Source organism: Paracoccus sp. Arc7-R13 (assembly GCF_004010775.1).
Lineage (GTDB): Bacteria > Pseudomonadota > Alphaproteobacteria > Rhodobacterales > Rhodobacteraceae > Paracoccus > Paracoccus marcusii.
In genome coordinates this window covers 3085854-3196733 of record NZ_CP034810.1, presented here as the reverse complement: position 1 = coordinate 3196733, position 110880 = coordinate 3085854, and the positions used below count along the sequence as shown (strand labels likewise).

Sequence of the window (110880 nt, the reverse complement as noted above, 5' to 3'; positions counted from 1 at the left end):
ATGACGGATCTATCCGTGAAGGGCATCGTGGTCTCCTCTCAATGCGGCGTCGATGTCGCCGCGCAGGTCGCGGGCGGTGGCCTGAAGCGTCAGGAAGGCCCGATGGCGCGCGGCGTGCAGCCGCTGGCTGTCGGGGTCGGGGTGATGGGTGGTCTGGACGCGCGACATGGCTGGCATGGCCGATGCCAGGTCGGGGAACACCCCGCCCGCGACCGCGCCCAGCATGGCCGCGCCCAGCAGCACGGGCTCGTCCGCCGCCGCGGCATCCACGGGCAGGCCGGTCGCATCGGCCAGCAGCTTGCGGATCAGCGGATGGCGGCCCGCGCCCCCGCTGATGGCGATGCGCGCGACCGGTGCCCCGTGGGCAGCCTGGGTCGCGATGATCTGGCGCAGGCCGTAACCCAGCCCGCAGACCCCCGCGACATACAGCGAGATCAGGGACGCCAGGTCCGTGTCCATCCCCTGGCCGCTGACGATGGCGCGGGCATGGGGGTCGGCAAAGGGCGCACGGTTGCCCAGGAATTCGGGCACCACGTGCAGGTGGGCCGCCTGCCGCACGGCGTCGGGCGCGGCCTGGTCCGCCAGCCATTCGGGCAGGGACCGGCCCTGCGCGCGGGCAGCATCGGTCGCCTGGTCGTGGGCGGGGTGCAGGCGCAGCAGGTGGTCGATGGCCGCGCCCGCGACCGACTGCCCGCCCTCGTTCAGCCACATGCCCGGCACCATGGCCGAGAAATAGGGCCCCCAGACGCCCGGCACGAAGGCCGGGTTCCGCGTCGTGGTCATGGTGCAGGATGATGTGCCGAACACATAGCCCACCGTGTCGACCGGATCGCCCATCGCGGCGACGGTGCCGACCCCGCCCGCATGCGCGTCGATCAGCCCTGCGCCGACGGCGATGCCGGGCCGCAGGCCCATGGCGCGCGCCGCATCGGCGGTCAGGCCCGCGCCAAGGGGCGTGGCGGGCGGCACGACCTGCGTGCCGATGCGCGCGAAGCCTTCGTCGGCCAGCACGCCCAGGCCGATGGCGCGGAAGTAATCGCCGTCCCACCGGCCCTCATGCGCCAGATAGGTCCATTTGCAGGTCACCGTGCAGGTCGACCGCGCGGTGCTGTCCGTGGCCTTCCAGGTCAAAAAATCGGTCAGGTCGAAGAAATGGCGCGCCGCGTCAAAGACCTGGGGCCGGTTTTCGCGCAGCCACAGCAGCTTGGGCGTCTCCATTTCGGGAGAGATGCGCCCGCCGACATAGCGCAGGACGTCGTGCCCGCCCGCATTGATGCGCGCCGCCTGGTCGACCGCGCGGTGGTCCATCCAGACGATGATGTCGCGGTCGGGATGGGCGGGGTCGCCCACGCCCAGGGGCGTATCGCCCACCACCACCAGCGAACAGGTGGCGTCGAACCCGATGCCTGCCACGCGGGCCGGGTCGATCCCGGCCTGGGCCACCGCGGCGCGGGTCGCGGCGCAGACCGCGTCCCAGACCTGCGCGCTGGACTGTTCGGCGATCACCCCGTCGGGGCGGTGCATGGCGATGTCGCATTTCCCGGTGCCAAGCGCGGCGCCCGTGGCGTCGAACACGCCCGCCCGCGCCGATCCGGTGCCGACGTCGATGCCGATCAGGTACCGGTCCATCAGCGCCATTCCCGCCCGATATAGATCGCCAGAAGGATGATCAGGCCCTTGATGACGTCCTGCATGTAGGGGTTGATGCCCACCAGGTTCAGGCCGTTGTTCAGGATGCCCAGCAGCACCGCGCCGATCAGCGTGCCCAGGATCAGCCCGCGCCCACCGGCGATGGCGGTCCCGCCTAGGACGACCGCGGCGATGGCGTCCAGCTCGAATCCCACCCCGGCGTTGGGCTGGCCGCTCATCAGGCGGCCGGTCAGCACGATGGCGGCCAGCGACGCGGTCAGCCCCGAGATGGCATAGACCGCCAGCTTGACCAGCCGGGTGCGCACGCCGGACAGGCGGGCGGCGGTCTCGTTGCCGCCGATGGCATAGACGTGGCGGCCGAAGGGCGTGCGCTGCAGCAGCAGCCAGGCCAGTGCATAGACGACGATCATGATGATCACCGGCACGGGCATGATGCCCACCCGGCCCACGCCGAACCAGGACACCCAGCCCGGCAGCCCGCTGATCGGATAGCCGCCCGAATAGATCAGGCCCAGCCCGCGGGCGATGCCCATCGTGGCCAGGGTCACGATGATCGCGGGCATCTTGCCCCAGGCCACCAGCACGCCGTTGAACAGCCCCAGCCCCAGCCCGACCAGCAGGGCGGCGGCGATGCCCACCCCGCCGGGCAGGCCCATGTTGACCATGATCCCGGCCGCGACCGTGCCCGCCAGCGCCATGACCGCGCCCACCGACAGGTCGATCCCGCCGGTCATGATGACGAAGGTCATGCCCACCGCCAGGATGCCCACGACCGACACCTGCCGCAGCACGTTCAGGATATTGTTCACGGTGAAGAAGTTGTCGCTGGCGAAGGCCATCAGCACCGACACCACGATCAGCCCGACCAGGGGCAGCGCCAGCGGCGAATGCAGCAGCCAGTCGAAGGCGCGGTGCCTGGCGGTGTTTGCGTCATGCGACATGGTGGACCTTTCCCGTGGTTGCATGTGTCATGATCCCTTCCGAGGTGATCGCGTCCCCCTCGACCGTCGCGACGATCCCGCCAGAGCGGAAGACGCAGACCCGGTCGGCCATGCCGATGACTTCCGGCAGTTCAGACGAGATCATGATGATGGCGTATCCCTGCGCCGTGAACCGGCGCATCAGCTGATAGATTTCGGCCTTTGCGCCGACGTCGATGCCGCGCGTGGGTTCGTCGAAGATCAGCACCCGCATCTGGTGGTTCAGCCAGCGGGCGATGACGACCTTCTGCTGGTTGCCGCCCGACAGGGTGTCGACGCGGGCGCGGGAGCCCTGGGCCTTGACGCGCACCTGCTCCATCGCGGCCTGGGTCGAGGCCAGCTCCTTCTTGAAGTCGATGAACCAATGGGCCTGGCGATATTTGCCGTAGTTGTTCACCGACACGTTCTGCAGGATGGAAAAGGCCGTGATCAGCCCCTGTTCCTTGCGGCTTTCGGGCAGAAGGCCGATGCCGCGGGCCAGCCCGTCGGCCGGGTCGCGCAGGCGCGCCTCGGCGCCGTCCACGCGGATCTTGCAGCGCGCGGCGGGATATTCGCCCAGGATCGACAGGACGGTCTCGGTGCGCCCCGATCCGACCAGCCCGGCAAAGCCCAGGATCTCTCCGGCGCGCAGCTGAAAGGACGACACCGGGCCGCCGCGACGCAGCTGCACCTCGACCGCCTCCAGCACGACGGGGGCCGCGGGGTCGCGGGCGGGCTTGGGGGGAAAGCTGTTCTCGATGCGGCGGCCGACCATCATCTCGACCAGGCGGTCGATGGTGACGTCGGCGACATCGGTGCTGCCGACGTATTCGCCGTCGCGCAGCACGGTGATGCGGTCGCAGATCTCGAAGATCTCGTCCAGGTGGTGCGAGATGAAGACGATGGCCACCCCGGCGGCGCGCAGTTCGCGCATGACCTTGAACAGGTGTTCGGTCTCGGACGGGGTCAGGGTCGCGGTGGGTTCGTCCAGGACCAGGATGCGGGCGTCCAGCGACAGCGCTTTGGCGATCTCGACGAACTGCTGTTCGGCGACCGACAGGCGCGCGATGGGCACATCCAGCGGCAGGTCGACCTCCAGCCGCCGCAGGATCGCCTGCGCGCGGACCCGCATCGCCTTGCGGTCCAGAAGGCCCAGGGGGCCGCGCATCTCGCGGGCCAGGAACATGTTCTCGACCGCGGTCAGGCCGGGGATCAGGCTGAATTCCTGGAACACGATGCCGACGCCCGCCGCGATCGCCGCGTCATAGGTGGCAAAGCTGCGCGGCTCTCCGTCGATCAGGATCTGGCCGTCCGAGGGCTGGATGATGCCGCTGACGATCTTCATCAGCGTCGATTTCCCGGCGCCGTTCTCGCCCAGAAGGGCGTGCACCTCTCCGGCGCGGACATGCAGGTCCACCCCGTGCAGGACCTCGATCCGGCCGAAGCTTTTGCGTATTCCCCTGAGTTCCAGCATCTTGCCCCCTTTCGTTCGGCCGCGCCCCGTCGGGGGCGCGGCCGGGTCCGTCACCAGCTGAAGTCGGCCGCGTTCTCGGCATCGACCGTGCGCACGTCGATCGGCACCTCGGTCGGTACCACGCGGGCGCCCCAGTACTGGGCCAGCGCCATGCCCAGGCCCACGCGGACCTGGTCGCGCGGGAACTGCGCGGTGGTCTGGATGAACGGGCCGCCGTCGGCGATGGCCTTGACCGCCTCGGGGGCGCCGTCGACCGAGGTCAGCTTGATGTCGCGGCCCGACCCCTGGATCGCGGCCAGCGCACCCATCGCACCGCCGTCGTTGACCGAGAAGATGCCGGCCAGGTTCTGGTGCGACTGGATCATGTTCTCGACCACGCCCAGGGCGACGGACCGGTCCTGGCGGCCGTTCTGGGTGTCGACCAGGGTGATGCCCTCGTGCTCGGCCAGGGCCTCCTTGCAGCCCTCGACGCGCTGCAGGATCGGCACGACCGGGATGCCGTCCAGGATGGCGACCTCTCCCTGGCCGCCCAGGGCTTCGGCCAGATAGGCGCAGGACTGATAGCCCGCGTCGCGGTTCTTGGAGCCGACGAACGTGTCGACCGGGCCGTTGGCGTTGGCGTCGACCGCGACCACGATCACGCCCTGGTCCTTGGCCATGCGCACGGCCGATTCGACGCCTGCGCTGTCGGTGGGGTTCAACAGCAGGATGTCGATGCCCTGCTGCAGCATGTCCTCGACGTCCGAGATCTGCTTGGCCACGTCATGGCCCGCATCGGTCACGATGACCTCGGCGCCGATCTGGGCGGCGGCCTCGTTCAGGGCCTCCTGCATGGACACGAAATAGGGGTTGTTCATCTCCTGGAACGTCATGCCGATCTTCAGCGTGTCGTCCTGGGCGGCGGCAAGGCCGGCCGAGGCGACAAAGCCCAGCGCGGCGGCGGATACGGTCTTGAGCAAGGTGTTCATCATAGTCCTCCCTTCGATGTGCAGTCGGCAGTCCCCCTCCGGTCGCGGCCCGCATGGGGAACCGCGTCGCGCAGGGTATGGGGTGGTGTGGCGGGTTCAGCTGGCCATGCGGATCGTCTGGTTGGCGGCGAAGGTCGCGCGGAATTCCGACGGCGACATCTTCTTCAGCTTGAGGAAATGGCGGTTGAAGTTCGACAGGTTCGAAAAGCCCACGTCAAAGCAGATATCAGCGACCTTGGCGTCGGGGTCCGACAGCAGCATGTGACAGGCCAGGTCGATCCGCATCTGGTTGCGATAGCGGACCAGCGTGGTCCCGGTATGGCGCTTGAACGATCGCGAGAACGCGCTTTGGCTCTGTCCGGTCAGGTCGGCCAGTTCGGTTTCGCTGACCGCATCCAGCAGGTTCTCCCGCAGATGGCCCAGGGCGCGGTTCATGTCCGATTCCTCGGCCCGCTGCATGTCCATGACAAAGCTCAGGCTGGCCAGCGTCTGCGCCTTGGGCGCCGTCGCCAGCAGGTCCAGGATCTGGAAGAACAGCCCCAGCCGGCGCACGCCGCGCGCGTCGATCAGCTTGCCCATCAGCGGCATCACCGCACGCGAGGTGTCGTCGTCGAACAGCAGACCCCGGCGGCTGCGCTCCAGCAGGTGCCGGGCGGATTCGAGCTCGGGGAATGCCCCGCGGGCGGCCTCGATGAAGCTTTCGGGGAACTGGATGACCTTGGTGCGGCAGGGCACGATCTGTCCGGGGCGGATGTCGCTGATCCAGTTCTGGGGCAGGTTCGGTCCGGTCATGATCAGCTGGCCCGGCCCGAATTCGCCGACATGGTCGCCGATATAGAACTTGCCCGACGTCGCCACGACCAGGTGGATCTCATATTCCGGATGGAAGTGCCAGCGGACCGTGCGGAAGGGATAGCCGTGCTGCCACGCGGCAAAGGATTCACCCTTGCGGATATGGACCAGTTCCAGATCTGGCTGCATCGCGTTCCCCCTCTCCGCGCCAGCACGGCCCGCTGCTGCGATGCCGGCCCTCCATGGCGCTGGACCTTTGCTAGCACGGGTGGTCGGGACGCGGCCACGACGGCACGGCGAATCTTCAGATACTTTTTTGACACCGGGCGCTGAAAAATCATCATATCAGCGGGACGGGAACCGCGGCATGAAAATGCTGCCATGCAGCATGGCCGCGCCAGGGGTGCCTTGCCCGGTGGGAAATGGCTGCAACCCAGGGCTGCAGCCATTCCAAAACGCCGGGGCGGCGGTCATACTTTTCAGGCGCGTTTCAGTCCGGCATGCGGATCTGGATCTTGACGTCGGTGTCGCGCGCCTCGACCGCACGGTCGAAGGCGGCGATGCTGTCCGCGAACGGGATAGTAGCCGAGATCAGCGGCGACAAGTCGACCTTGCCCGCCGCGATCAGCGATATCGCGCGGTCATAGACGTTGGCATAGCGGAACACCGTCTCGATGCGCAGCTCCTTGGCCTGCAGGCCGACGATGTCGACCGGCACCGGATCGACCGGCATGCCGACCAGCACGATCGTGCCGCCCGGACGCGCCAGCGCCGGCAGGCCCAGGATCGCGGGGGCCGCCCCGGAACATTCGAAGACGACGTCCGCACCCCATCCGCCGGTGGCCTCGGCGATCGCCTGGGCTGCGGGGGTGGTGCGGATGTTGACGGTCTCGATGCCCGGATAGGCGCCGATGATGTCCAGCTTGGGCTGGGCCAGGTCCGCGACCAGCACCTTGGCGCAGCCCCCCGCCAGCGCCGCCAGCGCGGTCATCATGCCGATGGGCCCGGCGCCGGTGACAAGGCCGATGTCGCCCGGCTGGATGCGCGCCCGCAACGCGGCCTGCATGCCGATCGCAAAGGGCTCGACCATCGCGCCCTGCGCGAAGGAGACCTGATCGGGCAGCCGGTAGGTATAGGCCGCCGGATGCACGACCTGCGGCGTCAGGCAGCCATGCACGGGCGGGGTGGCCCAGAACCGCACCGCCGGATCGACGTTGTAGATGCCCAGCTTGGCCGCGCGCGAGGTCGCATCGGGAATGCCGGGCTCCATGCAGACCCTGTCGCCGGGCTTCAGGTGCGTGACCTGGGCGCCGACCTCGACCACGGTGCCCGATGCCTCGTGCCCCAGGACCATCGGCTGCTCGACCACGAAGGGGCCGATCTTGCCGTGGGTATAGTAATGCACGTCGGACCCGCAGATGCCGACCGTATGGACCGCGATGCGCACGTCGGTGGGCGACAGGTCCTGATCCAGCGCGATGTCGCGCAGCGCCAGCTGACCCTTGCGTTCCAGTACCAGTGATGTCGCCATGTCGTCCCCTCCGGTGTTGCGATCCGCTGCCGACAGAACGCCGGGCACGCGGCGGTGTAAATCCGTCCGGTGGCCGCCGGGCCGTGAAATCTGCGGGAACGGAAAAAAACTATCACCGCAACGATGGGCAGAGATGTTAAAAAACGTGACTTATTGAGATAAATTGTTGCATTGCGCGCGTGTTTGTGACTGACTGCGCCCCAATCTGATCAGGGAGAAGCACAGATGTCCGTCCCGTCCCGCTATCGAGTATGCGTCGTAGGCCTTGGGTCCATGGGCATGGGGGCGGCGCTGTCCTGCCTGCGTGCCGGATTGGCCACCAGCGGCATCGACCTGGATGCGGGGCGCCGTGACGCCTTTGCGGCCCAAGGGGCCGAGGGCGTGGCGGATGGCGTCGCGGGCCTCGGCGGTGATTTCGACGCGGTGATCGTGCTGGTGGTGAACGGCGCGCAGGCGCGTCAGGTGATCCTAGGGCAGGGAGGCGTGGCCGACCGCATCGCACCCGGCGGCGCGATCATGGTCAGCTGCACCCAATCGGCGGATGATGCGCGCGCCCTGGGCGCCGATCTTGCCGCGCGCGGCATCCTGATGCTGGACGCGCCGGTGTCGGGCGGGGCCGCAAAGGCCGCGCAGGGGGCGATGACCGTGATGGCCTCGGGGCCGGATGCGGCCTTCGACGCGCTGGCCCCGGTGCTGGAGGCGGTGGCCGCCAAGACCTATCGCATCGGGCCCGACATCGGGCAGGGCGCCACGGTCAAGGTCATCCACCAGCTGCTGGCGGGCGTGCACATCGCGGTGGGCGCCGAGGCGATGGCCCTGGCCGCCCGCGCGGGCATCCCGCTGGACACGATGTATGACGTGGTGACCAACGCCGCCGGCAATTCCTGGATGTTCGAGAACCGGATGAAGCATGTGGTCGATGGCGACTACACGCCCACCTCGGCCGTGGACATCTTCGTCAAGGATCTGGGGCTGGTGACCGAAACCGGGCGCGCCCTGGGCTTTCCGCTGCCCCTGGCCTCGACCGCCTTCGCGATGTTTCAGCAGGCCTCGAACATGGGCCATGGACGCGAGGATGACAGCGCGGTGATCAAGACCTTCTCGGGCATCACCCTGCCGGAGGGGAAGGCATGAAGATCGGCGTCATCGCGGATGATTTCACCGGCGCGACCGACATCGCCGGTTTCCTGGTCGCGGGCGGCCTGACCACCACGCAGATGATCGGCGTGCCGGACGCCGATGCGCAGGTCGATGCCGATGCGGTGGTGATCTCGCTGAAAAGCCGGTCGAACCCGGCGGCCGAGGCCGTGGCCGACAGCCTGGCCGCGCTGGACTGGCTGCGCGCGCGGGGCTGCGCGCAGATCTATCAGAAATACTGCTCGACCTTCGATTCGACGGCCGAGGGCAATATCGGCCCGGTGGCCGATGCGCTGATGGCGGCCTTGGGCACCGACATCACGGTGATCTGCCCGGCGCTGCCGGTGAACGGGCGGTCGGTCTATCTGGGCCATCTGTTCGTGGGCCGGGACCTGCTGCAGGATTCGGGCATGCGCGATCACCCGATCACGCCCATGCGCGACAGCAGCCTGATCCGGCTGATGGAGGGGCAGGCGCAGGGCCGTTGCGGTCTGGTCGATGCGGCGACCGTCGATCAGGGGCCGCAGGCGGTGCGCGACCGCATCGCCGCGCTGCGGGCGGACGGGGTCAGTTACGTGGTGCTGGACGCGATCAGCGACGCGCATCTGGCGACATTGGGTCAGGCCGTGGCGGACATGGCGCTGGTCACCGGCGGGTCGGGGCTGAGCTACGGCATCGCGCGGGCGGTGTCCGGCGGGGCCGATGCCCAGGCCCAGGACGCGGGCGCGCCGCTGGCGGGGCCTGCGGTGGTGATCTCGGGGTCGTGCTCGCTGATGACCAACCGGCAGGTGGCGGCCTATCGCGACCTTGCCCCCACGCTGGACGTCGATGTGGACCGCTGCCTGGCGGATGCCGACGCCTATGGCGCCGCGCTGGCTGAATGGGTGCTGGCGCAGCAGCAGGGCCGCGCCCCGATGATCACCGCGACCGCCGACCCGGCCCGCCTGCGCGCGATCCAGGCGCAGCATGGCGCCGCCGCATCCGAGGCGGTCGAGCGCACCTTCGCCGCCGCCGCCGCGCGTCTGGCGCAGGGCGGCATCACCCGCTTCATCGTCGCGGGAGGAGAGACCTCGGGCTCGGTCACGCAGGCGCTGAAGGTCACCGGTTTCGCCATCGGGCCGCAGATCGCGCCCGGCGTGCCTTGGGTCCGCGCGGTGGACAAGCCGCTGTCGCTGGCGCTGAAATCCGGCAATTTCGGGGCCGAGACCTTCTTCACCGACGCGCAGGAGGTCCCCGCATGAGCGCCGCCGACCGCATGGTGATGCTGTGCCGCAGCCTGTTCGAGCGCGGCTATTCCGTGGGCGGGGCGGGCAATGTGTCGGTCCGCAATCCCGATGGCGGCTTCACCGTGACCCCCACGGGCAGCAGCCTGGGCCGCCTGTCGGCCGATGCGCTGTCGGTGATCGGCGCGGATGGCGAACCGCTGCCCGGACCGAAGCCGTCCAAGGAATTCGCCTTCCACCGCGCGCTGTACGACGTGCGGCCGAGGGCGGGGGCCATCGTGCATCTGCACTCGACCTATCTGACGGCGCTGTCCTGCCTGGAGGGGCTGCCGCGCGACAATGCGATCCGGCCCTTCACCCCCTATTACGTCATGCGCATCGGCCACATGCCGGTCATCCCCTATTCCCGCCCCGGATCGCCGCAGATCGGGCTGGACCTGGCCGCCGCGGCGCAGGGCAGCAGCGCGCAGGCCTTCCTGCTGGCCTCCCACGGGGTCGTGGTGCTGGGCCGCGACATCGACGATGCCGTGAACAACGCCGAGGAACTGGAGGAGACCGCCAAGCTGCAGTTCATCCTGCGCGGCGAGAAGCTGCACTACCTGACCGAGGACGAGATCGCCGAACTGGGCGGAGGATACTGACATGACCCGCATTGCCGCGAACCTTTCGATGCTGTTCACCGACGCGCCCTTTCTGGACCGGTTCGACCGGGCGGGCGCCGCGGGCTTCGACACCGTCGAGTTCCTGTTCCCCTATGACCACCCCATCGAGGTGGTGAAGACCCGGCTTGACCGCAACGGGTTGCGTCTGTCGCTGATCAACGCGCCCGCGGGCGATTGGGCGGGGGGCGAGCGGGGCTTTGCCGCGCGTCCGGGCAAGCGCGCCGAGTTCCGCGCCAGCGTGGAGCAGGCGATCACCTATGCCACGGGCCTGGGCTGTCCGCGCATCCACGTGATGTCCGGGATCACCGCCGATGAGCCGGACCGCGCCGCCTGCGAGGCGGTCTGGACCGAGAACCTGCGCGAGGCCGCCGACATGGCCGCCGCGGCGGGCCTATTCATCAGCATCGAGCCGCTGAACAGCCGCGACGTGCCGGGATACTTCATCGCCCACCAGGACCCGACGCTGGCCCTGATCGAAGGCCTGGATCGCCGCAACGTGCTGCTGCAGTTCGACGTCTATCACACGCAGATCATGGACGGCGACATTATCCGCCGGATCGAACGGTTGAAGGGCGCCTATGGCCATGTCCAGATCGCGGGCGTGCCTGACCGTCACGAACCCGACACGGGCGAGCTGAACTATGCCGAGATCTTCGCGGCCTTCGATCGCACCGGCTTCGACGGGCCGATGGGCTGCGAATACAACCCGCGCGGCCGGACCGAGGACGGTTTGGGCTGGGCCGCGCCCTATCTGCGCGCGGTGCCATGATCCCCGCTGAACGCCAGCAGTTCATCCTGTCCTGCCTGGCCGAACGCGACATCGTCAGCATCGCCGACCTGGTCGAGCGCATGGGCGTGTCGCACATGACCGTGCGCCGCGACATCCAGGCGCTGGAGGAGGCGGGGCGCGTCTCCTCGGTCACCGGGGGCGTGCGCCTGTCGCGAAGGTTGGCGCAGGAGCTGCCGCATCTGCAGAAGGCCGCGATGAACACCGGGGCCAAGCGCGCGGTGGGGCAGGCGGCGGCCGATCTGGTCCGTGACGGGATGGTGATATATCTGGACGCGGGCACGACGCTGTTGGAGCTGGCGCGCCAGATCGCCGGGCGGCGGGGGCTGACGGTGGTCACGAACGACTTCGTCATCTGCGCCTGGCTGTCCACGCATTCGGACTGCACCCTCTATCACAGCGGCGGGCTGGTCGAACGCGCGAACCAGTCCTGCGTGGGCGGTGCGGCCTCCGAGGCGCTGGCGCGGTTCAACTATGACATCGCGTTCATCTCGACCTCGTCCTGGACGGTGGCGGGGCTGAGTTCGCCCTCCGAGGCCAAGGGCCCGGTCAAGCGCGTCGCGGTCGATCGCACGCGGCGCGCCGTGCTGGTGTCGGATTCGACGAAATACGGCGCGGTGGCGGCGATGAACATCCTGCCCGTCTCGGTCTTCGACACGGTCGTGACCGATGCGGGCATCGACGCAGGCGCGGCGGACGCCCTGCGCGAGATGGGGGTGCAGGTGATCCTGGCCCCCGACCTGAAGGGAGAGAGCCTATGACCATCATCGTGACCGGCGGCGCCGGTTTTCTGGGCGCGCGCCTGATCGCGGCCCTGCTGAAGGACGGCGCGGACCGCATCGTGTCGCTGGACCGGGTGGCCTGCCCTGTCGATGACGCGCGGGTGGAGAGCCTGGTCGGTTCCATCGACGACGCGGACGCCGTGGCCCGCGCGCTGTCAGGTGGGGCCAACACGGTCTATCACCTGGCAGCCGTGCTGTCGGGCCAGTCCGAGGAGGATTTCGACACCGGCCTGCACATCAACGTCGATGCCACCCGCCTGCTGCTGGAGGCCTGCCGCAAGCTGGACCGCGCGCCGCGCTTCGTCTTCACCAGCTCGCTGGCCGTCTTTGGCGGAGAGATGCCGCAGATCGTGCCGCCGACCATGGCCCTGATGCCCCAGTCCTCCTATGGCTGCGGCAAGGCCATCGGCGAACTGCTGGTCAGCGAATACAGCCGCAAGGGTTTCGTCGACGGGCTGACCGTGCGCCTGCCCACGATCTGCGTGCGCCCCGGCGCGCCCAATTCGGCGGCCTCCAGCTTCGTCTCCGGCATCATCCGCGAGCCGGTGGCGGGGCAGGCGTCGGAATGCCCGGTGCCGCTGGACACGCGGCTGTGGATCAGCTCTCCGGGCGTGGCGGTCGCGAACCTGGTCCGCGCAGGGCGCATCCCGGCGGCCGATCTGGGCATCAACCGCGTTATGGACCTGCCCGGTATCACCGCGACGCCCGCCCAGATGCTGGACAGCCTGGAGCGGCTGGTGGGTGCGGACGCCCGCGTCCGCGTGTCCCTGACCCGCGACCAGCGCATCATCGACATCGTCTGCAGCTGGCCCGGCGCCTTCGACGTGACGCGCGCGCGCGCCTTGGGCTTTGGCGCGGATACCGATTTCGACGCGATCCTGACGCAGTTCCTGGCGGATCGCTGAGCCTTTTCAACTGGAGGCGCCCCGTGACGGGCGCAGTGGAGGACTAACCCATGGCTGAACCCGGAACGGAGTTCCAGCTGATCGCGGGACTTGGCTTTGCCATCTTCCTGCTGATCTTCCTGGTCGTGAAGACCAAGGTCCACGCGATCATCGCGCTGGTCATCGCCGCGTCCGTGTCGGGCCTGATCGGCGGCATGATGCCCGCCGAGGTGATCAATTCGATCACCACCGGTTTCGGTCGCACGCTGTCCACCATCGGCCTGGTCATCGGCTTCGGCGTGATGATGGGCCGCATCCTGGAGGTGTCGGGCGCGGCCGAGCAGATGGCCTATTCGCTGATCCGGTGGGTCGGGAAGAAGCGCGAGGACTGGGCGATGGTCCTGACGGGCTATATCGTGTCGATCCCGATCTTCTGCGACAGCGCCTTCGTGATCCTGTCGCCGCTGGTCAAGGCGCTGGCGCGGTCCTCGGGCAAGTCGGTGCTGACGCTTGGCATCGCGCTGGCGGGCGGGCTGATGCTGACCCACCATGCCGTGCCGCCGACCCCCGGCCCCCTGGGCGTCGCGGGCATCTATGGCGTCGATCTGGGGCTGATGATCCTGTGGGGCATCGTCTTCACGATCCCCGGCATGGCGGTCATCGTCTTCTATGCCCGCGCCATGGGCCCCCGGATCGAGCGGATGATCCAGACCGACACCGGCGAGGACCTCTCGGCCGCCTATCGTCAGTTCGAGGAGGCCGTGGACGACCGCCAGAAGGTCCTGCCGTCCCTGGGCCTGTCGGTGCTGCCGCTGCTGCTGCCGATCGTGCTGATCTTTCTGAACACCATTGCCACGGCGGTCGTGCGCACCTCGGGCGACCCGGCGCTGGAGACGAACCTGCTGGTGCAGGCGATGTCCTTCTTCGGCAACCCGGTGATCGCGGTGGCCATCGGCCTTCTGGTGTCGATCTATACCCTGCTGCCCGGCCGTCCGCGCGACGAGGTGCTGGGCTACATGGAGCAGGGCGTGGAAAGTGCGGGCATCATCCTGCTGGTGACCGGTGCGGGCGGGGCATTGGGCTCGGTCCTGCGCGATTCGGGCGCGGGCGACGTGATCGGCCAGGCGGTGGCGGGTCTTGCCATCCCGGCAGTGCTGATCCCCTTCGTGATCAGCTCTCTGGTGCGCCTGATCCAGGGTTCGGGCACGGTCGCGATGATCACGGGCGCGTCGATCTCGGCGCCGATCCTGATGAACATGCCGAACGTGAACATGGTCTTTGCCGCCCAGGCCGCGGCCATCGGGTCGATGGTCTTCGGCTATTTCAACGACAGCTACTTCTGGGTCATCAACCGGATGCTGGGCGTCAAGCAGGCCAAGCACCAGATGCTGCTGTGGTCGGTGCCGACCACGCTGGCCTGGGGATCGTCGCTGGCCATGCTGTTGATCTGCAACGCGCTGTTCGGCTAGGGTCGGATCGCTGCCGCACGGTCGACCTTGATCGTGCGGCAAACACTTCCTTAATGGAACCGAAGGTCGCCCTTCGTGTTGCGCTGACGCGCCGCATGGCGGGGCAGCAGCAAAAGGGACGGCGGGACAACATGGATGCTTCGAGTGATCGGCTGGCCCGTCCGGGATGGAACTGCTGGCGGGTCGAACAATCGGGGCGGTTCGCGTTCATCGCTGATGCCGACGAATATTTCCGTGCCGTGCGCCAGGCCATGCTGCAGGCGCGCCATTCGATCCTGATGATCGGTTGGGACTTCGACGCCCGCATTCACCTGGGCGACGCCGCGGACGGCGGCCCCCCGGCCTTGGGCGATTTCGTGATGTGGCTGGCCCGCCGCCGCCCCACGCTGCACGTGCGCCTGCTGCGGTGGGACACCGGTGCCTTCAAGGCGATGTTCCGGGGCAGCACGCTGTTGACGATCCTGCGCTGGAAGATGCATCCGCGCATCACGCTGCGCCTGGACGGCAAGCACCCGCTGGCCAGTTCGCATCACCACAAGATCGTCGTCATCGACGACTGCCTGGCCTTCTGCGGCGGCATCGACATGACCGAGGGCCGGTGGGACACGCGCGAACACAAGGACGACGATCCGCGCCGCACCAGCGCCAGCGGCAAGCTGATGAAGCCTTGGCACGACGCGACCAGCGCCTTTGACGGACCCGCCGCGCGGGCGATGGGCGATCTGGCCCGCGACCGCTGGCGCATCGCCTGCGGCGAGGAGCTGTCGGCGGTCAGCGACGCGTCGGGATGCTGGCCCGACGCGATCAAGCCCACGTTCCGCGACGTCGCGCTGGCCATCGCGCGGACCCGTCCGGACATTCCCGACGTCCAGCCGGCCTACGAGGTCGAGCAGATGTATCTGGACCTGATCGCGCGGGCGAAACGGGTCATCTATGCCGAAAGTCAGTATTTCGCGTCCCGCCGCATCGCCCAGGCCATCGCCAAGCGCCTGGCCGAGGACGATCCCCCCGAGATCGTCATCATCAACCCGGTCAGCGCCCAGGGCTGGCTGGAGCCGATGGCGATGGACACCGCCCGCGCCCAGCTCGTCGAGGCGCTGCGCAAGCTGGACCATCGCGACCGGCTGCGCATCTATCACCCGGTGACCGATGCGGGTGCCGAGATCTATGTCCATGCCAAGGTGACGATCGTCGACGACACCTATCTGCGGGTCGGGTCGTCGAACTTCAACAACCGCTCGATGCGGCTGGACACGGAATGCGACGTGATGCTGGCCGCCGAACGTCCGGGCGCCGAGGCGACGCGCGCCACGATCACCGCGCTGCGCGACGACCTGCTGGCGGAACATCTGGCGATGACGCCCGATCAGGTCACGCAGGGCATCAAGGAACATGGCAGCCTGATCGCGATGATCGATGCCAATCGCGGCACGCAGGGGCAGGGCCGCACCCTGATCCCCTACGAGATCCCCGAACTGAGCGGCTTCGAGGCCTGGCTGGCCGAGAACGAGATCCTGGACCCGGAAGGGCCCGACAAGATCTTTGAGCCTTTGGGCAAGCGCAAGGGCCTGATCCGTCGCTGGCACTGGCCCAAGCGGCTGAAATGGCGCCGGCGCAAGTCGGCCTAGTCCTGGTCGGGCCCGGTGGGAAGCCCCTTGCTGAGCCCGGACACGCTGATCCCATTGAGCAGCCCTGCATCGATGGCCTTGCGGATCGCATGGGGGTTGTCCTCGACGCCCAGGGCGGTGCGCGCCATGCGCAGCCGATAGCGCAGCGCGGTGCGCGAGATGCCAAGCGCCTCGCAGGCCTGGTCATAGGTCATGCCGCAGGCGATCGCCTCCAGCGCGTCGACCAGGATCGGGCGCAGCGAGGCGGTGCGGTCGACCATGTCATGCGCCCGTTTCAGCAGGTCGGCCATGCTGGCGATCTCGGCATCCGTGAACTCGCGCTCGCCATGGGACGCCCCGATATAGGACCGCGATTCGGCCGGGCCGTAGGACAGCGCCGCGCCATAGGTCAGGCCGTGATCGCGCGCCTGGCCCATCACGTTCAGCGGATCGGGCAGCAGGCGGGTCAGGGCGCTCCACCGGATCTGGCCCTCGTTCAGGACGCACCACATGACCATCGGGTCGCCGACGCCCAGATTGCAGCGGGTATAGGTCTGGATCCACTGCGAGGGATAGGTCGATACGCGCCTGACCGGGCGCGAATAGCGGATATGCAACCCCAGGGTGAAGCCGCGGGGTGCCAGTACCGACAGGGCATCGTCGATCTGGGCAAGGGCGTGCACGGACATCCGGAAGACACCTGGAACAGCGAAAACGACACGGGGTGAACAGATTTGTTCGCCCATTTAAGAGCAGCCGGCGGGTACGGCAAGGGGGGCTTTCCTGACTGTCGTTGCAGCGGGGCAACATAGCCTTACGGGGCTATAGTCCCGCGGGGTCATTTGCCCTTATGCGATGTCTTGCGCACGTCGTGCCTGTCGGGACGGTTAGCGGGCGCTATGCCCTCATTTCAGTCATGTCAGGACGCCCCTTCGGGGGTGTCCTTTTTTTCATGTCCGACGCGGGCTTGCGCCCGGCGGGGGGATCGCTAGCCTGCGCCCGAAATCGCAAACAGGGAAGTGGTCCGATGGAACGTGTGAAACTGGGCGGCAGCGCGGTCGAGGTCAGCCGGATCTGCCTGGGGACGATGACCTTCGGCAACCAGACCGCCGAGGCGGAGGCCCATGCGCAGATGGATGCCGCCCTGGAGGTCGCGATGACCTTCATGGACTGCGCCGAGATGTATCCCGTGAACCCCGCCCGCCGCGAGACGGTCGGCCTGTCCGAGGAGATCATCGGGCGCTGGCTGGCGCGGACCGGCAACCGCGACCGGGTCGAGATCGCGACCAAGATCACCGGACCCAGCCAGATGGTCCGCGACGGGGCGCCGTTCGACGGGGCGACGGTCACGGCCTGCATCGACGCCTCGCTGCGCCGGCTGCAGACGGACCGGATCGACCTCTATCAGCTGCACTGGCCGGTGCGCGGATCCTATGGGTTCCGGCAGAACTGGGCCTTCGATCCGTCGGGCCAGGACTAAGGCTCAGACGCTGGCGCATATGCGCGACGTACTGGGCGCGCTGTCGGATGCGGTCGATGCGGGCAAGATCCGCGCCGTGGGCCTGTCGAACGAATCGGCCTGGGGCCTGACGCGGTGGTGCGACGTGGCCGATGAGATCGGCGGGCCGCGGATGGCCGCGATCCAGAACGAGTATTCGCCGCTTTATCGTCTCTACGACACCGATCTGGCCGAGGTCGCGGTGAACGAGGACGTCACGCTGCTGTCCTATTCGCCGCTGGCGGCGGGCCTGCTGACCGGGAAATACGCCTCGGGCGCGATGCCCGAGGGCAGCCGCGCGGCGGTCGACGAGGCCACCGGCGGGCAGGGCAACCTGGGTGGGCGCAAGACCGACCGCGGGGTGGCCGCGGCAGAGGCCTATGGCCGCCTGGCGGCGGAGCATCGCTGGGACGTGGTGCACATGGTCATCGCCTGGCAGCTGACGCGGCCCTTCAAGGTGGTGCCGATCATCGGTGCCACGACGATGGATCAGCTGCGCCATCTGATCGCGGGTCTGGACCGGGATCTGCCCGACGAGCTGCGTCGCGGGATCGAGCGCCTGCACCGCGCCCACCCGCTGCCCTATTGATGTGAACCCGACCGTCTCTATCTTACCGACAGGACGGATGAACACGAAGGACCAGGCATGGCAGGCGATCCCTATGCAGCACTCGGCGTGTCGCGAAGCGCCAGTGCCGATGAGATCAAGAAGGCCTATCGGCGCATCGCGAAGACCGATCACCCGGACCTGAACCAGGATCCGGCCGCCGCCAAACGGTTCGCGGCGGCCTCGGCTGCCTATGACCTGCTGAAGGATGCCGACCAGCGCCGCCGCTTTGACGCGGGCGAGATCAACGCCCAGGGCCAGGAACAGGCACCCCGCTGGCAGGGTCGCCCGGGGGCGGGCGGCAACCCGTTCGGTGACGCGCCTGGCCATGGCGGCGATCCGGACCTGTCGGATGTCTTTGCCGACCTGTTCGGACAGCGCGCCTCTCCGCGGGGCGGCGGCGGTTTTGGCGGGTTCGGGGGCTTTGGCGGGTTCGGCGGCGGGCGCACGTCCGACATGCGCGGCCAGGACCTGCGGCTGGCGCTGCAGGTGGATTTCCTGACCGCGGTCCGTGGGGGGCGCAATCGCATCACCCTGCCGCAGGGCGGCACGCTGGAGGTCACCATCCCCAAGGGCGTGCGCGACGGCCAGGTGATCCGCCTGCGCGGCAAGGGCGAACCCGGCATCGGCCGCGGAGAGCCCGGCGACGCCTATCTTGAGGTTCGGGTCGCCGAGCATCCCCAGTTCACGCGCGACGGCGACGACATCCACCTGATCCTGCCGATCAGCCTGGACGAGGCGGTGCTGGGCGGCAAGGTCGCGGCCCCGACCATCGACGGGCCCGTCAACCTGACCATCCCGCGGGGCGCGACCTCGGGGCAGCGGCTACGGCTGCGGGGGCGCGGCGTGAACGGCGGCGATCAGCATGTCGAGCTGCGCATCGCCATGCCGGCCAAGGTGGACGCCAAGCTGGCGGCGTTCTTCGAGGAATGGCGGCGTGAGAACGCCTATGACCCGCGGCGGGGCATGTCCGAGGCGTCCTGACGCGCGGGCAGCACGGCCATGATGCGGGCGCGGGCATCGGGGGTCATGCGGCCTCAGGCCGCGATCTCGGCCAGGGTGCGGTGGCAGCCGAGACACAGTTTGCGGACCGCGTCGATGCGGCACAGCTTGATGCAGGGGCTTTCGATCATCGGCGGCTGTCTTTCTGATGCGCGGAGCGGGGTTCGGGTCGCGGGGGACGGGCCGTGCGGAGCCCGGCCCGGACGCTGCCGCTTGGCCCATGGCCGCGCTGACGCGCGGCGGTCGCGCCCTTATCCATGGGTCGCGATGTGGCGCAGGCGGTCGAGGGCGCCCTGCAGGATGTAGCCCGCGGCGACCTGGTCGATGACCTCGGCCCGGCGCTTGCGCGAGGTGTCGCCCTCTAAGAGGGCACGTTCGGCGGCGACCGTGGAGAGGCGTTCGTCCCAGTAGGCGATGGGCAGGTCGGTCAGCCGGGTCATGTTGCGCGCGAAGGCGCGGGTGGCCTGGGCGCGCGGCCCTTCGGAGCCGTCCATGTTGCGCGGCAGGCCCAGGACCAGCCCGGCCAGCCCCCGGTCCGCGATCAGTGTCAGCAGCGCCTGCGCATCTTGGGTGAACTTGGTCCGGCGGATCGTGGTGATGGGGGACGCCACGCCCCGCATGCCGTCGCTGACGGCGACGCCGATGGTCTTGGTGCCCAGGTCCAGCCCGGCCAGCGCGCCGAAGCGGGGCAGGGCGGCGGCGAAATCGGTCATGTCCTCGTGGATCATCCGTCCAGCCCCGCCTCGGTCGCGGCCCGTTCGATCGGGGCCAGGGCGTCGGGGGCGCTGCCGAAACGCTGGCGGGCCTCGGTCAGGATCGCGGTCGCCTGGTCGCGCTGGTCCAGCATCGCCAGTGCCGCGATCAGCCTCGCCCATTCCTCGGGAGAGCCGCCCTGCGTCGCCAGGCGCTGCTGCAGGCGGTCGACCATGTCCTGGATCATGCGGGCACGATCCTCGGGGGACAGGTCCTCGGCCGCGGCCAGGGCGTCGGCATCGGGGCCGGGCAGGTCCGCGGCGGGGGGTGCCGGCGCGCGGTATTCGTCATCGCCCGCCAGCCAAGCCAGATCCTGGATCGCGGCGCGGATCGGGGCGATCCAGGGCGCACCCTCGGGGCCTTCGTCCAGCAGGCCGCGCCACAGCGGAAAGGCCCGATCGGGGCGGCCGTTCTGGATCAGCAGGACGCCCTGCAGATAGCGTGCCTGCGGCTGCGTGGGGTCCAGCGTCAGGGCGCGCCGCAGGACGGCCTCGGCCTCGGGGGTGACGACGCCGCCTGCGGCATCGACCATCAGCGTGGCCAGCTGCATCAGCTGGACGGCATCGGCCTGATCGCCGCGCAGGTCGACCAGCCGCTGCTGGGCCGCGCGGGCGGCGGCCAGGTTGCCCAGGCGCATCTCGTTGCTGGCCAGCAGCGCCAGACCCTGCTGGTCGTCCGGGTTGCGCCCGACGGCGTCGCGCAGCTGGTCGATCATCGTCAGGTATTCGGGATCGGCCTGCGACAGGTCAGGCGCGGGACGGGCGGGGGCCGCCGCCTCGGCCTCGGCCTGGCTGGGGCGGTCGCGATAGGCGGCGTCGGCGGCGGCAAAGCGTTCGGCCAGCGGCATGTCGGGGGCGCCCGGCACGCCCTCGCGCAGATACAGCGCCACGGCACCGGCCAGCATCGCGGCCAACGCGACCGCGGGCCACAGCGCGCGGCCGGCGCGCGTGGCAGGGGCCGACAGCGCGGCGCGACGGTCGGCGTCCAGCACCTTGCGCCCGATCTCGGCGCGCAGGCGCTGCGCGTCGTCGGGGCCGATCACGCCGCGGTCCAGGTCGCGTTCGACCTCGGCCAGCTGGTCGCGATAGACGCGCAGGTCGTAGGCCGCGGCAGGGGCGGCACCCCCGCGACCCCGCCGCAGGGGCGACAGGATGGCAAGGGCCGTGATGGCCGTCAGGGCGGCAGCTAGGATCCAGAACATGCGTCACCTCCGGTTGGCCCCGTTCCTAGCGCGGATGGCGGCGGACCGAAAGCGCGCTGCGACAGGGCTGTCCGAATGTCGCATGTCGCATTTCGCCGCGATCTGCCGCAAGCCGCCTTGAGGGTCGGGCCCGCCGCAGCCATGGTGCAGGCAACCCGTTTCCTGAGAGGCACCATGCCCGAAGCCCCCCGCGCCCGACGCTATTCCGTCTTTGCCATCGCCCGCGAGGCGCTGCGTCAGCACAAGGGCTGGACGCGGGCCTGGGCCAGCCCGGAACCGAAATCACGCTACAAGGTGATCGTGGTCGGTGCGGGCGGGCACGGGCTGGCGACGGCCTATTACCTGGGCAAGAACTTCGGCATCACCGACGTCGCGGTGATCGAGAAGGGCTGGCTGGGCGGCGGCAACACGGGTCGCAATACGACCATCATCCGGTCGAACTATCTGCAGGACCCGTCGGCGGCGATCTATGAGAAGTCGCGCAGCCTGTACGAGACCCTGTCCCAGGACCTGAACTACAACATCATGTTCAGCCCGCGCGGGCTGATCATGCTGGCCCAGACCGAGCATGAGATCCGCGGCTACAAGCGCACCGTCTATGCCAACAACCTGCAGGGCGTTCAGACCGAATGGCTGGATCCCCAGCAGCTGAAGGCCAAGGTGCCGATCATCAACCTGGACGGGCCGCGCTATCCGGTGCTGGGCGGCCTCTATCAGGCCCGCGGCGGAACGGCGCGCCATGACGCGGTGGCCTGGGGCTATGCGCGGGCCTGTTCCGACATGGGCATGCACATCATCCAGAACTGCGAGGTGACCGGGGTCGAGACCGAGGGCGGGCAGGTCCGCGCCGTCAATACCTCCAAGGGGCGCATCGGCTGCGACAAGCTGGCGATCGTGGTCGCGGGCCATTCCAGCCAGCTGGCGGCCATGGCCGGGTTCCGCCTGCCCATCGAAAGCGTCGCGCTGCAGGCGCTGGTCAGCGAACCGATCAAGCCCTGCATGGATGTGGTCGTGATGGCCAACACCGTCCACGGCTACATGTCGCAATCCGACAAGGGAGAGATGGTGATCGGCGGCGGCACCGACGGGTTCAACAACTTTACCCAGCGCGGCTCCTGGCAGCATGTCGAGGAAACCGTCCGCGCCCTGATCGAGACCTTTCCGATGATCAGCCGCCTGAAGATGCTGCGCCAATGGGGCGGCATCGTCGACATGACCGGCGACCGGTCCCCGATCCTGTCGTCGACCCCGGTGGGCGGCATCTTCGTGAACTGCGGGTGGGGCACCGGCGGGTTCAAGGCGATCCCCGGTTCCGGCTGGGCGATGGCCGAGCTGGTCGCCAAGGGAACGCCGGGTCCGCTGGCCGCCGATTTCGGGCTGAACCGCTTCCGCGAGGGCCGGTTCATCGACGAATCGGTCGCCGCCGGCGTCGCGCATTAGGCGAGGGCGCGCCGATGTTTTCCCGCGACGGAACCCCGGACGCCATCCGCGAATTGCCTTGCCATGACAGGTCCGACCGAAAGGGTTCATCATGGCTGACCGCAACAACAATGGTCTCTACTTCATCGTCGGCGGCATCGTCGTCGTCGTTGCACTGCTGTTCTTCTTCATGTCAGGCGAACCGACCGGCGTTGCCACGACCGATCCGGTCGAAGGCGACACGACCAACATCAGCGTCGAGACGCCGGCGGCCGAACCTGCGGCCGACGCCCCTGCCGTCTCTGTCGAGACCGACAGCCCCGCGGCCGTCGACGCCCCTGCCGAACCGGCAACCCCGGCTCCGGCCAACTGATGCCCTGACGCGCGGGACGGCCCGGCCGTCCCGCGCGACCACGGGGGTCCGGGGGCGGTCAGCCCCCGGCCTGCGTCCGACGGCATGTCGGACAGACGGCACCGCCGGCTTGCGCCGCTGCGGTGCCTTTTCGCATCCGCAACTCTCGCACCCCAAGGAAGCCCGATGCTGATCCTGACCTGTCCCTATTGCGGTGTGAACGCCGAGGAAACCGAACTGCATCCGGGCGGAGAGGCGCACCTGGCCCGCATCGGCCCGAACGGCACCGACGAGGAGTTCGAAAGCTACCTGTTCGCGCGCAAGAACGCCAAGGGCGTGCACTTTGAACGCTGGCGCCATGCCTATGGCTGCGGAAAGTGGTTCCTGGCCGCGCGCTGCACCGCCACGCTGCAGGTGTTCGGAACCTACAGGGCGCAGACGCCCCATCCCCCTGCCCAGATCGTGGAGGCGATCCGCAAGGTCCGCCCCGACTGGACACCCGACTGGACCCCCGCCGAAGGCATCGCCGAATGACCCACACGCCCCCCTTCCGACTGCCCGCCGGTGGCCGCCGCATCGACCGTGCCTGGCAGGTGCCGTTCCGCTTTGACGGCCGCCACCTGCGCGGGCTGACCGGCGACACCATCGCCTCGGCGCTTCTGGCCAACGGCCAGATGCTGATGGGCCGGTCCTTCAAGTATCACCGCCCACGCGGTCCCCTGGCCTCGGGCGCCGAGGAGCCGAACGCGCTGCTGGGCCTGGGCCAGGGGGGCCGGTTCGAACCGAACCAGCGTGCCACCACCACGCCCCTGACCCACGGCATGGTCACGCGCAGCCAGAACTGCTGGCCCAGCCTGGATGCCGATGTGGGCGCGGTGAACAACTGGCTGTCGCCGGTCTTTCCGGCGGGCTTCTACTACAAGACGTTCATCCATCCGCGCCCCTTCTGGAAGCACCTGTTCGAACCGATCATCCGCCGCAGCGCGGGCCTGGGCCGGGCACCGACCGACCCCGATCCGGACCGCTATGAACAGGCCTACGGCTTTGCCGACACGGTCGTGGTCGGCGGCGGCATCGCGGGCCTGACCGCCGCACGCGACGCGGCACTGGCGGGCGGCACGGTCCTGGTCCTGGAACAGGGCGCCCATTGGGGCGGGCGCACGCCCACCGACCACGACGGCGGACGGGCCGCCATCGATGCGCTGCTGGCCGACCTGCAAGGCCGCGACACCGTCACCCTGCGCCGCAACACCATGGCCACCGGCCTTTACGACCACGGCTATCTGATCGCGCGGGAATCGCTGGCCGATCATGACCCGAACCAGGGCATCCCCCGCCAGCGCCTGTGGCGCATCCGGGCGGGCCGGGTAATCGCCGCGACCGGCGCGCTGGAGCGTCCCTTGTCCTTTGCCTGCAACGACGTGCCGGGCGTGATGCTGGCCAGCGCCGTCCGCGACTTCATCACCGATTACGCCGTGGCACCGGGGCGGCGCATCGTCGTGGTCACGAACAACGACGACGCCTATCGCACCGCCCTGACGGCCCATGCCGCGGGGCTGGAGGTGCCGGCCATCATCGATGTCCGTCCCACCGCCGACGGGGCGCTGCCCCAGGCCGCGCGGGCCGCGGGCATCACTGTCCTGACCGGCACGGCCGTCGCCAAGGTCAAGGGGGGCAAGCATGTCGAGGGAGTGGTGCTGTGCGACCACCAAGGCGACGGCGCGCCGCGCCAGACCGTCGATTGCGACGTGGTGGCCATGTCGGGCGGCTGGTCGCCGGTCGTGCACCTCTATTCGCATTGCGGCGGCAAGCTGACCTGGGACGAGTCGCAATCGATGTTCCGCCCCGACCCCGACCGCCCGCCCCTGGGTGCGGACGGGCAGGGCAACGTGACCGTCGCGGGGGCCGCCAATGGTGATCTGCACTGCGCCGGCGATCTGGAAAGCCCTGCGGGTGCGACCATGCCTGTCTGGGTCATGCCCGCCCGCGCGCCCTACAAGCTGCGCGCCAAGATGTGGCTGGATTTCCAGAACGACGTGAAGGTCACCGATGTCGAACTGGCTGCCCAGGAGGGCTATGCCAGCGTCGAGCACACCAAACGCTATACCACGCTCGGCATGGCGACCGACCAGGGTAAGCTGTCCAACATCAACGGCTTGGCGGTGCTGTCCAACGCGCTGAACCAGCCCATCCAGGCGACCGGCACTACCACGTTCCGTCCGCCCTACACGCCGCTGACCCTGGCCACCATCGCGGCCGAGGCCAAGGACGAGGCGTTCCAGCCGCTGCGCAAGACGCCGATCCACGCCTGGCACGACCGCAACGGCGCCAGCTGGGAGCCGGTGGGCCACTGGCGCCGCCCCTATGCCTATCCCCGCGCGACCGAGGATCGCCACGCCGCCGTCAACCGCGAGATCCTGGCGGTGCGGGCCGGCGTCGGCACGCTGGACGCCTCGACCCTGGGCAAGATCATCGTCAAGGGGCCCGATGCGGGGCGGTTCCTGGACATGCTGTACACCAATATGATGTCCACCCTGCCGGTCGGAAAATGCCGCTATGGCCTGATGTGCAACGAGAACGGCTTCCTGATGGATGACGGGGTCGTGGCGCGCCTGTCCGACGACACCTGGCTGTGCCACACCACCACCGGCGGCGCGGACCGCATCCATGGGCACATGGAGGACTGGCTGCAATGCGAATGGTGGGACTGGAAGGTCTATACCGCCAACCTGACCGAACAGTTCGCCCAGATCGCCGTGGCCGGACCCAAGGCCCGCGCCCTGCTGGAACGCCTGCCGGGCAGCATCGATCTGTCGGCCGAGGCGCTGCCCTTCATGCAATGGGCCGAAGGCGACATCGCGGGCATCCCCGCCCGCATCTTCCGCATCAGCTTCTCGGGTGAGCTCAGCTATGAGATCGCGGTGCCCGCCAATCGCGGTCTGGAGCTGTGGGAGCGTCTGCACGAGGTCGGCCGCGATCTGGGCATCACCCCATACGGGACCGAGGCCATGCACGTGATGCGCGCCGAAAAGGGCTTCATCATGATCGGGGACGAGACCGACGGCACCATCATCCCCCAGGATCTGGGGCTGGACTGGGCGATATCCAAAAAGAAGGCCGACTATATCGGCAAGCGCGCCCAACGCCGCAGCCACATGACCGACGGCACCCGCTGGAAGCTGGTGGGGCTGGAGAGCCTGTCCGGCAAGGTCATACCCGACGGCGCCTATGCGGTGGCGGACGGCACGAACGGCAACGGCCAGCGCAAGACCCAGGGGCGCGTCACCTCCAGCTATCACTCGCCGACGCTGGACAAGCCCATCGCGATGGGCCTGGTCCGCCACGGTCCGGCCCGCATGGGGCAGGTCCTGGATTTCCCGATGCCGGACGGTGCGGTGATGCAGGCCCGGATCGTCGATCCGGTCTTCTACGACAAGGAAGGAAGCCGTCAGAATGGCTGAAGCGCTGGCTACCATCACCCCCGTCGCGGGCCTGGGCATGATCACCATCCGGGCCGACCTGGACCGCGCGGGCGACGCCCTGGCCGAGGCCGCGGGCCTGGCGATCCCCGACGCGACCGGCACCGTGACCGACGGCAGCCGCACCCTGGCGTGGATGTCGCCGGACGAGCTGTTGCTGATCCTGCCCGCATCGGACCTGTCCGCCGCGCTGTCGGACCTGACGCAGGCGCTGACGGGTGAACACGGGCTGGTGGCCGACGTGTCGGATGCCCGTGCGGTGTTTGACGTGACGGGCCCCCATGCCGCGGACGTGATCGCGAAACTGGCCCCCGTCGATGCCCCGGCCCTGCCGTCAGGCGTCTTGCGCCGCACGCGCATGGCGCAGACCGCCGCGGCCTTCTGGCGGGTGGACGGCGGGTTCCGCGTGATCGGCTTTCGCTCGACGGCGGATTACCTGTCGCTGATCCTGACCAATGCGGCCATGCCGGGCAGCCAGCTGGCGCCGCGCTGACCACCTTGGCGCAGGGGGGGATCGGAACCCCGGTCCACCCCTTGCGTTTGTCCCCCGAATGCGCGACCGTTCGCGCCGAGCCGAACCAACCCTTTCGAAAGGACCGCAAAATGGCCTTCACCCTTCCCGATCTTCCCTATTCGCACGATGCCCTGGAAGCCGGCGGCATGTCGCGCGAGACGCTGGAGTATCACCACGACAAGCACCACAACGCCTATGTCACCAAGCTGAACGAGCTGGTGGCCGGGACCGAGTGGGAAGGCAAGTCGCTGGAAGATATCGTCAAGGGCACCTACCAGAAGGGCGCCGTGGCGCAGAACGGCATCTTCAACAATGCCAGCCAGCATTGGAACCACGCCCAGTTCTGGGAGATGATGGGCCCGAACCCCGGCCCGATGCCCGCCAACCTTGAAGCCGCGATCAAGGACAGCTTCGGTTCGGTCGAGGAGTTCAAGAAGAAGTTCGCCGAGGCCGGCGTCGGCCAGTTCGGGTCGGGCTGGGTCTGGCTGGTCAAGAATGCCGACGGCAAGCTGGAGATCACCAAGACCGAAAACGGCGTGAACCCGCTGTGCACCGGTCAGACGGCGCTGCTGGGCTGCGACGTGTGGGAGCACAGCTACTACATCGACTTCCGCAACGCGCGGCCCAAGTACCTGGAGAACTTCCTGGACAAGCTGGTGAACTGGGAGAACGTCGCCTCGCGCATGTGAGGTCGGACGCATCGATCGAAAGGCCCGCCCCCTGTGGCGGGCCTTTTGCGTGGCGCCCGCGCCGGCATTGGCATTTCCGTCCATCGCGGTATAAGACCACGGGAACACAGGACAGATCGGCAGGGCGGGCATGGCCAACCAGAGCGACACCTTCATCGACGAAGTCACCGAAGAGCTGCGGCGCGACCGCCTGTACGGGGCGATGCGCCGTTACGGCTGGATCGTGGTCCTGGTGATCGTGGCGGTGGTCGGCTTCACCGCGTGGCGCGAATACAGCGCCGCCCAGGACCGCGCCGCGGCGCAGGCCTGGGGCGATGCGATCCTGGCGGCCGAGGCCGAGAACGACCCCGCCGCCGTTCTGGCCGTCGATCCGCGCGGCTCGGCCGGGCGGCAGGCGCTGACCGGGCTGCTGGCCGCGGGCGCGCAGACCGATCCCGATGCCCGCGCACAGGCGCTGCAGGGCGTGGCCGATGCCCAGCCCGACAGCGTGCTGGGAGAGCTGGCGCAGCTGAAGCTGGTGATGGCGCAGGGCGCGCAGATGGATGCGGCCGAACGCGACGCCATCCTGACCCGCCTGTCGCGCGCCGGTGCGCCGTTCGAGCTGCTGGCGCTGGAACAGAAGGCCGTGGCTCTGATCGGTGCCGGGCGCCCCGAGGATGCGATCACCCTGATCCGCCAGATCCAGGACAAGGACGGCCTGACCGAGGCCTTGCGTCGTCGCCTGTCCGAGATGATGATCGCCCTGGGCGAGACGCCCGAACCGACCGAATAACGGACTGAGAGACAGGGATGACCGCCATGCTGCGACTGACCTTGGCGATGGCCGCCGGACTGGGACTTGCCGGCTGCGGCGACCGCGAAATCATCCTGCCCGGAGAGCGCCTGGACCCCCTGGCCGTCATCTCGGCCGACGGTCCCGCGGTCGAGGGTGCGGCGGGCATCACCGGCACCGCGCTATCCCTGTCCGCCCCGGTCACCAACGGCGAATGGACCCATCGCGGCGGCAACGCCGCCCATGCGCCGGGCCATCTGTCCCTGGGCGCGGGCGGCACGGCCCTGTGGTCCGCATCCATCGGCCAGGGCGAAACCCGTCGTCACCGCATCACCGCCGACCCCGTCGTGGCGGCGGGCCGGGTCTTCACCCTGGACAGCCGCGCCCGCGTCACTGCGACCGCGCTGAACGGCGGGCGCGCCTGGTCCACCGACGTGACGCCCGCGCTGGAGAATGTCGACAGCGCCTCGGGCGGCGGTCTGGCCTATGAGGGCGGGCGAGTCTTCGTCACCACCGGTTTCGGCGAACTGGTCGCGCTGGACGCGGCCAGCGGCGCCGTGCTGTGGCGCCAGCGGGTCGAGGCCTCTATCGGCGGCGGCCCGGCCGTGCAGGACGGCGTGGTCTATGTCGCGGCCCGGAACGCCGTGGGTTGGGCCGTGCGCGCCAGCGACGGGCGCGTGCTGTGGCAGGCGGCAGGCACGCCGTCGGGGTCGGGCGTCATGGGCGTGTCGGTCCCGGCCGTGCAGGGCGACACGGTGGTGTTCCCGTTCTCGTCGGGGCAGATCGTGGCGGTGGACCGCCAGTCGGGCCTGACCAACTGGACGTCGCAGATCGCGGGCACCCGTCCCGGACGCGCCATCGCGGTGGTCCGTGACGTGACCGGAGATCCGGTGATCGCGGGCGGGCGCGTCTATTCGGGCACCTCTTCCGGGCGCATCAGCGCGGTCGAGCTGTCAACCGGCCTGAACGACTGGACCGCGGACGAGGGCGCCAACAGCCCGGTCGTCGTCGCGGGCGGGTCGGTCTTTGCCGTGAACGACCAGGCCCAGCTGGTCCGGCTGGATGCGGCGACGGGCGGCGTCGTCTGGCGCCAGCCCCTGCCGTATTACACCACGCAGCGCGTGCGGCGTCAGGATGCGGTCCACGCGCATTACGGTCCCGTGCTGGCCGGGGGGCGGTTGCATATCGCCTCTAGCGATGGCATGTTGCGCAGCTTCGATCCCGCCTCCGGCGCGCTGGTCGGTCAGGTGGCGATCCCCGGTGGGGCGGCATCGGCCCCGGTGGTCGCCGGTCAAACCCTTTACGTCGTTGCGCGCAACGGCCAGTTGCATGCGTTCAGATGACATTCACCCTTGCGATCGTCGGGCGGCCCAATGTGGGCAAGTCCACCCTGTTCAACCGCCTGGTTGGCAAGAAACTTGCGCTGGTCGATGACCAGCCCGGCGTGACCCGCGACATCCGCGAGGGCGCGGGCCGCCTTGGCGACCTGCGCTTTGTCGTGATCGACAGCGCGGGCCTGGAGATGGCCGAGGATGACAGCCTTCAGGGGCGCATGCGCCGCCTGACCGAACGCGCCGTGGACGAGGCCGACATCTGCCTGTTCGTCGTCGACGCGCGCATCGGCATCACCGCGGCCGACGAGTATTTCGCCGAGATCCTGCGCCGCCGCGCCAAGCACGTCATCGTCGCCGCCAACAAGTCCGAGGGCCGCGCCGGAGAGGCGGGGGCCATGGAGGCCTATGCCCTGGGCCTGGGCGAGCCCCTGCGCATCTCGGCCGAGCATGGCGAGGGGATGGACGACCTTTACGGCGTGCTGATGCCCCTGGCCGACAGGATCGAGGCCGAGCGTCCCGCCCCGATCGAGGCCGTGACCGACCTGGACCTGTCCGAGGAGGACGCCGAATCGGGCGAGGGTTCCGAGGACTGGCGACCGTCCGAGGCCCGTCCCCTGCAGATCGCCGTGATCGGCCGCCCCAATGCGGGCAAGTCGACGCTGATCAACAAGATCCTGGGGCAGGACCGCCTGCTGACCGGCCCCGAGGCCGGGATCACCCGCGATTCGATCAGCGTGACCACGAACTTCATGGGCACGCCCATGCGCATCTTCGACACGGCCGGCATGCGCAAGCGCGCCCGTGTGACCGAGAAGCTGGAGAAGCTGTCGGTGGCCGACGGCCTGCGGGCCGTGCGCTTCGCCGAGGTCGTCGTCGTCCTGCTGGACGTCGAGATCCCCTTCGAGACCCAAGATCTGCGCATCGCCGATTTCGCCGAGACCGAGGGGCGCGCCGTCGTCATTGCCGTCAACAAGTGGGACACAGAGGACGACAAGTCCCACAAACTGAACGAGATGCGCGCCAGTTTCGAAAAGCTGCTGCCGCAGCTGCGTGGCGCGCCGCTGATCACCGTGTCGGCCAAGACCGGCAAGGGGCTGGACCGCCTGCACAACGCCGTCATCAAGGCGCACGAGGTCTGGAACCGCCGCGTGCCGACCGCCCGCCTGAACCAGTGGCTGGGTGCGATGACCGAAAGCCATCCGCCCCCGGCCCCCGGCGGCCGTCGCATCCGCCTGCGCTACATGACGCAGGTCAAGACGCGTCCGCCTGCGTTCATCGTGAAATCGACCCATACTGACCAGATCCCCACCAGCTATCAGCGGTATCTGATCAACGGGCTGCGGACCGATTTCGACATGCCGGGCACGCCGATCCGCCTGTTCTTCCGCGATCAGGGCGGCGAAAACCCCTACAAGGCCAAGGCCACCAAGATCGTGCAATCTGGTGCGCTGTCCAAGCACAAGCATCGCCAGAAACCCAAGGGCAGCTGATCCGGCTCAGCTGGCCGCGCGGATCAGCACCGTGGCCATCGCGCTGATCCCGATGATCGCGGCCAGCGCGATCATGGGATCGCTGCCCATGGTCGAGATGGCCAGCCCGCAGAATGCCCAGATCAGCGCCACGGAATAGCCCACGCTTGGGCCGATCCACATCTGCGCGGCCATGCCGAGGGCCGCGGCGGGCAGGATCGCCACGGCCGACACGATCTGCGCGGACAGGCCGAACTGCACGGCGGTCAGTTCCGCCAGCGCGGCCGAGGCCAGGGCGGTGGCCCATCCGGCCAGAAACCCGATCGCGGGGCGATGCCGACCCGCCGCGCGCCGGGCGCCCACCGTCGCGGCGACGGCCCCGGCCACGGAGGCCAGGGTCAGCACGCCCGGATTGTCGATCAGCAGTGGCCAGACCGATGCCAGGACCAGCGCCCCCAGCAGCATCGGCCACACGCGCGGTCGGCCCGCACGGATCGGCTCGTCATCAGACGGGTCGATCCACTGCCCGACCGCATCCAGCATCACCATCATCCAGACGGCGATCAGCAGCATCCACATCAGCAGGTTGTCGGGGTTCAGGTACAGGTGGGGAATGGCGATGCTGGTCGGCGCGACAGGCGGCAGCAGCGGCGCCGCCAGACGCGCCGCGTCTGTGATGATGCGCGCATCGGGCTGCATCGCGAAGATCACGCCGCAGATCACGAAGATCGCGGCGACCACCAGATGCAAGACTGAACCGATCCGTGTCATGCAGGCCAACGCGCGCCGGCCTGCGGCAGTTTCGCGCCGTCCGCAATCGGGGTGTCAGGCCAGCGATCCCTGCGCGGTCAGCGTGGTCGCGCCCTTCAGATAGGGGTGCAGGACCGCAGGCAGGCGGACCGATCCGTCGGCCTGCTGGCCGTTTTCCAGCACCGCGATCAGCGCGCGCCCGACGGCCAGGCCGGACCCGTTCAGGGTGTGCACGAATTCCGGCTTGCCCCCGCCTGCCGGGCGATAGCGCGCGTTCATCCGCCGTCCCTGATAGTCGCCGCAATAGCTGACGCTGCTGATCTCGCGATAGCGGTCCTGTCCGGGCAGCCAGACCTCCAGGTCGTGGGTGATGCGCGCGCCCGCGCCCATGTCGCCGGTGCACAGGATCATCGTGCGATAGGGCAGCTCCAGCGCCTCCAGCACGGCCTCGGCGCAGCGGGTCATGCGGTCATGTTCGGCCAGACCGGTATCCGCGTCGGTGATCGACACCATCTCGACCTTCTCGAACTGGTGCTGGCGCAGCATGCCGGTGGTGTCGCGGCCCGCGCTGCCTGCCTCGGATCGGAAGCACTGGCTGTGGGCGACCATGCGGCGGGGCAGGGCGGCTTGGTCCAGCAGGTCGCCGTTCACGGTGTTCGTCAGCGTCACCTCGGATGTGGGGATCAGCCAGTACCCTTCGCGGGTCAGATAGCTGTCCTCTCCGAACTTGGGCAGCTGGCCGGTGCCCAGCATCATCTGTTCCAGCACCAGGACCGGGGTCCAGGTCTCCTCCAGCCCGTGCTGGTCGACATGCAGGTCGACCATAAACTGCGCCAGCGCGCGATGGATGCGCGCGACCGCCCCCTTCAGCACGACAAAGCGGCTGCCGGACAGCTTGGCGCCGGTCTGGAAATCCATGCCCGGCACGACACCGGCGATCTGGAAATGCTCGACCGGGGCGAAGTCCAGTGCCGCAGGCGTGCCCCACCGGCGCAGTTCGACATTGTCGTCCTCGTCCCGGCCCTCGGGGACACGGTCCAGCGGCAGGTTCGGGATGCCCAGCAGCAGATCGCGCAGCTGCGCGTCCAGATCGGCGGCTTCGGCCTGCATGACCGATACAGTGGCTTTCGTAACCGCAATTCGTCTGCGCAGATTCTCAAATTCTATTTCATCGCCAGCGGCCTTGGCTGCGCCAACAGCTTTGCTGGCTTTATTTTGTTCGGCTTGAGCAGTTTCGGCCATGCTTATTTTGTCGCGGCGGGCCTCGTCCAGCGACAGGATCTGCGCGGTCAGGCCGGTCAGCCCGCGGCGATTCAGCGCCGCCTCGAAGGCATCGGGATTGTCACGGATCGCACGGATGTCATGCATGGCGGCACCTTCGCAAATTGTCTGGGTGCCTGACTAGCGCATGCCGACCGCGACAGAAAGCCCGGCCCGCCGCCACCGCGGGAATATCACGCGCCCAGTGTCAGTCCCGCACCGCGCATCATCTCCTCCAGCACGGGATAGAAATAGCGCTGGCCGACATAACCCTCGATCCGGCCCGCCTCGGATCCGTCCGACAGCAGCACGAAGGTGGGCGTGATCCAGGGCCGCCGCGCCAGTGCCAGCCCATCGGGATAGGGGCCATCCACGTCGACATGCAGGATCGGCGCGGCCCGCCCCGCGGCCGAGGCCGCATATCCCGGCCCGATCTGCGCGTGCCAGGCGCGGCAATGGTGGCAGGCGGGCGATTCGACCATCATCAGCCGCCAGCCCGACGGCGGCGCAGCCCGCACCCCCAGGGGCAGCATCACGGCCGCGGCGCCCATCAGGACGGTGCGGCGGGACAGGATGGGCATGACCGGACCTCCACGCGGGATGGCGCCAGATTACGCCCTGCCGGCCCATGGCACAAGGTCGACGGGGTTGCCCCCCGGCGGTGGCTGGTCCAGTGTCTCGCGCAAAGCGGGACAAGGCAGCGATGACGACGGACGATCTTCTGACACCCTTGCTGCAAGGCGATCGGCGGGCGCTGTCGCGCGCGATCACCCTGGTGGAATCGACCCGCCCCGACCACCGCGACCGCGCAGGCCGCCTGATCGCGGCGCTGCCCGACAGCACGGCCCTGCGGATCGGCCTGTCAGGCACGCCGGGGGTGGGCAAGTCGACCTTCATCGAGGCGTTCGGCACGATGCTGACCGAACAAGGGCTGCGCGTCGCGGTGCTGGCGGTCGATCCGTCCTCGACCCGGTCGGGCGGTTCGATCCTGGGGGACAAGACGCGGATGGAGCTTCTGTCGCGCAACCCGCGCGCCTATGTCCGGCCCAGCCCGTCCAGCGCCCATCTGGGCGGCGTCGCCCGCCGCACGCGCGAGGCGATCCGCCTGTGCGAGGCCGCGGGCCACGACGTCGTCCTGATCGAAACGGTGGGCGTCGGCCAGTCCGAAACCCTGGTCGCACAGATGTCGGACCTGTTCATCCTACTGCTGGCGCCTGCGGGCGGCGATGAATTGCAGGGGGTCAAGCGCGGCATCATGGAGATGGCCGACCTGATCCTGGTGAACAAGGCCGATGGCGACCTGCTGTCGCCCGCGCGCCGGACGGTGGCCGATTACGCGGGCGCGCTGCGCCTGCTGCGCAAGCGCCCGCAGGATCCCGACGGCTTTCCCAAGGCCATGCCCGTCAGCGCGACCACCGGCGCGGGCCTGCCCGAGGCCTGGTCCTGCATGCGCCATCTGGCCGACTGGCGCCGCGATGCCGGTCATTTCGACCGCATCCGGGCCGAACAGGCGCGCGACTGGTTCATGGCCGAACTGCGAGGCGGGCTGCTGGCGCAGCTGGACGCCCCGGACGCCCGCGCGCGCATCAGTGATCTGGGCGCCCGTGTCACCCAAGGCGCGCTGCCCCCGGTCGAGGCGGCGCGCCAGATACTGGACTGGTTGCGGCAGCCGCGATGAAATGCCCGAAAACGCGCCCCGCCCTGTCCGCGAATCGGCTAGACCGGTCCGCACAGGAGGGGGCGATGCCGGACCATGACGATCTGTATGCCGCGCTGCTGGCGCGTGATCCGGGATATGACGGGCGGGCGCTGGTCGGCGTCACCTCGACCGGGATCTTTTGCCGGCTGACCTGCCCGGCGCGCAAGCCGCGGCGCGACAACTGCCGCTGGTTCGCGGATGCCGCCGCCGCGCGGGCCGCGGGGTTCCGCCCCTGCCTGCGCTGCCGTCCCGAAGGGCAGGTGCCGCCGCTGGTCGCCACGTTGGGCGCGGCGCTGGCCGCCGACCCCGCCCGCCGCTGGTCCGAGGCGGACCTGACCGCCCTGGGCCATGACCCCTCGACCGTGCGGCGGCTGTTCCGCCAGCATCTGGGCACCAGCTTTCTGCAGCTGGCGCGCGCGGCACGGCTGCGCGCGGGCCTGACCACATTGACGCAAGGAGGCAGGATGATCGACGCACAGCTGGACGCGGGGTTCGATTCGGCATCGGGGTTCCGGCAGGCCTTTGCACGCCTGTTCGGGCATGCCCCGCACCAGATGCGGGGGGCCGCGGACCTGCGCGCGGACTGGATCGATACGCCCCTGGGCGGGATGATCGCCATCGCCGATGACGACGCCCTGCACCTGCTGGAATTCACCGACCGCAAGGCGCTGCCCCAGGGGCTGCGGCGGCTGTCGGTGATGGCGGGGGGGCGGATCGGGCTGGGCCGCACCGCGGTGACCGACCGGGCCGAGGCCGCCTTGGCCCGGTTCTTCGCGGGCAGCGACGGGCGGCTGGACCTGCCGGTGCGCCTGCGCGGCACGCCGTTCCAGACCCGCGTCTGGCAGGAACTGCAGGCGATTCCCGCGGGCCGGACGCGCAGCTATGCCCAGCTTGCGGCGGCCATCGGCCATCCCACCGCCGTCCGCGCGGTCGCGGCGGCCAATGGGGCGAACCGGCTGGCGCTGGTCGTGCCCTGTCACCGGGTCATCGGCACAGATGGCACCATGACCGGATATGCGGGCGGCCTGTGGCGCAAGGAGCGCCTGATCGCGCTGGAGCGCGGCTATGGAATCACCTGACAAGGCTTGACGACGCGCCCCTCATGCGGTAGCCACCCGCGAACGGAATTCCGGGCGCTGCCTCGCGGCGCCTTTTCACATTGGGACGGACCCCCCGCCCGCACAGCTGAGACGAAGGAACACACCATGTCGCGCGTCTGCGAACTGACCGGCAAAGGCCCGATGAGCGGTAACAATGTCAGCCATGCCAACAACAAGACCCGTCGCCGGTTCCTGCCGAACCTGAACGAGGTCACGCTGCTGTCCGAAAAGCTGGGCCGCGGCTACTCGCTGCGCATCTCGGCTGCGGCGCTGCGTTCGGTCGATCACCGTGGCGGCCTGGACGCCTTCCTGGCCAAAGCCAAGGACACCGAGCTGTCGGACCGCGCCCAGAAGATCAAGCGCGACCTGGTCAAGGCCGAATCGGCTGCCGCGACCGCCTGATCCGATGATCGTCGGATGATGCATGGCCCTGCCGTTCCGGCGGGGCTTTTGCATGTCCGGAACCCCGGCCCGTGCGGTGCGGCCTGTGCGCGCCCCGGCCCCATCCAAGGACCTTGCCGAATGAAACTGTCGATCCTGGCCGCCGTCGCGGTGCTGTCCCCGGTGGCCGCCCTTGCCCATGACGGCATGCACGCCAACGACGCCTATGCGCGCAGCACCAACCCCAAGGTGGGCGCGGTCTTCATGCAGCTGGAAAACCACCGTCAGGTCGCCTGCACCCTGCAGGGCGTGTCGTCCGACGCGGCCGAGCGGGTCGAGCTGCACACCCATGTCGAGGAAGGCGGCGTCATGAAGATGACCCGGATCGAGGACGGGATCGCCGTCGCCGCCGGTCAGACCCACGCCCTGAACCGCGGCGGCGACCACATCATGATGCTGGGCCTGGCCGAACCGCTGGCCGATGGCGACACGCTGACCCTGTCGATGGATTTCGGCGATTGCGGCACCGAGGAGGTGCAGGTCGTCGTCGACAACCAGCGCGAGGATGCCGCCCCCGCCGATCACGACCACGGCGACCATCAGGGCCACTGAGGCCCCTCAGGCCGCCCGTTCGACCAGTTGGGCGGCCACCGGACCCAGGTGCCGGACGATCAGCGCCACCCCCTGCGCCGACGGGTGAACCCCGTCCCGCAGCAGCAGGGGCGCCCGGTCGGTCGCGGGCACCTGTGCCAGCGGCGCATACAGATCCTGCAGCAGCAGCGCGCCGTGGCGTTCGGCCAAACGCGGCCAGATGCCGCTCCAGGCGCGGCGCCAGTCGGGCTGGCCCGCCGGGGCATGGATGCCGACCAGCAGCAGGGGCCGCCCGCCGCTGCCCGCGGTCTGCAGGATCGCGTCCAGGTTCGCCTCGGCATCGGCGGGCTGCCAGCGGCGCAGCATGTCGTTGCCGCCCAGCTCGACCATGACGGCATCGGGGCGGTGGCGGCGCATCGACAGCTCAATCCGCACGCGGCCGCCATAGGTCGTGTCCCCCGACAGCCCCGCATCGATCAGATCCGCCGGGCGCCCCGCATCGGCCAGCCAGGCCGACAGCTGCGGGACCAACCCCTCGGTCGGGCCCAGGCCGAAACCGGCGGTCAGGCTGTCGCCAAAGCACAGGATGCGCGGCAGCGCCTGTGCCTGGGCGGGGCGGACCAGCGTGGCGGCGGCGGCGGTCAGCAGGTGGCGGCGGGTCAGGATCATGCGGCAGTCCTCAGGCGCAGGGCATTCGTCACCACGAAGACCGAGGACAGCGCCATCGCGCCGGCCCCCAGCATGGGCGACAGTTGCGGCCCACCAAAGGGCACCAGCGCGCCCATGGCAACCGGGATCAGCGCGGCATTATAGGCGAATGCCCAGAACAGGTTCTGGCGGATGTTGCGCATCACGGCGCGCGACAGGCGGATCGCCCGGGCGACGCCCTGCGGATCGCCCGCCATCAGCACCGCATCGGCGGCCTCGATGGCGATATCGGTCCCGGTGCCGATGGCGATGCCCGTGTCGGCGGCGGCCAGCGCCGGCGCATCGTTGATGCCGTCGCCCACGAAGACGCTGCCCGGCCCCATCGCGCGGATCGCCGTCAGCTTGTCGTCGGGGGTCAGCCCGCCCTGCGCCCGGTCGATGCCAAGCCGCGCGCCCATGGCCTGCGCGGTGGCGGGCAGGTCGCCCGACAGCATCTGGGTCCGCAGGCCCATGTCGCGCAGGGCGGCGATGGCCGCGGCGGATTCCGGTCGTTCGGGATCGGCCAGCGCGAATGTCGCCACGTGGCGGCCGTCGGCGGCCAGATGCACCGGGGTCGCGCCATCGGTCGATACGGCATCGGCATGGCGGATCAGGGCGGCGTCCGGCACGATGCCCGCCGCCTGCAGCGCGGCGGCGTTGCCGATCAGCAGCGACCGCCCCTCGACCATCGCGGTCAGGCCGCGTCCGGGCAGGGCGGTCACCGATTGCGCCGGGGGCAGCGTCATGCCGCCTGCCTCGGCCAGGATCGCGCGGCCCAGGGGGTGTTCGGATCGGGCCTCGGCCGCGGCGGTCAGGCGCAGGGCCGCGTCGCGGTCGATGCCGTGGGTCCAGATCTGCGTCACACGGGGGCGGCCTTGCGTCAGCGTCCCGGTCTTGTCAAAGGCCACCACCCGCGCGCCCGCCAGTTTCTGCAGGGCATCGCCCTGGCGGAACAGGATGCCAAGCCGCGCGCCGCGCCCGCTGCCCACCATGATCGACATCGGCACTGCCAGGCCCATCGCGCAGGGGCAGGCGATGATCAGCACCGACACCGCCGCCACGACCGCATGCGCAAGGTCGGGGCCAAAGGTCAGCCACAGCGCAAAGGCCAGCACCGCCAGGCCCATAACCACTGGAACGAAGATCCGCGTGACCCGGTCGACCAGCGCCTGCACCGGCAGACGGGCGGCCTGCGCCTCTTCGACCAAGGCCACGATCCGCGACAGCACGGTGTCCGGCCCCGTGGCCGTGACGCGAAAGGTCAGCGCGGCCGCGCCGTTGACCGTGCCGCCGGTCACCGTGTCGCCGGGCGCGCGCAGCACCGGGACGGGTTCGCCCGTCAGCATGGATTCGTCGACATGGCCCGCGCCTTCGGTCAGCACGCCGTCCAGCGCGATGCGTTCGCCGGGTGCCAGCTGCACCAGATCGCCCGGCTGCAGGTCGGCAACCGCGACACGCACCGGATGCCCGTCGCGCAGCGCGGTCGCGTGATCGGGCGTCAGGGCCAGCAGCGCGCGGATCGCGGCGCCGGCCTGGCCCTTGGCGCGCGCCTCCAGCCAGCGGCCGGTCAGGATCAGTGTGACGATCACCGCCGCGGCCTCGAACCACACCTGGCGCGAGGCGGCGGGGACCAGGCCGGGGGCCAGGGTCACGACGGCGGAAAAGGCAAAGGCCGTGCCCGCGCCAAGCGCCACAAGGCTGTTCATCTCAGGCGCGCCGCGGCGCAGGGCGGCAAGCCCCGTGCCAAAGAACCGCCGCCCCGGTCCGGCCAGAACCACCAGCGTCAGGATCATCTGCACGACCCACAACGCGCGCATGGGAACCAGCGCATGCAGCCAGTGATGGAAGGCCGGGACCAGATGGCCGCCCATCTCGACCACCGCGACGGGCAGGGTCAGGGCGGCGGCGGTCAGGGCCGCGCGGCGCAGGGCCGGGGCCTCGTCCGGGGGTGGGGGCGCGCGGTCGGCGATGACGGTCGCGGGATAGCCCAGATCCGTCACGATTTGCGCCAAGGCCTGCGGGGTCAGGGCGGGATCGTGGCTGACCTGGGCGCGGTGGGTGGCCAGGTTCACCTGCGCATCCGCCACGTCGGGGCGGGCCGACAGCACGCGGCCCACGCGTCCCGAACAGGCCGCGCAGCTCATGCCCCGGATGGCCAGGCGGGTGACAGGCAGGCCATCGGCGGGGATCGGGGCTGCGGCTTGTGTCATGGGTGACAGATGTGGCGCGAGGGACGCGCGGTCAAGGCCGCGAGGCGGCCGAACGCCCTCGTGAGTTGCGGGCCGGGGGCGTTTCGCTGTATCCGGGGGAAAAGCAAACCGATTGGAACTGCGCCATGAACCGTCGTCAGATGATCTCTCTGGCCGCCCTGCTGGTGGCCGCACCCGCCCTGGCCCCGACGCTGGCCGGCGCCCAGGAGGCGGCGGTCGATCCCTATGCCCCCATCGAGGTCGAGATCCGGGACGATTTCGAGACCGGCAGCATCGTCGTCGTCAGCCGCGATTTCTTCCTGTATCACGTCGTCGCACCGGGCAAGGCGGTCCGCTACGGCGTCGCCGTCGGCACGGCCGAACTGGTCTGGAAGGGCAAGGCCACGATCGGCCGCAAGGTCGAATGGCCCAGCTGGCGGCCGACCGACGACATGATCGAACGCAACCCCGGCGCCTATGCCAAATACGCCGACGGCATGCCCGGCGGTCCGCAGAACCCCCTGGGGGCGCGGGCGCTGTACCTGTATGACGACCGGGGCAACGACACCGCCATCCGCATCCATGGCACGACCGATCCCGGATCGATCGGGCGGGCGGTCTCCAACGGCTGCCTGCGCATGCGCAACGAGGCCGTGATGAGCCTGTTCGACCAGGTGCCCATCGGCACGCCCGTCTACGTCTTCTGATCTTGGATCTGACGCTTGCCAGTGCGGCGGACCCGGTTCTGGCCGGGTTCGACGACATCATCGATGTCCGCGCCCCGGCGGAATTCGCCGAGGATCACCTGCCCGGAGCGATCAACCTGCCGGTCCTGTCGGATGCGGAACGTGCCCGCGTGGGCACGGTCTACAAGCAGGTGTCACCCTTTGACGCCCGCAAGCTGGGGGCGGCGCTGGTCGCGGCCAATGCGGCGCGGCACCTGCAGGGGCCGCTGGCCGATCGGGGCGGCGCGTGGCAGCCGCTGGTCTATTGCTGGCGCGGTGGGCAGCGCTCGGGCAGCTTCGGCACGATCCTGAGCCAGATCGGCTGGCGCGTGGCGCGGGTCCAGGGCGGCTACAAGGCATGGCGGTCGCTGGTCGTGGACCGGGTGCAGAACGGTCCGATCGCGGCCCCGGTGATCGTGCTGGACGGCAACACGGGCAGCGCCAAGACCGCGATCCTGCAGCGGCTGGCGCAGCGCGGCCATCAGGTGATCGACCTGGAGGGGCTGGCCAACCATCGCGGCAGCCTGTTCGGCGGCCACCCCGAGGGCCAGCCCAGCCAGAAGATGTTCGAAGGACGCCTGGCCGTCGCGCTGGAGCGTCTGGATCCCGCCCGCCCCCTGCTGGTCGAGGCCGAGAGCAGCCGCATCGGCCAGATCACCGTCCCCAAGGCAATGTGGCAGGCGATCTGCGCCGCGCCCCGCCTGCAGATGCAGGTGCCGGTTGCCGCGCGCGCGGCGTTTACCGCCGCGACCTATCGCGACATGGTCGACGATCCCGCGCGCGTCGCCGCGATCCTGGACCTGATGGCCCCCCTGCACCCCGCCGAGCGTGTCGAGGGCTGGCGGCAGGCGCTGGCGCAGGGCCGGTGGCAGCAACTGTCCGAGGGGTTGCTGCGGGATCATTACGACCCGCGCTATGACAAGCACCGGTCGCGCCATGACGACGGGCGCGGACAGATCGTCGCACTGGACGACCTGTCCGACCTGGACGCCGCCACCGGCCGGGTCGAGGCCGCGCTGGCCCGCATGACCGCGAACGGTGCGCGTTCGGCGGTGGATGCGGGCGACACCCGCGCGGCGGTCTCTGATTTGTGATCGGGCAGGGGCGCGGGCTGGCCTAGTCTGACTGCGACCCCATGTCAGGAGAGCGCGATGACCCGGATGAGTGCCAAGGATTTCCCGCAGGAGCTGCTGGAGCTGTACGATTTCTATGCCCACGGCCGCATCACCAAGCGGCAGTTCCTGGACCGGGCGGGCAAGTTCGCGGTCGGCGGCGTCACCGCGCTGGCGCTGCTGAACATGCTGCGGCCGAACTATGCGCTGGCCCAGCAGGTCAGCTTTACCGATCCCGACATCCTGCCCGAATACGTGACGTATCCGTCGCCCGAGGGGCATGGCGAGGTTCGTGCCTATCAGGTGGCCCCGGCGGGCGAGGGGCCCTGGCCCGCGGTCCTGGTGATCCACGAGAACCGCGGCCTGAACCCCTATATCGAGGACGTCGCGCGGCGCCTGGCCAAGGCGGGCTATCTGGCGCTGGCGCCGGACGGGCTGACCTCCAAGGGCGGCTATCCCGGCAATGACGAGGAGGGGCGCGCCCTGCAGGCCGAGGTCGATCCGACCCTGCTGATGAACGATTTCTTTGCGGGGGCCGAACATCTGATGGCGCATGAGCAGTCGACCGGCAAGGTCGGCGCGGTGGGCTTCTGCTATGGCGGGGGCGTGTGCAACGCGCTGGCGGTGGCCTATCCGGAACTGGGCGCGTCGGTGCCCTTCTATGGCCGGCAGGCCCCCGTGGCGGATGTTCCCAAGATCGAGGTGCCGCTGCTGTTCCAGTTCGCCGAGATCGACGAGAACGTCAACGCCACCTGGCCCGCCTACGAGGCCGCGCTGAAGGAGGCTGGCAAGACCTATGAGGCGCATGTCTATCCGGGCACCAACCACGGCTTTCACAACGATTCCACGCCGCGATACGACCCCGAGGCCGCGGAACTGGCGTGGCAGCGGACGCTGGACTGGTTCGCCCGCTACCTGGCCTGATCCTTCAGGAAACGGCGCAGCACGGTTTCCAGCTTGGCCGCGCCCAGAGGGGCCATTGCCTTGGTGTGGTCGTGGCTGATCGATTCGTCGGACAGCCCCGCCCCCATGTTGGTGACGACCGAGATGGCCGCCGCCCTGAGGCCCAGGAACCGTGACAGGATGATCTCGGGCACCGTCGACATGCCCACCGCATCTGCGCCAAGCGTGCGCGCGGCGCGGATCTCGGCCGGGGTCTCGAAGCTGGGCCCCGAGAACCAGCAGTAGACACCCTGCGGCAGCGCCACCCCCTCCGCCTCGGCGGCGGCCAGCAGGGCCGCACGCATCGCGGCGTCATGCGCGTCGGTCATGGGCACGAAGCGCGCGTCGGTCGCCTCTCCGATCAGGGGGTTGGTGCCGGCAAACGCGATGTGGTCGTTCAGCAGCATAAGCCCGCCGGTCGGGATGTCGGGGCGCAGCGACCCGGCGGCGTTGGTCAGGATCAGCTTGTCGCATCCCAGGGCCGCCAGCACCTCCAGCGGCAGACGCATCGCGTCCGCCCGCCCGGATTCATAGTAATGCGACCGCCCCCCGAAGACCGCGACCCGCACCCCCTCCAGCTGGCCGATGACCAGCTGGGGCACATGGCCCGACACGCCCGCATGGGGAAAGCCCGGCAGATTGTCATAGGGGATCGCCACGCCATCGACGCATGCCGACAGGTGGCCCAGCCCGGACCCCAGGATCAGGCCGTATTCGGGCGCCTCCTGACCCGCGCGGTCGCGGATCAGGGCGGCAAGCTCAGCGCTCCTTGACATAGGGCTCTCCTCCGGCGCGGGGCGGGATGGCGCGGCCGACGAAGCCGGCCAGGATCACCACCGTCAGGATATAGGGCAGCGCGTTCATGAACATGGACGGCACCGTGATGATCCCCAGGTCCAGGTTCGGATAGAGGTTGGCGATCGCCTCCAGCAGGCCGAACAGGAAGGTCGCGAACAGCGCCTGCCACGGCCGCCACTTGGCGAAGATCAGCGCGGCCAGCGCGATGAAGCCGCGCCCGGCGGTCATCTCCTTGACGAAGCCCGCCGACAGGCCGGTCGCCAGATAGGCGCCCGCGATGCCGCACAGCACCCCTGCGATGGCCACCGCGGTATAGCGCAGACGTGTGACAGACACGCCCGCGGTATCGACCGAGGCGGGGTTTTCCCCCACCGCGCGCAGGCGCAGGCCGAACCGGGTGCGGTACAGCACCCACCACGTGATCGGCACCAGCGCGAAGGCCACATAGACCAGGATCGTCTGCCCCGAGATCAGCCCTGAATAGATCGGGCCCAGCACCGGGACATTGCGCAGCGCCTCGGCGCCGGGCAGGGTGATCGGGTTGAACCGCCCCGCACCGGTCAGGGCCGGCGTGCGCCCGCCCAGTCCGAAGGCGTTCTGTCCGACCAGCACCGTCAGCCCCGAGGCCAGGAAGTTGATCGCCACGCCCGAGATCAGCTGGTTGCCCATGAAGGTGATCGAGGCGAGGCCATGGATCAGCGACAGCGCAAGCGACCCGGCGATGCCCGCGGCCAGGCCCAGCCATGCGCTGCCGGTGATATAGGCGACCGATGCGGCGGTGAAGGCTGCCATCAGCATCTTGCCCTCCAGCCCGATGTCGAAGACCCCGGCGCGTTCGGAATAAAGCCCCGCCAGGCAGGCCAGCAGCAGCGGCGTCATCAGGCGCAGCGCGCTGCCGATGCCCTGCTGGGCGGCGGCGCCGTCGGCAAAGGCCCAGACCAGGCAGATGGCCAGGACGATGATCGCGATCAGCGAGTCGCGGATGTTCATTTCACCGCCCCCCGGCTGGTCCGTTTCATGGTCAGGAACAACCGTTCCAATGGCATACGGACCATGTTGTCCAGCGCGCCCGTGAACAGGATCACCAGGGCCTGGATCACGATGATCAGCTCACGCGGGATGGTGGTCCACAGCGCCAGCTCTCCGCCGCCCTGATAGAGGAAGCCGAACAGCAGGGCCGCCAGCAGGATGCCCAGGGGGTGGTTGCGGCCCATCAGCGCGACCGCGATGCCGATGAAGCCCGCACCCTCGACCGCGTTCAGGACCAGGCGTTCGGATTCGCCCATCACGTTGTTGATGGCCATCATGCCCGCCAGCGCGCCCGAGATCAGCATGGCGATGACGGTGATGCGCACCGGGTTGATGCCCGCATAGACCGCACCCGGTTCGGACTTGCCGAAGGCGCGGATCTGATAGCCCAGACGCGTCTGCCAGATCAGCACCCAGATCAGGAAGCAGGCCGCCAGCGCCACCAGGAAGGTCACGTTGACCGGGGTGTTGCGGCCCCATTCAAACCCCATGCCCGCCGCGATGTCGGTCAGCGCGGGCAGGTTCGTGGCCTCGGGGAAGCGGGCGGAGGCCGGGTCCATGCTGCCCGTCGGGCGCAGCTGGTTCACCAGCACATAGTTCAGCGTGGCCGCGGCGATGAAGTTGAACATGATCGTGGTGATCACGATGTGGCTGCCGCGTTTCGCCTGCAGGATAGCGGGGATGAAGGCCCAGGCCGCCCCGAAGGCCGCGGCGCCCAGCATCGCCACCGGCAGGGCGATCGCCCAATGCGGCAGCGGCAGGAACAGCAGCACCAGCGCGACCCCCAGGCCGCCCATCGCCGCCTGCCCCTCGCCGCCGATGTTGAACAGGGCGGCGTGATAGGCGACCATCACCGCCAGCCCCGTGAAGATGAAGTTCGTCGCGTAATACAGCGTGAAGCCCCAGCCATAGCTGGAGCCGAGCGCCCCTTCGACCATCGTGGTCAGCGCCATCCAGGGGCTTTCCCCGATGGCCAGGATCACCAGCGCGGAAATGCCCATCGCCAGCACCAGAGAGATCAGCGGCGTCAGGATGACGTCCGCCCATTTCGGCATCTTGTCCATCAGGCGCGTCCTTCCGGCAGGTCATGGGCGATTCCCGGCGGGATGCCCGCATCGTCGGGGACGCTCCTGGTGTCGGTGATGCCCGCCATCAGCAGGCCCAGTTCCCCGGTGGTGGTCTGTGCGGGCAGGCGTTCGCCCATGATGCGGCCGTCGAACATCACGGCCACGCGGTCGGACAGGGCCAGGATCTCGTCCAGCTCGACGCTGACCAGCAGGATCGCCTTGCCCGCGTCGCGCAGGGCCACGATCTGCTTGTGGATGAACTCGATCGCGCCGATGTCCACGCCGCGCGTGGGCTGGCCGATCAGCAGCAGGTCGGGGTTGCGCTCGATCTCGCGGGCGACGACGATCTTCTGCTGGTTCCCGCCCGAAAAATTGCGCGCCGCCAGGTGGCAGTCGCGCGGGCGCACGTCGAACCGCTCCATCTTGGCCTGGGCGTCGCGGCGGATGGCGTCGTTGTCCATCAGCCAGCCCCTGTTGAACTCGGGCGCGTCGTGCCAGCCGAAGGCCACGTTCTCCCACGCGGCGAAATCCATGATCAGGCCTTCGACCTGACGGTCCTCGGGGATGTGGCCCACGCCGTCGCGGCGGCGCTGACCGGCATCGCAGCCCGATCCGGCCAGGGGCAGGGCGGCGCCGTTCATGCGCACCTCGCCCGTGACCCTGGCGCCCTTCTCGGGGTATCCGCCCAGGATCTCCAGCAGCTGGGTCTGGCCGTTGCCGCTGACGCCCGCGATGCCCAGGATCTCTCCGGCGCGAATGTCCAGGTCGATGCCGCGCAAGCGCTCCACCCCCTCGGCATCGACCATGGTCAGGCCGCGCACCTCAAGGACCGGGGCCTGCGGCCGCGCCGGCTGCTTGTCCACGTTCAGCAGCACCTTGCGGCCGACCATCAGCTCGGCCAGTTGCTCGGGGCTGGTCTGGGCGGTCCGGACCGAGGCGACCATCTCGCCGCGGCGCATCACGGACACGTTGTCGGTGATCTCCATGATCTCGCGCAGCTTGTGCGTGATCAGGATGATCGTCTTGCCCTCGTCGCGCAGCCCCTTGAGGATGCGGAACAAATGGTCGGCCTCGGCGGGCGTCAGCACGCCGGTCGGTTCGTCCAGGATCAGGATGTCGGCCTGGCGATACAGCGCCTTGAGGATCTCGACCCGCTGCTGGTGTCCGACGGAAAGGTTTTCCACCACCTCGTCGGGGTCCACGTTCAGCTGGTATTCGGCGGCCAGGCGCTTCAGGACGCCGCGCGCCTTGGACAGCGACGGGCGCAGCAGGGCGCCATCCTCGACGCCCAGGATGATGTTCTCCAGCACGGTGAAGTTCTGCACAAGCTTGAAGTGCTGGAACACCATGCCGATGCCCGCACGGATCGCGGTCTGGCTGTCGCTGATGCTGATCGGCTTTCCGCCCACCAGGATCTGGCCCGCATCGGGTTTGTAGAAGCCGTAGAGGATCGACATCAGCGTCGACTTGCCCGCGCCGTTCTCCCCGATGATGCCGTGGATCGTGCCGCGCGGCACCGACAGGCTGATGTCGCGGTTCGCCTGAACCGCCCCGAACGCCTTCGAGATGCCCCGCAGCTCGATGGCAGCGGGGGCGGCCGTCGCCGACCGCCCCCCCAGCATGTCGCCCGCAGTGGTCATTACGACGCCGGGCAGGCGTTGTCGGTCATGAAGTCATGCACCGTGACCTCGCCCGAGGCGATGGCAGCCTTGGCCTCGTCCACGGCGGCCTGCATCTCGGCGGTGACCAGCTCGGCATTGTTGTCGTCGACCGCGACGTCCACGCCGCCCGCGGCCAGGTCCATGACCTTGACGCCCGGCTCCAGGTCGGTGCCAGCAGTGAAGGCGTCGAAGACCGCATTGTCCACGCGCTTGACCATCGAGGTCAGGATCTGGCCCGGATGCAGCGCGTTCTGGTTGCTGTCCACGCCGATGGCCAGGATGCCCTCGTCGGCGGCGGCCTGCAGCACGCCGATGCCGGTGCCGCCGGCGGCCGCATAGATCACGTCGGCGCCCTGCGATTTCTGCGCGCGCGCCAGCTCACCACCCTTGACGGGGTCGTTCCAGGCGGCGGGCGTCGTGCCGGTATAGTTGCTGACCAGCGAACCTTCGGGCTGGACCGACTTGAACCCCTGGGCAAAGCCGCATTCGAACTTGCGGATCAGCGGGATGTCCATGCCGCCGATGAAGCCGACGGTGCCGGATTCGGACGCCATCCCGGCCATGACGCCGGCCAGATAGCTGCCCTGCTCCTCGGTGAAGACGACCGATTGCACGTTCGGCGCCTCGACCACCATGTCGATGATGGCGAATTTCGTGTCCGGGTAATCGCCCGCGACCTTGGTCAGCACGTCGCCAAAGGCGAAGCCGGTCATGACGATGGGGTTCGATCCGCTCTCGGCCAGGCGGCGGAGGGCCTGCTCGCGCTGTGCCTCGGACTGCATCTCCAGCTCGCGATAGGTGCCGCCGGTCTCCTCGACCCAACGCTGCGCGCCGCCGAACGCCGCCTCGTTGAACGACTTGTCGAACTTGCCGCCCAGGTCATAGATCAGCGCCGGATCGGCCAGCGCCGCACCGGTCGACAGCACGGCCAGGGCCGAGCCCGCCAGCAGCGATTTCATCAGGGACATAAAGGAACCTCATCCTGTTTTTCGCGGGCGATTCAACGGGCCCGCTGATCGCCCGATTAGGGCGCATCGCACGGGGTCCGGTCAACCGCCTTCTTGGGTCGCACGCAGCGTCAGACGCATCACGATCGCGTCCGTCGCAGGCCCGTAATATCGCCGCCGGACGCCCGCTTCCAGCCATCCCGTGGCCTGATACAGCCGCCGTGCCGCAAGGTTGTCATGCGCGACCTCCAGAAAGGCCTCCTCGGCCTCCATCGCCGCCGCTTTGCCCGCGAATGCGGCAACCAGCGCGCGGCCCGTGCCCGCCCGCCGCGCCTGCGGGTCCACGGCCACGGTTAGCAACTCGGCCTCGCCGGCGATGGCGCGCCCCATCAGGAAACCGTGCGGCGCCTCCAGCAGGAACGTCCCACGACCCGCCAGAAGGCTGGCGAACTCGTCGGCCGACCAGGGGCGCGGGCTGTCGAAGCATCGCGCATGCAGCGCGGCCAGATCGTCGGGCGTCACGCCAGGATCACCGGGGGTGCATCGCGGGCGGGCGCTGCATCCGCCGGGCGCAGATAGACTGGCGCGGGGCGGGGCTGCGGCAGATGCGCGCGGGCCGCGGCCAGGCGCGCCACGCCCTCGGCAATTCCTGTCGCAGGCGCAGCCTGCGCCGGGCCGGGCGGTAGCGCGCCGGCCGCAGCCTGCTGCGGCCGGCCCTCCGCGCCCTCGGCAAAGTCCTGCCAGATGACCATGTCGCCCCGCCCCGCGATCACCACCCGGCAGGGCCGCGGCAGGCCCCAGGCCAGCGCCTCGGGCGCCTCGACCCCGATGGCGGGGATGCCCAGGGACAGGGCCAGTCCGCGAGCCGCCGCCACCGCCACCCGGATGCCGGTGAAGTTGCCCGGCCCCGTGCCCACGCCGATCGCGTCCAGGTCGCCCCAGCCCAGGCCCGCGCCGGCCAGCATCTCCTCCAGCATCGGCATCAGGCGCTCCGCCTGGCCCTTGGTCATGTCCTCATGGACCGCCGCCAGAACCGCGTCGCCGCGCAGCAAAGCGGCCGCGCAATGCGCGGCCGATGTGTCGAACCCCAGAACCACTGGATCGGGGGTGATCCGGTCAGGCAACGGGCCTGACCTCGACAACCTCGGGGATGTAATGACGCAGCAGGTTCTCGATCCCCATCTTCAGCGTCAGGGTCGAGGACGGGCAGCCCGCGCAGGCCCCCTGCATGTGCAGATAGACGATGCCGCGATCGAAGCCGTGGAAGGTGATGTCGCCGCCGTCCTGCGCGACCGCGGGGCGGACGCGCGTGTCCAGCAGCTCCTTGATCTGCACCACGATCTCGGCGTCCGGACCTGCTTCATGGGCGACATGGCCGCCCGTGTCCGCCGCCGCGCCCTCGATCGCCGGGGCACCCGACTGGAAATGCTCCATGATCGCGCCCAGGACGGACGGCTTCAGGTGATCCCACGGCACCTGGTCGGCCTTGGTGACGGTCACGAAATCACGGCCCAGAAACACGCCGGTCACGCCGTCCACCGCAAAGATCCGCCGCGCCAGGGGCGATGCGGCCCCGGTCTCGGGGGTCGGGAAATCGGCCGTGCCGCTGCCCAGCACCGTCTCTCCGGGCAGGAATTTCAGCGTTGCGGGGTTCGGCGTCGTCTCGGTCTGGATGAACATGGGGGCGCTCCTTTGATCCCGATATGGCGATCCGGGGCGCTTGGGTCAAGCCGCCGGGGCTCTCAGGTGATGGCCTCCAGCCGCTCCTTGGACAGATCGCCGGGCACCAGCGAAATGGCGCAGGGCAGGGCGGTCGGGTCGCGCATCAGGCGCGTCAGGACCGGGTTGGTGCTGCTCTTGTCCGAGGACAGGCCCAGCACGACCACGCCGATCTCTCCGTCCTCGGTGATCTGGGCCAGCAGCTCCTCGGCGGTGTCGCCCTCGCGGATGACCAGCTCCGGCTCGACTCCGGGGCGCGACCGCATCCATTTGGCAAAGACCTCGAAATGCGCCTCGATCCGCTCGCGGGCCTCGGCGCGCATCACGTCTGCCACGCCGAATCCGTGCTGGATCTCCTCGGCGGGAATGACCGACAGGATCACGACCGCTGCCCCCTGGGACTTGGCCGCGCGCATCGCGGCAAAGCGCATCGCGTTCAGGCATTCCCTGCTGTCGTCCAGAAGGACCAGAAATTTCCGCATCGTGTCGCCGGACCTCCGCCTCTTTCGCCCCGACAGTGGCCGAAGTGCCATGCCCGCGCAAGTCAGTGCGCAGGAAAGCGCCGCACCCGTTTCCAATGCTTGCATGTCGTGCTAGTCGCGATGAGGTTGACTGGCGTGAAATGTGCAATGCGGACGGTGTCGTGACGATCCACCATGATTGGGAAAAGGCCGATGCCGCGCATCTGGGACCGCTCAGCGCGCCCCGGATGGCATGGTTCATCGGCGAGGCGCGGGCTCCCGGCGTCAATCCCATGCCGGTCTCCAAGCGCGCGTTCGACCTGATCCTGGTGCTGATCCTGCTGGTGCCGCTGTCGGTCGTGATGCTGACCGTCGCGGGATTGCTGCTGCTGCTGCAGGGCCGGCCGATCCTTTATGCCGCGCACCGCATGCGCGCCCCGAACCAGCCCTTCACGCAGTGGAAATTCCGCACCATGCTGTGCGAGGAGGACGATTTCGGGGCCACCGGCGCGCACAAGGCGTGGCGCATCACGCCGATGGGCCGCTTCCTGCGCCGGTCGCGCATCGACGAGCTGCCGCAGCTGTTCAACATCCTGCGCGGCGACATGAGCTTTGTCGGACCCCGCCCGCCGCTGCGCGAGTATGTCGAACGCTTTCCCGCCGTCTATGCCCAGGTGCTGCATTCGCGCCCCGGCGTCACCGGGCTGGCCACGCTGATCTATCACCGCCACGAGGACCGCATCCTGGCCCGCTGCAAGTCGGCCGAGGCGACCGAGATGGCCTATTACCGCCGCTGCCTGCCGGCCAAGCTGAAGATCGACCTGATCTATCAGCGCCATCGCAGCCTGCGGCTGGATCTGTGGATCCTGTGGAACACGCTCAAGATCGTGATCTCGCGCCGCGACGAACGCCCGCGCCGTCGCCGTCGCGGTCAGTCCTACCTGCCGATCGGCCCGTCGAAGGGGTCGCAGGGATAGCCCACCCCGGTCAGGTACAGGCCGTGGGGCGGACAGACTGGCCCGCAGGCCGCCCGGTCGCGCGCCGCCAGCGCCTGTCCCACCCGTTCCGGCGCCCATGATCCCGCGCCGACCCGTTCCAATGTTCCAACGATGGACCGGACCTGGTTGTGCAGGAAGGACCGCGCGCGCAGGTGAAAGCGGTATTCGTATCCCTGCGGGATGTCCGTGACCTCGATCCTGATCTCGTCCAGCGACTTCACCGGGCTTTTCGCCTGACAGATCGACGACCGGAAGGTGGTAAAGTCGTGATGCCCGACCAGATGGGCCGCGCCCGCGCGCATCGCATCCACGTCCAGCGGGTTCAGCACTTGCCACACTTGTCCGCGCCCATGCGTCAGCGGCGCCCGCCGCGCCACCAGCCGGAACAGATAGCGCCGCTCCACGGCCGAGAACCGGGCGTGGAAATCATCCGGCACCCGCGCCGCCCGCAGGATGGCGACGGGCGCGGGCTTCAGGTGCCAGTTCAGCGCCTCGGACAGGCGGAAGGGGTCCCATTCGCGATCCAGGTCGGCATGCGCCACCTGTCCGGTGGCATGCACGCCCGCATCGGTGCGCCCGGCGGCGGCAATGCGGAGGGTGGCGAAAGCGGGGTCCAGCCGCGCCAGCGCGGCTTCGATCGCGCCCTGGACGCTGGGCTGGTCGGCCTGCGCCTGCCATCCGGCAAAGGGCGCGCCGTCATATTCGACCTGCAGGGCAAAACGGGGCATCAGTCGCGCGGGACCTTCTGTCCCGGGAACGGGGTGCGCAGCAGATCGTCCAGCGTCTGCGCCTCGGCGCTTTGCAGGGCGGGGCATTCGGCAGGGTCGACGCGCGTCGCGGCGCCGGTCAGCCCCTCGCGGGCCAGCCGGTCGCGCAGGACCGACATCTCGACATCCAGCGCATCGCGGTCGCCGTCCATCAGCCGGTCGGCGCGGGCGATGAAGTCCTTTTCCAGATCGTCCAGGAACACCTCATAGTCGCGCCGCGCCTTCTGATCCTGCGTCCGCGCATAGAGGTCGGCAAAGCGGATCGTCGCGTCGCGCGCGCCCATCAGGTACACGCCCAGATAGCGCCGCGCGGATGCCAGCCCGGCGGGATTGTCGCGCACCCGGTCGAACAGGTGCCGCACGGATGCGTCGAACATCGCGACGCGCGCCACCAGCCTGCGGTCGCCGCTGCGCGCGATCGCGTCGCGCATCTGGTCCAGATGGCCCTCGGCCTCGTCGATCATGCGCTGTGCGCGATCCTGCTGAAAGCTGTCCACGCCCGCCGCGGTCTTGTCGCGCCACGGGTCAAGGCCGAAGGACAGCTGGTGCAGGGCCAGACCGGCCATGCCGATCAGCCCGGCCTCGGCCCAGACCCCCGGTTCGGCGGCCCCCAGGCCCAGACCGATCCCTGCCAGCACGCCGCCGAACAGCTTGCGCGGAATGGCCGGGCGCTTGGCCACGCGACGCGCGGCATAGGTCGCCTGCGCGACCAGCCCCTCGCGCGTCAGGACCATGCCGCTGGCAACCAGGCCGAAGGCTGCAAGGTCGGTGACCATCCCCGTGGCCCCCTGGAAGAACGCCCCCAGCAGGAAGGGCGTCGCCGCCAGGGTGATCCACTTGGGCCGACCCTCGTGCGGGTGGCGGGGGGTGGGGGGCAGGGATGCGCCCGGGCGCGTCCCCGGCTGCGCGTCGGGCGAAAAGCGCCCGCCGAAACGTTGCGACATGATGCCCCCTCAGCCCGCGCCGGCCACGGCCGCGTACAGCGTCAGCAGCAGCAGCAGGTAAAAGCTCAGCCGGCTTTTGGCAGTGGGCGACATGGTGATCCTTTCGGGCATCGTTCGCTCTTATATCGGCATCGGGGGCGCGATTTCAAACAGCCGGTCCAGCGCGGCCGTCAGCGGCGCGTCGTCTGCCAGGGCCAGCCGCACGGGCAGCGCCATCACCTTGGGGCGGAAAGGGCGGGGCAGGCGGGCCGCGTCCTTTTCGGTGGTGACCAGCTGCGCGCCGACCAGCCGGGCCTCGGTCTCCAGCCGGGTCAACAGCGCCGGGGTGAAGGGCTGATGGTCGTCCAGCGCCTCGGCCCGGACGATCTGGGCGCCCAAGCCCGTCAAGGTGGCAAAGAACTTCTCGGGGTGGCCGATGCCGGCAAAGGCCAGCACCCGGTGGCCGCGCCAGTCGAACCCCATCTGCAACGGTGCCAGCTGACCGCGCAGATGTACCGGCGCGCCGGGGGGCGGGGCAAACCCCGCCTGCGCCGCATCCGGTCCGATGGAAAGCAGCAGGTCGGCCCGCGCCAGCCCCACGGCCACCGGCTCGCGCAGCGGACCTGCGGGGATGCACAGCCCGTTGCCGAACCCCTTGGCCGCGTCCACCACGACGATGCCCAAGTCATGCGCCAAGGCCGGGTCCTGGAAGCCGTCGTCCAGGATGATCGCCTGCGCGCCGTCGGCCGCCGCGGTCCGCGCCCCCGCCACGCGGTCGCCCGCGACCCAGACCGGGCCGAACGCCGCCATCAGCAGCGGCTCGTCCCCGGTCAGGGCCGCGTCGTGGCGCCGTTCGTCCACGCGCAGCGGCCCCGTGGCCGACCCGCCATAGCCCTTGGAGACGACATGCGCCGCCACCCCGCGCGCGGCCAGCGCCATCTGCAGGTGGATCACCGTGGGCGTCTTGCCGGTCCCGCCCGCGTTCAGGTTGCCCACGCAGATGACCGGCACGCCGACCCGCGCCCGCACACCCTGCGCCAGGCGGCGGGCCGTGGCGCGGGCATAGGCCGCCCCCAGGGGCGCCAGCAGGCGGGCCGTGGCGGTGGGTGGGGTGCGGAACCAGAAGCCGGGGGCGCGGGTCATCGTCATGGGGCGGGGCTTTCGACAGGGTCAAGGGCGGCGATCACCCGGTCGGCGATGCGGATCGCGACATCGGCGCCGCCGGTGCTGACCATCCAGGCATTGCTGGCCAGCGTGGCGATGGTTTCCGGCTGGGTCAGTTCGGTGACGGCCTGGGCAAGGTCGTCCGCGGTGCGGACCTGACGCACCGCATGGGCGCCGGTCAGCTGCTGCCATTCGGTCGCATGCGGTCCGTCCTGCGGCCCGTGCACGATGGCCGATCCCAAGGCTGCGGGTTCGAAGGGGTGGCGCATCGCGTCGGCGTCGCCCGACAGGGTGCCGCCCATGAAGCTGACGGGCGCCAGCCGGTACCACAGGCCCATCTCGGTCGGGCCGTCGGTCAGCAGGACCTGGATCTCGTCGCCAAAATCCTCGTCCTCGCTGCGGCGGGCGACGGTCAGGCCGCAGGCCTCGATGTCGCGGGCCAGGCCGTCGATGCGCCTTGGATCATCGGGCGCGATGATCAGCAAGGCCCGGTGCGACCGGCGCAAGGCGGCCTGATGGGCGGATAGGATGGCCTGTTCCTCGGCCGGGGGCAGGCTGGCCGCGAACCAGGCGTGGCGGCCGTTCATCTGCTGGGCCATCGATGCCCGTTCGGTTTCCGAACAGCGCAGCGGCTCGCGGATCTCGGATACGGGGCCGGTCATCGCCAGATCGCCCGCGCCCAGGCCCATGCGCCGGGCCAGATCGAGGCTGGTCGCGTCGCAGACCATCACCGCCCGCATCTGCGACAGCAACTGGCGACGCATCCGGGCATGCAGGCCCCAGCCCAGATCGTTGCCGGTCAGCCGGAATTCGGCCAGGATGACCGGGATCTGGCGCGCGACGGCGGCCGCGATCAGCGCCGGCGGCAGGTCGGTGCCCAAGAGCAGGACGGCACGCGGCCGTGCCCGGTCCAGCACCTGCGACACCAGCGCCGGGTCGTCGCCCGGATCGTCCGGTCCCTGGGCCGACAGGCGGACCAGGCGCAGGCCGGGCCGCGCGCGCGACAGGCGGCCCAGGATCTGGGGTTCGGCGCGCAGGGCGTCGGCGCTGGTGTGGATGGCCAGCGCGGGGCCGGTGCCGGCGGGGATGGTGGGCAGGGCGGGGCCGTCGCCGCGGCGGCCGCGCAGATGCAGCCACAGCCCCAGCTGGCCCAGCCCGGACCCCGCCGTGGCCATCAGTCGCCCAGTTCCTCGGTCGCGCTGACGGCGCGTTCCTCGTCGCGCAGGCGGTGCAGATGGGCGATGAAATAGCGGGTATGGGCGCTGTCGACGGTGCGCTGCGCCTCGGATTTCCAGGCGGCGAAGGCGCTGTCGTAATCGGGGAAGATGCCGACCATGTGGATCTGCGAGGGGTCGCGGAACTTGGTGCTGGACGGGTCGACCAGCTCTCCTCCGAAGACAAGATGCAGACGTTGGGACATGGGACCTCCAAGGGGATGTGCAGGGATGGGAACGGCCGCGACCCTAGCGCGCGACCGCCCGGGATTGAAGCGCAAACGCGTAAAACTGGACGCGTTTGGCCTTTGCCAGCCGCCCCCGCGCGCCCCTATGCTGGGGTGAGGGCAGAAGCCCGGAACCATCGCGGGGACGGGGTGTGCCCGCAGCGCGGCCGCGATCCGGCGCCTTGGCGGGCCGGTCGCGCGCCGCAACCGACGCCGTCAGCCCCGGTCGCCCGCCAGTTCCAGGATCACCGCCCATTCCGCATCGCTGACCGGCTGCACGGACAGGCGCGAATTGTTCACCAGCACCATGTCGCGCAGCCGGGGTTCGGCCTTGGCCTCGTCCAGGCTGATCGCGCGGGGCAGCTTGCGCACCGCGCGGATGTCAACGCATTCCCATTTCGGGTCGGACGCGGTGGTGTCGGGATGGGCGAGGGCGATCACCTCGACGATGCCCACGGCCTCCTTGCCGATGTTGGAATGATAGAACAGGCCCAGTTCGCCCACCTGCATCGCGCGCATGTTGTTGCGCGCCTGATAGTTGCGCACCCCGTCCCATTGCTCCCCCGCGTCGCCCCGGGCGACCAGGTCGTCCCAGCCGAAGACGTCGGGTTCGGACTTGAACAGCCAATGCGCCATCAGCCGATGACCTTGTTCCAGGCGATCACGTCGACCGAGGCGAACAGCCCCGCAGCCTTGTAGGGATCGGCCGCGGCCCAGGCCTGGGCGGCGTCCAGATCGTCGGTGTCCAGGACGACCAGCGATCCGCACATCTGCCCGTCCTCCATCAGGGGGCCGGCCATCGCCACGATGCCGCTGTCGCGGATATGGGCCAGATGGGCGTCGCGGGTGTCCAGGCGGACTTGCAGCGCACCGGGCTTGTCCCGGCAGATCACGGCGAACAGTGGCATCATTCCTCCTTCAGGGGTCGGCTCAGCAGGTGGTCCATGGCCTTTTCCACCGAAACGCGCCCCTCGGCAAGGCGGGCGACCATCGCGGCGATGGGCAGGTCCAGCCCGTCGCGCGCCGCCATCAGCGCCAAGGCGCGGGCGGTGGCGGCACCTTCGACGGTGGTCGCGCTGTCCCAGGCCGATCCCGACCCGATCGCACAGCCGAACCGGAAGTTCCGCGACCCCGCAGAGGTGCAGGTCAGCGTCAGGTCGCCCAGGCCGGACAGCCCGGTCAGCGTCTCGGGCCGCGCGCCCAGATGGATGGCCAGCCGCGTCATCTCGGCAAAGCCGCGGGTGATGATGGCGGCGCGCGCGCTGTCGCCCAGGCCCGCGCCGATCACCGTGCCCGCGGCGATGGCGATCACGTTCTTCAACGCGCCGCCCAGTTCGGCCCCGGTCACGTCCGTCGTGCGGTAAAGCCGCAGGACCGGCGTCGACAGGCGGTCCTGCAGCACCTGCGCCGCGGCCCCGTCCGCACAGGCCAGCGTCAGCGCCGTGGGCAACCCACGCGCGATGTCGGCGGCGAAGGACGGCCCCGTCAGGACCGCCACCACCGCATCGGGCGCCGCCTGCGCGATCAGCGCCGACGGTCCGGTCAGATGCTGCAGGTCGATCCCCTTGGCGGTGCTGACCAGCGCCTTGCCCGCTAGGCGCGGGCCCTGTTCGTCCAGGAACGACCCCAGGGCCTGCGCGGGCAGCGCCAGCAGGATCGTGTCGCAGGCCAGCGCGGCGTCCAGGTCCTGCGTCACGGTCAACGCATCGGGCATGGCCACGCCGGGCAGACGCGGGTTTTCCCCCTGCCAGTCGATGCGGCGGCCCCACAGGGTCACCGGCCCGTTGGCGGTCAGCGCCACGGCCAGCGCCGTGCCAAAGGCGCCCGCGCCCAGAATGCCGATCATGCCTTGGCCCCCCGCTTGCCGCTGCCCAGCATAGGCGCGGCGCCCTGATCCAGCGGCCAGCGCGGGCGCGCTGACAGCGTCATGTCGTCCCGCTGACCCATGCGGAACCGCTCGATCCCGGCCCATGCGATCATCGCGCCGTTGTCGGTGCACAGGCGCAGGGGCGGGGCCAGGAACCGCGCGCCGGCGCGTGCCGCGACCTGTTCCAGCGCCGCGCGAATCTCGCCGTTCGCGGCGACACCCCCGGCCACGGCCAGCACCGGCACCGGCGACAGCGCCAGCGCGCGGCGCGACTTTTCCGCCAGCACATCGGCGACGGCCGACTGGAAGGCCGCGCACAGGTCGCGCCGGTCGGCGGCGCGCAGGCCCCCCTGATCCGCGATCAGCGTGTCGCGGGCGCGCAGCACAGCGGTCTTCAGCCCCGAAAAGCTCATATCGCAGCCGGGGCGGTCCAGCAGCGGGCGGGGCAGGGAGATGCGATGGGCGTCGCCGCCTGCCGCCTCGGCCTCGACATGCGGGCCGCCGGGCTGCGGCAGGGCCAGCAGTTTCGCGACCTTGTCAAAGGCCTCTCCGGGCGCGTCGTCGATGGTGCCGCCAAGGCGGGTGAAGGCGTCCGGCCCGTCCACGCGCAGGAACTGGCAATGCCCGCCCGACACCAGCAGCATCAGATAGGAATAGTCGATCCCGTCGGTCAGACGCGGGGTCAGGGCGTGGCCCGCCAGGTGGTTCACTCCCACCAGCGGCAGGCCGGTGCCCGCGGCGATGCCCTTGGCGCACATCACGCCCGCCATCACGCCGCCGATCAGGCCGGGCCCGGCGGTGACCGCGACGCCCGTCAGCGCGTCCAGACCCAGCCCGGCATCAGCCAGCGCCTGTTCGACGACCAGGTCCAGGCGTTCGGCATGCGCGCGGGCCGCGATCTCGGGCACGACGCCGCCGAAATCGGCATGCAGGTCGGACTGGCTGCTGACCACGCTGGACAGGATGCGCCGGTCGCCGGTGACCACCGCGGCGGCGGTGTCGTCGCAGCTGCTTTCGATGCCCAGAAAGATCGTCTCGGTCATGGCTCTTGCCCGGATGAGGGGGGACGCGTACCCACAGGGGCGTAACACCCGCCCGACAGGATGCCAATGCCGCCCGCGCCCCGCCCGATCCTGCTGATGACCCGCCCCGGCGACGATTCCGAGCGTACCGCCGCGCGGATCGGCGCGGATGTCATCGTGGCACCGATCCTGCAGATCGTGCCGGTGGACCATGACGGCGCAGCCTTGGCTCGGGCGCCCGGTCTGGTCTTCACCTCGGCCCATGCGGTGGCGTCCGCGGGGCCGGGGCGCGGCCGGCCCGCGATCTGCGTCGGTGAACGTACGGGCCAGGTGGCGCGCGACGCGGGATTCGCGGTGATCCAGGGGGCGGGCACCGCCGACAGCCTGGTGCCCCTGATCGCGGCCAGCCCGGTTCCGTTGGTCCATCCGCACGGGCGGCACCTGGCACAGCGGCTGGCCGTGCCGGGAATCGTCGTCTATGACCAGCGGCCCCAGCCCCTGACGGCCCGCGCCCGCGCGGCGCTGATGGGCGCGCGCCCGGTGGTGGTGCCGGTCTATTCGCCGCGATCGGCGCGGCTTCTGGCGGGGATGGCGGCGGGGGCGCGGGCGCCCCTGTGGCTGGTCGCGATCAGCGATGCCGCGGCTGCGGCCTGGACCGCGCCCGCCGCGCGCCGGGCGGTCGCCGACCAGCCGTCGGGCCGGGCGATGGATGCGGCAATCCGCGCGATGCTGGCTGCGGAACAAAGCTGAGATGGGCGGGTTGAGCGTTCAGCCCGCGCTGATTAGGCTGCGGCCGGCGCATGTGCCGCGCGACCGCCATCCATACGGGCACAAGACGGGGACAGGGACGTGAAGACACCGAAAGACACCATCAGCGGGGACAAGTCCCCGGCCAACGAATCCACTACCGGACCCGAGATCCGCAAGATCCCTGCCCATGTCGGCGTGATCGACCACGCGCCCGTGGGCGCAGGCACCCCCGCGCAGGCGGGCCTGCCCGGAGAGGTTCGCCCCGCGTCGTCGGCCTTGGTGGGCGACGGCACCGACACCATGCCCGCGGCGGAGAAGAAGCCCGCGCCCGGCACGCGCGCGAAGGCTGCGCCGAAGGACACCCCCTTCGCCCCGACATCCGATCAGCCCAAATCCGATCAGCCCAAGACCGACAGCGTGCCCCCGCACACGACGCCCGCGAAAGCGGCGGCGCCGGTGCGCAAGACCGGCTTCTGGCCCGTGGTCCTGGGCGGCGTCGTCGCGGCCGGGCTGGGGTCCGCCGCCACGATCTATGCGCTGCCGCATCTGCCCGCGGGTTGGCTGCCTGCCGCGCCGATGGCGCAGCAGGGTGACGATCAGGCGATGATCGACGCAGCCTCGCAGGCCGGACGCGAGGCCGCCGAACAGGCGATCGCCGCGGCCCCGGCCGCCGGTGGCGTGCCCGACGATCTGATGCCCCGCATCGAGGCGCTGGAGGAGCAGGTCGCGGCCCTTGGTCAGCCCGCCCCCGAATCGGATGTCCCGCAGGCCGTCGGCGACGCGACGCCGGCTGCTGGCACCGAGGAGCTTGCCGCCCTGCGCGACCGTCTGGACGAACAGCAGGCCCGCCTGGACGAACTGGCGGCCCGCCCGGCCTTCGACCCCGAGGCCGCGGCCGAACTGAAGCAGCAGATCGAGGCAGCCGCCGCCGAGGCGCAATCCAGCTTGGACCAGACCCGCGCCCAGGCCGAGGTGCTGCAGAGTGCCGCCACCGAAAGCACCCGCCGGGCCGAGGCCGTGGCCGCCATCGCCGCGCTGCAGACCGCGCTGGACGCGGGCGTGACGCCCGACCAAGCCCGCGAGGCGCTGGAAGGTGCGGGGCTGGACACGCCCGAAGCGCTGCAGGCGCAGGTGCCCAGCCTGACCGAACTGCAGGCCGATTTCCCCGAGGCCGCGCGTGCCGCGCTGCGCGCCAGCCTGCGCGACACCAGCGCCAGCGGCGAGGGGAACCTGCTAACGAACTTCCTGCGCGCCCAGACGGGCGCCCGGTCGGTCGAACCGCGCGAGGGCGACGATGCCGACGCGATCCTGTCGCGGGCCGATGCCGACGTGCAGGCGGGCCGGATCGACGCCGCGCTGACGCAGATGCAGGCCCTGCCGGAGCCCGCCACGGCAGCTCCCGCGATGGCCGATTGGCTGTCCCGCGCAACCGCCTATTCCCAGGCACGGGCGGCATTGTCCGACCTGTCCTCGGGCACGAACTGAGGGCCGCCCGATGCTGTTGTCACTGCTGAAAATCTTGTTCTTTTTTGCCGTCGTCCTGGCCTTGGCCCTGGGGGCGGTCCAACTGTCCGAAACCGGGCAGGTGCTGCGCATCGAATATGGCGGCATCGAATACGCTTTATCGCCGCTGAAGGCGCTGGTGGCGCTGTTCGTGCTGATGATCGCCGCCTGGCTGATCTTCAAGCTGCTGGGGCTGGCACTGGCCGTCCTGCGGTTCCTGGTGGGCGACGAGACCGCCATCAACCGACATTTCGCCCGCTCGCGCGAGCGCAAGGGTTATGCCGCCTTTGGCGAGGGAATGCTGGCCGTCGCCTCGGGCGAGGGGAAGCTGGCGCAGGATAAGGCTGCGAAGGCTGCGAAGTACCTGAACCAACCGCATCTGACGAACCTTCTGGCCGCGCAGGCGGCCGAGACGTCGGGCGACACCGGCAAGGCCATCGGCATCTATCGCACGCTGCTGGACGACGACCGCACCCGCTTTGTGGGCATCCGCGGGCTGATGCGCCAGAAGCTGGCCGAGGGTGACACCCACAAGGCGCTGCTGCTGGCGCAGAAGGCCTATGCGCTGAAGCCGCGCCACAAGGAGGTTCAGGACACCCTGCTGGACCTGCAGACCCGGGAACAGGACTGGAAAGGTGCCCGCCAGACCCTGAAGGACAAGCGCACGCAGGGCGACCTGCCCAAGGACGTGGCACTGCGCCGCGATGCCGTCCTGGCCCTGCAGGAGGCCAGCGACGTGCTGGCGCACGGCAATTCCATCAGCGCGCGCGAGGCGGCAATCTCGGCCGCCAAGGCGTCGCCGGACCTGGTCCCCGCCGCCGTTCTGGCCGCGCGCAGCTATGTCGCGCAGAAGGATTACCGCAACGCCTCGCGGATCCTGGAGAAGACCTGGTCGGTGCGTCCGCATCCCGACGTCGCGGCCGCCTATGCCGAGATCGTCCCGGACGAGACCCCGGCCGCCCGCCTGCGCCGTTTTGACGCCCTGATCAAGAAGAATGCCGATCACGAGGAAACCCGCCTGCTGAAGGCCGAACTGCTGCTGGCCGCAGAGGACTTTCCCGGCGCGCGGCGCGCCTTGGGCGATCTGGCGGAAAAGCATCCGACCGTGCGGACCCTGTCGATCATGGCTGCCGTCGAACGCGGCGAAGGTGCCGACGACAGCGTCGTGCGTGGCTGGCTGACCCGTGCCCTGTCGGCATCGCGTGGACCCCAGTGGTGCTGCGACAAGTGCCACAATGTCATGCAGGCCTGGGCCCCGGTCTGCGACAGCTGTGGCGGCTTTGACACGCTGACCTGGCGCGAACCCGAGACGCGGCACAGCACGACATCGGCCACGGGGGCCGAGATGCTGCCGCTGCTGGTCGGTGCGCCCAAGCCCGCGGATGACGTGCCGGACCTGACCGAACCCGTGCAGCCGCACCCGCCCGGCCCGGCAGAGCCCGAAGGCAAGCCCGCCCCGCGTCGGGTCGAGCAGGCGGTCGTCGCCCCCGGCATGGTCCCGCGCGAAAGTGACTATCGGGTCATCGACGAGCCGTCCTCGACCGTGACCACGCCCGAGCCTGTGCTGGTCACCGAGCCGGAGCCCATGCCCCAGCCCGCGCCGCTGCCCGAACCGGAGCAGGCTGCCACCCCGGCCGCGGAACCGGTCATGGTCCGCCCCGATGTCGAACCGACGGATGCGGCGGACTGGACGGACACCCGCGCACGGCGCTGATCCGGTGATGCGAATTTTTCGCAGCTGACCCCTTTTCGTCATGGCGCGAAGATGCTATCCGCGCGCCATGACCAGAATGCCGCAGTAGCTCAGCTGGTAGAGCACATCATTCGTAATGATGGGGTCGGGGGTTCGAGTCCCTTCTGCGGCACCATGATCCGAGAGCCAAAGGCCGCCCCATCGGGCGGCCTTTGTCGTTCTAGAGCGGCAGGGCAGGGGTACGCCCGCTGTCCTCCAGGTCCCAGGCCGCCTGCCATGCGCCCTTGCGGCGGTCCAGCACCAGGAAGTTGCGCTGCGCGATGTAGCGGTGGCGCTGTCCGGGCAGGGGCCGGATGCGGATCGGATGGTCCGGCAGCGGGTCCTCTCCCAGCCAGGCCAATGCGCCCAGAAACCGGGCCCAGCCCTTTGGCGGCGCGCGATGCGCGATGCCCGAGGCCACCAGCTGATGCAGATGCAGCCCGCCGCCCAGGTCCATCTCGGCCCGCGTGGCCAGGTGGATCTCGCCCGACAGGGCGGTCACGTCATGGCCGTCGCGGCGCGCCATGTCGCGCACCAGGCGCAGGATGCGGCGCCATTCGTCGCGATGGGTGCGGCTTTGCCACTGGTCGCGCAGGTCGTCCTCGTATTTCTGCATCCGCGGAATGGCCACCATCAGCGCTTCCAGGATCGACATGCGCGGCCCCAGCAAGGGCACGCTGGACATCAGCATGGTGCGGCCCTGCGTCTGGCGACGCGCCTCCGCGTCCATCATCTGCCAGCCGCCCGGCCCCATGATGTCGCGCCGCGTGCGTTCGGACCGCATGTCGGGCGCCAGCAGCCGCAGGCCGGGCGCGTTGATCACCCAGCCCAGATGCCCGCCCTGCGGGTCGGCGAAGCGGGCGGGCAGATCGCCCGCCACGGTGCAGTGCTGGAACAGAAGGAAGCTGTCGCGCGCGGCGGCGAACAGCGCCTGTCCCACCGCCGATTCGGTGCGCGACCGGGGAAGCGAGCCCCACCCGTCGCAGATGTCGTGATCGTCCCACTGCATCAGCGACGGCACCCGTGCGGCAAGCCAGGCCAGTTCGGGCGCACCATAAAGCGCGGCATAGCGGTCGAAGAATCGCTGGCGCAGATGCGCGCGCAGGCCGTCCAGCGCCTGGGGCGACGGGCTGTCGGGCACGCGGTCAGGCCAGTCGTCGCTGAGCGGGTGGCCCTCGGTGACCTCGTCAGCATAGACCTGATCGCCACCATGCAGCAGCAGCGCGAAGGGCGCGCGGCGGTGGTCGTCGCGCAGGCGCGCCCACATGGCGTTGCGCTCGGACCCCTCGCGGTCCATGTCGCCGACCTCCTCGCCGTTGCACGAGACATAGGCCAGCCGCAGATCCCCGGTCAGATCGCTCGCGACCTCGAACCGCTGGCCATCCCAGTCATAGGTCGAGGCCCGGTCCGCAGGCAGCGCGAATCGCGCCCGCCAGACGGTGGCGCCGTCATAGCGGGCCAGCGCCACAGGCGCGACCGGACCTGAGGGCGCGGCGACCGGGGCCGGGGACTGATCGCCCGGCATAATGAACAGGGCCGACAGCGACATCCGCCCCAGGGCGACGTCGTCAAGCAGCAGGATCGGGCCGATGGGGCGGGTGATCTGGATGGACATGCCGATCAGCTAAGGCGGAACCTGCGGCTTCGCAATTCGCGATCGTGCCGCAGGCGATCACATCAGGCGGCGTCCTGCCGGGGTGCCGCGCGACACAGCATACCGAACAGGTCGCGCGCGTCGTCGGGATCGGCGATCATGTCCAGGTCCAGGAACAGCCCCGTGCCCTGCAGGCGCTTGTGGATGTGGCGCAGGGCGCTGAAATCCTCGATCGCGAATCCCACGCTGTCGAACAGGGTGACCTGGTCGGCGTGGGTGCGGCCGGGCACGTGGCCCGCGATGACCTGCCACAGTTCGGTCACGGGATGGTCGGGGTCCAGCTGCTGGATCTCTCCCTCGACGCGGGTCTGGGGCGGGTATTCGACAAAGATGCCCGCGCGCAGCAGGATGTCGCGGTGCAGTTCGGTCTTGCCGGGGCAATCGCCGCCGACCGCGTTCAGATGCACGCCCGCGCCCACCATGTTGTCCGACAGGATGGTGGCATATTGCTTGTCCGCGGTGCAGGTCGTCACGATCTGCGCGCCCAGGATCGCCTCCTCGGCACTGGCACAGGGGACGACGCGCAGCCCGCGCCCGGCCAGGTTCGCCGCGCATTTCGCGGTGGCGGCAGGATCAATGTCGTAGAGGCGCACCTCGGTGATGCCGCAGATCGCCTTGAAGGCCAGGGCCTGGAACTCGGCCTGCGCGCCGTTCCCGATCATCGCCATCACCCGCGAATCGCGCGGGGCCAGCCAGCGGGCGGCCATGGCGCTGGTCGCGGCGGTGCGCAGCGCGGTCAGGATGGTCATCTCGGACAGCAGCAGCGGATAGCCGGTAGCGACATCGGCCAGCACGCCGAAGGCGGTGACCGTCTGCAGCCCCTGGCGCATGTTGCCGGGATGGCCGTTCACGTATTTGAACCCGTAATGCTGTCCGTCGGATGTCGGCATCAACTCGATCACGCCGATGTCGGAATGGCTGGCGACGCGGGGGGTCTTGTCGAAATCGGGCCAGCGGCGGAAGTCGGCCTCGATCGCGTCGGCCAGTTCGACCAGCAGCGGCTCGATGCCCACGTGATGGACCAGCTGCATCATGTGATCGACGCTGACAAAGGGAACAAGCGCCTGGCGCGAGGGCGGGGTCATCGGTCTTCTCCTGCAGGGTTTCGTCCATGATGCTGCGCGATATGGGTCGGTTTCAACTGGACAGGCAGCAGGAATGGCGGGATCATTGGCCATATTGGCGGGGAACGGTGCCATTATGGACGATCTGGATCAGGCGCTGATCGCGCAGCTGCGCCGCGACGGGCGGGCCTCGGTGCTGCACCTGGCGGACAGGCTGGGTGTCAGCCGCGCGACCGTCCGCCTGCGCCTGGCCCGGCTGCTGGAGCGGCAAGATATCCTGGGCTTCACCGCCATCACCCGCGCCGATGCGCAGGATGCGCCGGTCCGCGGCCTGATGCTGATCGGGATCGAGGGGCGGGGCGCAGACCGCATCATGGCCCGCCTGACCGCGATGGCGCAGGTGACGGCGGTGCATTCGACGAACGGGCGGTGGGATCTGATCGTGGACCTGGCGGCGGGGTCGCTGTCGGAACTGGACGACGTCCTGCGCCGCATCCGCGACCTGGACGGCGTCATGACATCCGAGACGAACCTGATCCTGTCCACCCGCCGCGCAGGCACCCGCTAGACCAGCGCGCGATACAGGTCCAGCATCCGTATCAGCGCCCTGTCGAACCCCTCCGGATCGGGCGCCGCCGCATCCCAACTGCGCGACAGGACGCAGCCGGCCTGATAGCCCTGCGGCAGCGTCGCGTCCGACCCCAAGGCGATGGGCCTCGTGTCAAAGCCATGTCCCGGCAGGCCGTCCCGCGTGCGTGCCGCCCGGTCGCGCAGATGGCGCAGGCCCGCGTCGTGGCCATGCTCGCGCAGCGCGTCCGCCGCGCCATGCTGCAGCGACAGCACGATCCGTTCGTCCGGGGCGTTCACGAAGCAGGCGACGTAAAGCCCGTGGCGCATGCTGCGCGTCACATGCGGCGCGAACCACGCGACCCAGGGCACCGCCGCCCAACCCGGCGCACCGGTGCTGGCCCGCACCAGCAGGCGTTCGGGACGCCCGGCCACCGCCGCCCGCGCCAGCGCCGCCACGTCGCGGCGAAAGAACCCGGCCAGCGGATGCCCGGCCACCGGTTCGACCCGCGCGAATGCATACCGCCGCGCCGTCAGGGACAGCGCGGCGGCAAGCCGGTCCGGGTCGGGCGCGGGCGCGGTCAGACCAGTCGCCCTTCCTCCATCGCCGCGCGGACGAAGCCTGCGAACAGGGGCGCGGGCTCGAAGGGCTTGGATTTCAGCTCGGGGTGGGACTGCACGCCGATGAACCACGGGTGGTCGGCATATTCCACGACCTCGGGCAGCTTGCCGTCCGGCGACATGCCCGAAAAGCGCAGGCCCGCGGCCTCCAGCTGCGCGCGATAGGTCGCGTCGACCTCATAGCGATGGCGGTGGCGATCCTCGATCTCGGTCGCGCCGCCATAGACGTCCGAAATCCGCGACCCTTGGGACAGGACGGCGGTGTAGGAGCCGAGGCGCATGGTGCCGCCCTTGTCGTCGCCGACCTTGCGGCTGACGGTATAGTTGCCCTGCACCCATTCCTTGAGATGATAGACGACCGGGGTGAACCGCGTCTGCCCGGCCTCGTGGTCGAACTCCTCGGAACCCGCGTCGGGCATGTCGGCCAGGTTCCGCGCGGCCTCGATCACGGCCATCTGCATCCCAAGGCAGATGCCCAGATAGGGCACCTTCTTCTCGCGGGCATAGCGGGCGGCGGCGACCATCCCCTCAGTCCCGCGTTCGCCGAAGCCGCCGGGCACGATGATGCCGTGATAACCGTCCAGAAGATGCGCGCCCTCTCCCTCCAGCTTTTCGCTGTCGACCCAGTCGGCCTTGACGCGGACCTTGTTGGCCATCCCGCCATGGGTCAGTGCCTCGGCGATGGATTTGTAGGCGTCCTCCAGCTGGGTGTACTTGCCGACGATGGCAATGTTCACCTGCCCCTCGGCATGCTCCAGCCGGTCCATCACGTCTTCCCACCGCGACAGGTCGGGGCGCGGCGCGGGGCTGATCTGGAAGGCGTCCAGCACGGCGCGGTCCAGACCCGCGCGATGATAGGCCAGGGGCGCCTGATAGATGGTCTTGAGGTCATAGGCCGGGATGACCGCATCGGGACGCACGTTGCAGAACAGCGCGATCTTGGCGCGTTCCTTTTCCGGGATCGGGTGTTCCGAGCGGCAGACCAGCACGTCGGGGGCCAGGCCGATGGACTGCAGCTCCTTGACGCTGTGCTGGGTCGGCTTGGTCTTCAGCTCGCCGCTGGCGGCCAGATAGGGCAGCAGGGTCAGGTGCATCAGGATGCATTCGCCGCGCGGCCGCTCGTGGATGAACTGGCGGATCGCCTCGAAGAAGGGCAGGCCCTCGATGTCGCCGACCGTGCCGCCGATCTCGCACAGCATGAAGTCGACCTCGTCGTCGCCGATTGCAAGGAAGTCCTTGATCTCGTTGGTGACGTGCGGGATCACCTGGATGGTCTTGCCCAGGTATTCGCCCCGGCGTTCCTTCTCCAGCACGTTGGAATAGACGCGCCCGCTGCTGATGCTGTCGGTGCGGCGCGCGGCGACGCCGGTGAATCGTTCGTAATGACCCAGGTCCAGGTCGGTCTCGGCCCCGTCATCGGTGACGAAGACCTCGCCATGCTCGAACGGGCTCATCGTGCCGGGGTCGACGTTCAGATACGGGTCCAGCTTGCGCAGCCGGACGGTGAACCCCCGCGCCTGCAGCAGCGCCCCCAACGCCGCCGAAGCCAGCCCCTTGCCAAGCGAGGATACGACGCCGCCGGTGATGAAGATGTAACGCGCCATGAGGCCCCCGTGATGTGCAATTCTGTCTTAGCGGGCCGTCCGAATGACGACGATCACGGGACCCACGAAATAACCGATTCGCCCCGTGGCCGCAACGGACCGCAAGTGGAAGGGGGGCGCCTGGCGCCCCCCGCAGTGGTGTCTGTCGTCAGTTCGCCGGTGCGGGCGCGGTGTCCGAGGTGGCGGGTTCCGCCGCGGCGTCGGGCGCCGCCGCCGGGGCCGTCGCGGCCGGTGCCGGGGCCTCGGGCGCGGGCGGGGTCAGCGCGTCGGCGGGTGCCGTCGCGGGTGCCTCTGCCGGGGTCTGGGCCGCGGGGGCCGGGGTCACGGCCGCGTCTGTCGCCGGGGCGTCCGTCGCGGGGGCTTGGGTCGCCGGGGCGTCGGTCGCCGCATCGGGGCTGGGCGGGGTCAGCGGGTTGCCCGCGGTCGAGGGCGGCGGGGTATAGGCCGGCAGACCCGGCAGTCCGGTCGCCGGTGCCTCGGTCGGGGCCTGGCCGCCGAACTGGTCCATGATCGAGCTGTTGTTGGCCTGGCGCGCCGCCAGGATCGTCAGCGCGATCGAGGTCGCGAAGATCGCCACGCCCAGGATCCACGTCACCCGGGTCAGCACGTTGGCCGCCTGGCGGCCCGACATGACGCCGCCACCAGCACCGCCACCGCCGCCCATGCCCAGCCCGCCCCCTTCGGAACGCTGCAGCAGGACGACCCCGGCCAGCATCACTGCCAGGATCAGATGGACGGTCAGGATGACGTTTTCCACGGCTTTCGGCCTTTCATTTGCGGACGCGCCTATCTAGTCACCTGTCAGGGTGATGGCAAGCAAGAGTGTCCGATGGTTGCGGTGATGATCCAGGGCACCGGCTCGAATGTCGGCAAGTCGATGCTGGTGGCGGGCCTGTGCCGCGCCGCGACCCGCCGCGGCCTGTCCGTGGCGCCCTTCAAGCCGCAGAACATGTCCAACAATGCCGCCGTCACCGCCGACGGCGGAGAGATCGGCCGCGCGCAGGCCCTGCAGGCCCGCGCCTGCGGGCTGGAGCCGCATACCGACATGAACCCGGTCCTGCTGAAGCCCGAGACCGACCGCGGCGCGCAGGTGATCCTGCAGGGCCGCGCCATCGGCCGGGCCGAGGCGCGCGATTACCAGGGGCTGAAGCCTCGCCTGCTGGGCGGGGTTCTTGACAGCTTTGCCCGCCTGTCGGCCGCCCATGACCTGGTGATCGTCGAGGGGGCGGGCAGCCCCGCCGAGGTCAACCTGCGCCCCCGCGACATCGCCAACATGGGCTTTGCCCGCGCGGCGGGGGTGCCCGTCGTGCTGGCGGGCGACATCGACCGGGGCGGGGTCATCGCCCAGATCGTCGGCACTCAGGCCGTGATCGACGCTGGCGACGCCGCGATGATCCGGGGCTTCCTGGTCAACAAGTTCCGCGGCGATCCGCGCCTGTTCGACGACGGTTACCGGATGATCGAGGCGCGCACTGGCTGGCGCGGCTTCGGCGTCGTGCCGTGGTTCGCGGACGCGCACCGCCTGCCGGCGGAGGATGCGGTCGACCTGCGCACCAGTGGCGGGTCGGGGCTGCATGTCGTCTGCCTGACCCTGTCGCGCATCGCCAATTTCGACGATCTGGACCCGCTGGCGGCGGAACCTGGCCTGCGCCTGACCATGCTGGCGCCGGGACAGGCGATCCCGGGCGACGCCGGTCTGGTGATCGTGCCGGGCACGAAATCGACGCTTGGCGATCTGGCCTTCCTGCGGGCGCAGGGCTGGGACATCGACCTGGCCGCGCATCACCGGCGCGGCGGGCATGTGCTGGGCATCTGCGGTGGCTATCAGATGCTGGGCCGGATGATCGACGATCCGTCGGGCGCGGACGGGGTGGCAGGGCAGGTGGCGGGGCTGGGCCTTTTGGACGTGACCACCGTCATGGCCCCCGACAAGCGGCTGACCCGCGTGACCGGCACCGCCCTGGGCCAGCCCGTGTCGGGATACGAGATCCACATGGGCCGCACCGACGGCCCGGACTGCGCGCGCCCCTTTGCCCATGTCCCCGACCCCGACGGGGCCAACAGCGCGGATGGCCGCGTGACGGGCAGCTATCTGCACGGGCTGTTTTCCGACGACGCGTTCCGCGCGGCCTTCCTGGCACGGCTTGGTGCCGCCTCGCGGCCGGGGTTCGAGGCCGGGGTGGATGCCGCGCTGGACGATCTGGCGGATCACCTGGAGGCGCATCTGGACGTGGCGGCCCTGCTGGCCGTCGCGCGCTGATCCCCGATGCGGGCGCCCCCGCCATGCGCGCAGGGTGCAGCAGATGTGACCGCGTGGCGCTGGACGAAACCGGGTCGGCGCGCTACCTGAGGGGCATGGAACAGATCAAAGCCCCCCTGACCCTGTATCTGGCCGCCCCGCGCGGCTTCTGCGCAGGCGTCGACCGCGCCATCAAGATCGTGGAACTCGCGCTGGAAAAGTGGGGCGCCCCCGTCTTTGTCCGCCACGAGATCGTGCACAACAAGTATGTCGTCGACACGCTGCGCGACAAGGGCGCGGTCTTCGTCGAGGAACTGGACGAATGCCCGGCCGACCGGCCCGTGATCTTTTCCGCCCATGGCGTTCCCAAGGCCGTCCCGGCCGAGGCGCAGCGCCGCGAGATGGTCTATGTCGACGCGACCTGCCCGCTGGTCAGCAAGGTCCATATCGAGGCCGAGCGGCACAACGCCGCGGGCCTGCAGATGATCATGATCGGCCACAGGGGCCACCCCGAGGTCCTTGGCACCATGGGCCAGCTGCCCGAGGGCGAGGTGATCCTGGTCGAGGACGTGGCCGACGTCGCCCGAGTCGATGTCCGCGACCCCGCGCGCCTGGCCTTCATCACCCAGACCACCCTGTCGGTCGACGACACCGCCGCCGTGGTCGCGGCCCTGCAGGCGCGGTTCCCCGCGATCATTGGGCCCGCCAAGGAGGACATCTGCTATGCCACCACCAACCGCCAGGCGGCGGTCAAGGCGGTGGCGCCGCATGTCGATGCGCTGCTGGTGATCGGGGCCGAGAATTCCAGCAACTCCAAGCGTCTGGTCGAGGTCGGGCGTGCCGCGGGCTGCGGCTATGCCCAGCTGGTGATGCGCGCGGCCGAGATCGACTGGCGGGCGCTGGACGGTATCCGCAGCATCGGCGTGACCGCCGGCGCCAGCGCCCCCGAGGTGCTGATCAACGAGGTCATCGACGCCTTCCACGCCCGCTATGACGTGACCGTCGAGGTGGTCGAGACCGCGGTGGAACGGGTCGAGTTCAAGGTCCCCCGCGTCCTGCGCGAGACGGCCTGACCGAACCGGCCCCTTGCCGGATCGCCCGCCCCGGTCCTATCCTCCGGCGACAGGTTGGAGGATCCCACATGACCGTCTATCTGATTGCCGAAGTCACCGTCACCGACGACGCCTGGATCGCCCCCTATGCGGCGGCGGTCCATGACATCGCCGCCCGCCACAACGGCCGCTACCTGTCCCGGTCCGGCCATATCGAGACGCTGGAAGGCGAGGCCCGTGACGTCACCCTGATCGCGTTGATTGAGTTCCCGACCCGCGAGGATGCGATGGGCTTTGTCAACGATCCCGACTATGCGCCCCATGCGAATGCCCGCAAGGGCGGGTCCATCAGCCATTTCCGGCTGATCGACGACAGCGACGCGGCCGGCAGCATCCCCTATCTTCCCGCGCCCGCCTGAGGCCCGCTGGCCTGCCGCGCCGATCGCGGCTATAGCGGCGCGGACAAGGCGGAAAGGGACAGCATGCGGCTCTATTCGATGCCCTCATCGGGCAACAGCTACAAGGTCAGGCTGCTGGCGGCGCTGACCGGCCAGTCGCTGGACCGGGTCGATTGCGAATACGGATCGGCCGCCCTGCAGCAGGCCAAGGACCAGGGCGCGCTGCCCTTCGGCAAGCTGCCGGCGCTGCGTCTGGACGACGGGACCACGCTGGCGGAATCGAACGCCATCCTGTGCTATCTGGGCGAGGGCACGGCCTATTGGCCCGCCAGCCGGACCCTGCGGGCGCAGATGTTGGGCTGGATGTTCTGGGAACAGTACAACCACGAACCGGTCATCGCGGTGCGTCAGGCGCTGGTCAGCTATCCCCATCGCGCGGCGGATGCCACGCCCGACCGGCTGGCTGACCTGCTGGATCGCGGCCACGCGCTGCTGTCCGTGATGGAGGATCACCTGGCGACCCAAGACTGGCTGGTGGGCGACGCGGCCAGCCTGGCCGACATCTGCCTCTATGCCTATACGCACAGTGCGGGTGCGCGCGGCGGGTTCGACATGAACCGCTTTCCGGCCGTGCGCGGCTGGCTGGCGCGGGTGGTGGCCCTGCCGGGGCACGTGACCATCGATGGCTGAGCTGTTCGCCTGGACCGACGGCGCCTGCAGCGGCAATCCCGGCCCCGGCGGCTGGGGCGTGCTGATGCGCGCGCTGGACGGCGCGAACGTGGTCAAGCAGCGCGAGTTGCAGGGAGGAGAGCCTGCCACGACCAACAATCGGATGGAGCTGATGGCCGCCATCAGCGCGCTGGAGGCCCTGACCCGGCCCAGCACCATCGTGATCGTGACCGACAGCAATTATGTCAAGAACGGCGTGACCCAGTGGATCCACGGCTGGAAGCGCAACGGCTGGAAGACGGCCGACAAGAAGCCCGTCAAGAATGTCGAATTGTGGCAGCGGCTTGATGCGGCGCAGGCCACCCACAGCGTCGAATGGCGCTGGATCAAGGGCCATGCCGGCCATGCCGAGAACGAACGTGCGGACGAACTGGCCCGCGCGGGCATGGCGCCGTTCAAATGACGCTGGATACGCTGGTCACGGCTCTGGACTACGGCTCGGTGCTGATCTTTGCGCTGACCGGGGCGCTGGTTGCCAGCCGGGCGCAGCTGGACCCGGTGGGCTTCGTCTTCATGGCGGCGCTGACGGCGGTGGGGGGCGGCACGTTGCGCGACCTCATCCTGAACCGCGAGGCGGTGTTCTGGGTCGCCAACCCCTCCTATGTACTGCTGGCGGCGGGGGCAGCGCTGACCGTCTTCTGGACGGCGCATCTGTTGGAGAGCCGCCAGCGCTGGCTGGTCTGGCTGGACAGCATCGCGCTGGCCGTTGCCGTTGCCGCCGGGGCAGGCGTCGCGATGGAGATGGGGTCGCCCCCGGTCATCGTGGTCATCATGGGTATCGCCACCGGCACCTTCGGCTGGCGGCTGCCGCTGTATCGCCCGCGCCCGCCGCGGCGCTAGCGCAGCACCGGGGGCCCGGCGCGGCCCGCGTCGATGTTCTGCACGCCCGCGCGCAGCCCCTGGCCGATGCGATGCGCCATCTGCGACCAGGCGCGGGCCGACCAGGGCGGCAGGGTGCGGCGCAGCGCCTCGTCGAACAGCGCCAGCCAGATCTCGAAATGCTCGGGGCGGACGTTGCCCGCGGACAGGTGCGCGCGCATCGGGCTGCCGTTGTAGCCGGCCTTGTGCAGGATCGCACCCTTCCAGAAGGCGGCGATGCGATCCTCATGCGCGGCCCAGTCGCCGACATGTTCGGCAAAGATCGGGGCCAGCACCTCGTGCCGCCGCACGGCGCCGTAGAAGACGGCGACGGTGCGGGCAATCTCTGCCTCGGTGATGTCGAAACGCGGGTCCATGCGCCGCATCTGGGGCAGGGGTGGCGCGGTTGCAAGGGGCCGCGTGCCGCCGTAAGGGGGGCCACCCGGTCGCAGCCCACCCGGACAAAACAGGAGCGAGCCATGAGCCACTATACCGACGCGCTGACCCAGCTGGGCAGCGACACCCCCCTGCCGCAGCACCCCGACCAGGCCGTGCTGGAACGTGTGCCCAACCCCCAGCCCGGCCAGACCTATGCCGTGCGCTTCACCCAGCCCGAATTCACCAGCCTGTGCCCGCTGACCGGCCAGCCCGATTTCGCGCATCTGGTGATCGACTATGTCCCCGGCGACTGGCTGGTCGAATCGAAATCGCTGAAGCTGTTCCTGGGCAGCTTCCGCAACCACGGCGCCTTCCACGAGGATTGCACCGTGGGCATCGGCCGCCGCATCGCCGACCTGCTGGAGCCGGCTTGGCTGCGCATCGGCGGATACTGGTATCCGCGCGGCGGCATGCCGATCGACGTGTTCTGGCAGACGGGCGCGGCGCCTGCGGGCCTGTGGCTGCCCGATCAGGGCGTGCCGACCTATCGCGGGCGCGGCTAGGCGGCGTTCAGCCGCGCCAGGATCGCAGCGCGATCAGCGCCGTGTCGATCACGTCGCCAAGGCGGGCCAGCAGGTGTTCGGGTTCTGGCGCGCCGCTGTCGGTCTCGGCATCCAGCCGTGCCATCAGGCGCGACAGGCGCCGCCGATGGACGCCGGTCCACAGTTGGACCGGGTCCGCGATCAGCCCCGCGAAGGTGGTCACCAGCGACCCCGCCACGGCTAGCGCCACCCCGGTCGCGACGACCGTCAGCGGCGCGGTCTCCACCGGAAAGGCCCAGTACCACGCCCGCCCCAACGTGTCGCCCAGGGCGAAGTCGCGCACCGCGGCACCATGCGCGCGCATCTGCGCCATGGGCCCGGCAAGCGAGATCATGCCCGGTGTCGCGCGGTGAAACAGCGCGATCCCCACGGTCAGCACGATTAGCGAGGTCGTGATCTCGGCTACGGCATTGCGGGTGTCGGCATGGCTGCGGATGGCGCGGGCGATGCGGTCGGGGGACGTGTCCGGACCCAGGCCCTGCCGCTGCAGATCGGCGATCAGCGCGACCAGATCACGCTGGATCACCGCCGAGACGTCGGACCGCAGGAACACCCGCCGGCTGCGCAGCCAGCCGCCCGCCCGCGTGGCCCCCATTCGCGTCAGGACCCAGCCCGCGCCCAGCATCAGCAGGGCCACCGGCGCCAGCATCACGTTCACCGGTGCGCGCAGCAGGTCCGCGCCGATCGCGTGGCGGTGCAGTGCCAGCGTGCCGCGCGGTCCGTAGCGCAGCCGTGTGAACCGGCGCAGCGCCGCATCGCGACGGGTCAGGCGGCTGCGCAGGGGGGCGGGGGGCATCGGGCTCTCCGAAGGCGGTGGCCGCAGTCTAGCGGGACGGGGGCCCATGCGCTAGGTTCGGCGCTTGCAGCGCCAAGCGGCGCTTTCTATAGAGGGCGGATGAAATTTCCGGCGTTCGGATCTCGAATTAGCAGCCCGGTGGCGTGAGGTTTCACGCCGCCGGGTCAGTCTTGTCCGAACATCTCTCAAAGGAACGCCCCGATGGCCGACGCCACGCAGCCCGATTACCGCGATACCGTCTTTCTGCCCCAGACCGAGTTTCCGATGCGTGCGGGCCTACCTGCGCGCGAACCCGAATGGCTGGAGCGGTGGGCGCGCATCGGCGTCTATGACCGCCTGCGGTCCACCGCGGCGGGGCGCAAGCCGTTCGTGCTGCATGATGGCCCGCCTTATGCCAACGGGCATCTGCATATCGGCCACGCGCTGAACAAGACCATCAAGGACATCGTCGTGCGGTCGCACCAGATGATGGGTTTCGATGCGCGCTATGTGCCGGGCTGGGACTGTCACGGCCTGCCGATCGAATGGAAGATCGAGGAGAAGTACCGCAAGGAAGGCCGCGACAAGGACGCGGTCGACATGGTCGAGTTCCGCCAGGAATGCCGCCGCTTTGCGGATGAATGGGTCGACATCCAGCGCGAGGAGTTCAAGCGCCTGGGCGTGACTGGGGCCTGGGACCGGCCCTATCTGACGATGGACTACCACGCCGAGGCCGTCATCGCGGCCGAGTTCATGAAGCTGGTGATGAACGGGTCCCTCTATCAGGGGTCCAAGCCGGTGATGTGGTCGCCCGTGGAAAAGACCGCCCTGGCAGAGGCCGAGGTCGAGTATCACGACCATACCAGCCACACGATCTGGGTGCGGTTCGGGGTGCAGGGGCAGGGCGCCCTATCGGACGCCAAGGTCGTCATCTGGACCACCACCCCCTGGACCATCCCGCAGAACCGCGCCGTCGCGTTCAACCCTCAGATCGCCTATGGCCTCTATCAGGTCGCTGCCGTGGCCGAAGGCTCGACCGCCGTCGCCGGAGAGCGTCTGGTGCTGGCCGATGCGCTGGCCGGGGGGGTGATGGCGCAGGCCAAGGTCACAGGCTTCACCCGCGCGGCGGACGTGACCGCGGCCGATCTGGACGGGCTGATCCTGTCCCACCCCCTGCGCGGAGTCGAGGGAGGCGCGGGCGAGTGGGATTACGACGTCCCCATGCTGCCCGGCGATCATGTCACCGACGAGGCGGGGACGGGCTTCGTCCACACCGCGCCCAGCCATGGCGACGACGACTATCAGCTGGGCCTGCGCTTCAAGCTGCCGATGACCTACAATGTCGAGCCGGACGGCAGCTATCGCAAGGACCTGCCGATCTTCGGCGGCGAGGCGATCGTGGCGCCCGACGGCAAGGACGGCCCGGCCAATGTCAGCGTCATCAAGCAGCTGGCCTGGGCCGGGGCGCTGCTGGCCAAGGGCAAGATCAAGCACTCCTATCCGCACAGCTGGCGGTCCAAGGCGCCGCTGATCTATCGCAACACGCCCCAGTGGTTCGCGGCCATCGACAAGCCCTTGGACGACGGGCTGGGCCAGCATGGCGACACGATCCGGGCGCGGGCGCTGACCTCGATCGACCAGCTGGTCAAGTGGTGGCCCAAGACCGGGCGCAACCGCATCCATTCCATGGTCGAGAACCGCCCCGACTGGGTGCTGTCGCGCCAGCGGGCCTGGGGCGTGCCGCTGACCTGCTTCGTCAAGAAGGGCGCCAAGCCCACCGACGACGACTTCCTGCTGCGCGATGCGCGCCTGAACGACCGGATCGTCGCGGCCTTCGAGGCGGATGGCGCGGATGTCTGGTACAGCGCGGGCTTCAAGGCGCGGATGCTGGACGGGATCGCAGACCCCGAGGCCTATGACCAGGTCATGGACGTGCTGGACGTGTGGTTCGACAGCGGCTCGACCCACAGCTTCGTGCTGCGCGATCGCGAGGATGGCGCACCGGACGGGATCGCCGACGTCTATCTGGAAGGCACCGACCAGCATCGCGGCTGGTTCCAGTCGTCACTGCTGCAGGCGTCAGCCACCAAGGGCCGCGCGCCCTATCGCAACGTGGTCACGCATGGCTTCACGCTGGACGAGAAGGGCATGAAGATGTCCAAGTCGCTTGGCAACACCATCGTGCCCGCCAAGGTGATCGAACAGTACGGCGCCGACATCCTGCGCCTGTGGGTGGCGCAGGCCGATTATACCGCCGACCAGCGGATCGGCCCCGAGATCCTGAAGGGCACCGCCGACAGCTATCGCCGCCTGCGCAACACGCTGCGCTTCCTGCTGGGCGCGCTGGCCGGGTTCGACGATGCCGAACGCATCGAGCCCGCCCAGATGCCCGAGCTGGAGCAGTGGATGCTGCACCGGCTGGCGCAGCTGGACCACCAGGTCCGCCAGGGCTATGCGGCGTTCGATTTCCAGGGCGTGTTCCAGACGCTGTTCCAGTTCTGCACCGTCGATCTGTCGGCCTTCTATTTCGACGTGCGCAAGGACGCGCTGTACTGCGACGCGGCGGACAGCGACCGCAGGCGGGCAGCGCGGGCGGTGCTGGACCTGCTGTTCCATCGGCTGGTGACCTGGCTGGCGCCGATCCTGCCCTTCACGATGGAGGACGTCTGGCTGTCGCGCTTCCCGTCCGAAGATGACAGCGTGCATCTGCATGATTTCGCGCAGACCCCCGCCGATTGGCTCAACGAACCGCTGGCCGCGAAATGGGAGCATGTCCGCCGCGCCCGCCGCGTGGTGACCGCCGCGCTGGAGGTCAAGCGGACCGACAAGACCATCGGCGCCAGCCTGGAGGCCGCGCCCGTCGTCCATGTCGAGGATGCCCAGATGCTGGCCGCGCTGAAGTCGGTGGCCTTCGCGGATGTGTGCATCACGTCGGACCTGTCGCTGACCGCGGACCCCGCGCCCACCGAGGCGTTCCGCATGGCCGAGACCCCGGGCATCGGCGTCGTCTTCGAGACCGCCGAGGGCGAGAAATGCCAGCGCTGCTGGAAGATCCTGCCCGATGTCGGCACGCATGCCCATCCGGGCGTCTGCGCGCGCTGCGACGCGGCCCTGGGATGACCGATGACGACCTGCGCGGGGCGATCCTTGCGCAGGTCGCCCGGTTGCGGCCGGGCACGACCTGCTGCCCCAGCCGGATCGCCCGCGATCTGGCCGATGACTGGCGCCCGCTGATGGACCCGCTGCGGCGGCTGGCGCTGCAGATGGCGGCGGAGGGGAACATCGCCGTCCTGCAGAAGGGGCGCCCCGTGGGGCCCGATCCGCGCGGCCCGATCCGATTGGCGCGGCGCTAGACCAGCCACCACCCCCGTGCCTTCAACTGGTTGCGAATCGTCTTTTCCGGGGCAGGGGTCGGCCTGTCGGCAAAGATCGGGCGCACCTTCTGGCGTCCCTTGTCCTGATAGATCAGCTTGCGCGCAGGCTCCCACTCCCGCAGCACGCGCTTGACCTTCTTGGCGGCGACGGCGCCCTCCAGCGCGGTGATCGCGGCCTCGGGGTCGCGGGCATAGAGGAGCGGCAGCCGGCGGTAATGGCAGGTCACGTCGCCGTCCAGACCGTCCAGCGCAGGGCCGGGCCGCCCGCCGCCCAGGCTGTGGATGACCAGCGGCAGCACCGCCTGGTCCAGCCACGGGTCCATCACCTGGCAGGCCAATGCGTCATGCGGGCTGTCGCGCAAGGCCAGCGCCCAGGCCAGGAACCGCTGGCCGAACTCTGCCGGGTCGGACCCGAAGAACCAGCCTGCGTTGAAGTAAAGATAGCGTTCCCAGTGTTCGTCAGGCTGCGACAGGTCCAGCGTGGGGGCGAAGGACAACCCGAACCGGTCGTAAAGCGATTGCCAGATGCCGTGATATCCCGGGCCGTAAAGCGGCGGCTTGGGCCAGGTCCCCTCGCGCCGCATCGAGGCGGATGGCCGGGCGAAGTCGAAGCGGACCCGGTCCAGTTGCCCGGTGATTAGCGTGTCGGTGTCCAGAAACAGGAACGGTTTGCCCGCAGGCAGGACCGACAGGGCCTCGATCTTGTTGCCCTGGGGATAGGAGGCGCCGAAATGGCGCGCGGTGAACGGCACGATCATGGCGCCGAAATCGGTCAGCAGTTGGCGGCACGGGTCGGATATGGCCGTATCATGCCCGCTCCAGGCGCCGTCGGGGGTGGGTTCGGCGATGAACACCGTGCCCGTGAAGTCCGGGGCATGCGCGCGCAGGCTGGCCATGAAGATCACGGCCTCGAACTCCAGCCGTCCGGCCTGGGCGACGATCAGCAGATTGGGCTGCTTAAGTTTCCTGGGGGGCACCCGACATCCTTTGCGGAACGTGATCGGGTTCAGCCTAGCGATTGTGCGGGGACAGCAAAAGCCCCACCGCAAGGATGGTCCCTGCCACCACTTGATCATCCGGAATGCCGGGAAAGTGGTGGGCGACCCTGGAATCGAACCAGGCGTGGGTCTCCCCGGCGGAGTTACAGTCCGCTGCCGCACCTTGCAGCACGTCGCCCGCCGATCGCTTTCGGCGTGCGGGGTGATTAGCCGCCCCGTCGGGGGGCGTCAAGCGGATTTCCGGGGCTTGCGCGATGCGCGCCCTGCGCGCAGAGAAGGGTCCACAAGGAAAGGAGGCCGCGCATGTCCGACAAGAGCGGAAACGCCAAGAAGCCCACATGGGTCATCGACAAGGAACGCGCCCGGCGCGCGGCCGCCGCCGAGACGGTCTGGCTGTTCGGCCTGCACGCGGTCCGCGACGCACTGGCCAACCCTGTGCGCCAGAAGCTGCGCCTGGTGGTCACCCAGAATGCGCTGGCCCGGCTTGGCGATCTGCACGGGATGGAGCCCGAGATCACCGATCCGCGCATCTTCGACAAGGCCGTGGGGCTGGCCGCCGAAAGCGTCCACCAGGGCGCTGCGCTGGAGGTCAAGCCGCTGAAATGGGGCAGCCTGTCCGAGGTCGCGCTGCGCGAGGCTCCCGGAGAGACGCGGCCGCTGCTGGTCGCGCTGGACCGGGTGACCGACCCGCACAACGTCGGTGCGATCCTGCGGTCGGCCGAGGTGTTCGGCGCGCGCGCGGTCATCGCCCCGCACCGCCATTCCGCCCCCGAGACTGGCGCCCTGGCCAAGACGGCGTCGGGCGCGCTGGAGCGTCAGCCCTATCTGCGCGTGCCGAACCTGGCCGAGGCGCTGACTCAGCTGAAGAACATGGGCTTCATCCTGGTGGGTCTGGACGGCACCGGCACCGAATCATTGCCCGACCTGATGTCGGACCTGTCGGGCAGGGCGGTCTGCCTGGTGATGGGCGCCGAAGGGCCGGGCATGCGGGAGCTGACGATGAAGACCTGCGACCATGTCGCGCGGATTCCCTTTGCTGCCGATTTCGGGTCGCTGAACGTATCGAATGCCGCCGCCGTGGCCCTGTATGCCGCGGGGCGTGCCTGAATATCACATCCCTGCGACGATTATGTCACGCGCGTTGAGATTTGGTCCGGCTGCTGTCAAGTAGACCGGACCGCAACCGTCGAGTCGTCATGAAAGCCTCTGTCCTGTGCCTGCTGATCAGCCTTGCGGCCGCGCTTCCCGCGGCGGCGCAGGACTGGGCCGTGGGCGGGTTCGACCCGGTGGGCTATGCGCAGGCCGGTCGCCCGACCCCGGGGCGCAGCGACATCGCGACGATGTGGAAGGGCCAGTTGTGGCATTTCGCATCCGAGGAGAATCGCGCCCGGTTCGAGGCCAACCCGCGATCCTTTGCCCCGGCGCTGGACGGGATGTGCCCTGTGTCCATCGTGGACGGACGTCCGCAGATGGGTGATCCGCGCCACTTCGCGGTGGTGGCGGGCAGGCTGTACCTGCTGGAATCAGGTGCCGCGGAACGGCGCCTGTCCAGTGACCCCGCCGGGATCGTGGCAGAGGCTCAGCGCCTGTGGCGCTGACGCTGGCGACACAAGAATCACAAATGCGTGAGCGGGGTGGAACTTTTCTGCCTGATGCCCATTTACACCGCATGGCATGACCCCGGAACGGTCATGTCCAGATCACTGTCCCTCGTTCCGCGACTTGCGCCCGGCCATCGTATGGACCGGGCGCTTTTTCTATGAGAGGCTGCAACCTGCGGCTGCGGCCCGGAGGAGGGACGATCATGGACATCCACACGGACGAGGATCACGACATCGCGCGCATCGCCCGCGACACCAAGGTCGTGGCGATGGTGGGCCTGTCCCCCAACGAGGCGCGGCCAAGCTGGGGCGTCGCCCGCTATCTGCAGTCCCAAGGCATCCGCGTCATCCCGATCAATCCCGGTCACGACGGCCAGACCATCCTGGGAGAGCGCGTCTATGCGACGCTGGCCGACATTCCGGCCGCCGAAGGGGTGCAGCTTGTCGACATCTTCCGCCGCTCGGACGCGGTGGGGCAGGTGGTCGACGAGGCGCTGGCCCATCTGCCCGACCTGCAGGTGATCTGGACCCAGCTTGGCGTGCGCGACGACGCGGCCGCCGAACGTGCCCGCGCACGCGGCATCACCGTGGTTCAGGACCGCTGCCCCAAGATCGAGTTTCCGCGCCATCTGTAGCGGTCCGATATCTGCTTGACGGGCGGACAGGGTGGCACTAATCAGGCCCGACCTCAGGGGTATAGCTCAGTTGGTAGAGCATCGGTCTCCAAAACCGAGGGTCGTGGGTTCGAGTCCCCCTGCCCCTGCCAGGTCCTTCCGCCAGACCTGCGTCCTGACCGCGATCAGGGTTGAAAAGCCGGGCGTGCCCGGCTAGACCCGCGGTCGCATTTGCCCAAGGAGCCGCCCGTGGCCAATCCCGTCCAGTTCATCAACCAGGTCCGCGCCGAAGCCGCCAAGATTTCCTGGCCGACGCGCCGCGAGGTGATCACCACGACCATCATGGTCCTGATCTTCGCCTCGATCACCAGCCTGTTCTTCTTCCTGGTCGACCTGACGATCCGCACCGGTCTGACGCAGGGGCTGCGCCTGATCAGCGGCTGATCGGGGCTTGCAATTGCGGGCGGGGGGCGGTATTTCCCCCCGACTGTCCGGGACACGGCGTGCATCGAATGCGCATGCGCGCCGATTTGCATATTTCCGGACGACATGGAATTCAAAGGGTTGGCGCGCTGTCCGCGTGATTCCCGAAAGATGAGCAGGGGTCGATCGAGACATGGCAAAACGTTGGTATTCGGTCAGCGTCCTGTCGAACTTCGAAAAGAAGGTCGCCGAGGCGATTCGCCAGTCCGTCGCCGAGAAGGGCCTGGACGACCAGATCGACGAGGTCCTGGTCCCGACCGAGGAAGTGATCGAGATCCGTCGCGGCAAGAAGGTGACGTCCGAGCGCCGCTTCATGCCCGGCTATGTGCTGGTGCACATGGAGATGTCGGACCGGACCTATCACCTGGTCAACTCGATCAACCGCGTCACCGGCTTTCTGGGCGCGCAGGGCAAACCGATGCCGATGCGCGACGACGAAGTGAACATGATGCTGCACCGCTCGGACGACGGCGCACCCGCCGCGCCGCGCAACTTGATCCGCTTTGACGTGGGCGAAAAGGTCAGCGTGACCGACGGCCCGTTCGAGGGGTTCTCCGGGATGGTCGAGGAGATCGACGAGATTTCCTCGCGCATCAAGGTGACGGTGTCGATCTTTGGCCGGCCGACGCCGGTCGAACTGGAATTCACGCAGGTTTCGAAATCTTCGTGATCGGCTGCGGGAGGCCGTGAGGCCGCACCGCTAAATCGGCCCCCGCGCGGGGCTTGATGACAAAGGAGAAGGCCAGATGGCCAAGAAAGTTGTTGGCAGCCTGAAGCTGCAGATCAAGGCGGGCCAAGCGAACCCGTCGCCCCCCGTCGGCCCGGCCCTGGGTCAGCGCGGCATCAATATCATGGCGTTCTGCAAAGAGTTCAACGCCAAGACCCAGGAGATGGAGCAGGGTTCGCCCGTGCCCGTCGTCATCACCTATTATGCCGACAAGTCGTTCACCTTCGAGACGAAGACGCCGCCCGCGTCCTTCCTGCTCAAAAAGGCAGCCGGCCTGAAGCCGGTCGGCAAGCGCAACCGCGCCAAGGGTTCGGACAAGCCGGGCCGTGCCACCGCAGGCACCGTGACGGTCAAGCAGATCCGCGAGATCGCCGAGACCAAGATGAAGGACCTGTCGGCGAACGACGTGGATGCCGCGATGAAGATCATCGTCGGTTCCGCCCGGTCGATCGGCATCGAGGTGAGGGGCTGATCATGGCAAACGTTTCCAAGAAGAAGACCGCCGCCCGCGCCGCCTTCGAAGGCAAGGCCAACCTGACCGTCGAGGACGCCGTCAAGCTGGTCAAGGCACAGGCCTCGGCCAAGTTCGACGAGACCGTCGAGATCGCGCTGAACCTGGGCGTCGACCCGCGTCACGCCGACCAGATGGTCCGCGGCGTGGTGACCCTGCCCGCAGGCACCGGCAAGGACGTCCGCGTCGCCGTGTTCGCCCGTGGCCCCAAGGCTGACGAAGCCAAGGCCGCCGGTGCGGACATCGTCGGCGCCGAGGACCTGATGGAGACCATCCAGTCCGGCAAGATCGAGTTCGACCGTTGCATCGCGACGCCGGACATGATGCCGCTGGTCGGCCGTCTGGGCAAGATCCTGGGACCGCGCAACCTGATGCCGAACCCCAAGGTCGGCACCGTGACGATGGACGTGAAATCGGCCGTCGAAGCAGCCAAGGGCGGCGAAGTCCAGTTCAAGGCCGAGAAGGCGGGCGTCGTCCATGCCGGCATCGGCAAGGTCTCGTTCGACGAGGACAAGCTGGCCCAGAACCTGCGCGCCTTCGTGGACGCAGTCAGCCGCGCCAAGCCGACGGGTGCCAAGGGCACCTACATGAAAAAGGTCTCGATCAGCTCGACCATGGGTCCGGGCGTGTCGATCGACGTGGTCTCTGCGACCGCGAACTGACCACAGGAATTTCCCCGCCGGACAAGGGCGGGGAATGGCGGGGCCGCACGCGGCCCTGTCCTGTCCGAGACGGAGGGTGCGGGGGAAACCTTGCTTAATTGCCTTCCTGAGATGGGGAAGCGTTTTTCCGAAGGCCCAGTCCTTCGGGTGATCTTGCCCTAACGGACCCGACCCGGTCCCGTTCGAGACCGGGAAAAGTGAGAGCCGGGGGGAAACCCCCAACTTGGAGTGAAACCGTGGATAGAGCACAGAAAGAACAGCTGGTCGAGGAACTCGGCCAGATCTTCGAAAGCTCTGGCGTCGTGGTGGTTGCCCACTACGAGGGGATGACGGTTGCACATATGCAGGACCTCCGCGCGCGCATGCGCGAAGCGGGTGGTTCGGTTCGCGTTGCCAAGAACAAGCTCGCCAAGATCGCCCTGGAAGGAAAGCCTTGCGCAAGCATCGCCGACTACCTGACGGGCATGACCGTGATCACCTATTCGGAGGATCCGACCGCTGCTGCGCGGATCGCCGACAAGTACGCCAAGGATAACGATCGTTTCGTGATCCTGGGCGGTGCGATGGGTGGTTCGGCCCTGGATCCGGCCGGTGTGAAAGCCGTCGCCTCGATGCCGTCGCGTGATGAGCTGATCGCTCAGATCGTGTCGTGCCTCGGTGCGCCCGCTTCGAACATCGCCGGTGCCATTGGCGCGCCTGCTTCGAACATCGCGAGCATCCTCACGACCCTCGAGGAACGTGAGGCTGCGTAAGCAACCTATTCCCGACTGGTGGTTGAAGACCCGACGTTGGAACATTAACTGGAAAGAACGGAAAAATGGCTGATCTGAAGAAACTCGCCGAAGAAATCGTGGGCCTGACCCTGCTGGAAGCCCAGGAACTGAAGACCATCCTGAAGGATGAGTACGGCATCGAGCCGGCTGCCGGTGGCGCCGTCATGATGGCTGGCCCCGCTGCTTCGGCAGAAGCCGCCGAAGAGAAGACCGAATTCGACGTCGTCCTGGTCGAAGCCGGCGCCAACAAGATCAACGTGATCAAGGAAGTTCGCGGCATCACCGGTCTGGGCCTGAAAGAAGCCAAGGACCTGGTCGAAGCCGGCGGCAAGGTCAAAGAAGGCGCTTCCAAGGCCGACGCCGAAGAAGTGAAGAAGAAGCTGGAAGCAGCCGGCGCCAAGGTCGAGCTGAAGTAATCGATCCTTTGATCGGTTGAAGACAGGCAGGGTCCGGGGTTTCCCGGTCCCTGCCGAACCTGTCTTGAAGGGCGGTCCGGCTGGCGGACATTCCTTCAGGGCATGTTCGAGGTTCGGGAGCCGCGCGGTGGGACGCGTGGCACGAATGGAACCTCACCCCTGCATTCGTAGGTGCGTTCCGGGGGCCCCGACCCGGACGCGCGCGAAGACGAAAGGTGACAAGACCCCATGGCGCAAGCTTATGTCGGCCAAAAGCGGATCCGCCGCTATTATGGCAACATCCGTGAAGTTCTGGAGATGCCGAACCTGATCGAGGTTCAGAAATCCTCCTATGACCTGTTCCTGAACTCGGGCGAGGGCAGCGGTCATAACGATGGTGACGGCATCCAGGGCGTGTTCCAGTCGGTGTTCCCGATCAAGGACTTCAACGAGACGGCCACGCTGGAGTTCGTCAAGTACGAGCTGGAGAAGCCGAAATACGACGTGGACGAGTGCCAGCAGCGCGACATGACCTATGCCGCGCCGCTTAAGGTCACCCTGCGTCTGATCGTGTTCGATGTCGACGAGAACACCGGGGCGAAATCCGTCAAGGACATCAAGGAGCAGGACGTCTTCATGGGCGACATGCCCCTGATGACGACGAACGGCACGTTCATCGTGAACGGCACCGAGCGCGTGGTCGTCAGCCAGATGCACCGCAGCCCGGGCGTGTTCTTCGACCATGACCGCGGCAAGACCCATTCCTCGGGCAAGCTGCTGTTCGCCTGCCGCATCATTCCCTATCGCGGCTCGTGGCTGGACTTCGAATTTGACGCCAAGGACCTGGTGTTCGCTCGGATCGACCGCCGCCGCAAGCTGCCGGTGACGACGCTGCTCTATGCCCTGGGCATGGATCAGGAGGCGATCATGGACGCGTTCTACGAGACCGTGACCTACTCCCTGCGCCGCGAGGGGCGCGAGCAGGGCTGGGTGACGCGGTTCTTCCCGGAGCGCGTGCGCGGCACCCGGCCTGCCTATGACCTGGTGAACGCCGATACCGGCGAGGTCATCACGAAGGCCGGCGAGAAGGTCACCCCGCGCCTTGTGAAGAAGCTGCTGGAATCCGAAGAGCAGCTGAACCTGTTCGTCCCGTTCGAGCGCATCGTCGGCCGCTTCGTCGCCAAGGACATCGTCAACGACCAGACCGGCTTCATCTATGCCGAGGCCGGCGACGAGATCACCGCGGAATACGACAAGCAGGGCGAGATGACCGGCGGCCTGCTGAAGGTGCTGCTGGACAACGACATCACCGACGTGCCGGTTCTGGACATCGACCACGTCAACGTGGGTCCCTACATCCGCAATACGATGGCGGCCGACAAGAACATGGGCCGCGAAGGCGCGCTGATGGACATCTATCGCGTCATGCGCCCGGGCGAGCCGCCCACCGTCGAGGCCGCGTCGAACCTGTTCAACTCGCTGTTCTTCGACAGCGAGCGTTACGACCTGTCCGCCGTGGGCCGGGTCAAGATGAACATGCGCCTTGATCTGGACGCCCCTGACACGCAGCGCACGCTGCGCCACGAGGACATCGTGTCCTGCATCAGCGGCCTGGTCGAACTGCGCGACGGCAAGGGCGAGATCGACGACATCGACCACCTGGGCAACCGCCGGGTGCGTTCGGTCGGCGAGCTGATGGAGAACCAGTACCGTGTCGGCCTGCTGCGCATGGAGCGTGCCATCCGCGAGCGCATGTCCGGCGTCGAGATCGACACCGTCATGCCGCAGGACCTGATCAACGCGAAACCCGCAGCGGCGGCGGTGCGTGAATTCTTCGGCTCCAGCCAGCTGTCGCAGTTCATGGACCAGACGAACCCGCTGTCCGAAGTGACGCACAAGCGTCGCCTGTCGGCCCTTGGGCCGGGCGGTCTGACACGCGAACGCGCAGGCTTCGAGGTTCGCGACGTCCACCCGACCCATTACGGCCGGATGTGCCCGATCGAGACGCCGGAAGGCCAGAACATTGGCCTGATCAACAGCCTTGCCACCTTTGCACGGGTGAACAAGTACGGCTTCATCGAGACGCCCTATCGCAAGGTGGTCGACGGTCACGTGACCGACGACGTCGTCTATATGTCCGCGACCGAGGAGATGCGTCACACCGTGGCGCAGGCCAACGCGACCCTGGACGAGAACGGCAACTTCACCGACGAGCTGATCTCGACCCGCCAGTCGGGCGACTTCATGCTGAACCCGGTAGATGCGGTCGACCTGATCGACGTGTCGCCCAAGCAACTGGTTTCGGTCGCGGCCGCGCTCATCCCGTTCCTTGAGAATGACGACGCCAACCGCGCGCTGATGGGCTCGAACATGCAGCGTCAGGCCGTGCCTCTGCTGCGTGCCGAGGCGCCGTTCGTGGGCACCGGCATGGAAGCCACCGTGGCGCGCGATTCGGGCGCCGCGATCATGGCGCGCCGCGGCGGCATCATCGACCAGGTCGATGCGCAGCGGATCGTGGTCCGGGCGACCGAGGACATGGGCGCGGGCGACGCGGGCGTGGACATCTATCGTCTGCGCAAGTTCAAGCGTTCGAACCAGTCCTCGACCATCAACCAGCGCCCGCTGGTGAAGGTCGGAGAGAAAGTCGTGGCCAACCAGGTCATCGCGGACGGTCCCTCGACCGACCAGGGCGAACTGGCGATCGGCCGGAACGTGGTCGTCGCCTTCATGCCGTGGAACGGCTACAACTACGAGGACTCGATCCTGATCTCCGAGCGGATCCACCGCGATGATGTGTTCACCTCGATCCATATCGATGAATACGAGGTTGCGGCCCGCGACACCAAGCTGGGGCCGGAAGAGATCACCCGTGACATCCCGAACGTGGGCGAAGAAGCCCTGCGCAACCTGGATGAAGCCGGCATCGTCTATATCGGCGCCGAATGCGGTCCGGGTGACATCCTGGTGGGCAAGATCACCCCCAAGGGCGAAAGCCCGATGACGCCGGAAGAAAAGCTGCTGCGTGCCATCTTCGGTGAGAAGGCGTCCGACGTCCGCGACACCTCGCTGCGTCTGCCGCCGGGTGCCTATGGCACGATCGTCGAGGTCCGGGTGTTCAACCGCCACGGCGTCGACAAGGACGAGCGTGCCCTGCAGATCGAGCGCGAGGAAGTCGAGCGTCTGGCGCGCGACCGCGACGACGAACAGGGCATCCTGGACCGCAACATCTATGCGCGTCTGAAGACCCTGATCCTGGGCAAGACCGCCCTGAAGGGGCCGAAAGGCATCAAGTCGGGGACGGAGATCACCGAGGAGCTGCTGGGCACCATGTCCCGCGGCCAGTGGTGGCAGCTGGCCGTCAGCGAAGAGGACATCGCCAAGGATGTCGAGGCGCTGAACGGTCAGTACGACACCCAGAAGAAGCTGCTGGAGGCCCGCTTCGAGGACAAGGTCGAGAAGGTCCGTCAGGGCGACGACCTGCCGCCGGGCGTGATGAAGATGGTCAAGGTGTTCGTCGCCGTGAAGCGCAAGCTTCAGGCGGGGGACAAGATGGCCGGTCGTCACGGCAACAAGGGCGTCGTGTCCAAGGTCGTCCCGATGGAGGACATGCCGTTCCTGGCGGACGGCACTCCCGTCGACCTGGTTCTGAACCCCCTGGGCGTGCCGTCGCGCATGAACGTGGGTCAGATCCTGGAGACCCACATGGGTTGGGCCAGCCGCGCCCTGGGCCTCAAGATCGACGAGGCGCTGGAAGAGTATCGCCGCAACGGCGACATGACTCCGGTCCGCGAGGCGATGCGCATCGGTTACGGCGACGAGCTGTATTCCGAGATGTTCGACGGCCTGGACGACGAGACCCTGCGCGAGCATGCGGGCACCGTCCGCACGGGCGTGCCGATCGCGACGCCGGTCTTCGACGGCGCCAAGGAGGCCGACGTCAACGACGCGCTGACCCGTGCCGGGTTCGACACGTCGGGCCAGTCGGTGGTGTTCGATGGCCGTTCGGGCGAACAGTTCGCCCGCAAGGTCACCGTGGGCATGAAGTACGTCCTGAAGCTGCACCACCTGGTCGACGACAAGATGCACGCGCGTTCCACGGGTCCGTACTCGCTGGTCACGCAGCAGCCCCTGGGCGGCAAGGCCCAGTTCGGCGGCCAGCGTCTTGGCGAGATGGAGGTCTGGGCCCTGGAAGCCTATGGCGCGGCCTACACGCTGCAGGAAATGCTGACGGTCAAGTCGGACGACGTCGCCGGCCGCACGAAGGTCTATGAGTCCATCGTCAAGGGCGAGGACAACTTCGAGGCGGGCGTGCCGGAATCGTTCAACGTGCTGGTCAAGGAGGTCCGGGGTCTGGGCCTCAACATGGAACTCCTGGATGCGGACGAGGAGGAGTGAGGGCCCGCGCCCTCACCACCCCTTCCTCCGTGCCCTTCATTAGGAATTGAGAATGAACCAGGAACTCGCCACCAACCCCCTGAACCCGCTGGCCCCGCCGCGGCAGTTCAATGAAATCAAGATCTCGCTGGCCTCGCCCGAAGAAATTCTGGCCTGGTCCTTCGGCGAGGTGAAGAAGCCCGAGACCATCAACTACCGCACGTTCAAGCCCGAGCGTGACGGCCTGTTCTGCGCGCGCATATTTGGTCCGATCAAGGACTATGAGTGCCTGTGCGGCAAGTACAAGCGCATGAAGTATCGCGGCCTGGTCTGCGAGAAATGCGGCGTCGAGGTGACCCTGCAGAAGGTCCGCCGCGAGCGGATGGGCCATATCGAACTGGCCGCGCCGGTCGCGCATATCTGGTTCCTGAAGTCGCTGCCGTCGCGCATCGGCCTGATGCTGGACATGACGCTGCGCGATCTGGAGCGGATCCTCTACTTCGAGAACTATGTCGTTATCGAGCCGGGTCTGACCGACCTGACCTATGGCCAGCTGCTGTCCGAGGAAGAGTTCCTGGACGCGCAGGACAACTTCGGTGCCGACGCCTTCCAGGCGGATATCGGTGCCGAGGCCATCCGTGCGATGCTGTCGAACATCGACCTGGCGGCGACCGCCGACCAGCTGCGCGAGGACCTGAAGGCCGCCACCGGCGAGCTGAAGCCGAAGAAGATCATCAAGCGCCTGAAGATCGTCGAGAGCTTCCTGGAATCGGGCAACCGTCCGGAATGGATGGTCCTGACCGTGATCCCGGTCATTCCGCCGGAACTGCGCCCGCTGGTCCCGCTGGACGGCGGCCGGTTCGCCACGTCGGACCTGAACGACCTGTATCGGCGCGTCATCAACCGCAACAACCGCCTCAAGCGGCTGATCGAGCTGCGTGCGCCCGACATCATCGTGCGCAACGAAAAGCGCATGCTGCAGGAATCGGTCGACGCGCTGTTCGACAACGGCCGTCGCGGCCGCGTCATCACCGGGAACAACCGTCGCCCGCTGAAGTCGCTGTCCGACATGCTGAAGGGCAAACAGGGCCGCTTCCGCCAGAACCTTCTGGGCAAGCGCGTCGACTTTTCGGGTCGTTCGGTCATCGTGACCGGTCCCGAGCTGAAGCTGCATCAGTGCGGCCTGCCGAAGAAGATGGCCCTGGAGCTGTTCAAGCCGTTCATTTATTCGCGGCTTGAGGCGAAGGGTCTGTCCAGCACCGTCAAGCAGGCCAAGAAGCTGGTCGAGAAGGAGCGCCCCGAAGTCTGGGACATCCTGGACGAGGTCATCCGCGAGCACCCGGTCCTGCTGAACCGTGCGCCCACGCTGCACCGTCTTGGCATCCAGGCATTCGAGCCGATCCTGATCGAGGGCAAGGCGATCCAGCTGCACCCGCTGGTCTGTTCGGCCTTCAACGCCGACTTCGACGGCGACCAGATGGCCGTGCACGTGCCCCTGTCGCTGGAGGCGCAGCTGGAAGCGCGCGTCCTGATGATGTCGACGAACAACGTGCTGTCGCCCGCCAACGGCGCGCCGATCATCGTGCCGTCGCAGGACATGATCCTGGGCCTGTACTACGTCTCGATGCAGCGTGACGGCATGAAGGGCGAGGGCATGGCCTTTGCCAACATCGACGAGGTCGAGCATGCCCTGGCCGCCGGCGAGGTGCATCTGCACGCCAAGATCCAGGCGCGCCTGAAGCAGATCGACCAGAACGGCAACGAGGTCTGGAAGCGTTTCGAGACCACCCCGGGCCGCCTGCGGCTTGGCGGTCTGCTGCCGCTGAACGCCAAGGCGCCGTTCGAGCTGGTCAACCGCCTGCTGCGCAAGAAGGACGTGCAGGTCGTCATCGACACCGTCTACCGCTACTGCGGCCAGAAGGAATCGGTGATCTTCTGCGACCAGATCATGGGTCTGGGCTTCCGCGAGGCCTTCCGTGCCGGCATCAGCTTCGGCAAGGACGACATGGTCGTGCCCGACACCAAGTGGACCATCGTCGGCGAGGTCCAGGAGCAGGTGAAGGAGTTCGAACAGCAGTATCTGGACGGCCTGATCACCCAGGGCGAGAAGTACAACAAGGTCGTGGACGCCTGGTCGAAGTGCAACGACCGCGTGACCGAGGCCATGATGTCCACCATCTCGGCCAACAAGCGCGACGAGAACGGCGCCGAGATGGAGCCGAACTCTGTCTACATGATGGCGCATTCCGGTGCGCGGGGTTCGGTCAACCAGATGAAGCAGCTGGGCGGCATGCGGGGCCTGATGGCCAAGCCGTCGGGCGAGATCATCGAGACGCCGATCATCTCGAACTTCAAGGAAGGTCTGACCGTTCTTGAATACTTCAACTCGACCCACGGCGCCCGGAAGGGTCTGTCGGACACCGCGTTGAAGACCGCGAACTCGGGCTATCTGACGCGTCGTCTGGTCGACGTCGCCCAGGACTGCATCATCCGCGAGCATGACTGCGGAACCGAGCGCGCGATCACCGCATCCGCCGCCGTGAACGACGGCGAGGTCATCAGCCCGCTGGCCGAGCGCGTGCTAGGCCGGACCGCGGCCGAGGACGTGCTGGTGCCGGGCGAGGACGAGATCATCGTCCGCGCCAACGAGGTGATCGACGAACGCAAGGCCGACGCCATCGAGGCGGCGGGCGTGCAGTCCGTGCGCATCCGTTCGGCGCTGACCTGCGAATCCGAGGACGGGATCTGCGCGCTGTGCTATGGCCGCGATCTGGCCCGCGGCACGCTGGTCAACATCGGCGAGGCTGTCGGCATCATCGCCGCGCAGTCGATCGGCGAACCGGGCACCCAGCTGACGATGCGGACCTTCCACATCGGCGGCATCGCGCAGGGTGGCCAGCAGTCGTTCCAGGCCGCCTCGCACGAGGGTACGATCGCCTTCCGCAACGAGAGCATCCTGGAAAACGCCAATGGCGAGCAGGTCGTGATGTCGCGCAACATGCAGATTCTGGTCATGGACGATCAGGGGCAGGAGCGCGCCAGCCACAAGCTGTTCTACGGCTCCAAGCTGTTCGTGAAGGAAGGCGAGCGGGTCATCCGCGGCGCGAAGCTGTTCGAATGGGACCCCTATACCCTGCCGATCATCGCGGAGAAGGGCGGCATCGCCAAGTTCGTCGACCTGCTGTCGGGGATCTCGGTCCGCGACGAGACCGACGATGCGACGGGCATGACCCAGAAGATCGTCACCGACTGGCGGTCGGCCCCCAAGGGCAACGACCTCAAGCCCGAGATCATCATCATGGACGCCAACGGCGAACCGGTGCGCAACGACCAGGGCAACCCGGTCAGCTATCCGATGTCGGTGGATGCCGTGCTGTCGATCGAGGACGGCCAGGAGATCAAGCCCGGCGACGTGGTGGCCCGCATCCCGCGCGAAGGCGCGCGGACCAAGGACATCACCGGTGGTCTGCCGCGCGTGGCGGAACTGTTCGAGGCGCGTCGTCCCAAGGATCACGCGATCATCGCCGAGATCGACGGCTATGTCCGCTTCGGCAAGGACTACAAGAACAAGCGCCGCATCACGCTGGAGCCGTCCGAGGAGGGTCTGACCCCCGTCGAGTACATGGTGCCGAAAGGCAAGCACATCCCGGTGCAGGAAGGCGACTTCGTGCAGAAGGGTGACTACATCATGGACGGCAATCCTGCGCCGCATGACATCCTGCGCATCATGGGGATCGAGGCCTTGGCCGACTATCTCATCGACGAGGTGCAGGACGTCTATCGACTGCAGGGCGTGAAGATCAACGACAAGCACATCGAGGTGATCGTTCGCCAGATGCTGCAGAAGATCGAGATCCTGGACGGCGGCGACACCACGCTGCTGAAGGGCGAGAACGTCGAGCGTGACGAGTTCGTCGAGGAGAACGCCAAGATCGAGGCACGCGGCGGACGTCCCGCCACGGGCGAGCCTGTCCTGCTGGGCATCACCAAGGCCAGCCTGCAGACCCGCAGCTTCATCTCGGCCGCCTCCTTCCAGGAGACGACCCGCGTGCTGACCGAGGCTGCCGTCCAAGGCAAGCGCGACAAGCTGGTCGGTCTCAAGGAGAACGTCATCGTGGGCCGCCTGATCCCGGCGGGCACCGGTGGTGCGACCACGCGCGTTCGCCGCATCGCGACCGAACGCGACGCCGAGGTGATCGAGGCACGCCGCGCCGAGGCCGAGGCTGCCGCAGCCCTGGCCGCGCCCGAGCCGTCCTTCGCCACCCCGGCGGCCGATCCGGTGGATCTGCCGCAGGACGGCAGCGACGATTGATCGCGACGCCTGACTGATGATGCAAAGGCCCGGCACCCAGTGCCGGGCCTTTGTCTTTTGGGTTGACCGCCCTTGCGGGCTGCACATACTGCATCTGCCGTTCAAGGAACCGTGATGCGCATGCAAGCCCTGGGTCTGTGCCGTTTCCCCCTGCCGGTGCAGGGCGGGTTGCAGATCGTGGCACGAGACGCCCAGGCCCGCATGGGCCGCCATTCCGAACCCCTCACGATGCGGAAGGGCCAGCGTCGTCCGATTGTCGGCATGGTCCAGCCTTCCGTGTGTGACACCGATGGCGGAGTCGGCAATCAGGCCGATCGGGGCCTGTTGCGTCAGCATCCTGTCACTGTCGGCAATGCCGATGCGCGAGTGTCGATCGACCGGTCCAAGGCGCAGCCGACATCCGTGCCCGCACCGCGTCCCGCACGGGCAGGGCGGTTGCGGCACCCCGCGCAGGATGCCGACAGCGGGGATCCTCCGGCGGCCTGACCCGTCGCCGCAAGCCCCCTGCCATCCTGTTCCGGAAAGCCGCCATGTCCACGCCCCTGATGTCCCCGCTGCGCCGCACGCGGCCCGCCTCGATCCGGCCAGAACCGCTACAACCGGGCGACAACCTGCGCGGGGCAGGGCTGATGACGCTGTCGATGATGGGGTTCACCTGCAACGATGCGATCATCAAGTTCGTGGTCCAGGACATTCCGCTGTACCAGGCGATCACGCTGCGGGGGGTGTTCGTGCTGCTGGCCCTGATGATCCTCGCGCAGCGTGCGGGGGGCCTGCGGCTGCGCATTCCGGCCCCCGCCCGCGCGCCGATGGTCCTGCGGCTGGTCGGAGAGATCGGCTCGACCCTGCTGTTCCTGAACGCGCTGCAGCGCATGGCCATCGGCGACCTGACGGCGGTGATGCAGTCGCTGCCGCTGGTGGTGATGCTGGGGGCGGCGCTGTTCTTCAAGGAGACCCTGGGCTGGCGGCGCATCCTGGCGGTGGGGGTGGGCATGCTGGGTGTGCTGATCATCCTGCGTCCGGGCAGCGGCACGTTCGGCATCTGGTCGCTGGTCGCGCTTGGGGCGATGCTGCTGGTCGCGGTGCGCGACCTGTCGACGCGCCAGTTCGGGCGCGACATCAGTTCGAACACCATCGCGTTCTATGGCGCGGTGCTGGTCACGCTGACCGGGTTCGTCCTCAGCCTGGGGCAGGGCTGGGTGATGCCGCAGCTGTGGCACCTTGCCCTGCTGGCCCTGGGCAGCGCCTTCCTGACCGTCGGTTACCTGTGCGCCGTGGCCGCCATGCGCGTCGGAGAGATCGCGGCCGTATCGCCCTTCCGCTATACCTCGCTGCTGATGGCCATCTTTCTGGGACTGGTGATCTTCGGCGACTGGCCGGACCTCTGGACCTGGGTCGGATCGGCCCTTGTCGTGGGGGCGGGCATCTATACCATCTGGCGCGAGGCTCAACTGGGACGGCGGCGCTGATGCGGGTGCAGATGCTGGGACTGTGCCGCTTTTCTTATCTGGGACTGCGCGGCTATCAGGTCGAACATGACAGCATCGCGGCGCGCCGTGCCTATCTGTACGATCCCGACCGGCTGGCCCGGCGCTGGCTGTGGTTCCAGACCGTGGCCCTGCCGGGTTGGCTGGCGCAGACTGATCCAGACTTCACGCTGGTGATCATGACCGGGCCGGACCTGCCCGAACCCTGGCTGGGCCAGCTGCGCGACCTGTGCGACCGGGTGCCGCAGCTGCGCCTGTCGCTGGTGCCGGCGATGGACTATCACCTGGAGGCCTGTCACGCGGCGGTGGCGCCGCATCTGGACCCGGATGCGCAGGTGATCGGTCATTTCCGCCATGACGACGACGATGCGGTGGCTGTCGATTACATCGCCCGCGCGCGCGCCGATTTTGCGCGCGTCAGCCCGCTGTGGCAGGTCGAGGGCAAGCTGTCGCTGGACTATGGGCGCGGCCTGATCATCGCGGCGCGCGACGGTCAGCTGAAGATCACCCCGCGGATCTGTCACAACATGGGGGTTGCGCTGACAATCTTCCTGGCGCCCGACGCACCGCGGACGGCGCTGCATTTCAACCACACCAAGCTGGCGCAGTGGATGCCGGGGGTTCAGGTGACGCGACCCCTGATGTTCATCCGCTCGATTCATGCCGACAGCGATTCCGGCGACATGGGGCCGGGCCTGCCCTGGCAGCCCGAGGAGGGCACGATGAACAGGCTGCTGCGCAGCCGTTTCGGCCTGCGCCGGGCGGATCTGGCCGCGCTGGCGCGCAGCCTGGGCTAGGCCGCAGGGCCATGGGGGCTTGTTGACAGGGGCGGGGATTCCCCCTATGACCACGCGACCCGGCGGGAAACCGCATCGGGTGCCAGAACCTGTGAGGTCAGGGTCCGGGCAGAACAGCCTCGATCCTCTGGAATTATGCCCGTCAGCCCTTTATGGGCGGGACGGGCTTGGCATTTTGCGATTCGCGCAGGATGCCGTCGAGAAGCGGCGCAACCGGTGGGTTGCGAGTATTGACAGAGCAAGACGGGGAACCGAATGCCGACGATCCAACAGCTGATCCGCAAGCCGCGGCAGCCGAGAGTGCAGCGGTCTAAATCCATGCACCTTCAGGGCTGCCCGCAGAAACGCGGTGTCTGCACGCGCGTCTACACCACGACGCCGAAGAAGCCGAACTCCGCTATGCGTAAGGTGGCCAAGGTCCGCCTGACGAATGGCTTCGAGGTCATCTCCTACATCCCGGGCGAAAAGCACAACCTGCAGGAACACAGCGTCGTGCTGATCCGCGGCGGCCGCGTCAAGGACCTTCCGGGTGTCCGTTACCACATCCTGCGCGGTGTGCTGGATACCCAGGGCGTCAAAGACCGTCGTCAGCGTCGTTCGAAATACGGCGCGAAGCGTCCGAAGTAAGGAGAGGCATCCATGTCACGTCGTCACGCCGCTGAGAAGCGCGATGTCCTGCCCGACGCCAAGTATGGCGATCGCGTGCTGACCAAATTCATGAACAACCTGATGGTTGACGGCAAGAAGTCGATTGCCGAGCGGATCGTCTACAACGCGCTGGAGCGCGTCGAGACCCGCCTCAAGCGCGAGCCCATCGAGGTCTTCCACGAGGCGCTGGAAAACGTGAAGCCGTCCGTCGAGGTGCGTTCGCGCCGCGTCGGTGGTGCCACGTACCAGGTCCCGGTCGAAGTCCGTCCGATCCGCCGCGAGGCGCTGGCCATCCGCTGGCTGATCACGGCCGCGGCCAAGCGCAACGAGAACACGATGGAAGAGCGCCTTGCGGGCGAGCTGTCCGATGCCGTCAACGGCCGCGGAACCGCCGTCAAGAAGCGCGAAGACACGCACAAGATGGCCGACGCCAACAAGGCGTTCAGCCACTACCGCTGGTAAGGCGAAAGGATCCACTTCATGGCACGCGAATATCAGCTTCCGCGTTATCGCAACTTCGGCATCATGGCCCACATCGATGCCGGCAAGACGACGACGACCGAGCGCATCCTTTACTACACCGGCAAGTCGCACAAGATCGGCGAAGTGCATGACGGCGCTGCGACCATGGACTGGATGGAGCAAGAGCAGGAGCGCGGCATCACGATCACGTCTGCCGCGACCACCACGTTCTGGCAGCGTCAGGAAGACCCCACCACCGAGGGGACTTCGGACACGAAGTACCGCTTCAACATCATCGACACCCCCGGCCACGTGGACTTCACCATCGAGGTCGAGCGTTCGCTGGCGGTTCTGGACGGCGCGATCTGTCTGTTGGACGCCAACGCCGGCGTCGAACCGCAGACCGAGACCGTCTGGCGTCAGGCCGACCGCTACAAGGTTCCGCGGATCGTGTTCGTCAACAAGATGGACAAGATCGGCGCGGACTTCTTCAACTGCGTCCGTATGATCAAGGACCGCACCGGCGGCATCCCTTGCCCGATCGCCCTGCCGATCGGCGCCGAGGACAAGCTGGAAGGCATCGTCGACCTGATCAAGATGGAAGAGTGGGTGTGGGAAGGCGAAGATCTGGGCGCGTCCTGGGTCCGCAAGCCCATCCGTGACGAGCTGAAGGACCTGGCCGACGAGTGGCGCTCGAACATGATCGAGCTGGCCGTCGAGATGGACGACGCCGCCATGGAAGCCTACCTGGAGGGCAACGAGCCCGACGAGGAGACGCTGCGCGCGCTGATCCGCAAGGGCACGCTGTCGCTGTCGTTCTTCCCCGTCACCGCAGGTTCGGCGTTCAAGAACAAGGGCGTGCAGCCCCTGCTGAACGCGGTCATCGACTTCCTGCCGAACCCGCTGGACGTGCCGGCCTACATGGGCTTCACCCCGGGCGACGAGACCGAGACGCGCAACATCGAACGCCGTGCGGACGATGCGATGCCCTTCTCGGGCCTGGCGTTCAAGATCATGAACGACCCGTTCGTCGGCTCGCTGACCTTCACGCGCATCTATTCGGGCGTGATGAAGAAGGGCGATCAGCTGCTGAACGCCACCAAGGGCAAGCGCGAGCGCGTCGGCCGCATGATGATGATGCACTCGATCAACCGCGAGGAGATCGAGGAGGCCTTTGCAGGCGACATCATCGCGCTGGCCGGTCTGAAGGACACCACCACGGGCGACACCCTGTGCGATCCGGCCAAGCCGGTGGTCCTGGAGACCATGACCTTCCCCGAGCCGGTGATCGAGATCGCCGTCGAGCCCAAGTCGAAGGCCGACCAGGAGAAGATGGGCCTGGCCCTTCAGCGCCTGTCGGCGGAAGACCCGTCCTTCCGTGTGGAAACCGATCTTGAATCGGGCCAGACGATCATGAAGGGCATGGGCGAGCTTCACCTCGACATCCTGGTCGACCGCATGAAGCGCGAGTTCAAGGTCGAGGCGAACATCGGTGCGCCGCAGGTGGCCTATCGCGAGACCATCTCGCAGTCGGCCGACATCGACTACACGCACAAGAAGCAGACCGGTGGTACGGGCCAGTTCGCCCGCATCAAGCTGACCATCACCCCGACCGAGCCGGGCGAAGGCTATTCGTTCGAATCGAAGATCGTGGGCGGTGCGGTGCCGAAGGAATACATCCCCGGCGTCGAGAAGGGCATCAAGTCCGTCATGGACTCGGGCCCGCTGGCAGGCTTCCCGGTCATCGACTTCAAGGTCGCGCTGACGGACGGTGCGTTCCACGACGTCGACTCCTCGGTCCTGGCGTTCGAGATCGCGGCCCGTGCCGCGATGCGCGAAGGCCTGCGCAAGGCCGGCGCCAAGCTGCTGGAGCCGATCATGAAGGTCGAGGTCGTCACGCCGGAAGAGTATACCGGTTCGATCATCGGCGACCTGACCAGCCGTCGTGGCATGGTCCGGGGGCAGGACAGCCGCGGCAACGCGAACGTCATCGACGCCTTCGTGCCGCTGGCCAACATGTTCGGCTACATCAACAACCTGCGTTCGATGTCGTCCGGCCGTGCTGTGTTCTCGATGCAGTTCGACCACTACGAGGCCGTTCCGCAGAACATCTCGGACGAGATCCAGAAGAAATACGCCTGATCTTGCGGCGGGGCGTCACGCCCCGCCACTTTACAAGCATTGAAGAACAAGGAGCCATTCCATGGCAAAGGCAAAGTTTGAACGGAACAAACCGCACGTCAACATCGGCACGATCGGCCACGTTGACCACGGCAAGACGACGCTGACGGCGGCCATCACGAAGTACTTCGGCGAATTCCGCGCCTATGACCAGATCGACGGCGCGCCCGAAGAGAAGGCCCGCGGGATCACGATCTCGACCGCGCACGTGGAATACGAATCCGAGACGCGCCACTATGCGCATGTCGACTGCCCGGGCCACGCCGACTACGTCAAGAACATGATCACCGGTGCCGCCCAGATGGACGGCGCGATCCTGGTCGTGAACGCCGCCGACGGCCCGATGCCGCAGACGCGCGAGCACATCCTGCTGGGTCGCCAGGTGGGCATCCCCTACATGGTCGTCTACCTGAACAAGGTCGACCAGGTGGATGACGAGGAACTGCTGGAACTGGTCGAGATGGAAGTCCGCGAGCTGCTGAGCTCGTACGACTATCCGGGCGACGACATCCCGATCATCAAGGGTTCGGCGCTGGCAGCCATGGAAGGCCGCGACAACGCCATCGGCGAGGATTCGATCCGCGCGCTGATCGCCGCCGTCGACGAGTACATCCCGACCCCCGAGCGTGCGATCGACCAGCCGTTCCTGCTGCCGATCGAGGACGTGTTCTCGATCTCGGGCCGCGGCACCGTGGTCACCGGCCGCATCGAGCGCGGCGCGGTCAACGTGGGCGACGAACTGGAGATCGTGGGCATCCGCGACACCAAGAAGACCACCTGCACGGGCGTCGAGATGTTCCGCAAGCTGCTGGACCGCGGTGAGGCCGGCGACAACGTGGGCGTCCTGCTGCGCGGCATCGACCGTGACGGCGTCGAGCGCGGCCAGGTCCTGGTCAAGCCGAAGTCGGTCACCCCGCACACCCAGTTCGAGGCCGAGGCCTACATCCTGACCAAGGAAGAGGGCGGCCGCCACACGCCGTTCTTCGCGAACTACCGCCCGCAGTTCTACTTCCGGACCACGGACGTCACCGGCACCGTCAAGCTGCCCGAGGGCACCGAGATGGTGATGCCCGGCGACAACCTGAAGTTCGAGGTCGAACTGATCGCCCCGATCGCGATGGAAGAGAAGCTGCGCTTCGCCATCCGCGAAGGCGGCCGCACCGTCGGCGCAGGCGTCGTCTCCAAGATCATCAAGTGATCCAGGGCCCGAACGGGCCAAGGAATGCTGATGCTGCCGGATGATCCTTTCGGGGATATCGCGGCGGACAGGGCCACCCTTCGGGGTGGCCCTTGTCGTTTGTGTCTGGCGACGGTGCCAATATGGATGACATGACAAAAAAGTCGCGTTGACCGACGCGGGGCCGCACGCGAGACTGCAGGTCAGGAACAGGACATGATCAAGCTGATGTGCCAGATCTTTGCCGGGCAGCACCCGGACCGCTATGAGACCGTCACCCGCCGTTTGCGCCTGAACGGCCAGTCGACATCGATCCGGCTGGAGCGTGCATTCTGGTGCATCCTGGACCGCATCGCCGCCCGCGAAGGCGTGACGACGCCCGCCTTCATCTCCAAGCTGCACGCCGAAGTGCTGGAGCTACACGGAGAGGCGCGGAACTTCACCTCGCTGCTGCGCTGCGCCTGCACGATATATCTGGGTGAGGACGACGTCGCCCCGGCCATCGCCGCGGAGTGACACGAATATTTTCGCTGTAGTAATCCGATACTACCCGGCCCGTCCCCAAGCCCCTAGCCTCGATCAGGCAAGACACGTGCAGGGAGGGCCAGATGGCCAAGTACATCCACTCGATGATCCGCGTTCTGGACGAGGCGGCCTCGGTCGATTTCTATGACCGCTGCTTTGGACTGAAGGTGGCCGAGCGGCTGGATTTCGAGAAATTCACGCTGATCTACCTGTCCAATGGCGAAAGCGGGACCGAGCTGGAGCTGACCGTCAACAAGGGCCGCACCGAACCCTATGACCTGGGCGACGGCTATGGGCACGTGGCCTTTTCGGTCGACGATGTCGATGCGACCCACGCCCGGTTGGAGGAGACCGGCTTTGCCCCCCGCAAGCTGGTCGATTTCGCGCCGGGCGGCGAGGTGATCGCCCGCTTCTTCTTCATCAAGGACCCGGACGGATACGAGATCGAGGTCCTGCAGCGGGGCGGCCGCTACAGCTGATCAGCCTGCCGCGCCCTTGGGAGGGGGCGCGGGACCACATCAAGGGAGGAGGAACCCATGTCTGAACCAACGACCAAGGGCCTGACCCGTCGGGCGCTGCTGTCGCGGGCCGTCGCGGCGGGCGCGCTGGCAGTGGCCGGCGCAGGCTTCATCGCGGCACCCGATGCGGCCTGGGCCGTCGAGGTGACCGCGATCAGCGAGCACGAGATGGCCACGCTGCTGCAGATGGCCCGCGACATCTATCCGCATGACCGCGTGGGCGACCGTTTCTATGCGATCGCGATCAAGGGATACGACACCGCCGAGAACCAGCCCATGGTGGCCGAGGGCATCGCCGCGCTGGACGCCGCCGCGCAGGCGGCCGGGCATGACGACTATGTCTCGATCGGGTGGGAGCAGGACCGCGTGGCGATCCTGCGCGGGATGGAGGACAGCGCGTTCTTCCAGACCGTCCGGGGCGGGCTGGTGACTGGTCTCTACAACCAGAAAGAGGTCTGGCCGATCTTCGGCTATGAGGGAGAGAGCTTCTCCCAAGGCGGCTACATCTATCGTGGCTTTGACGACATCGACTGGCTGTAAGGGGGCGGATCATGGCTACGGCAGCGAAATTCGAACTGACCGACGACAGCGTGGTCGTCATCATCGGCACCGGCGCGGGCGGCGGCGTGCTGGCCAACGAACTGGCGCAGAAGGGCGTCAAGGTCGTGGCGCTGGAGGCGGGCGGGCGCTATCTGCCCGAAGACTATATCAACGACGAATGGGAAAGTTTTGGCCAGTTGGCCTGGACCGACCCGCGCACGACCAGCGGAGACTGGCGCGTGGCCAAGGATTTCAGCGGCTTGCCCGCCTGGATCGTCAAGGCGGTCGGCGGCACCACGACTCATTGGGCGGGCGCCTCGATCCGGTTCCAGGAACATGAATGGAAGGCCCTGACCACCTATGGCACGGTCGAGGGGGCGAACCTGCTGGACTGGCCCATCGACGCGGCCGAGATGGCGCCCTGGTACGAGAAGGCCGAGGCCAAGCTGGCCGTGACCCGGACCGGCGACTTTCCGGGCCTGCCGGGCAGCAACAACTACAAGGTGTTCGAGGCGGGGGCCAAGGCCATCGGCTATACCGAGGTCTCGACCGGGCGCATGGCGATCAACAGCATCGACAACGACGAACGGCCGGCCTGCCAGCAGACGGGGTTCTGTTTCCAGGGCTGCAAATGGGGCGCCAAGTGGTCGGCCGCCTATACCGACATCCCCAAGGGCGAGGCGACCGGCAACCTTGAGGTCCGCGACCACGCCCATGTGGCCCGCATCCTGCACAATGACCAGGGCCGCGTGACCGGGGTCGAGTATTTCGACAAGGACGGCGCCCTGCAGTTTCAGGCCGCGCGCATCGTGGCGGTGGCGGGCAACAGCTTTGAAAGCCCGCGGCTGCTGCTGAATTCCGCCAGCGAGATGTTCCCCGACGGTCTGGCCAACAGCAGCGGTCAGGTGGGACGCAACTACATGCGCCACACGACCGGGTCGGTTTATGGCATCTTCGAAAAACCCGTGCGCATGTGGCGGGGTACGACCATGGCCGGCATCATGCAGGACGAGGCGCGCCACGATCCCTCCCGCGGCTTCGTCGGCGGATACGAGCTGGAGACCCTGTCCTTGGGCTTGCCCTTCATGGCGGCCTTCCTGGACCCCGGCCGGTGGGGGCGCGAGTTCACGACCGCCTTGGACCAGTACGAATACATGGCCGGGCTGTGGATCGTCGGAGAGGACATGCCGCAGGAGACGAACCGCGTCACCCTGTCGGACACGGTCGACAAATTTGGCCTGAAGGTCGCCAACGTGAATTTCAGCGACCATCCCAACGACGTGGCGATGCGCAATCACGCCTATGAGCGGGGGCAGGCGATGTACCGGGCGATGGGGGCCACGCGGACCCTGCCGACGCCTCCCTATCCGTCCACGCACAACCTTGGGACCAACCGAATGTCGGAGCGGCCGGAGGACGGCGTGGTCAACAAATGGGGGCAGACGCATGACATCGCGAACCTGTTCGTGTCCGATGGCAGCCAGTTCACGACGGGCGCGGCGGAAAACCCGACCCTGACCATCGTCGCGCTGGCGATCCGTCAGGCCGACCATATCGCCAAGGAAATGGCCGCGGGCACGATCTGAGGAAAGACGACCGCCCGGGGTGTCCTCCGGGCGGTCGTGGTGGATCAACCGTTGGCGGCCTTCTGGTTGACGCCGCCCTCGGCGATGCGGGTCATGTGCTTGTCGCCGTCGCGGGTGCTCTCCAGGCATTCCTGCAGCACGCCGCCATCGGCATCCAGATCCAGGCGGTTGGCAAAGCTGCGCACGCAGCCATAGCCCGCGATCGCGTAATGGGTCAGGCGCTGATACTGGGTGATGATCGCCGCGTCGCGGACGTCGTCATCACCGAAATCGGCCTGCAGCGCGTGCTTGCGGGCCTCGGTCACCAGACCTTCCATGCCCTTGCAGTGCTCTCCGGTGGGGTCGACGCCGTGCTGGCTGCACAGGGTCGCCAGATGCTCCATGCCGCGGGCAATGCCTTCGTTGCCGGCGATCAGCGCCTCGGCCAGTTCGCGCGACTTGGCGACGCGACCCATCTCGGTCACGACGGGCATGGACTGCTTGCAGGCGGAATACAGATCCTGCAGCTGGTCCAGATACAGGTCCTTGAGGGAATTCATGGTCATGATACGGCCTTTCTGATGGTGCTGGATGACCAACGATCCCCGGCCCGCCCCGTTCCATCGCGATGGCAAAGATCGCCCCTGCGCGCTTGACTTTGCGGGCGGTCCGGGTCAGCACTGCGGCCCCTTCAGCAGCGGAGGACATCCCCATGTTCGCCTGGTTCGAACGACGCATCGACCCCTATCCCGACCAGACCCCAACCATGCCCCCGTCGGGTCTGTGGCGGTTCGTGCTGCATTACAGTCGCGGCACGCTGCCTTGGCTGGTGCTGCTGGCCGTGGGATCGGGCCTGATCGCGCTGATCGAGGTGGCGCTGTTCGGCTGGCTGGGGCAGTTGATCGACCAGTTGGCCGACACCCCGCGAGAGGTCTTCTGGGACCGTCATGGCGGCAGCATCGCGCTGATGGCGCTGGTGCTGCTGGTGGTGATGCCGGCGTTGAACGTGGTGACATCGCTGGTCCTGCACCAGTCGCTGATGGGCAATTTTCCGCAGCGCATCCGCTGGCAGGCGCATCGCTGGCTGCTGCGCCAGTCGGTCGGCTACTTCCAGGACGAATTCGCGGGCCGCATTGCGCAGCGCCTGATGCAGACCGCGCTGGCCGTACGCGAGGTGTCCATGAAGATCATGGACGTGGGCAGCTATGTGCTGATCTATTTCCTGGGCGCGATGGTGCTGGCCGCCAGCCAGGACTGGCGTCTGGCCTTGCCCTTCCTGGTCTGGGCCGCAGCCTACGGCGCGCTGCTGTGGTATGTCGTGCCGCGCCTTGGCCGCGTGGCGCAGGAGCAGGCCGATGCCCGCAGCGCGATGACCGGACGCATCGTCGACAGCTATACCAACATCGCGACGGTCAAGCTGTTCTCTCACTCCGACCGGGAGGAGGCGTGGATGCATCAGGGCATGGACCGGTTCCTGGGCACCGTCCACGCGCAGATGCGCCTGTCCAGCCTGCAGGACATGGTGCTGAACCTGCTCAACGTCTGGCTGGTCGCGGCGGTGGCCGGGCTGGGGCTGTGGCTGTGGACGCAGGGGCTGATCGCGGTCGGGGCGGTGGCCATCGCGGTGCCGCTGGCCCTGCGGCTGAACAACATGTCGCACTGGATCATGTGGGAATTCGCCGCCCTGTTCGAGAATATCGGCACCGTGCGCGACGGCATCACCAGCCTGTCCCTGCCACGAGAGGTGCGCGACGCGCCGGGGGCGCAGCCCCTGCTGCCCGGTCCTGCGGCGGTGCGGTTCGACAACGTCACCTTCCGCTATGGCGGTGCTGCGGGGGCGCAGCCGATGGCGGTGCTGGACGACCTGACGCTGCATCTGCGGCCGGGTGAACGGGTGGGCTTGGTGGGCCGGTCCGGCGCGGGAAAATCGACGCTGATCAACCTGCTGCTGCGCTTTCACGACATCGACGCGGGGCGCATCACCATCGACGGCCAGGACATCGCGCAGGTGACCCAGGACAGCCTGCGCGCGGCCATCGGCGTGGTCACGCAGGACAGCTCGCTGCTGCACCGGTCGGTGCGCGAGAACATCGCCTATGGCCGCCCCGACGCGACCCCGGATCAGATCGACCACGCCCTGCGCATGGCCGAGGCGGACGGGTTCGTCCCGTCGCTGTCCGACAGCCAGGGCCGGCAGGGGCTTGATGCGCATGTTGGCGAACGCGGCGTCAAGCTGTCGGGCGGCCAGCGCCAGCGCATCGCCATCGCGCGGGTCGCGTTGAAGAACGCGCCGATCCTGATCCTGGACGAGGCCACAAGCGCCTTGGACAGCGAGGTCGAGGCCGCGATCCAGTCCCGGCTGGAGGCATTGATGCAGGGCAAGACGGTCATCGCCATCGCGCATCGCCTCTCCACCATCGCCGCGATGGACCGGCTGGTGGTCATGGACCAGGGCCGGATCGTCGAACAGGGCAGCCATGCCGAACTGCTGGAACGCGACGGTCTGTACGCCCGGCTGTGGCATCGCCAGTCCGGCGGCTTCCTGGCCGCGGACTGACGACAGGACGTGAAAAAGGCCCCGGCGCGATGCCGGGGCCTTCGTCGTTTCGTGGGTGCGCTTACTGCGCCAGCAGGTCGGTGATCCGGCGGACCGAGGCGCGACGGTTGTCGCGGATGTCGCCCTCGGCACGGACGCGCAGGAACTGCTCGCCATAGCCTTGGGTCACCAGGTTCTCCGGCGGCACGTCAAAGTACTCGGTCAGTGCCAGCGCCACCGATTCCGCGCGACGGTCCGACAGCGCCAGGTTGGCGGCGTCCGACCCGACCGTATCGGTATGACCCTCGATCATGAAGATCTCCTTCGGGTTCTGGGCGATCTGGTCTTGGATCGCACGACCCAGACCCTGCAACTGCTGCGCCTGATCCGACCGGATCGCGGCAGAGCCGGTATCGAAGGTTATCGCGTCGATGTTGACTGGCGCCACCAGCGCCCGCACCTCGGGGATGTTGCGGATCTGGGACAGCGTAAAGCGGCGGTCGACATTCGCCTCGCGCAGCAGGGCCTCGCGCAGCTGATCCTCGTTCAGGGGCGCATTGCCGGTCTGGACGGGGGCGGGGGCGGGCAGGGCGCCGATATCGACGGGCTGCACGTCGGCGGTGTCGTCGATCAGCTGCGTGGTCGTGCCGTCGGCGCTGACCAGGGTGCGCCGCAGCACCTGCAGGTTCGCGTCACGGATGGTCACAACGCGGCTGCCGTCCTGGCGCGTCACGATGGTGCGCGACGAACCGTCGTCGAAGTTCTCGGTCTGCACGGTCGAGCCGGGCTGGCGCAGCAGGGCGACCTCGTCCTTGATGACCTCTTGGCTGCCATCGGCGCGGGTGACGACCACCCGGTCCGGCGCGGACAGCGCAACTTGGCGGTTGTTGTTCAGGTAGGACCCGACCGCCACGGCACCCAGACCCAGCAGCAGGGCATTGCGCAGGCGGTTGTCGTCGTCCTCCTCCTCGGCCTGCGGTGCAGGCTGACCGGTGGCGCCCGCCAGCGCATCGCGCAGGCTGGTGGTAAAGTCCTCGGACGAAGACCGGGCGTTCTCCTCGGTCACCTGCTGCTCGGTGATCTCGCCCGATCCATCGGCTGCGTCCAGCGCCGCCGCGGTGGCCGGTGCGGTCGCCTGAGCGGCCTCGCGCGATGCCTCGGTCTCGACGGTGTCCTCTTCGGCGGCACGACGGATCATCTCTCCATTCTGGCCGACGCGGTACATCTGCGCCTCGGTCGGGGCCAGGCGCAGCTCGCCCGCCTCGTTGGTCTCGACGACGACGCCGTTCGGGGTCATCGCACGACCGCCATCTGCACAGGGGAACGCGCTGCCGTCCAGACAGGTCAGCGCCGAGGTGTCCAGGCCACCCTGAACCTCTTGCGTCAGCACTCCGGCCAGACCCGGCAGGGCGCCAGCGCGTTCGACCTGCGTTGCACCGGTCGCCAGGGTCAGGCCACCCTGAGCCGCAGGCGCTGCGGGTTCCGCAGGTGCATCGGCCGTCGCGGCCGGATCGGCTGCGGGCTGCTCGCCCTGCTCCTGCGCGCGCAACTGCTCGGTCAGGGCGTCGAGGTCGCTTCCGACGGGTTCTTCAGCGGCATCCGCCGGCTGCTGGTCGTTTTGCGCGGCAGGGCGTGCGTTCGGACGCGGCTCCGCCGGAGCGTCGGCGGCAGGAGGCGCCTCGCGCTGCGGGTTGGCGCGCGGCGCGGCATCGCCGGCGGCCGGGGCCTCTGCGGCGGGCTCGGCGGCGCGGTTCGGATTCGGCGCGGGTGCGGCCTCGGGCTGCGGTGCGGGGCGGGCCTCGGGCGCTTGGTCCGGCATCGCATCAGGTGCGGGCGGCGGCGGGGTGCCATCCGGTGCGGGCTGCGGTGCAGGTGCGGCTGCGGGGGCCGGCCGGGCTTCGGCCTCGGGCGCTGCTGCCTCGGGTGCCGCCGGGGGCGCGGGCTCTGCGGCGGGCGCGGGCTCGGTAGCCGGGGCGGCTTCTGCCGCGGGCGCGGGAGCAGGTTCTGCGGCGGGGGCAGGCTCCGCCTCTGCCGCGGGGGTTGCGTCAGGCGCCTCGGCAGGTTGCTCCGCCGGGGCTTCGGCCGGTGCTTCCTCGGGGGCAGGGGGCGCCTCGGCCGGGGCTTCCGGCGCGGGCTCCTCGACCGGCGCGGGCTCGGGCGCAGGCTCTTCCGCGGGCGCGGGCTCCGCCGGCGGCGGGTTCTGAGCTTGGTTCAAATCGGCACCGTCCTGCGGTCCCTCCTCGCCGGGGGCCGCGGGCGGGGGCGGGACCTGACCTTCGGGCGCGGCCTGCGCCAGGATCAGGTTCTGGGGGGCCGCCTGATCGGGGGCGGGCATCGCGGTCTGGGCCATCGCAAGATGCGGCGCCATCAGCGACAGGCAGGCCGCGATGGCGGTTGTGTTATGGATAATCCGGCGCATGAGACGCTCCTTGTGGAAAATCGAATGACTGTCTTTTGTGCTTTAACAGGCACTTGCGCCAAGGGTTCCCAAACTTGCCGTGACCATCGCGTGATGGGCGGCGGTGCGCCATGCAAAAGGCCGCGCCGAAACGGCGCGGCCCATGGGCGGTTCGATAGAAACGACGTCAGACGCCGTCGCCGACAAAGGCCTTTTCGACGACGAATTCGCGCGGCTCGGAATTCGCGCCCTCGTTCAGGCCGAACCCTTCCAGGACCGCCTTGACGTCGACGTTGAAGGCTAGGCTGCCGCAGATCATCGCGCGATCCTGTGCCGGATCGATGGGCGGCAGGCCCAGATCCGACAGCACCTTGCCCGAGGTCAGGTTGTCGGTGATGCGCCCCATGAAGGGCGAGGGCTCTCGCGTCGTCGTCGGGTAGTATTTCAGCCGCTGGGCGAAATCGTCGCCATAGATCTCGGTCAGCAGCGGGTCGTGGCGCAGGTTGTTCACCAGCTCGGCGCCATAGACCAGCTCCTCACCGGTGCGGCATGTATGCATCATAATGACCTGCTCGAACCGCTCATAGGTCTCGGGGTCGCGCATCAGGCTGGCAAAGGGCGCGAACCCCGTGCCGGTGGCAAGGAACCACAGCCGCTTGCCGGGCAGCAGGGCGTCCAGGACCAGCGTGCCCACGGGCTTGGGGCGCAGGATGATCTCGTCGCCGGGCTTGATGTGCTGCAGCTTGGAGGTCAGCGGCCCGTCGGGGACGATGATGGAATAGAATTCCAGCTCGTCGTCCCAGTTGGGCGAAGCGATGGAATATGCCCGCAGCAGCGGCTTGCCGTTGTCTCCCGGCAGGCCGATCATCACGAATTCACCCGACCGGAAGCGCAGCGAGGCAGGCCGCGTCACCCGGAACGAAAACAGGCTGTCGGTCCATTTCGTGACCGAGGTCACGGTTTGGGCATCGGGAACGGTAATCTTGGCGGCCTCGGTCACGGGCAGATCCAGCGTCATTGTTGCAATCCTTGTCGTCTAATCGAAGGGGCGCGCGGGCGAAAGGGTCAGCCCGCCAGCTGCGCCCGATGGTCCCAGGCCTTCCAGTCGGCACGGGCCCGCCATTGGTCCTCGGGCTGGCGGGCGGCGATGTCGGGGGCGACCTCGACCTCGTCGAAGCCCACGCGGCGCGCCATGGCGTATTGATCGGCGATCAGCCGCCCCGTCGCGCGCAGGCGACCGGTATATCCCAGCTCGCGCAAGCGGCGGGCCAGCGTGAAACCGCGCCCGTCGCTGAAGGACGGAAAGGCGATCCCGATCAGCGGCTGATCGAGATGGTCGGCCAAGGTCGCGGGGGCGGTGTCGGGGGCCAGCACCACGGCGGGCTGGTCGGTCACCGGATGAAACCCGTCGTCACGGGCCAAGACGGGTTCGCTGTTCAACTGCTCGCTCATGCCGAGACCTTTCCGCGGACCATGCGCCCGCCGATGAAATGGATGCCGCATTCGGATTTCTCCTGGCCGCGCCAGCGCCCGGAACGGGGGTCCTCGCCCGGCTTGACCGGAGAGGTGCAGGGCGCGCAGCCGATGGACGGATAGCCCTTGGCGACCAGCGGATGCCGGGGCAGGCGGTTCTCGACCATGTAGTCCTGCACGTCCTCGGGGCGCCAATGCGCCAAAGGATTCACGCGCAGGCGCGACGGGGGTTCGGGCTCGAAGAACTCCAGCGCGGCGCGCTGGCCGTTCTGGAACCGCTTGCGGCCCGTGATCCAGGCGTCATAGCCCGACAGCACGCGCTCCAGCGGCACCGTCTTGCGGAAATCGCAGCAGGCGTCGGGGTTCGACTTGTGCAGCGTTCCGTCCGGGTCATGGGCCGCGATCTCCGCCTCGCTGGCGGTGATGACCTGCACGTTGGTCAGCGAAAGCCGCTCCGCGACTTCTTGCTGATAGGCCAGGGTCTCGGGGAACAGCATCTGCGTGTCGATGAACAGCACCGGCAGGCCCGGTGCGACCCGGCTGACCATGTGCAGCAGCACGACCGATTCAGCGCCGAAAGACGACACCAGCGCCACCTGCCCCAGATCGGGGTCGGTGACCGCGCGGCGCAGCACCTCGATGGCGGCATGGTGGCGATAGCGGTCGTTCAGCCGCCCCGCGCGTGTGTCCAGGTTCCCGTCAAGCATCGGCGGCCACGGGATAGAGCGCGGCCTTGAACGGGGCCTGACCCAGACGGCGATAGGCGTCGATGAAGCGTTCGGACGCGTCCTCACGGACCTCCAGATAGGCGCGCAGCAGCCGGTCGATGGCCGGGACCACCTGTTCGGCGGGGAAACCCGCGCCCGCGCGTTCGCCGATGGCCGGGATGTCATAGGCATCGCCGCCAAG

111 protein-coding genes, 3 tRNA genes and 1 pseudogene (2 of these 115 running past the window's edge) are annotated in these 110880 nt (G+C 68.5%); 66 read left to right on the top strand and 49 right to left on the bottom strand.

All coding sequences use genetic code 11. From position 1 onward, the window contains the following. From EOJ32_RS15875 to EOJ32_RS15845, 7 genes are all read right to left on the bottom strand, one after another. Window positions 1–26, bottom strand: the 5' end (the start) of a protein-coding gene (locus tag EOJ32_RS15875; protein ID WP_127899189.1) for an SDR family oxidoreductase. It extends 688 nt beyond the left edge of the window; only the first 26 of its 714 coding nucleotides appear in the window; its start codon is at window positions 24–26; its stop codon lies beyond the left edge, outside the window. After that, window positions 10–1629: an FGGY-family carbohydrate kinase gene (locus EOJ32_RS15870; RefSeq protein WP_127899188.1), complete on the bottom strand. Its 1620-nt coding sequence runs from the start codon at window positions 1627–1629 to the stop codon at window positions 10–12. The genes EOJ32_RS15875 and EOJ32_RS15870 overlap by 17 nt, the downstream gene beginning before the upstream one ends. Next, the gene (locus EOJ32_RS15865) at window positions 1629–2591 is read right to left on the bottom strand and encodes an ABC transporter permease (protein WP_127899187.1); all 963 of its coding nucleotides are present in this window, start codon (window positions 2589–2591) and stop codon (window positions 1629–1631) included. The genes EOJ32_RS15870 and EOJ32_RS15865 overlap by 1 nt, the downstream gene beginning before the upstream one ends. Beyond that, window positions 2581–4083 carry a sugar ABC transporter ATP-binding protein gene (locus tag EOJ32_RS15860; protein WP_127899186.1) on the bottom strand — a complete coding sequence of 501 codons (1503 nt, stop codon included), beginning with the start codon at window positions 4081–4083 and terminating at the stop codon, window positions 2581–2583. Before EOJ32_RS15860 ends, EOJ32_RS15865 begins: the two co-directional genes overlap by 11 nt. 50 nt (window positions 4084–4133) lie before the next feature. Further along, window positions 4134–5051, bottom strand: a complete 918-nt coding sequence (locus EOJ32_RS15855; RefSeq protein ID WP_046001452.1) for an ABC transporter substrate-binding protein — start codon at window positions 5049–5051, stop codon at window positions 4134–4136. A gap of 96 nt (window positions 5052–5147) precedes the next feature. Beyond that, window positions 5148–6032 (bottom strand): AraC family transcriptional regulator, encoded by an 885-nt coding sequence (locus EOJ32_RS15850; protein WP_045983349.1) that lies wholly within the window; start codon window positions 6030–6032, stop codon window positions 5148–5150. Between the two features lie 301 nt (window positions 6033–6333). After that, on the bottom strand, window positions 6334–7374 hold the full coding sequence (locus EOJ32_RS15845) for an NAD(P)-dependent alcohol dehydrogenase (RefSeq protein WP_127899184.1): 1041 nt from the start codon (window positions 7372–7374) through the stop codon (window positions 6334–6336). Between the two features lie 225 nt (window positions 7375–7599). Between EOJ32_RS15845 and ltnD the strand changes: the two genes are divergently transcribed. The 8 genes from ltnD (at window position 7600) to EOJ32_RS15805 (ending at window position 15946) form a co-directional block, all read left to right on the top strand. Continuing rightward, complete coding sequence (gene ltnD / locus EOJ32_RS15840; RefSeq protein ID WP_127899183.1) at window positions 7600–8508, top strand: L-threonate dehydrogenase; 909 nt, start codon at window positions 7600–7602, stop codon at window positions 8506–8508. Beyond that, on the top strand, window positions 8505–9752 hold the full coding sequence (otnK, locus tag EOJ32_RS15835; protein ID WP_127899182.1) for a 3-oxo-tetronate kinase: 1248 nt from the start codon (window positions 8505–8507) through the stop codon (window positions 9750–9752). Before ltnD ends, otnK begins: the two co-directional genes overlap by 4 nt. Then, complete coding sequence (locus EOJ32_RS15830; protein ID WP_127899181.1) at window positions 9749–10375, top strand: aldolase; 627 nt, start codon at window positions 9749–9751, stop codon at window positions 10373–10375. The genes otnK and EOJ32_RS15830 overlap by 4 nt, the downstream gene beginning before the upstream one ends. A gap of 1 nt (window position 10376) precedes the next feature. After that, complete coding sequence (gene otnI / locus EOJ32_RS15825; protein WP_127899180.1) at window positions 10377–11165, top strand: 2-oxo-tetronate isomerase; 789 nt, start codon at window positions 10377–10379, stop codon at window positions 11163–11165. Next, a complete protein-coding gene (locus EOJ32_RS15820) occupies window positions 11162–11944 on the top strand; it encodes a DeoR/GlpR family DNA-binding transcription regulator (RefSeq protein WP_127899179.1) in 783 nt (260 codons plus the stop codon). The genes otnI and EOJ32_RS15820 overlap by 4 nt, the downstream gene beginning before the upstream one ends. Continuing rightward, entirely contained in the window at window positions 11941–12870 is a 930-nt protein-coding gene (gene denD, locus EOJ32_RS15815) for a D-erythronate dehydrogenase (protein ID WP_127899178.1), read from the top strand. The genes EOJ32_RS15820 and denD overlap by 4 nt, the downstream gene beginning before the upstream one ends. Before the next feature lie 50 nt (window positions 12871–12920). Continuing rightward, window positions 12921–14318: a GntP family permease gene (locus EOJ32_RS15810; protein ID WP_127899177.1), complete on the top strand. Its 1398-nt coding sequence runs from the start codon at window positions 12921–12923 to the stop codon at window positions 14316–14318. Window positions 14319–14449: 131 nt separating this feature from the next. Continuing rightward, entirely contained in the window at window positions 14450–15946 is a 1497-nt protein-coding gene (locus EOJ32_RS15805) for a phospholipase D-like domain-containing protein (protein WP_045983364.1), read from the top strand. Here the strand turns inward: EOJ32_RS15805 and EOJ32_RS15800 are convergent. After that, window positions 15943–16614 carry an autoinducer binding domain-containing protein gene (locus tag EOJ32_RS15800; RefSeq protein ID WP_045983358.1) on the bottom strand — a complete coding sequence of 224 codons (672 nt, stop codon included), beginning with the start codon at window positions 16612–16614 and terminating at the stop codon, window positions 15943–15945. The genes EOJ32_RS15805 and EOJ32_RS15800 overlap by 4 nt on opposite strands. 338 nt (window positions 16615–16952) lie before the next feature. Here EOJ32_RS15800 and EOJ32_RS20705 point away from each other — a divergent pair, with 338 nt between their 5' ends. The 3 genes from EOJ32_RS20705 to EOJ32_RS15790 are packed head-to-tail and all read left to right on the top strand — an operon-like array spanning window position 16953 to window position 19014. Beyond that, window positions 16953–17405 (top strand): aldo/keto reductase, encoded by a 453-nt coding sequence (locus tag EOJ32_RS20705; protein ID WP_371705695.1) that lies wholly within the window; start codon window positions 16953–16955, stop codon window positions 17403–17405. Window positions 17406–17424: 19 nt separating this feature from the next. Next, window positions 17425–18012: an aldo/keto reductase gene (locus tag EOJ32_RS20700; RefSeq protein WP_341872760.1), complete on the top strand. Its 588-nt coding sequence runs from the start codon at window positions 17425–17427 to the stop codon at window positions 18010–18012. Window positions 18013–18069: 57 nt separating this feature from the next. Further along, a complete protein-coding gene (locus tag EOJ32_RS15790) occupies window positions 18070–19014 on the top strand; it encodes a DnaJ C-terminal domain-containing protein (RefSeq protein WP_045983360.1) in 945 nt (314 codons plus the stop codon). Window positions 19015–19067: 53 nt separating this feature from the next. Here the strand turns inward: EOJ32_RS15790 and EOJ32_RS15785 are convergent, their stop codons facing one another. The 3 genes from EOJ32_RS15785 to ccmI form a co-directional block, all read right to left on the bottom strand. Continuing rightward, window positions 19068–19163 (bottom strand): DUF1289 domain-containing protein, encoded by a 96-nt coding sequence (locus EOJ32_RS15785; RefSeq protein ID WP_127899176.1) that lies wholly within the window; start codon window positions 19161–19163, stop codon window positions 19068–19070. 120 nt (window positions 19164–19283) lie between these two features. Next, the gene (ruvX, locus tag EOJ32_RS15780; RefSeq protein WP_045983362.1) at window positions 19284–19760 is read right to left on the bottom strand and encodes a Holliday junction resolvase RuvX; all 477 of its coding nucleotides are present in this window, start codon (window positions 19758–19760) and stop codon (window positions 19284–19286) included. Continuing rightward, on the bottom strand, window positions 19757–20986 hold the full coding sequence (gene ccmI, locus EOJ32_RS15775; protein ID WP_127899175.1) for a c-type cytochrome biogenesis protein CcmI: 1230 nt from the start codon (window positions 20984–20986) through the stop codon (window positions 19757–19759). Before ccmI ends, ruvX begins: the two co-directional genes overlap by 4 nt. A 174-nt stretch (window positions 20987–21160) precedes the next feature. Here ccmI and EOJ32_RS15770 point away from each other — a divergent pair, with 174 nt between their 5' ends. The 9 genes from EOJ32_RS15770 to der all read left to right on the top strand — a co-directional run bounded on the left by EOJ32_RS15770 (window position 21161) and on the right by der (window position 31035). Then, window positions 21161–22426 (top strand): sarcosine oxidase subunit beta family protein, encoded by a 1266-nt coding sequence (locus EOJ32_RS15770; protein WP_084693896.1) that lies wholly within the window; start codon window positions 21161–21163, stop codon window positions 22424–22426. 91 nt (window positions 22427–22517) lie between these two features. Beyond that, on the top strand, window positions 22518–22778 hold the full coding sequence (locus EOJ32_RS15765) for a hypothetical protein (RefSeq protein ID WP_127899174.1): 261 nt from the start codon (window positions 22518–22520) through the stop codon (window positions 22776–22778). A 165-nt stretch (window positions 22779–22943) separates the two neighbouring features. Next, window positions 22944–23291, top strand: coding sequence for a sarcosine oxidase subunit delta (locus EOJ32_RS15760; RefSeq protein ID WP_046001297.1), 348 nt, complete (start codon window positions 22944–22946; stop codon window positions 23289–23291). Continuing rightward, entirely contained in the window at window positions 23288–26218 is a 2931-nt protein-coding gene (locus EOJ32_RS15755; protein WP_127899173.1) for a sarcosine oxidase subunit alpha family protein, read from the top strand. The genes EOJ32_RS15760 and EOJ32_RS15755 overlap by 4 nt, the downstream gene beginning before the upstream one ends. Further along, window positions 26211–26729 carry a sarcosine oxidase subunit gamma gene (locus tag EOJ32_RS15750; RefSeq protein ID WP_127899172.1) on the top strand — a complete coding sequence of 173 codons (519 nt, stop codon included), beginning with the start codon at window positions 26211–26213 and terminating at the stop codon, window positions 26727–26729. The genes EOJ32_RS15755 and EOJ32_RS15750 overlap by 8 nt, the downstream gene beginning before the upstream one ends. A 110-nt stretch (window positions 26730–26839) precedes the next feature. Continuing rightward, window positions 26840–27439 carry a superoxide dismutase gene (locus EOJ32_RS15745; protein ID WP_045983614.1) on the top strand — a complete coding sequence of 200 codons (600 nt, stop codon included), beginning with the start codon at window positions 26840–26842 and terminating at the stop codon, window positions 27437–27439. A 130-nt stretch (window positions 27440–27569) separates the two neighbouring features. Further along, entirely contained in the window at window positions 27570–28211 is a 642-nt protein-coding gene (locus tag EOJ32_RS15740) for a tetratricopeptide repeat protein (protein WP_045983615.1), read from the top strand. Window positions 28212–28237: 26 nt separating this feature from the next. Continuing rightward, entirely contained in the window at window positions 28238–29554 is a 1317-nt protein-coding gene (locus EOJ32_RS15735; protein ID WP_127899171.1) for a PQQ-binding-like beta-propeller repeat protein, read from the top strand. Further along, window positions 29551–31035 carry a ribosome biogenesis GTPase Der gene (gene der / locus EOJ32_RS15730; protein WP_046001301.1) on the top strand — a complete coding sequence of 495 codons (1485 nt, stop codon included), beginning with the start codon at window positions 29551–29553 and terminating at the stop codon, window positions 31033–31035. Before EOJ32_RS15735 ends, der begins: the two co-directional genes overlap by 4 nt. Window positions 31036–31041: 6 nt before the next feature. On the opposite strand, the gene EOJ32_RS15725 is transcribed toward der, so the two are convergent. The 3 genes from EOJ32_RS15725 to EOJ32_RS15715 all read right to left on the bottom strand — a co-directional run bounded on the left by EOJ32_RS15725 (window position 31042) and on the right by EOJ32_RS15715 (window position 33605). Next, a complete protein-coding gene (locus tag EOJ32_RS15725) occupies window positions 31042–31785 on the bottom strand; it encodes a hypothetical protein (protein WP_127899170.1) in 744 nt (247 codons plus the stop codon). A gap of 54 nt (window positions 31786–31839) precedes the next feature. Next, window positions 31840–33132: a serine--tRNA ligase gene (gene serS / locus EOJ32_RS15720; protein WP_127899169.1), complete on the bottom strand. Its 1293-nt coding sequence runs from the start codon at window positions 33130–33132 to the stop codon at window positions 31840–31842. 86 nt (window positions 33133–33218) lie between these two features. Further along, the gene (locus tag EOJ32_RS15715; protein ID WP_052715326.1) at window positions 33219–33605 is read right to left on the bottom strand and encodes a hypothetical protein; all 387 of its coding nucleotides are present in this window, start codon (window positions 33603–33605) and stop codon (window positions 33219–33221) included. 122 nt (window positions 33606–33727) lie between these two features. On the opposite strand from EOJ32_RS15715, the gene meaB reads away from it, so the two are divergent. The 4 genes from meaB (at window position 33728) to EOJ32_RS15695 (ending at window position 36816) form a co-directional block, all read left to right on the top strand. Further along, complete coding sequence (gene meaB / locus EOJ32_RS15710) at window positions 33728–34702, top strand: methylmalonyl Co-A mutase-associated GTPase MeaB (protein WP_127899168.1); 975 nt, start codon at window positions 33728–33730, stop codon at window positions 34700–34702. 65 nt (window positions 34703–34767) lie between these two features. Next, complete coding sequence (locus EOJ32_RS15705) at window positions 34768–35802, top strand: bifunctional transcriptional activator/DNA repair enzyme AdaA (RefSeq protein WP_127899167.1); 1035 nt, start codon at window positions 34768–34770, stop codon at window positions 35800–35802. A 126-nt stretch (window positions 35803–35928) separates the two neighbouring features. Further along, a complete protein-coding gene (rpmB, locus tag EOJ32_RS15700) occupies window positions 35929–36225 on the top strand; it encodes a 50S ribosomal protein L28 (protein WP_046001306.1) in 297 nt (98 codons plus the stop codon). Window positions 36226–36345: 120 nt separating this feature from the next. Next, window positions 36346–36816, top strand: coding sequence for a copper chaperone PCu(A)C (locus EOJ32_RS15695; protein WP_045984182.1), 471 nt, complete (start codon window positions 36346–36348; stop codon window positions 36814–36816). A 6-nt stretch (window positions 36817–36822) separates the two neighbouring features. Here the strand turns inward: EOJ32_RS15695 and EOJ32_RS15690 are convergent, their stop codons facing one another. Beyond that, window positions 36823–37464, bottom strand: a complete 642-nt coding sequence (locus tag EOJ32_RS15690; protein ID WP_127899166.1) for an arylesterase — start codon at window positions 37462–37464, stop codon at window positions 36823–36825. Beyond that, window positions 37461–39692 carry a cation-translocating P-type ATPase gene (locus EOJ32_RS15685; protein WP_127899165.1) on the bottom strand — a complete coding sequence of 744 codons (2232 nt, stop codon included), beginning with the start codon at window positions 39690–39692 and terminating at the stop codon, window positions 37461–37463. Before EOJ32_RS15685 ends, EOJ32_RS15690 begins: the two co-directional genes overlap by 4 nt. A 125-nt stretch (window positions 39693–39817) precedes the next feature. Here EOJ32_RS15685 and EOJ32_RS15680 point away from each other — a divergent pair, with 125 nt between their 5' ends. The 3 genes from EOJ32_RS15680 to yghX are packed head-to-tail and all read left to right on the top strand — an operon-like array spanning window position 39818 to window position 42432. Continuing rightward, window positions 39818–40378 carry a L,D-transpeptidase gene (locus EOJ32_RS15680; RefSeq protein WP_046001308.1) on the top strand — a complete coding sequence of 187 codons (561 nt, stop codon included), beginning with the start codon at window positions 39818–39820 and terminating at the stop codon, window positions 40376–40378. A gap of 2 nt (window positions 40379–40380) precedes the next feature. Further along, on the top strand, window positions 40381–41490 hold the full coding sequence (gene mnmH / locus EOJ32_RS15675) for a tRNA 2-selenouridine(34) synthase MnmH (protein WP_127899164.1): 1110 nt from the start codon (window positions 40381–40383) through the stop codon (window positions 41488–41490). A gap of 57 nt (window positions 41491–41547) precedes the next feature. After that, on the top strand, window positions 41548–42432 hold the full coding sequence (gene yghX, locus EOJ32_RS15670; protein WP_045983273.1) for a YghX family hydrolase: 885 nt from the start codon (window positions 41548–41550) through the stop codon (window positions 42430–42432). Here the strand turns inward: yghX and EOJ32_RS15665 are convergent. The 9 genes from EOJ32_RS15665 to EOJ32_RS15625 form a co-directional block, all read right to left on the bottom strand. Beyond that, a complete protein-coding gene (locus EOJ32_RS15665; protein WP_127899163.1) occupies window positions 42420–43226 on the bottom strand; it encodes a purine-nucleoside phosphorylase in 807 nt (268 codons plus the stop codon). The genes yghX and EOJ32_RS15665 overlap by 13 nt on opposite strands. Beyond that, window positions 43210–44127 (bottom strand): ABC transporter permease, encoded by a 918-nt coding sequence (locus EOJ32_RS15660; protein WP_240542554.1) that lies wholly within the window; start codon window positions 44125–44127, stop codon window positions 43210–43212. The genes EOJ32_RS15665 and EOJ32_RS15660 overlap by 17 nt, the downstream gene beginning before the upstream one ends. A 107-nt stretch (window positions 44128–44234) precedes the next feature. Further along, window positions 44235–45341 carry an ABC transporter permease gene (locus EOJ32_RS15655; protein ID WP_127899161.1) on the bottom strand — a complete coding sequence of 369 codons (1107 nt, stop codon included), beginning with the start codon at window positions 45339–45341 and terminating at the stop codon, window positions 44235–44237. After that, window positions 45341–46984, bottom strand: a complete 1644-nt coding sequence (locus EOJ32_RS15650; RefSeq protein ID WP_240542449.1) for an ABC transporter ATP-binding protein — start codon at window positions 46982–46984, stop codon at window positions 45341–45343. Before EOJ32_RS15650 ends, EOJ32_RS15655 begins: the two co-directional genes overlap by 1 nt. Continuing rightward, entirely contained in the window at window positions 46984–47973 is a 990-nt protein-coding gene (locus tag EOJ32_RS15645) for a BMP family protein (RefSeq protein WP_046001312.1), read from the bottom strand. Before EOJ32_RS15645 ends, EOJ32_RS15650 begins: the two co-directional genes overlap by 1 nt. An 81-nt stretch (window positions 47974–48054) precedes the next feature. Further along, window positions 48055–48474 carry a GNAT family N-acetyltransferase gene (locus EOJ32_RS15640; RefSeq protein ID WP_127899160.1) on the bottom strand — a complete coding sequence of 140 codons (420 nt, stop codon included), beginning with the start codon at window positions 48472–48474 and terminating at the stop codon, window positions 48055–48057. After that, window positions 48471–49076: a tRNA (adenosine(37)-N6)-threonylcarbamoyltransferase complex dimerization subunit type 1 TsaB gene (gene tsaB / locus EOJ32_RS15635; RefSeq protein WP_240542448.1), complete on the bottom strand. Its 606-nt coding sequence runs from the start codon at window positions 49074–49076 to the stop codon at window positions 48471–48473. The genes EOJ32_RS15640 and tsaB overlap by 4 nt, the downstream gene beginning before the upstream one ends. Continuing rightward, the gene (locus EOJ32_RS15630) at window positions 49069–49632 is read right to left on the bottom strand and encodes a NifU family protein (RefSeq protein WP_046001314.1); all 564 of its coding nucleotides are present in this window, start codon (window positions 49630–49632) and stop codon (window positions 49069–49071) included. The genes tsaB and EOJ32_RS15630 overlap by 8 nt, the downstream gene beginning before the upstream one ends. A 62-nt stretch (window positions 49633–49694) precedes the next feature. Continuing rightward, the gene (locus tag EOJ32_RS15625) at window positions 49695–50153 is read right to left on the bottom strand and encodes a universal stress protein (protein WP_042250295.1); all 459 of its coding nucleotides are present in this window, start codon (window positions 50151–50153) and stop codon (window positions 49695–49697) included. A gap of 161 nt (window positions 50154–50314) precedes the next feature. On the opposite strand from EOJ32_RS15625, the gene EOJ32_RS15620 reads away from it, so the two are divergent. Further along, window positions 50315–51109: a sugar transferase gene (locus tag EOJ32_RS15620; protein ID WP_084693897.1), complete on the top strand. Its 795-nt coding sequence runs from the start codon at window positions 50315–50317 to the stop codon at window positions 51107–51109. Here EOJ32_RS15620 and truA read toward each other — a convergent pair. From truA to tsaD, 9 genes are all read right to left on the bottom strand, one after another. Next, window positions 51070–51858 carry a tRNA pseudouridine(38-40) synthase TruA gene (gene truA / locus EOJ32_RS15615; RefSeq protein WP_127899158.1) on the bottom strand — a complete coding sequence of 263 codons (789 nt, stop codon included), beginning with the start codon at window positions 51856–51858 and terminating at the stop codon, window positions 51070–51072. The two genes, EOJ32_RS15620 and truA, sit on opposite strands and share 40 nt — an antisense overlap. Next, window positions 51858–52841, bottom strand: coding sequence for a 5-bromo-4-chloroindolyl phosphate hydrolysis family protein (locus EOJ32_RS15610; protein WP_127899157.1), 984 nt, complete (start codon window positions 52839–52841; stop codon window positions 51858–51860). The genes truA and EOJ32_RS15610 overlap by 1 nt, the downstream gene beginning before the upstream one ends. Window positions 52842–52961: 120 nt before the next feature. Continuing rightward, window positions 52962–53963 (bottom strand): tetraacyldisaccharide 4'-kinase, encoded by a 1002-nt coding sequence (gene lpxK, locus EOJ32_RS15605; protein WP_127899424.1) that lies wholly within the window; start codon window positions 53961–53963, stop codon window positions 52962–52964. A 2-nt stretch (window positions 53964–53965) separates the two neighbouring features. Continuing rightward, complete coding sequence (locus EOJ32_RS15600) at window positions 53966–55159, bottom strand: 3-deoxy-D-manno-octulosonic acid transferase (protein ID WP_127899156.1); 1194 nt, start codon at window positions 55157–55159, stop codon at window positions 53966–53968. Continuing rightward, on the bottom strand, window positions 55159–55404 hold the full coding sequence (locus EOJ32_RS15595; protein ID WP_045983303.1) for a DUF4170 domain-containing protein: 246 nt from the start codon (window positions 55402–55404) through the stop codon (window positions 55159–55161). The genes EOJ32_RS15600 and EOJ32_RS15595 overlap by 1 nt, the downstream gene beginning before the upstream one ends. Window positions 55405–55641: 237 nt before the next feature. Beyond that, a complete protein-coding gene (locus tag EOJ32_RS15590; RefSeq protein ID WP_127899155.1) occupies window positions 55642–56061 on the bottom strand; it encodes an EVE domain-containing protein in 420 nt (139 codons plus the stop codon). Beyond that, complete coding sequence (locus EOJ32_RS15585; RefSeq protein WP_045983301.1) at window positions 56061–56333, bottom strand: YciI family protein; 273 nt, start codon at window positions 56331–56333, stop codon at window positions 56061–56063. Before EOJ32_RS15585 ends, EOJ32_RS15590 begins: the two co-directional genes overlap by 1 nt. Continuing rightward, window positions 56333–57271 carry an NAD(P)H-dependent glycerol-3-phosphate dehydrogenase gene (locus tag EOJ32_RS15580; protein ID WP_127899154.1) on the bottom strand — a complete coding sequence of 313 codons (939 nt, stop codon included), beginning with the start codon at window positions 57269–57271 and terminating at the stop codon, window positions 56333–56335. The genes EOJ32_RS15585 and EOJ32_RS15580 overlap by 1 nt, the downstream gene beginning before the upstream one ends. Beyond that, window positions 57268–58335, bottom strand: a complete 1068-nt coding sequence (gene tsaD, locus EOJ32_RS15575) for a tRNA (adenosine(37)-N6)-threonylcarbamoyltransferase complex transferase subunit TsaD (RefSeq protein WP_127899153.1) — start codon at window positions 58333–58335, stop codon at window positions 57268–57270. The genes EOJ32_RS15580 and tsaD overlap by 4 nt, the downstream gene beginning before the upstream one ends. 66 nt (window positions 58336–58401) lie before the next feature. Between tsaD and EOJ32_RS15570 the strand changes: the two genes are divergently transcribed. From EOJ32_RS15570 to EOJ32_RS15555, 4 genes are all read left to right on the top strand, one after another. After that, window positions 58402–59064, top strand: a complete 663-nt coding sequence (locus EOJ32_RS15570) for a uroporphyrinogen-III synthase (protein ID WP_045983298.1) — start codon at window positions 58402–58404, stop codon at window positions 59062–59064. Window positions 59065–59163: 99 nt separating this feature from the next. Continuing rightward, window positions 59164–60549, top strand: coding sequence for a hypothetical protein (locus EOJ32_RS15565; RefSeq protein WP_127899152.1), 1386 nt, complete (start codon window positions 59164–59166; stop codon window positions 60547–60549). Window positions 60550–60559: 10 nt separating this feature from the next. Continuing rightward, window positions 60560–62281: a heme biosynthesis HemY N-terminal domain-containing protein gene (locus EOJ32_RS15560; RefSeq protein WP_045983296.1), complete on the top strand. Its 1722-nt coding sequence runs from the start codon at window positions 60560–60562 to the stop codon at window positions 62279–62281. Between the two features lie 78 nt (window positions 62282–62359). Continuing rightward, window positions 62360–62435, top strand: a tRNA-Thr gene (locus EOJ32_RS15555). A gap of 45 nt (window positions 62436–62480) precedes the next feature. Here the strand turns inward: EOJ32_RS15555 and EOJ32_RS15550 are convergent. Both EOJ32_RS15550 and EOJ32_RS15545 read right to left on the bottom strand, forming a co-directional pair. Then, window positions 62481–63914 (bottom strand): alkaline phosphatase D family protein, encoded by a 1434-nt coding sequence (locus tag EOJ32_RS15550; RefSeq protein WP_127899151.1) that lies wholly within the window; start codon window positions 63912–63914, stop codon window positions 62481–62483. A gap of 62 nt (window positions 63915–63976) precedes the next feature. Next, window positions 63977–65038 carry an ornithine cyclodeaminase gene (locus EOJ32_RS15545; protein ID WP_127899150.1) on the bottom strand — a complete coding sequence of 354 codons (1062 nt, stop codon included), beginning with the start codon at window positions 65036–65038 and terminating at the stop codon, window positions 63977–63979. A 115-nt stretch (window positions 65039–65153) separates the two neighbouring features. Here EOJ32_RS15545 and EOJ32_RS15540 point away from each other — a divergent pair, with 115 nt between their 5' ends. Continuing rightward, on the top strand, window positions 65154–65585 hold the full coding sequence (locus EOJ32_RS15540) for an Lrp/AsnC family transcriptional regulator (RefSeq protein ID WP_127899149.1): 432 nt from the start codon (window positions 65154–65156) through the stop codon (window positions 65583–65585). Here the strand turns inward: EOJ32_RS15540 and EOJ32_RS15535 are convergent. The 3 genes from EOJ32_RS15535 to secG form a co-directional block, all read right to left on the bottom strand. Then, the gene (locus EOJ32_RS15535) at window positions 65582–66082 is read right to left on the bottom strand and encodes an MrcB family domain-containing protein (protein WP_164871454.1); all 501 of its coding nucleotides are present in this window, start codon (window positions 66080–66082) and stop codon (window positions 65582–65584) included. The two genes, EOJ32_RS15540 and EOJ32_RS15535, sit on opposite strands and share 4 nt — an antisense overlap. A gap of 83 nt (window positions 66083–66165) precedes the next feature. Continuing rightward, the gene (locus EOJ32_RS15530) at window positions 66166–67809 is read right to left on the bottom strand and encodes a CTP synthase (protein WP_045983291.1); all 1644 of its coding nucleotides are present in this window, start codon (window positions 67807–67809) and stop codon (window positions 66166–66168) included. Between the two features lie 148 nt (window positions 67810–67957). Next, window positions 67958–68566: a preprotein translocase subunit SecG gene (secG, locus tag EOJ32_RS15525; protein ID WP_127899147.1), complete on the bottom strand. Its 609-nt coding sequence runs from the start codon at window positions 68564–68566 to the stop codon at window positions 67958–67960. Window positions 68567–68638: 72 nt separating this feature from the next. Here secG and EOJ32_RS15520 point away from each other — a divergent pair, with 72 nt between their 5' ends. From EOJ32_RS15520 to EOJ32_RS15495, 6 genes and pseudogenes are all read left to right on the top strand, one after another. Continuing rightward, window positions 68639–70069 carry a cobyric acid synthase gene (locus EOJ32_RS15520; protein WP_127899146.1) on the top strand — a complete coding sequence of 477 codons (1431 nt, stop codon included), beginning with the start codon at window positions 68639–68641 and terminating at the stop codon, window positions 70067–70069. 95 nt (window positions 70070–70164) lie between these two features. Then, complete coding sequence (gene ispH, locus EOJ32_RS15515) at window positions 70165–71121, top strand: 4-hydroxy-3-methylbut-2-enyl diphosphate reductase (RefSeq protein ID WP_127899145.1); 957 nt, start codon at window positions 70165–70167, stop codon at window positions 71119–71121. Window positions 71122–71189: 68 nt separating this feature from the next. Continuing rightward, entirely contained in the window at window positions 71190–71519 is a 330-nt protein-coding gene (locus EOJ32_RS15510; RefSeq protein WP_127899144.1) for a DUF1330 domain-containing protein, read from the top strand. A gap of 63 nt (window positions 71520–71582) precedes the next feature. Beyond that, window positions 71583–72188 (top strand): glutathione S-transferase family protein, encoded by a 606-nt coding sequence (locus EOJ32_RS15505; RefSeq protein WP_045981389.1) that lies wholly within the window; start codon window positions 71583–71585, stop codon window positions 72186–72188. Then, entirely contained in the window at window positions 72181–72630 is a 450-nt protein-coding gene (gene rnhA, locus EOJ32_RS15500) for a ribonuclease HI (RefSeq protein ID WP_127899143.1), read from the top strand. The genes EOJ32_RS15505 and rnhA overlap by 8 nt, the downstream gene beginning before the upstream one ends. Beyond that, window positions 72627–73025, top strand: a pseudogene (locus tag EOJ32_RS15495) (trimeric intracellular cation channel family protein); the annotation flags it as partial. The gene rnhA and the pseudogene EOJ32_RS15495, both read left to right, overlap by 4 nt. A 38-nt stretch (window positions 73026–73063) precedes the next feature. Here the strand turns inward: EOJ32_RS15495 and EOJ32_RS15490 are convergent. Further along, entirely contained in the window at window positions 73064–73462 is a 399-nt protein-coding gene (locus EOJ32_RS15490; RefSeq protein ID WP_045981387.1) for a group III truncated hemoglobin, read from the bottom strand. A gap of 102 nt (window positions 73463–73564) precedes the next feature. Here EOJ32_RS15490 and queF point away from each other — a divergent pair, with 102 nt between their 5' ends. Further along, a complete protein-coding gene (queF, locus tag EOJ32_RS15485; protein ID WP_045981386.1) occupies window positions 73565–74026 on the top strand; it encodes a preQ(1) synthase in 462 nt (153 codons plus the stop codon). Window positions 74027–74033: 7 nt separating this feature from the next. On the opposite strand, the gene EOJ32_RS15480 is transcribed toward queF, so the two are convergent. Next, window positions 74034–74861 carry a DUF6635 family protein gene (locus EOJ32_RS15480; RefSeq protein ID WP_127899141.1) on the bottom strand — a complete coding sequence of 276 codons (828 nt, stop codon included), beginning with the start codon at window positions 74859–74861 and terminating at the stop codon, window positions 74034–74036. Between the two features lie 201 nt (window positions 74862–75062). On the opposite strand from EOJ32_RS15480, the gene ileS reads away from it, so the two are divergent. Continuing rightward, complete coding sequence (ileS, locus tag EOJ32_RS15475; RefSeq protein WP_127899140.1) at window positions 75063–77960, top strand: isoleucine--tRNA ligase; 2898 nt, start codon at window positions 75063–75065, stop codon at window positions 77958–77960. Further along, a complete protein-coding gene (locus EOJ32_RS15470) occupies window positions 77957–78193 on the top strand; it encodes a DUF3253 domain-containing protein (RefSeq protein WP_127899139.1) in 237 nt (78 codons plus the stop codon). The genes ileS and EOJ32_RS15470 overlap by 4 nt, the downstream gene beginning before the upstream one ends. Here the strand turns inward: EOJ32_RS15470 and EOJ32_RS15465 are convergent. Continuing rightward, window positions 78190–79191 carry a hypothetical protein gene (locus EOJ32_RS15465; RefSeq protein WP_127899138.1) on the bottom strand — a complete coding sequence of 334 codons (1002 nt, stop codon included), beginning with the start codon at window positions 79189–79191 and terminating at the stop codon, window positions 78190–78192. The genes EOJ32_RS15470 and EOJ32_RS15465 overlap by 4 nt on opposite strands. Before the next feature lie 116 nt (window positions 79192–79307). Next, a tRNA-Tyr gene (locus tag EOJ32_RS15460) sits at window positions 79308–79391 on the bottom strand. Between the two features lie 124 nt (window positions 79392–79515). On the opposite strand from EOJ32_RS15460, the gene rlmB reads away from it, so the two are divergent. The 23 genes from rlmB (at window position 79516) to EOJ32_RS15345 (ending at window position 103585) form a co-directional block, all read left to right on the top strand. After that, window positions 79516–80319 (top strand): 23S rRNA (guanosine(2251)-2'-O)-methyltransferase RlmB, encoded by an 804-nt coding sequence (gene rlmB, locus EOJ32_RS15455; RefSeq protein ID WP_045981381.1) that lies wholly within the window; start codon window positions 79516–79518, stop codon window positions 80317–80319. An 89-nt stretch (window positions 80320–80408) separates the two neighbouring features. Continuing rightward, complete coding sequence (locus EOJ32_RS15450; protein WP_045981380.1) at window positions 80409–80810, top strand: YHS domain-containing (seleno)protein; 402 nt, start codon at window positions 80409–80411, stop codon at window positions 80808–80810. A 206-nt stretch (window positions 80811–81016) separates the two neighbouring features. Continuing rightward, a complete protein-coding gene (locus EOJ32_RS15445) occupies window positions 81017–81448 on the top strand; it encodes a CoA-binding protein (protein ID WP_045981379.1) in 432 nt (143 codons plus the stop codon). Between the two features lie 55 nt (window positions 81449–81503). Next, window positions 81504–81579 (top strand) — tRNA-Trp (locus tag EOJ32_RS15440). Between the two features lie 97 nt (window positions 81580–81676). Then, window positions 81677–81871, top strand: a complete 195-nt coding sequence (secE, locus tag EOJ32_RS15435; protein ID WP_042249102.1) for a preprotein translocase subunit SecE — start codon at window positions 81677–81679, stop codon at window positions 81869–81871. A 172-nt stretch (window positions 81872–82043) separates the two neighbouring features. Continuing rightward, on the top strand, window positions 82044–82580 hold the full coding sequence (nusG, locus tag EOJ32_RS15430) for a transcription termination/antitermination protein NusG (protein ID WP_045981378.1): 537 nt from the start codon (window positions 82044–82046) through the stop codon (window positions 82578–82580). Between the two features lie 76 nt (window positions 82581–82656). Next, window positions 82657–83109: a 50S ribosomal protein L11 gene (gene rplK, locus EOJ32_RS15425; protein WP_045981377.1), complete on the top strand. Its 453-nt coding sequence runs from the start codon at window positions 82657–82659 to the stop codon at window positions 83107–83109. 2 nt (window positions 83110–83111) lie between these two features. Beyond that, a complete protein-coding gene (rplA, locus tag EOJ32_RS15420; protein WP_046001339.1) occupies window positions 83112–83810 on the top strand; it encodes a 50S ribosomal protein L1 in 699 nt (232 codons plus the stop codon). A 236-nt stretch (window positions 83811–84046) separates the two neighbouring features. Beyond that, entirely contained in the window at window positions 84047–84562 is a 516-nt protein-coding gene (rplJ, locus tag EOJ32_RS15415) for a 50S ribosomal protein L10 (RefSeq protein ID WP_045981375.1), read from the top strand. A 65-nt stretch (window positions 84563–84627) separates the two neighbouring features. Beyond that, window positions 84628–84999: a 50S ribosomal protein L7/L12 gene (gene rplL, locus EOJ32_RS15410; RefSeq protein WP_042249114.1), complete on the top strand. Its 372-nt coding sequence runs from the start codon at window positions 84628–84630 to the stop codon at window positions 84997–84999. A gap of 228 nt (window positions 85000–85227) precedes the next feature. Further along, window positions 85228–89373, top strand: a complete 4146-nt coding sequence (rpoB, locus tag EOJ32_RS15405) for a DNA-directed RNA polymerase subunit beta (protein ID WP_046001340.1) — start codon at window positions 85228–85230, stop codon at window positions 89371–89373. Window positions 89374–89425: 52 nt separating this feature from the next. After that, window positions 89426–93664 (top strand): DNA-directed RNA polymerase subunit beta', encoded by a 4239-nt coding sequence (rpoC, locus tag EOJ32_RS15400; RefSeq protein WP_045981373.1) that lies wholly within the window; start codon window positions 89426–89428, stop codon window positions 93662–93664. A gap of 114 nt (window positions 93665–93778) precedes the next feature. Next, the gene (locus EOJ32_RS15395) at window positions 93779–94150 is read left to right on the top strand and encodes a hypothetical protein (RefSeq protein WP_045981372.1); all 372 of its coding nucleotides are present in this window, start codon (window positions 93779–93781) and stop codon (window positions 94148–94150) included. Between the two features lie 44 nt (window positions 94151–94194). Continuing rightward, a complete protein-coding gene (locus EOJ32_RS15390) occupies window positions 94195–95133 on the top strand; it encodes a DMT family transporter (RefSeq protein WP_127899137.1) in 939 nt (312 codons plus the stop codon). Further along, on the top strand, window positions 95133–95948 hold the full coding sequence (locus tag EOJ32_RS15385) for a glycosyltransferase (protein ID WP_045981371.1): 816 nt from the start codon (window positions 95133–95135) through the stop codon (window positions 95946–95948). The genes EOJ32_RS15390 and EOJ32_RS15385 overlap by 1 nt, the downstream gene beginning before the upstream one ends. 255 nt (window positions 95949–96203) lie before the next feature. Next, window positions 96204–96575, top strand: a complete 372-nt coding sequence (rpsL, locus tag EOJ32_RS15380; RefSeq protein WP_042252808.1) for a 30S ribosomal protein S12 — start codon at window positions 96204–96206, stop codon at window positions 96573–96575. 12 nt (window positions 96576–96587) lie between these two features. Next, window positions 96588–97058 (top strand): 30S ribosomal protein S7, encoded by a 471-nt coding sequence (gene rpsG / locus EOJ32_RS15375; RefSeq protein WP_042252807.1) that lies wholly within the window; start codon window positions 96588–96590, stop codon window positions 97056–97058. A gap of 18 nt (window positions 97059–97076) precedes the next feature. Next, the gene (gene fusA / locus EOJ32_RS15370; RefSeq protein ID WP_045981370.1) at window positions 97077–99200 is read left to right on the top strand and encodes an elongation factor G; all 2124 of its coding nucleotides are present in this window, start codon (window positions 97077–97079) and stop codon (window positions 99198–99200) included. A 61-nt stretch (window positions 99201–99261) separates the two neighbouring features. Further along, window positions 99262–100437, top strand: coding sequence for an elongation factor Tu (gene tuf, locus EOJ32_RS15365; RefSeq protein WP_045983513.1), 1176 nt, complete (start codon window positions 99262–99264; stop codon window positions 100435–100437). A gap of 207 nt (window positions 100438–100644) precedes the next feature. Beyond that, window positions 100645–100932 carry a ribbon-helix-helix domain-containing protein gene (locus EOJ32_RS15360; RefSeq protein ID WP_046001342.1) on the top strand — a complete coding sequence of 96 codons (288 nt, stop codon included), beginning with the start codon at window positions 100645–100647 and terminating at the stop codon, window positions 100930–100932. A 92-nt stretch (window positions 100933–101024) separates the two neighbouring features. Beyond that, window positions 101025–101420, top strand: a complete 396-nt coding sequence (locus tag EOJ32_RS15355; protein WP_127899136.1) for a VOC family protein — start codon at window positions 101025–101027, stop codon at window positions 101418–101420. Between the two features lie 57 nt (window positions 101421–101477). Beyond that, window positions 101478–101999 carry a twin-arginine translocation pathway signal gene (locus tag EOJ32_RS15350; RefSeq protein ID WP_046001345.1) on the top strand — a complete coding sequence of 174 codons (522 nt, stop codon included), beginning with the start codon at window positions 101478–101480 and terminating at the stop codon, window positions 101997–101999. An 11-nt stretch (window positions 102000–102010) separates the two neighbouring features. Continuing rightward, entirely contained in the window at window positions 102011–103585 is a 1575-nt protein-coding gene (locus EOJ32_RS15345) for a GMC family oxidoreductase (RefSeq protein ID WP_127899135.1), read from the top strand. A 44-nt stretch (window positions 103586–103629) separates the two neighbouring features. Here the strand turns inward: EOJ32_RS15345 and EOJ32_RS15340 are convergent, their stop codons facing one another. Further along, window positions 103630–104130 (bottom strand): ferritin-like domain-containing protein, encoded by a 501-nt coding sequence (locus EOJ32_RS15340; protein ID WP_046001347.1) that lies wholly within the window; start codon window positions 104128–104130, stop codon window positions 103630–103632. A 146-nt stretch (window positions 104131–104276) separates the two neighbouring features. On the opposite strand from EOJ32_RS15340, the gene EOJ32_RS15335 reads away from it, so the two are divergent. Then, window positions 104277–106121 carry an ABC transporter ATP-binding protein gene (locus EOJ32_RS15335; protein ID WP_127899134.1) on the top strand — a complete coding sequence of 615 codons (1845 nt, stop codon included), beginning with the start codon at window positions 104277–104279 and terminating at the stop codon, window positions 106119–106121. A gap of 61 nt (window positions 106122–106182) precedes the next feature. Here the strand turns inward: EOJ32_RS15335 and EOJ32_RS15330 are convergent, their stop codons facing one another. From EOJ32_RS15330 to EOJ32_RS15310, 5 genes are all read right to left on the bottom strand, one after another. Then, window positions 106183–108519, bottom strand: coding sequence for an OmpA family protein (locus EOJ32_RS15330; protein ID WP_127899133.1), 2337 nt, complete (start codon window positions 108517–108519; stop codon window positions 106183–106185). A gap of 166 nt (window positions 108520–108685) precedes the next feature. Further along, a complete protein-coding gene (locus tag EOJ32_RS15325) occupies window positions 108686–109516 on the bottom strand; it encodes a ferredoxin--NADP reductase (RefSeq protein ID WP_127899132.1) in 831 nt (276 codons plus the stop codon). Between the two features lie 47 nt (window positions 109517–109563). After that, a complete protein-coding gene (locus EOJ32_RS15320) occupies window positions 109564–109950 on the bottom strand; it encodes a DUF934 domain-containing protein (RefSeq protein ID WP_127899131.1) in 387 nt (128 codons plus the stop codon). After that, the gene (locus EOJ32_RS15315) at window positions 109947–110678 is read right to left on the bottom strand and encodes a phosphoadenylyl-sulfate reductase (protein ID WP_127899130.1); all 732 of its coding nucleotides are present in this window, start codon (window positions 110676–110678) and stop codon (window positions 109947–109949) included. The genes EOJ32_RS15320 and EOJ32_RS15315 overlap by 4 nt, the downstream gene beginning before the upstream one ends. Continuing rightward, window positions 110671–110880 carry the end of a nitrite/sulfite reductase gene (locus tag EOJ32_RS15310; protein WP_127899129.1) on the bottom strand. The gene runs 1449 nt beyond the window's last position, so 210 of the gene's 1659 nt are visible here — the last part of the coding sequence; its start codon lies off the right edge, out of view — the gene reads right to left on this strand; the stop codon is at window positions 110671–110673. Before EOJ32_RS15310 ends, EOJ32_RS15315 begins: the two co-directional genes overlap by 8 nt.

Coding starts and splice junctions, on each gene's coding strand:
- EOJ32_RS15870 (WP_127899188.1), bottom strand. CDS start 1,629: ATGGACCGGTACCTGATCGGCATCGACGTCGGCACCGGATCGGCGCGG.
- EOJ32_RS15865 (WP_127899187.1), bottom strand. CDS start 2,591: ATGTCGCATGACGCAAACACCGCCAGGCACCGCGCCTTCGACTGGCTG.
- EOJ32_RS15860 (WP_127899186.1), bottom strand. CDS start 4,083: ATGCTGGAACTCAGGGGAATACGCAAAAGCTTCGGCCGGATCGAGGTC.
- EOJ32_RS15855 (WP_046001452.1), bottom strand. CDS start 5,051: ATGAACACCTTGCTCAAGACCGTATCCGCCGCCGCGCTGGGCTTTGTC.
- EOJ32_RS15850 (WP_045983349.1), bottom strand. CDS start 6,032: ATGCAGCCAGATCTGGAACTGGTCCATATCCGCAAGGGTGAATCCTTT.
- EOJ32_RS15845 (WP_127899184.1), bottom strand. CDS start 7,374: ATGGCGACATCACTGGTACTGGAACGCAAGGGTCAGCTGGCGCTGCGC.
- ltnD (WP_127899183.1), top strand. CDS start 7,600: ATGTCCGTCCCGTCCCGCTATCGAGTATGCGTCGTAGGCCTTGGGTCC.
- otnK (WP_127899182.1), top strand. CDS start 8,505: ATGAAGATCGGCGTCATCGCGGATGATTTCACCGGCGCGACCGACATC.
- EOJ32_RS15830 (WP_127899181.1), top strand. CDS start 9,749: ATGAGCGCCGCCGACCGCATGGTGATGCTGTGCCGCAGCCTGTTCGAG.
- otnI (WP_127899180.1), top strand. CDS start 10,377: ATGACCCGCATTGCCGCGAACCTTTCGATGCTGTTCACCGACGCGCCC.
- EOJ32_RS15820 (WP_127899179.1), top strand. CDS start 11,162: ATGATCCCCGCTGAACGCCAGCAGTTCATCCTGTCCTGCCTGGCCGAA.
- denD (WP_127899178.1), top strand. CDS start 11,941: ATGACCATCATCGTGACCGGCGGCGCCGGTTTTCTGGGCGCGCGCCTG.
- EOJ32_RS15810 (WP_127899177.1), top strand. CDS start 12,921: ATGGCTGAACCCGGAACGGAGTTCCAGCTGATCGCGGGACTTGGCTTT.
- EOJ32_RS15805 (WP_045983364.1), top strand. CDS start 14,450: ATGGATGCTTCGAGTGATCGGCTGGCCCGTCCGGGATGGAACTGCTGG.
- EOJ32_RS15800 (WP_045983358.1), bottom strand. CDS start 16,614: ATGTCCGTGCACGCCCTTGCCCAGATCGACGATGCCCTGTCGGTACTG.
- EOJ32_RS20705 (WP_371705695.1), top strand. CDS start 16,953: ATGGAACGTGTGAAACTGGGCGGCAGCGCGGTCGAGGTCAGCCGGATC.
- EOJ32_RS20700 (WP_341872760.1), top strand. CDS start 17,425: ATGCGCGACGTACTGGGCGCGCTGTCGGATGCGGTCGATGCGGGCAAG.
- EOJ32_RS15790 (WP_045983360.1), top strand. CDS start 18,070: ATGGCAGGCGATCCCTATGCAGCACTCGGCGTGTCGCGAAGCGCCAGT.
- EOJ32_RS15785 (WP_127899176.1), bottom strand. CDS start 19,163: ATGATCGAAAGCCCCTGCATCAAGCTGTGCCGCATCGACGCGGTCCGC.
- ruvX (WP_045983362.1), bottom strand. CDS start 19,760: ATGATCCACGAGGACATGACCGATTTCGCCGCCGCCCTGCCCCGCTTC.
- ccmI (WP_127899175.1), bottom strand. CDS start 20,986: ATGTTCTGGATCCTAGCTGCCGCCCTGACGGCCATCACGGCCCTTGCC.
- EOJ32_RS15770 (WP_084693896.1), top strand. CDS start 21,161: ATGCCCGAAGCCCCCCGCGCCCGACGCTATTCCGTCTTTGCCATCGCC.
- EOJ32_RS15765 (WP_127899174.1), top strand. CDS start 22,518: ATGGCTGACCGCAACAACAATGGTCTCTACTTCATCGTCGGCGGCATC.
- EOJ32_RS15760 (WP_046001297.1), top strand. CDS start 22,944: ATGCTGATCCTGACCTGTCCCTATTGCGGTGTGAACGCCGAGGAAACC.
- EOJ32_RS15755 (WP_127899173.1), top strand. CDS start 23,288: ATGACCCACACGCCCCCCTTCCGACTGCCCGCCGGTGGCCGCCGCATC.
- EOJ32_RS15750 (WP_127899172.1), top strand. CDS start 26,211: ATGGCTGAAGCGCTGGCTACCATCACCCCCGTCGCGGGCCTGGGCATG.
- EOJ32_RS15745 (WP_045983614.1), top strand. CDS start 26,840: ATGGCCTTCACCCTTCCCGATCTTCCCTATTCGCACGATGCCCTGGAA.
- EOJ32_RS15740 (WP_045983615.1), top strand. CDS start 27,570: ATGGCCAACCAGAGCGACACCTTCATCGACGAAGTCACCGAAGAGCTG.
- EOJ32_RS15735 (WP_127899171.1), top strand. CDS start 28,238: ATGCTGCGACTGACCTTGGCGATGGCCGCCGGACTGGGACTTGCCGGC.
- der (WP_046001301.1), top strand. CDS start 29,551: ATGACATTCACCCTTGCGATCGTCGGGCGGCCCAATGTGGGCAAGTCC.
- EOJ32_RS15725 (WP_127899170.1), bottom strand. CDS start 31,785: ATGACACGGATCGGTTCAGTCTTGCATCTGGTGGTCGCCGCGATCTTC.
- serS (WP_127899169.1), bottom strand. CDS start 33,132: ATGCATGACATCCGTGCGATCCGTGACAATCCCGATGCCTTCGAGGCG.
- EOJ32_RS15715 (WP_052715326.1), bottom strand. CDS start 33,605: ATGCCCATCCTGTCCCGCCGCACCGTCCTGATGGGCGCCGCGGCCGTG.
- meaB (WP_127899168.1), top strand. CDS start 33,728: ATGACGACGGACGATCTTCTGACACCCTTGCTGCAAGGCGATCGGCGG.
- EOJ32_RS15705 (WP_127899167.1), top strand. CDS start 34,768: ATGCCGGACCATGACGATCTGTATGCCGCGCTGCTGGCGCGTGATCCG.
- rpmB (WP_046001306.1), top strand. CDS start 35,929: ATGTCGCGCGTCTGCGAACTGACCGGCAAAGGCCCGATGAGCGGTAAC.
- EOJ32_RS15695 (WP_045984182.1), top strand. CDS start 36,346: ATGAAACTGTCGATCCTGGCCGCCGTCGCGGTGCTGTCCCCGGTGGCC.
- EOJ32_RS15690 (WP_127899166.1), bottom strand. CDS start 37,464: ATGATCCTGACCCGCCGCCACCTGCTGACCGCCGCCGCCGCCACGCTG.
- EOJ32_RS15685 (WP_127899165.1), bottom strand. CDS start 39,692: ATGACACAAGCCGCAGCCCCGATCCCCGCCGATGGCCTGCCTGTCACC.
- EOJ32_RS15680 (WP_046001308.1), top strand. CDS start 39,818: ATGAACCGTCGTCAGATGATCTCTCTGGCCGCCCTGCTGGTGGCCGCA.
- yghX (WP_045983273.1), top strand. CDS start 41,548: ATGACCCGGATGAGTGCCAAGGATTTCCCGCAGGAGCTGCTGGAGCTG.
- EOJ32_RS15665 (WP_127899163.1), bottom strand. CDS start 43,226: ATGTCAAGGAGCGCTGAGCTTGCCGCCCTGATCCGCGACCGCGCGGGT.
- EOJ32_RS15660 (WP_240542554.1), bottom strand. CDS start 44,127: ATGACGCCGCTGCTGCTGGCCTGCCTGGCGGGGCTTTATTCCGAACGC.
- EOJ32_RS15655 (WP_127899161.1), bottom strand. CDS start 45,341: ATGGACAAGATGCCGAAATGGGCGGACGTCATCCTGACGCCGCTGATC.
- EOJ32_RS15650 (WP_240542449.1), bottom strand. CDS start 46,984: ATGACCACTGCGGGCGACATGCTGGGGGGGCGGTCGGCGACGGCCGCC.
- EOJ32_RS15645 (WP_046001312.1), bottom strand. CDS start 47,973: ATGTCCCTGATGAAATCGCTGCTGGCGGGCTCGGCCCTGGCCGTGCTG.
- EOJ32_RS15630 (WP_046001314.1), bottom strand. CDS start 49,632: ATGTTCATCCAGACCGAGACGACGCCGAACCCCGCAACGCTGAAATTC.
- EOJ32_RS15625 (WP_042250295.1), bottom strand. CDS start 50,153: ATGCGGAAATTTCTGGTCCTTCTGGACGACAGCAGGGAATGCCTGAAC.
- truA (WP_127899158.1), bottom strand. CDS start 51,858: ATGCCCCGTTTTGCCCTGCAGGTCGAATATGACGGCGCGCCCTTTGCC.
- EOJ32_RS15610 (WP_127899157.1), bottom strand. CDS start 52,841: ATGTCGCAACGTTTCGGCGGGCGCTTTTCGCCCGACGCGCAGCCGGGG.
- lpxK (WP_127899424.1), bottom strand. CDS start 53,963: ATGACCCGCGCCCCCGGCTTCTGGTTCCGCACCCCACCCACCGCCACG.
- EOJ32_RS15600 (WP_127899156.1), bottom strand. CDS start 55,159: ATGGCCACGGCGGGGTCCGGGCTGGGCCAGCTGGGGCTGTGGCTGCAT.
- EOJ32_RS15595 (WP_045983303.1), bottom strand. CDS start 55,404: ATGTCCCAACGTCTGCATCTTGTCTTCGGAGGAGAGCTGGTCGACCCG.
- EOJ32_RS15590 (WP_127899155.1), bottom strand. CDS start 56,061: ATGGCGCATTGGCTGTTCAAGTCCGAACCCGACGTCTTCGGCTGGGAC.
- EOJ32_RS15585 (WP_045983301.1), bottom strand. CDS start 56,333: ATGCCACTGTTCGCCGTGATCTGCCGGGACAAGCCCGGTGCGCTGCAA.
- EOJ32_RS15580 (WP_127899154.1), bottom strand. CDS start 57,271: ATGATCGGCATTCTGGGCGCGGGCGCCTTTGGCACGGCGCTGGCCGTG.
- tsaD (WP_127899153.1), bottom strand. CDS start 58,335: ATGACCGAGACGATCTTTCTGGGCATCGAAAGCAGCTGCGACGACACC.
- EOJ32_RS15570 (WP_045983298.1), top strand. CDS start 58,402: ATGCCGCCCGCGCCCCGCCCGATCCTGCTGATGACCCGCCCCGGCGAC.
- EOJ32_RS15560 (WP_045983296.1), top strand. CDS start 60,560: ATGCTGTTGTCACTGCTGAAAATCTTGTTCTTTTTTGCCGTCGTCCTG.
- EOJ32_RS15550 (WP_127899151.1), bottom strand. CDS start 63,914: ATGTCCATCCAGATCACCCGCCCCATCGGCCCGATCCTGCTGCTTGAC.
- EOJ32_RS15545 (WP_127899150.1), bottom strand. CDS start 65,038: ATGACCCCGCCCTCGCGCCAGGCGCTTGTTCCCTTTGTCAGCGTCGAT.
- EOJ32_RS15540 (WP_127899149.1), top strand. CDS start 65,154: ATGGACGATCTGGATCAGGCGCTGATCGCGCAGCTGCGCCGCGACGGG.
- EOJ32_RS15530 (WP_045983291.1), bottom strand. CDS start 67,809: ATGGCGCGTTACATCTTCATCACCGGCGGCGTCGTATCCTCGCTTGGC.
- EOJ32_RS15520 (WP_127899146.1), top strand. CDS start 68,639: ATGGTTGCGGTGATGATCCAGGGCACCGGCTCGAATGTCGGCAAGTCG.
- ispH (WP_127899145.1), top strand. CDS start 70,165: ATGGAACAGATCAAAGCCCCCCTGACCCTGTATCTGGCCGCCCCGCGC.
- EOJ32_RS15510 (WP_127899144.1), top strand. CDS start 71,190: ATGACCGTCTATCTGATTGCCGAAGTCACCGTCACCGACGACGCCTGG.
- EOJ32_RS15505 (WP_045981389.1), top strand. CDS start 71,583: ATGCGGCTCTATTCGATGCCCTCATCGGGCAACAGCTACAAGGTCAGG.
- rnhA (WP_127899143.1), top strand. CDS start 72,181: ATGGCTGAGCTGTTCGCCTGGACCGACGGCGCCTGCAGCGGCAATCCC.
- EOJ32_RS15490 (WP_045981387.1), bottom strand. CDS start 73,462: ATGGACCCGCGTTTCGACATCACCGAGGCAGAGATTGCCCGCACCGTC.
- queF (WP_045981386.1), top strand. CDS start 73,565: ATGAGCCACTATACCGACGCGCTGACCCAGCTGGGCAGCGACACCCCC.
- EOJ32_RS15480 (WP_127899141.1), bottom strand. CDS start 74,861: ATGCCCCCCGCCCCCCTGCGCAGCCGCCTGACCCGTCGCGATGCGGCG.
- ileS (WP_127899140.1), top strand. CDS start 75,063: ATGGCCGACGCCACGCAGCCCGATTACCGCGATACCGTCTTTCTGCCC.
- EOJ32_RS15470 (WP_127899139.1), top strand. CDS start 77,957: ATGACCGATGACGACCTGCGCGGGGCGATCCTTGCGCAGGTCGCCCGG.
- rlmB (WP_045981381.1), top strand. CDS start 79,516: ATGTCCGACAAGAGCGGAAACGCCAAGAAGCCCACATGGGTCATCGAC.
- EOJ32_RS15450 (WP_045981380.1), top strand. CDS start 80,409: ATGAAAGCCTCTGTCCTGTGCCTGCTGATCAGCCTTGCGGCCGCGCTT.
- EOJ32_RS15445 (WP_045981379.1), top strand. CDS start 81,017: ATGGACATCCACACGGACGAGGATCACGACATCGCGCGCATCGCCCGC.
- nusG (WP_045981378.1), top strand. CDS start 82,044: ATGGCAAAACGTTGGTATTCGGTCAGCGTCCTGTCGAACTTCGAAAAG.
- rplK (WP_045981377.1), top strand. CDS start 82,657: ATGGCCAAGAAAGTTGTTGGCAGCCTGAAGCTGCAGATCAAGGCGGGC.
- rplA (WP_046001339.1), top strand. CDS start 83,112: ATGGCAAACGTTTCCAAGAAGAAGACCGCCGCCCGCGCCGCCTTCGAA.
- rplL (WP_042249114.1), top strand. CDS start 84,628: ATGGCTGATCTGAAGAAACTCGCCGAAGAAATCGTGGGCCTGACCCTG.
- rpoB (WP_046001340.1), top strand. CDS start 85,228: ATGGCGCAAGCTTATGTCGGCCAAAAGCGGATCCGCCGCTATTATGGC.
- rpoC (WP_045981373.1), top strand. CDS start 89,426: ATGAACCAGGAACTCGCCACCAACCCCCTGAACCCGCTGGCCCCGCCG.
- EOJ32_RS15395 (WP_045981372.1), top strand. CDS start 93,779: ATGCGCATGCAAGCCCTGGGTCTGTGCCGTTTCCCCCTGCCGGTGCAG.
- EOJ32_RS15390 (WP_127899137.1), top strand. CDS start 94,195: ATGTCCACGCCCCTGATGTCCCCGCTGCGCCGCACGCGGCCCGCCTCG.
- EOJ32_RS15385 (WP_045981371.1), top strand. CDS start 95,133: ATGCGGGTGCAGATGCTGGGACTGTGCCGCTTTTCTTATCTGGGACTG.
- rpsL (WP_042252808.1), top strand. CDS start 96,204: ATGCCGACGATCCAACAGCTGATCCGCAAGCCGCGGCAGCCGAGAGTG.
- rpsG (WP_042252807.1), top strand. CDS start 96,588: ATGTCACGTCGTCACGCCGCTGAGAAGCGCGATGTCCTGCCCGACGCC.
- fusA (WP_045981370.1), top strand. CDS start 97,077: ATGGCACGCGAATATCAGCTTCCGCGTTATCGCAACTTCGGCATCATG.
- tuf (WP_045983513.1), top strand. CDS start 99,262: ATGGCAAAGGCAAAGTTTGAACGGAACAAACCGCACGTCAACATCGGC.
- EOJ32_RS15360 (WP_046001342.1), top strand. CDS start 100,645: ATGTGCCAGATCTTTGCCGGGCAGCACCCGGACCGCTATGAGACCGTC.
- EOJ32_RS15355 (WP_127899136.1), top strand. CDS start 101,025: ATGGCCAAGTACATCCACTCGATGATCCGCGTTCTGGACGAGGCGGCC.
- EOJ32_RS15350 (WP_046001345.1), top strand. CDS start 101,478: ATGTCTGAACCAACGACCAAGGGCCTGACCCGTCGGGCGCTGCTGTCG.
- EOJ32_RS15345 (WP_127899135.1), top strand. CDS start 102,011: ATGGCTACGGCAGCGAAATTCGAACTGACCGACGACAGCGTGGTCGTC.
- EOJ32_RS15340 (WP_046001347.1), bottom strand. CDS start 104,130: ATGACCATGAATTCCCTCAAGGACCTGTATCTGGACCAGCTGCAGGAT.
- EOJ32_RS15335 (WP_127899134.1), top strand. CDS start 104,277: ATGTTCGCCTGGTTCGAACGACGCATCGACCCCTATCCCGACCAGACC.
- EOJ32_RS15330 (WP_127899133.1), bottom strand. CDS start 108,519: ATGCGCCGGATTATCCATAACACAACCGCCATCGCGGCCTGCCTGTCG.
- EOJ32_RS15325 (WP_127899132.1), bottom strand. CDS start 109,516: ATGACGCTGGATCTGCCCGTGACCGAGGCCGCCAAGATTACCGTTCCC.
- EOJ32_RS15320 (WP_127899131.1), bottom strand. CDS start 109,950: ATGAGCGAGCAGTTGAACAGCGAACCCGTCTTGGCCCGTGACGACGGG.
- EOJ32_RS15315 (WP_127899130.1), bottom strand. CDS start 110,678: ATGCTTGACGGGAACCTGGACACACGCGCGGGGCGGCTGAACGACCGC.